The organism is Mesorhizobium sp. P2_C4, assembly GCF_056404575.1.
The window spans coordinates 841,069-951,118 of record NZ_JBFUDT010000002.1 but is presented as its reverse complement, the minus strand read 5'-3'; the positions used below and the strand labels follow the sequence as shown (position 1 = coordinate 951,118).

Sequence of the window (110,050 nt, the reverse complement as noted above, 5' to 3'; positions counted from 1 at the left end):
TGCAGGCCAAGACAGACGCCGAAGATCGGCAGGTCGCGGGCGCGCGCCTTCTTGATGGTGGCGGCACAGTCGAAGTCCTTCGGCGTGCCTGGGCCGGGCGACAGCACGACAAGATCGGGCTTCAGCCGGTCGAAGACCTCCTCCGGCACCGGCGTGCGCACGGTCGAGACATTGGCGCCGGTCTGGCGGAAATAATTGGCGAGCGTGTGGACGAAGGAGTCCTCGTGGTCGACCAGCAGGATGTTGACGCCGTCGCCGACGCGCGCGGTGGTGCGTTCGGTGCCGGCGGCATTGCCTGACTTGGCGTCGCGGATGGCGGAGAGCATGGCGGATGCCTTCAATTCGGTTTCGGCTTCTTCTTCCTCGGGAATGCTGTCGAAGAGCAGCGTGGCGCCTGCGCGCACTTCGGCGATGCCGTCCTTGATGCGGATGGTGCGCAAGGTCAGGCCGGTGTTCATGTCACCGTTGAAGTTGACCATGCCGATCGCCCCGCCATACCAGGCGCGCGGGCTCTTCTCATTCTGTTCGATGAAGCGCATGGCCCATAATTTCGGCGCGCCGGTGACGGTGACCGCCCAGGCATGCGACAGGAAAGCATCGAAGGCGTCCATGCCTTCGCGCAACCGTCCCTCGATGTGGTCGACGGTGTGGATCAGGCGCGAATACATCTCGATTTGGCGCCGGCCGATGACGCGCACCGAGCCGGGTTCGCAGACCCTGGATTTGTCGTTGCGATCGACATCCGAACACATGGTCAGCTCGGATTCGTCCTTCTTCGAGTTGAGCAGCTTCAGGATCTGCTCACTGTCGGAAATGGCGTCGTCGCCGCGCTTGATGGTGCCTGATATCGGGCAGGTCTCGACGCGGCGGCCGTTGACGCGCACGAACATTTCCGGTGAGGCGCCGATCAGGTACTCGCCTTCGCCGAGATTGATGAAGAAGGAATAGGGCGAGGGGTTGATGGTCTTCAGCTTGCGCGAGATTTCGGAGGGCTGCGTCTCGCAGCGCTCGTAGAACATCTGGCCGGGCACCACCTCGAACAGGTCGCCGCGCTTGAAACTGTCCATCGCCTTGCGCACCAGGTTGGCATATTCGCCCGGCTCGTGGTCGCCGCGTGGCGGGATGCGGTCGGCGGTCTGGAACGGCTCGACGATTTCGTCGCGCGGCAGGTTTTCGGTCGAGAAACCATCGCCGGAATAGTCGTAGCGGTCGGTCCAGGCCTTGGTCGAATAGTGGTCGACGACCAGGATCTCGTCAGGCAGGAACAGCACCAGATCGCGCTGGCTCTGCTTGCGCTCCAGCTTGTAGTCGACCGGATCGAACTGGAAGGCGAGATCGTAGCCGAAGGCGCCGTAGAGGCCGAGATTGGCGTCTTCCGCCGTCTTGAACAGAGCGGTGATGGCGCGCAGCACCGCAAACACCGAGGGGACGCGGCTGCGTTCTTCCTCGGTGAAGACACGGCCGGGCTTGGCGACGTCGAGGCGGATCAGTTTTTTCGACGTCTCGGCGATCGTCACCTCGGCAAGGCCGGCAAGTGCGGCGCCGATCACCGGCAACAGCACTTCGCCGCGGCTGTTCAGCGCTTCGATGCGCATGGCGCGGCCGCGCGCCGAGATCACCAGCGGCGGATCGATGATGGCGGTGTCCCAGCGCGTGTAGCGGCCGGGATATTCGTAGTTCGAGGAAAACACCGCGCCGCGGCGCGAATTCAGCCCGTCGACATAGGCGTCGATCGCGCCCTCATAGGGCCGGTCGTGGCGCTCGCGGGTGATGGTGACGCCACCCGCGGTGACGAAGCTTTCCGCCCCGTTCTCCAGAATTTTCATCGTCATTGCCGTCTCCATCAGCGTCTTTGGGGCAACGGACCCGGGAATGGCTTGAAAAAACAAATGGCCGCCCGGACATTCCGTTGCGGCCACCTTCTATTTTCACGCGCACGCGTTCGAACAGGCCGCTGTCAGCGAGCCCACCACCAAATGGTCTTGATCGAGCGCATGTTCATGGCGAAATCCATAGCGGCGATTGAACGGCTGCGCAACAGGTTTGAAAGGCTGTTTGGTGGCTGCCGTTTCCACAGCTCATGGCACATCGCCAGGGCTGGCAGCCCCGCATAGTCTGGACATCCAACAGCAAGAAGACGCGAGAGACACCAATGACCGAGCAAACCGACCGCGCGCGGGCGTTCCACGCCCTTCACGTCAAGGGAAATCCAGTCGTTCTCTACAACGCATGGGATCCGGGCAGTGCCAAGATCGTCGAGAAAGCAGGGGCGAAGGCCATTGCGACCGGAAGCTGGCCGGTCGCGGCCGCATTCGGATACGCCGACGGTGAGAAAATCCCCCTGGAACTGGCGCTCGAAAACATCAAGCGCATCGTTGCGGCGGTCGACCTACCGGTGACCATGGATCTCGAGGGCGGCTACGGCGTCGCTCCCGAGGTCGTCGCTCGCACGGTGACGCTCGCCTTGCAGGCCGGCGCCATCGGCTTCAATTTCGAAGATCAGATCGTCGGCGGCAGTGGCCTGCACGACATAGCGGTGCAGGTGAAACGCATCGAGGCGGCGGCCGCGGCTGTGAAAGCCTCCGGCATACCGGCGTTCATCAACGCACGAACCGACCTCTTCCTCAAAGCGAAGCCGGACACGCATGACAAGGCTCTGGTCGACCAGGCGATCGAGCGGGCGCACGCTTATGAGAAGGCCGGGGCACACGGTTTCTTTGCCGCGGGTCTCGGTGACGAGGTCCTGATCGAGAAGCTCTGCAAGTCGATCAAGCTGCCAGTCAACATCATTGCGCTGGCGCATGTGCCGCCACGCCAGCGCCTGGCGGAACTGGGCGTTGCCCGCGTCAGCTACGGCCCGGTGCCTTACCGGCAGATGGCCGAATGGTTGGAGGCCAAAGCGCGTCAGGCTATTTCGGGATAATAGTGCTGTGTGGGTATCCAGTAGTGGAGATAAGGCGGAAGCCTCCCAACTTCGTCATCCACGGGCGGAGCAAGGAGCGAAGCGACGCGGCGCAGACCCGAGGATCCATGCCGCAACCTTAGCCGAAGAGTGCAGCGGAGCAGAATTCTCGACCGCTGCGGCGCTCAGATGTAACGGCATGGATTCTAGGTTCTGCGCCGCGTCGCTTCGCTCCTTGCTCCGCCCTAGAATGACGAAGCTATAGGTGCTTCGACAAACACCAAGCAATGCTTCCTCAGTCTTCCAGCGTGCCTGACCTTGCGTCGGCGCTCTTCTTGTCGCCGACCAATTTCAGCAGGTCTTCGCCGGCGCGGATGATGCGGCGCGACCGCCGGGTCAGGATGATGCCGGACTGCGGCGCGAAGACCTCGGTGCGGCCACTGGCTTCGCCCGGCGTATGGACGATGGTGGCCAGACGCGCGCCCTTGGTGACGCGGTCGCCGGGCTTCACGTCGTAGAGGATGGCGCCGGCTCGGGGCGCCGGCATCATGTCGATGTTTTCAAGCGGCGCGACGACGCCGGCGAATGGGCCGGGCGCGGGCAGGGCCGGGTCGGTGATCACGCCGCGCGCCACCAACAGGCGATAGAGCCCTTCGGCATCGGCGCCGGCCAGGGCGCCATCGACATCGAGCATGCCGCGATATTCGACCGTGGTGGCGACGCGCCGATCGAAGCGCGCCACATCGGCGGGGACGTTCTGGTAGGGCATGATCGAGGCGCCCTCGAAGGTGCCGGCGGCGTCTTCATGCCACAGCATGACCGCATCGACGCCCATGGCTGCTGCACAATCGGCCATCGCCGGCCACAGGCTGGTGTGGACGTAGAGATAGGCCAGGCCCTCGTCGTCGCAATGCAGGTCGAGCACGATGTCGTGGCCGAGGGAAAGCTGCAGCAGTAGCGTCTTCAGCTGCTGGTCCGTTGTGCCATGCGTGGTGTCCGGCAAGAGCGAGGTGTCGGGCGCCGCCAGCAGTGGAAAGCCGCGGTTGAAGTTGGTTCTGGTGCCGAGGTGAAAACGGCCCTGATGTTCGCCGAAATGATACTGGGCGCGGCCGATCGGGTTGGCCCAGGGTACGATGGTGATCGAACCCTTGATACGGTCTTCAGCCTCGGCCTTGGCCAGCATCGGCATCAGCGCATCGATGGCGACAACGCCCGGCAGTTCGCCGGCATGAAGTGCCGCCTGCAGATAGGCTGAAGGGGCAGCATTATCCGCCCCCGCAAAGCGGAACACCGGAAATTCGTAGGAAACGCCTTCGGTGTCGCCGGTGATGCGCTCGATCGATTTCTGCATGGGATGTCTCCGAAAATGAGCCGAAGACATGCATCTTTGTCGTTACGCTGTCGATTGGTCCAGCGCCCGGCGCGATGGGCGCAAGCTACTCGGCCGGGGCCTGAAGGGTTGCAACGGGTGCTGCCCGGTCGAGCGCCTGCGACAGCACGGCGACAGCGACCGCCAGCAGGGCCAGCACCGCACCGACGAGCGGCAAATGGGCGTAGGAAACGCCAGCGGACAAGGCCACGCCGCCGATCCAGGCGCCGCCGGCATTGCCGACATTGAAGGCGCCCTGGTTGAGCGTGGCGGCAAGGTTCGGCCCTTCGGACGCGGCCTCGACGACGCGGATCTGCAAAGGCGGCACGACTACGAAGATCAGCAGGCCCCACAGGAAGACGACGCCGATGGCGACGCTTGCAATGGCGCCAAACTGCATGAAGCCGACAAACAGCACCGCCATCAAGAGCAGCGTGCCGATCACCGTCGGCATCAGTTTCCAGTCGGCGAGCTTGCCGCCGATGATGTTGCCGATGGTCATGCCGGCGCCGAACAGCAGGAGCACCCAGGTGACTGCAGAGGTGGACAGGCCGGAGACATCGGTGAGGTAGGGCTTGATGTAGGTGAAGACGGCGAACAGGCTGGCCGATGCCAACGAGGCGATCAGCATGGCGAGCCACACCTGTAGCTTGCCAAGAACGCGCAATTCACTGCGCAGGCCGCCGCCGCTCGGTTCGGCGACGTTGGAAGGCACCAGCCAGGCGATGGCCGCGACCGAGATCAGGCCGATGCCGACGACGGCAAAGAAGGTGGAGCGCCAGCCGAAAGCTTCACCAAGTGCGGTTCCGGCGGGAACGCCGAGAATGTTGGAGAGCGTCAGCCCCGCGAACATCATCGCCATGGCGCTGGCGCGCTTGTTGCGCGGCACCAGGCTTGCTGCCACGACCGAGCCGATGCCGAAGAAGGCGCCATGGCCGAACGCGGTGAAGACGCGCGCCGCCATCAGGAGCCAGTAATTGGGCGCTATGGCGCAAAGCAGATTGCCGACGACGAACAGCGCCGTCAGCGCGACCAGCACCGGCTTGCGCGGCAGATGTGCAGTCGCAATCGCAACGATCGGGGCGCCGAAGACGACGCCGAGCGCATAGCCGGTGACCAGCAGCCCGGCCGAGGGGATCGAAACGCCGAGATCGGCGGCGACCTCGGGCAGAAGCCCCATGATGACGAATTCGGTGGTGCCAATGCAGAAGGACGCAATGGCAAGCGCTAGGATCGGCAAGGGCATGGAGCGTCCAGAATGAATCGGTTCAAAAATGAGACTGGCCGCAGATATGCGCGGCGCGCAATCGCCATTGTTGCAATGCTGCATTGCAGAAAGCCGAGGGCTGGCGGAAAGCGCGGCGCCAACGGCCAGAAGCTTCGAAAGGCGATCCTATTCGAGCGGCTTCAAGTCCTGGGCGATGGTGGGCAGAAGCTCCGAGACATTGGGGTGGATGTGGGTTGCCCGCGCCAGCGTGTCGATCGGCGCCTTGGCGTACATGAGGTCGAGCACGCAGTGCACCGCCTCGTCACCGCCGGGGCCAAGCACCGAACAGCCGAGGATTTCCCTGGTGTCGGCGTCGGCCAGGATTTTCATGAAACCTTGCGTCTCGCCCTTTTCGACAGCGCGGCCAACGCGGGTCATCGGCCGCTGGCCGACCAAGGCGCGACGACCGGACTTTTTCACCGCGGCCTCGGTCATGCCGCAGCGACCGAGCGGCGGGTCGATATAGAGCGCATAGGCTTCGATGCGGTCACTTACTTTGCGCGGGTCGTTGTCGAGCAGGTTGGCGGCGACGATCTCGTAGTCATTGTAGGAGGTGTGGGTGAAAGCGCCCTTGCCGTTGCAGTCGCCCATCGCCCAGATGCCGGGCGCCGTGGTGCGCAGCTGGTCATCGACGGTGACGAAGCCGCGGCTGTCGACCTCGACACCTGCCTTGTCGAGGCCGAGGTCGTCGGTGTTGGGCGTGCGGCCTAGCGCCAGCAACACATGCGAGCCGACTGCCGGCGGGTTGCCGGCGGAGAAGGTAACCGCAATGTCGCTGCCCTGCTTGGCAAAGCCGATGTCGTCGGCGCCAAGGTGGACCGCAATACCTTCGTTTTCGAGGATCGACAGGATGGCCGCCGAGACATCTTCGTCCTCGCGGCCGGTGAGCCGCGGGCTCTTTTCAATCACGGTCACATCGGAGCCGAAGCGGCGGAACATCTGCGCGAATTCGAGCGCGATGTAGCTGCCGCCGACGACGACGAGATGGCGCGGCAGCACGTCGAGATCCATCATCGATGAATTGGTCAGGTAGGAAATGTCGTTGATGCCGGGCAGCTCGGGCACCGAGGCGCGGCCGCCGGTGTTGAGGAAGATTTTTTCGGCGGTCAGAAGGTCGTTGCCGACACGCACGGTGTTGGCGGATTCGAAACGCGCATGGCCGCGATAGAGCGTGCATTTGTCCATGCCGGCAATCCAGGTCTCCAGGCCAATGCGGGCATCGTTGGAGACCTTGTCCTTGCGCGCCTTGATCGCCTTGAAATTGACGCCGACCGGACCGCCGAGCGTCACGCCATAATCGGCGGCGCGGCGGGCGAGATGCGCGGCATAGGCGCTGGCCACCATGGTCTTGGTCGGCATGCAGCCGGTGTTGACGCAGGTGCCGCCGACCAGCTTGCGCTCGATCAACGCCACACTCATGCCGGCCGCGTTCAACCGGGCGGCGAGCGATGGGCCGGCCTGTCCGGCGCCGATGATGATGGCATCGTATGTCTTGGCGTCTGAGGCTTGGGCCGTCATGCCACCGCAGCCACGATCAGCAGGCCGCCGATGATGGCCACCGCGTCCTCGATGAGGGCAGCGGGCAGGTCCTTGCCGAAGCTTGCTGCAAGCCGGCCGCGCAGTTCGGCGCCGCCCAGCGTGCCGATGACCGCACCGATGGCTCCGGCGATCAGGCCGCCTATGGTGGCGCCGCCGGTCGCTCCGATCACCGCGCCGCAGAAGGCGCCAACGACGATACGGGCGCCGAACTGCTGCGGAACTTTTCTGCTCGGGGTCGAGGGCAACTGGTCGGTGATGAGTTCGATGACCCCCAGGATGGTGGAGATACCGACTGTGATCCAGTGGCCCATGAAACTCGCCCAGGTGCCGGCGACCGGAAGCCAGCCCAGCCAGGCGCCCCAGGCGGTGACGGCAAGCGCAGTTCCGGCGCGCAGGCCGGCGATGACACCGATCAGAAGTGCAAGAAGGTAAAGCATGTTTGATCCCTTCGATGGCCTGCCCGGGACAGGTCCGCGCGGGCAAGCTAGCATAGGTCCGGCATTTGACCAGGGTCGGCACTGGCGCTTCTTGCACCAGGGCGCATTGTACTTTGGTAAAACAGTCAAAGACGAGGAAGAGACGGAGGCGCTGTCATGACCGAAAGCGAACGCACGAAGATGGCGGCGGGCGGGTGGTACACGTGCCTCGATGCGGAGCTGGAAGCGCTGCGCGTCAGCGCGCGTGACGCGGTGTTCGAGCACAATTCAATGCCGCCCCGGCAGCGTGGCAACATCGGACCGGCCTTGAAATCGCTGCTCGGCGGCGCCGGCGAGGACGCCCGGATCGAAGCGCCGTTCCACTGCGCCTACGGCTTCAACATCTTTCTGGGCGAGGCCGCCTTTCTCAATGCCGGCTGCACCATCCTCGACACGGCGACGGTCCGCATCGGCAAGGGAACGCTGCTCGGCCCCAATGTGCAGATATACTGCGCCGAGCATCACAAGGAGGCCGCCGGGCGGCAGGCAGGCCTGGAGATCGCCAGGCCGGTCGCGATCGGCGACCATGCCTGGATCGGCGGCAGCGCCATCATTCTCGGCGGCGTCAGCATTGGTGAGGGCGCCATTGTTGGCGCGGGTGCCGTGGTGACGCGCGACGTGCCGGCGAACACCACGGTGGTCGGCAATCCGGCGCGGCCGCTCAGGCTCAGCTGACAGGATCAGCGCGAAGCGGTGTGCTCGTCCTGATCGATACGCTTCGAGAATTCGCGTCGGTACTGCGCCGGCGAGGTTCTCAGCCGCGCCGAAAAATGCTGGCGCAGCGAGGTGGCGCTGCCGAAGCCCGCCTCGAAGGCGACCGTGTCCATCGACTTTTCCGTGGCCTCCAGCAGCCGCTGCGCCAGCGCGACGCGCTGGTCGGTCAGCCAATCGCCGAAACTGGTGCCGATCGTTTTTTGAAAGCGGCGTGTGAACGTCCGCCGGGTGAGGCCGGCCGCATCGGCCACGTTGTCCAGGCTGTGCGTTTCACCGAGCGTTCTGCGCACGGCATCGAGGGCCTGCGTGAAACGATCTGTGTTCTCGGCCCTGGCGATGGGGCGCTCGATGAACTGCGCCTGTCCACCCTGTCGATGCGGCGACAGGACGATCTGCCGGGCGAGGCGCAACGCCGCTTCCACTCCGTAGCGGGCGCGCACGAGGTGGAGACAGCAGTCGAGCCCGGCGGCGACACCGGCGGACGTCATGACATCGCCGTCGTCGATGTAGAGCACGTCAGCGTCGACGACGATGTCGGGATAAAGCACCTGCAATTGTTCGGTATAGGCCCAATGCGTGGCTGCCCGCCGCCCGGAAAGCAGGCCGGTCGCTGCAATGGCGAAAGTGCCGAGGCACAGCCCGACAAGCAACGCGCCATTCTGGTGCGCCCGCCGCAGCGCCTCTGTCAGAAATGCGGGCGGCGGATCGTCCAGATTCCGCCAGCTTGGGACGATCACAATGTCCGCGTCGTCGAGGCTGCCCAGTCCATGCGGTGCCGTGACGGTCAACCCGGCCTCGGTCCTGACCGGCCCCGCTTCGAGTGCGCAGATGCGGAAGTCGAAGCGCGGCAGGCCGAGCGCGGTGCGATCCTCGCCGAATACCAGGCAAGGGACGGAGAGGTGGAATGGGCTGATGCCATCGAAAGCGATGGCGGCAACAATCGGATCGGCCATGGGCGCACCAATGAGGGTCGGGCTGAATTGTCCCAATTCTTTCGAACAATGTCAATTGGGACACTTACGACCGCTCGAGGACGCGTCTATTTTCGACCCATCGCATTCAAGCCGGAAAGGAAAACACCATGTCTGACCCAGTCAAAACCGCACCGCGCCGTGCTCTCATCGTCGTCGACGTCCAGAACGACTATGATTGCGGCAATCTCGCGATCAAGCATCCGCCGTTCCGCGACAGCGTCGTCAACGTGGCCCGGGCCATGGACGCGGCCGCCGCGGCTGGCGTCAAGGTGGTGGTCATCAAGCAGCTGGCGCCCGAGACCTCGCCGGTTTTCGCCAAGGGCAGCCATGGCGCCGAACTGCACCCCGAAATCGCGAAGCGAAGCCGCGATCACTATGTCGAAAAGACCTTGCCGAGCGCCTTCACCGGCACGGATCTCGAAGACTGGCTGCGCGCCAACGCCATCGATACGATCACCGTCATCGGTTACATGACGCATAATTGCGACCTGTCGACCATCATCCACGCCGTGCACATGGGCTTTGCGGTCGAGTTCCTGTCCGACGCCACTGGCTCGCTGCCCTATGCCAACAGCGCCGGCTATGCCTCGGCCGAAGAGATCCACCGCGTGGTGACCATCATCCTGCAATCGCGCTTCGCGGCGGTTCTCAAGACCGCCGAATGGATCGATTGCCTGAAGACCGGCGCGTTGCCCGAGCGCGACACGCCCTATGCGTCCAACCAGCGCGCGCTGGCGCGAAACGCTGCGTAGGCAATTGCCGCGAATGAAAAAGGGGCGCCGCAGGCTGCGGCGCCCCTTGGCGTTTCCTGGTCACGGACATTTTCGGCGGGGTCGTGGCCTCTTTGGTACTCTTGTCCGCTGGGCTCATCCGCCTTCGGGATGGTGGGCGGCCAACGCAAGAATTCGGAGCGTGCTCGATTTCAGAATCTGGAGAGATCTGGAGAACGGAGTGAAGTCTTTCACAGACGAGGGCCTCTCTCTGCGGAACGGTCATATTTGATCAGGGAGTGTGATCGGTGGACTTTCCCGGGAGAAACAAGTGAAAGCGCGAGTTGCAAGAACTGCAGTCGTTCTGGCCTTGGCCGGTACCGCGGCGCTCTTGCCGTGGCCCGCTTTCGCCCAGGTCCCTCCGCACGCGCCGGGAACGATCTGCTTCACTCAATCCTTCTGGTGCTGGGCGCAGCCGCCCGGCCCGCCTGGATATCCGTGCGGGTGCCCGTCGCAATACGGCTATGTGCCGGGTTATCTAGGGTAGTCGTCAGGCGGGGGGATTTCACGATGACGATGACACCGGTCGACCCTCTCGTTTCGGGACTCATCGCGGACGCCAAGCTGGTCGCCAACTACGGCCGGTATGGCGTCTTCAAGGACAGTTCCCTGTTTGCGGCTATCGGCAATGCCGAAAAACTCCAGGATGCGACGGCCAGCCAGCCTGAGGTCGTCAATCTTCAGACAGTGTTCAACGATTGTTCCGGCACCGTGCCATTTGCCACCCTGGCGGCCCTGCGATCGGGATGGTCGCCCGGGGACATGTCGCGCAAGACCGCGCTGGCGACATACTTTCTGGTGGCTCTTTCCGTGCTCTTCATGGTTGTGACCGGGAGGTTGACGTACATTTACAACAAGGGAATCGCGATAAACTCCGAACTCATAGAAATCGACAACAATGATTTCAGCGCACGGTTCGGACAGGCGATACGGCAGGTTTGGGCGACGAAGAAACAGCTGAGCTCGGCATCGTCCGAGCAGGCTTCGACCACTGACCTGACGCTTCTAAAGGACGCCTATTACAATTCGGAAGATAGCCTTCACGCTCTCGACCAGCGCTTTTCCTCCCTGGTGAGAAGGGCGCAAGGGTTCATGACTGAGGACGCGCAATTCCCGATCTGGGGAATGCAATGGATGTACTGCAAGCTTTATTCGACATCCACGGCCGAAAGCGGAGCGGCGGGCCAGGCACAGTTCTCCAAGCAGGGTGCCATAAACCAGTTCTGTGACCAGGCGCTGGGGGTGAGTAAATCCACGCCTCCAGACAAGGTCAAGGAGCTCCCCCCTCAGCCGGATACCTATTGCGCGCAGATAAACACCGACAAGAAAAACCCGAACATTCCTGAAGGTGCGTCTTCGGAAAAAGTGACGGACGTGAATGCCGATTTCGACGAGGCAACGCGCAGCCTGCAGTGCGACGGCGTGATCACGATCGCGCCGAACTCGATCTACACGCTGACCGCGCAGATAAAGACACTGGGTGAGGTTCTCAGCCCATATGCCTTGTGGATACTCCCGGCCTTTTACGGCGCGCTCGGAGCCATCATGTTTCACATGCGGATGATCCTCAATCCGCTGCTGCCCAATCCGCCGCTGTCGCGGTTGATCCACAGGATCGCGCTGGGGGCGCTGGCCGGCATGGTGCTTGCCTGGTTCGTGACGCCGGGCAGCAGGCTTGGAGACGAGGTTTCGAGAATTGGCTTCAGCCTGTTCACCTTCGCCTTCCTGTTCGGCTTCAGCCTCGACATCTTCTTCACCATCCTCGACCAGTTCGTCAGCATGTCGGTCGCCGGGATCAAGAAGTTCGGGTCCTCGACAGTGGCGTGAGGGAAAACGCGGCAAGCAAAAGGGCGCCGCAGCGATGCGGCGCCCTTCGCCATTTCAGTTGACCTATGCTCTCAGAACAACCCTTCGATCTGGCCGATCTCGTTCAAGAAGATCTTTTCCGAGGATGGCGCCTTGGGCAGGCCGGGCATCGTCATGACCTCGCCGCAGATGATGACGACGAAGCCGGCACCGGCCGACAGCCTGACCTCGCGCACCGGCACGGTGTGGCCGGTCGGCGCGCCGCGCAGGTTCGGGTCGGTCGAGAAGGAATACTGCGTCTTGGCCATGCACACCGGCAGGTGGCCGTAGCCGGCCTGCTCCCAAGCGTGCAACTGATCGCGCACCGACTTGTCGGCGATCGCTTCGGAGCCGCGATAGATACGCTGGACGATGGTGTTGATCTTCTCGAACAGCGGCATCGCGTCGGGATAGAGCGGCGCGAACTGCGAGGCGCCGGATTCGGCCAGCGCCACCACCTTGTTGGCGAGTTCCTCGATGCCGGCCGATCCCTTGGCCCAATGCTTGCAAAGGATCGCTTCTTCGCCCATCGAGGCGACGTAGTCCTTCATCGTCTGGATTTCAGCGTCAGTGTCGGAATAGAAGTGGTTGATGGCAACCACCGCCGGCACGCCGAACTGGCGGATGTTCTCGATGTGACGGCCAAGATTGGCGCAGCCCTTCTTCACCGCCTCGATGTTTTCCTTGCCGAGGTCTTCCTTCTTGACGCCGCCATTCATCTTCATGGCGCGCACGGTGGCGACGATGACCGCCGCTGCCGGCTTGAGGCCAGCCTTGCGGCACTTGATGTCGAAGAACTTTTCAGCACCGAGATCGGCGCCGAAGCCGGCTTCGGTGACGACATAGTCGGCAAGCTTCAGTGCTGTCGTGGTGGCGACGACCGAGTTGCAGCCATGCGCGATATTGGCGAACGGGCCGCCATGGACGAAGGCCGGGTTGTTCTCCAACGTCTGCACCAGATTGGGCTGCATGGCGTCTTTCAGCAAAACGGCCATGGCGCCGTCGGCCTTGAGGTCGCGGGCATAGACGGCCGACTTGTCGCGGCGATAGGCGACGATGATGTCGCCGAGGCGCTTTTCCAGGTCCTTGAGGTCGGTGGCCAGGCACAGGATGGCCATGACTTCCGAGGCGACGGTGATGTCGAAGCCGCCTTCGCGCGGAAAGCCGTTGGCGACGCCGCCGAGCGAACAGATCATCTCGCGCAGCGCCCGGTCATTCATGTCCATGACGCGACGCCAGACGACGCGGCGGGTGTCGATGCCGAGCTCGTTGCCCCAGTAGATGTGGTTGTCGATCAGCGCCGAAAGCAGATTATGCGCGGTGGTGATGGCGTGGAAATCGCCGGTGAAGTGGAGGTTCATGTCCTCCATCGGCACGACCTGCGCATAGCCGCCGCCAGCAGCACCGCCCTTGACGCCGAAATTCGGCCCGAGCGAGGCCTCGCGGATGCAGACGATCGCCTTCTTGCCGATGCGGTTGAGACCGTCGCCGAGGCCGACCGTCGTCGTCGTCTTGCCTTCGCCGGCCGGCGTCGGGTTGATGGCGGTGACGAGGATCAGCTTACCGTCCTTCTTGCCCTTCACCGACTTGATGAACTCGGCTGATATTTTCGCCTTGTCGTGGCCGTAAGGCAGGAGGTGTTCGGTCGGGATGCCGATCTTGGCACCGATCTCCTGAATCTGCTTTTTCTTGGCGCCGCGCGCGATCTCGATGTCGGACTTCACTTCGGCCATGACGGCTTTCCTCTGGATTGGACGATGGAGGGGACGGGTTTGGTGACTATGGTCGTCGCAAGCAATTCGAAACGGCCGTTAGGCGCGCGGGCATGTTCTAACCCTGTCGCTGCCGTGGCGTCAACTTGCATGCAACTATGTTTCCTATGAAGAAAAATGCTTCAGCTACCGGCAGAACCTGCCATGGGTCTTTTTTCGCGCCGGTTGCCGCGCCGTATAGAAGCCAGAGCGGGCGCTGTTCCGCCGTCTCAAAACAGCCGCACAATGCACCGAATGCGACAGAGGCGACGGCGCAAATTCGCCATCGCTGTCGATGTATTGCTACGCGCTACTGGGTCAGCACGTTGCTGATCTCGACCATGTTGGAGCGGACCCTGAGCACGTAGAAGCCCATCGTCGTCAGATGCGTCGGCATGATCCAGCCGTCCTCGCGGCCATTGGCGATGATGAAGGGCTGGATGCGCAGCGCCGAGACGAACTGCGAGTCCATGGTGTCCCACAGATTGCCGAGATGCTTTTCCTTGATCACGTCCTCGAAATCGGCCTGGGCGCCCTTCATCAGCCCGTAATAGGCATAGAGCTGGCCATAGGCGAACCAAAAGCGGTCGTCGGCGCGGAAGTCGAACCAGCCATTGTTGTGGTTTTCAGCGCGTTCCTTGAGGATCGCCGAGGTCGAGCCGATATCAGAGGAGATGCGGTCGATATATTGCTTCAGATTGTCGGCGCGGGCGTCGAATGTCGCCTGGCAGGTGGCCAGCCGGGCGTTGAAAGAGCGCAGCTTGTTCACGGCATCGCGATAGTAGCTCGGGGTCGGGGTCTTCGGGCCGAAGGGGTTCAGGCCGAAATACCAGGTCTCCTCGTCGAACTGCAGATTGCCGCGCGCGTCCTGCAGATCGGCGTCGATCTGCGATGTCGTGCGGACGCGGCCAAGATTGTCGGCCAGTTCGGTCGCCGTGCGCCGCACCGCCTGGTTGACGCCGCGCTGGAACGAAGCCTTGTTGTCCATCCACGGCGTGTGATCCCAGTCGATGCCGAACAGGCCGAGCTTGTAGAGGATCATCGACGAGATCCAGGCATTCTGGTTCACGTTGAAGTCGGTGAGGTCGGCCGCCACCTGGGCTATGCCTGAGTTTCCGCAGGTCTTGGCCGTATCGGTGCCGGCGCCGGCCGCGACCTGTTCACCGGCCGAGACGTTGCGGTTCTCGAAGGTATATTTGTCGACGTAGTTGGGATCGAACTTGTTCCACCACTGGGTGGCGTAGAAGAAATTCGCGTAGAGACCGAGCAGCACCAGTAAAGCGAGGCCGACCACCGCCTTCAGGATCCAGCCGCGCTGCGTATACCAGCTCCCGGCCCATAGGAACGGCCACAGGATCACACCGATCAGCAGGCCGATGCCGCGACCAATCCACTGGAAAATGCGGGTGAAGAAATTCACGATCGGATCAAGCATGGCTGTGTTCACCCCTCAGTCAGTCAGGCCATAGAGGCGTGTGCGAAACGCCACCTTGTCTTTCAAATATGTGGTTTTCAGAACGTCCACAACATGCGATCGCCAGGCGTCGCTGTAGCCGTCATAGTCCCTGTAGAAGCCCGGCTTGTTGAAGACATAGCGCGAGACGAAGTCCTGCGGCACGAAATCCGAGATCAGCTGATTGGTCAGCCAGGCATCGGGATGATCGGGCTTGGCCCGGATCACCAGGAAGCGCTGCTGCGGAAACACGTCGTCGATCTTGAGATGGCCAAGCTGGGAAATCTCGCGCTTGGCAGCGTTGAGGAAGGGGAAATTGCCGTCCCTCGTGATCAGGTCGGCATGGCCGTGAATCCAGGTCTGCAGCCAGACCTTGTCGACGTCGGTCAGATTGCGGTCGGGCTCGGAGTCGCGGATCAGCGCGCGCACCACCATTTCGGCGCGGTGCTCAAGATAGCCGGAGGTTTCGATCCACGAGGCGCGCGGCAGTTCGATGCGGCCGGTCGAGGCGAGGAACTTGAACACCTTGTCGGCATCGCTGATCGAGATGTAGCTCACCTGCCACGGCCGCGAGCGGCGGAAGCCGGGTGCAGCCGGATCGCTGATCACCGTCGTCATGTCGGGATCGACGAAGACGTAGAGGCCGCCGAAATGGCTGGTCCAGTAAGCGTTGTGGCGGAAGATCACCTGATCGGGCACCAGCGCATTCTCGCGGATGTCGCCACAGATCTTGGCCAGCTCCACCATGCGGGTAAGCATGGTGTTGTCGCGCCAGGCGTCTGGTTCCTGCTTCAGCCGGTCGACCAGCTTGCCGAGCTCGGCCGCCTTGCCCAGCACGTCCTCCGCCGACAGCACCTTGAACTCGACCTGGCTGATCGACAACAGGTCCTCGATGTCGTTGACCTTGGGGACAGAATCCTCGATCTCGCCGTAGATCACGTCCTTGATGGTCAGCGCGTCGATGGCGCGCTGGTTCTTCGACATGAACTCGAACATCAGCTGCGAGGTGTTCGAAAAGGCGGTGTGGACCACCGGCAGGTCGATCTGCGACGGCGTCAGGATGATGAAGCGGCGATTGACCTCGTCGGGATCGAGATAGTCGTAATCGCCGCATTCCTCGGCCACTTCTGGCGAAAAACCGGTGCGATCGATCTGGAAGCTCTTCAGCTTGGTTGCTTTGAGCCCGAAGGCCACCATCGCCTTGTTGTAGCGCTGGATCAGATGCGGTTCGTCAACCGTCAGCAGCCGGCCGTAGATCAGCTCATTGTCGCGGAGAAGGTCGGGTTTTTTGGCGGTTTTCACTCTTCCTTCTCCCCGTTTACGGGGAGAGGGGGGCGGCGGCGCATTTCACGCATTCCACAGCCCCTTTTTCTTCATCTCCTCGATCTCGCGCACCGCACGGTCGCGCAGGCGGGTGTCGCGGATCATCTTGGTGACCGCGGCATCGTCGGACTTGTCGGAATAGCGGAACTCCGAGTCGGCGTAGCGGTTGACCTCCTGCATGACCATGTCCATTGAGAACGGGCCGCGCAGTTCCTCGATCATCGCCTTCTTGTCGTCGTAGCCCTTGTGCATGAAGGCTTCCGGCTTCTCGAACCACTCATCCGGCAATTCGATGTCCATGGCGCGCATCTTGATGGCGTCGGTGACGTTCTTGATGGCGCGGCCGGTGAAGCGCGGCTCAGCGTCCTTGATCATGTGCAGATAGGTGCCGATGTCGGCCATCGATTTCGGCGCGCCGTTCTCCTTCATGTAGCGCTCGTAGACCTTGATCAGCCCGTCTTCCTGCGGCTTTTCATGCTCTTCATAGGCTTCGGTCACCGCGCGCTGGATTTCCTGGGCGGCATAGAGCTTGTGGTCGCCAAGCGGGATCTTGTGGTTCTTGCCCGCCAGCAGGACAAAAATGTCGATGTAGTCGTCGCGGCTCTGCGGCCCGTCGACCAGCCAACGGGCGCCGGCGCGCTGGCGCAGCGCATCGTCGACGTTCTCGGGGTAGTTGGAAAACATGCCGAACGCGCAGTTGCCGCGCACCACGGTGCCGGCGCCGGCAAAGGCGTCCATCAAGACGCCGGTGATTTCCTGCTGGCCGGCGGAGGCACGGTCATCGGAGCGTCTGGCCGCCACCTGGTCGATGTCGTCAATGGTGCCGAAGCCGATGACGCGCGGGTTCAGCACATTGTTGATGAACTGGCGGCAGTTCTGGCCGGATTTGCCCTGATAGGAGGAGATCTGGTCGACGCCAAAATTCTCGTAGGCAAAGGGGTAGCCGGCGACCTGGCAGTAGTCGTTGACGAGACCGGCGATCATCTGGATCAGCGTCGTCTTGCCGGTGCCGGGCGCACCATCGCCGATGAAGGTGAACAGGAAGCCGCCGAGCTCGACGAACGGGTTCAGCTCGCGCTCGAAATCATAGGCCATCAACATCTTGGCGAGCTTGACCGACTGGTATTTGGCGATGTGGTTGCCGACGACCTCTTCCGGCTTTTTGAAGGTCATCACCAGCGGTTTCGAGCGCTTGCCCGGCGCAACGTCAAAACCATCCAGAGTGAAATCGTCGGCGTCAATGCGGATATGGGCGTTCTCGAATGGGCCGATGCCGTCGAAGCGGCCTTTGCGGGCCAAGAGCCCGTCAATAGCGACACGGGCAAAGGCGCGCGCCCTGGTCATCAGATCGACATCGTCCTTCGAGCCGGCAATCGCCTTGTCGAGGCCGGCGACGATCGACTTCACCGCGTCCTGCGGCGTGTCGAACAGGAAGTCCGGCTCGGGGATGTCGTTCGGCGCCTCGCCGTCGCTGTCGACCAGCTGGAACAGATAGGAGGCAAGGCTGAAGGCCGAAATGTAAGCCGAGGCTGACAGAAGCTTCTTGAAGGTCGTGGCTTCGTCGCCTTCGAGCGGGGCGCGGGTGTTCTTCGCCTGCAGGCTCTCAAGGTCGGAGCCTTCGGCGAAGACATCGGAAATGGCGAGCGCAATCGCCAGGCCGCGCCGGGCGCGATAGAGCAGCGTGTGCTGCGGGATGCTCATCAGCTGATCGTCGGGATGGATGGCGGCGACGGTCTTGGTAAGCTCGACTTCGCGCGTGCGCCGCACCGAGCCAACAGAGACGGTCGAGACAAAACGGCGGTTGGTGCCGGCAAGCGCGGTGCCGGATTCGCGTGAAGGATCTTCCAGAACGACGACGCGGGTGATGAAGCTCTGCGCGGTAGCGCGGTGCTTTTCGATTGCGGCTTCCGGGATGGTGGTCAGGCCGGTGTCCATGAAGGATGCTCCGTGGTGTGACGGTCAGACGTCTGAGATGACCTGCCCGTTTGACAGGATGTGGACCTTGTAACCGGAAAAGATCTTTTGTGCCTCGCCGGCGGCGTAGAGCGCCTGATAGGCCTCGTGCGGGATCAGCGCGTGGTTCTCGTAGCTAGAGACACCCTGGCGCGCGGCTTCCAGATCGTCGGTGTTGATGAAGAACTCCTGCGTCGTCTTCTCGCTGGAGAACAGGCCTTTGCGGCCGGGCTTTTCGCCCTTCGAATAGACTTCCTGGATGGTCCAGGTCAGCAGCCAGGCGTTTTCCGGCTTGCGCACCTTGGCCAGCACTTCCGTGACCGTCGAGTTGTTGTCGGTAATGCCTGCCGAATAGAAAGGACCGAGCACGACGCGGCGCAGCTGCTTGGGGTGCAGCGGCTCGAAATCCTTGTCGAGATTGACTGCGATGGTCGCCGGCGACAGCGTGTAGGCGGAGTTCTTCTCGGTGAAATCGTCGAACCGATGGGCAAGCTCGGGATTGAGCAAGCCGTCGACGGGCAGCGGAATGTCGACTTTGTCGTTGAGCTTGCCGCTGCTGTCGACGAGCTGGCGGATCATGTCTTCGGAAGAATCCTCCACCGTCACCATGTAGACCAGCGGCAGGTTGGCACTGCCGTCGAAACTGGCCCAGTGGACGAGATAATAGGGCCACCCGGTCTTCGGATTGACCGAGACCTTTGCCGTCTGCGCCAGCGAGAAGGGGCCGAAGGTCTGCTCGCTCTTGACGTCCTCCAGATAGAGCCGCTCGGCCATCGACTTCTGCAGCGCCTCGGGGAACTCCTTGTGGCGCAGGATGAAGTCGGCCATTTCCTCGCGCAACTCGCCGGCCAGCGGGATGTTGGCGAGGCGGCTGTCGGCCTGGCGGCGGTCGTTTTCCAGTTCGAGCAGGTTCTGGAAGACCGGAAAACCGCTTTCGGCGCGCGAAATGCGGAACGTGTCCATGAAGCCCAGCCGGTTGCGCCAGCAGGTAAAGGACTTGTCCAGCCGGGCAATATATTCGGCGACGATCTTGGCGACGATGCCGTGCCGGTAGAGCGGCGAACGGTCGTCGCGCATGAACACTTCAAGGCCGCTGAGTGCAGCCGTGATCGCCGAAAAATAGCGTGCCGCCGCTTCGTTTTCGGGGGTCATGCTAGTGCTCTCAGGCTGGCCATGGACGCGGGCGGTGGCTGCACCCTTACGACTGCACGTAGTCTGCCGAATTGTGCTTCTTCAGCACCTCGTCGAAGCGGCGGGCGAAGGCGTCGTCGGCCAGCTTCTTGCGGCGCTGGATGTCGCCGCTGGCCACCATGTTCTTCTCGTGCATTTCGAGGAGATCGCCAATGTGCTTCTGCGAGGCAGCGCCAATGCCGGCCATGGTCTCCTCGGCGGTGTTGTCGACCTGGCTGCCCAGCGTGTTGATCTTGTGGGCGACGTCCTGCTGGGCCGCGGTCTTCAGCGAATCTTCCAGCGCCTTGTAGAGCACGATGCGCTGCTCGGTATCGATGGTCAGCTTGTTGATCAGCGTCGACTGCGCCGCAATCTGGTTGTTGAGCGAATCGACGAAGGTCTGGAACATCGAGGTGTAGCGCTCGAGTGTCTGGCTTTCGGCCAGCAATTCCTGCTCCTTGGCCTGCTTTTCGTTGTATTCGGTGGCCAGTTTCGAGCGCTCGCCCTCAAGCTGGGTGCGCTCCTTCTGGCTGGTCGACGCCGCGATCTTGTTCTCGATGTCGAGCAGAAGCGGATTGACCTCCTCGATGCGTTTCTGCACGGCTTCGAGGTTGGCCATGGTCACCTTGCGGCGCTCGATCACCTGCGCCAGGCTGGCCTCGGAGGTCTTATAGCGCTGGTCGAGAACTTCCTTTTGCGCCTTGAGGATGCCGACGATGGTGTCGGACTTCGCCAGCAGTTCCTGCAAATTGCCGGCCAGCGACATGTTGCGCACGCGATCGGTGCGCATGCGCTGCTTGCTCTGGGCGGAGAAGACGCCGACGAGATTTTCCCAGCCGGTGTAATTCTTCATGCTCTCGAATTCGGCGCCGAAGACGTTGGTGGCGTCCTCCAGCCCGATGATCAGGTCGGCGATGTTGCCTTCCATCACCTTCTGCTGCTTCAGCACATCCTCGATGCGGGCGTTTTCGATGTCGAAATTGGCGTCGCCGATCTTCTTGTCGGCGGTGGCCAGCGTATCAAGCACGGTGCCGGACTGCTCGATCTTGGTGCGCATGTCCTGCACGACCTGCTTGGTCTTGGCAATTTCGGCATCGAAATTCTGCAATGTCGCCATAGGGGCCTCCCGCTTCGGCATCAGTTTCGTGTCGGCGCGAATATATGTGGGGCATCCGGGGAATGAAAGACGCAAGACAACAGAGGGCACGAAAACAAAAGCATTCGCTCCACTCTTGAAACACAATGGAACCGTGAACATGCCATGATTTTCGGATCGACAGGCTGCCATTGGCCTGTGTGGGCGGCTGATCTGGTGGCCCCCGACGGATTCTTGCTCATCCTCTGCGCCTGCATTGCCGACGTCAAGCCGGCCCTCGGCCGCGTTTTCGGGCCGTCAGGCTGACGGGCGGGAAAAAAGCCGCCGCCACCATCGCCGTGATCGCTTTTCTGCCGCGCGGATATCACGGTGTTTTTCAAACGGAATGCCATATTTGCCGCAGTGCAAACAGCTAAAGTCCTGGCCGCAGAGGTCTTCCCAGCACTGAACGTCCCTGGTCAACGCGAGGCCGATGCGCTCCAGATGAAGGTTGCGCGAGCCCTTGATCAGGATCAGCTCATCCGGGCGTTGGGTGGTCCTGATATGATCGGCGGCTTTGCGCACCGAGTGCATTTCGTGGAACCGGCCGCTGTTGCGGTCCTCATCCGAGGGCGCCGCGCGATGTGCATGCTCACCGATAAAAATGATCTCCTGGGCGACGGCTCGGGCGTCCCGGTATGCCATGCGGTAGGCTTTGCTGGCCTTGCCGGCATAGTCGGCAATATGACCGAGCACCACGCGCTTGTGGGGCACCTGAGCCCGATCCAAGGCGGCGAAGGCCAACCCGAGGGAATGGAGCGGCGCCTTGATCGTGTCGATCAGGAAGGTCGGCCCGTGCGGGACCTCCAGCACACCGCAGCGGTTGAACAGGGGCTCGAAACGCGCAACCCGTTCGCCGATGCGCTCTGGATCTAGGCCTAGTTCGATGGCACTCGCTACGGCCGCCGCTACGGGCAGCCAGAAGTGCTCGGCGATGAAGCGCGTATGCAAGTGAAGGGAGCCGCCGGGCCAAGTCAGACGCATTGTCAGCCGCTGCGGGAAGGCGGCGTGGATGTCTGTGGCGCGGTAACGGGCCTGGTCCCCGCGCCCGAAGGTTACGACGCGCGCCGCGCTTGCTGCTGCCATCGCCACGACACGCGCGTCATCGGCATTGAGCATGGCCAGGCCCTCGGGCGGAAGCGACTGGACCAGCGCCTGCTTTTCGGTAGCGACGGCGTCGGCGCCGCGAAAGATGGCTCTGTGTTCGTCGGCAACCAAGGTGACGACCGCGACGTGCGGCTTGAGCAGCGATGCCATCGCTCCCACGCGGCTTTTGCCGCCAGCGGCCACCTCCACCACCGCGTAGTCGGCGTCACGTGACAGACGTCGGAGCCCTTCGACAAGGGGTTTGAACGTGTTGCCATGGGTCTGCTTATGGACGCGTCCTTGCGAGTCGAGGATAAAAGCCAGAAGTTCTGCCGTCGTCGTCTTGGCCGAACTCCCGGTAATGCCGATCACCATGGCCTTGCTGCGCCGTCGCCGCCGGCGCGCGAGCTCGACATGACAACGCTTCCTGATGGCGCGAAAAGCAGTTCGCGTCCGTCCTGCCCGGTCCAGGCCGAGCATCAGCGTCGCCCGCTCGGCAACGGTGCGCATGAAACGATGCCCTCCGGTTCGACACCGTGGGGCACTCTGTGCGTGCGCAGCGCCGCATGCAACCCCTTGCATGTCGCGTACGCAGCGCTGCCGCGGCGATGGTTCAGGGCTTCGGGTCTGCCTTCAGATAGGCGATGACATTGGCAATGTCGTCATCGTTGCTAAGACCGCCAAACGCCATCCTGTTGCCGGGCACTTTCAGTTTGGGAGCCCTGAGGTATTCGGTGAGATTGGCCTCGTCCCAGACAAGGCCTGCGGCGCCGGCGCTTGTCATAGCTTCCGAGTAGTGGCCGAGGAAGCTTGCGGCGGTGCCTGCGGTGCGGCCGACGACACCCAGCAGATGCGGGCCGACCTTGTCGCGATCGGTCGCCGCCTCGTGGCAGGCCATGCACCGGTTGAAGACCTTCTTGCCGAGCGCGGCGTCGCCATCCGCGTGCGCGGCAAGGACGCCAAGAAGAAATGCTGCTGCAAACGAAACGGCTCGAAACATGGCTGACCCCGATGAGTTCTGGTTGGAGCACAAAATAGGACCGAGGCCTTAACAAACGCAGCTTCACAGCTGGTGCGCCACCATTTCCGCGACTGCTTGCCGGATCGCCATTTCGATCGCCGTCGTCAGGCCTTGATGAAGCCGATGAAATCGTCGGGCGCGGCGCGGCCCATTTCTTCTTCCCAATGGCGGCGGCAGAGCGAGACATAGACGTCCTTGCCGATCGCCACCTGTTCGCCTTGCCTGGCCACCTTGCCGTCCGGGCCGAGACGCACGACCATCGTCGCCTTGCGGCCGCAGCGGCAGATGGTACGCACTTCGCGCAGATCGTCGGCGATGGCCAGCAGCGCGCGCGAACCGGAAAACAGCTTGCCCTGGAAATCGGTGCGCAGGCCGTAGCACATGACCGGGATGTTCAGCCGGTCGGCAATTCGGGCGAGCTGCCACACCTGCTCCTCTTCGAGGAACTGCGCCTCGTCGACGAAGACGCAATGCACCGTCGTGTGATCGTGATGCTCGGCGACGCGGGCGAACAGATCGTCGCCATCGCGAAACATTTCGGCTTCGGTCTCCAGGCCAATGCGCGACGAGATCAGCCCGCTATCGCCCTTGCGGTAGTGACCGGCAACGAACAGCATCGTCGTCATGCCGCGTTCGCGGTAATTGTACGACGCCTGCAGCAGCATCGTCGTCTTGCCGGCGTTCATCGTCGCATAGTTGAAGTAGAGCTTGGCCATGCCGTCCTTTTAAGCCGAGTTGTCGCCGCGCGGGGAGGGGGCGCCAGCGCCATTCCCCTGAAAAAGCCGCCTTCCATCAAAAAAGCGGCAGACGTGTCGCTCATCGGCCAGTCCGCGCCGTTGATCGTGATTGCCTTGGCGCTTGAAACCGCACCAGAATGGTGTTTGGCTGACGAAACAAGGCGGAGACAAAAACCGTAACTTCGCTTCGCCAAGAAATCGAAATGGGAGAATATCAATGTCGCGTATGAATTCCCTTGTCGCCGGCCTCGGCCTGGCGGCTTTGCTGTCCACCAGTGCTGCCTTTGCCGGCGATGCGGAAAGCTGCAAGACCGTGCGTCTTTCGGATGTCGGCTGGACCGATATCCAGGCAACCACCGGCGTCGCCTCGGTGCTGCTCACCGCACTCGGGTACGAGCCGAAGGTGATCCAGCTTTCGGTGCCGGTGACGATGGCGTCGCTGAAGAACAAGGATCTCGATGTCTTCCTCGGCAACTGGATGCCGTCGATGACCAACGACATCAAGGATTATACCGCCGACGGCTCGGTCGAGACCATCAGCGAAAACCTCACCGGCGCCGGCTACGGCATCGTCGTGCCGACTTATGTCGCGGACGCCGGCGTCAAGACGCTGACCGACCTCGGCAAGTTCAAGGACAAGTTCGACGGCAAGATCTACGGCATCGAGGCCGGCAATGACGGCAACCGCATCATCCTCGACATGATCAAGAACCCGGCCGACAATCTCGAAGGCTTCGAGCTGGTCGAGTCCTCGGAGGCCGGCATGCTGACGCAAGCCGAGCAGTCGATGAAGAACAACGAATGGGTCGCCTTCCTCGGCTGGACGCCGCATCCTGTGATGGGCGCCATGAAGATCACCTATCTCGACGGCATGGGCGACACCGGCTTCGGCGCCGCCACCGTGCACACCAATGTGCGCAAAGGCTACACCACCGAATGCCCGAATGCCGGCAAGTTCATCGCCAATCTGAAGTTCAATCTCGACATGGAAGGCGAGATGATGGACGCGATCCTGAAGGGCGCCGACGCCAACACGGTCGCGACCGACTGGCTCAAGAAGCACGCGGACGCGGTCACCCCGTGGATCGCCGGCGTGACCACCTTCGACGGTGGCGACGCGGCGGCGGCGGTCAAGACCGCACTCGGAAGCTGAGCCGACTGAATTCGGCAAGGCCGAACCAGGAAGGGCAGTCACTGTAGAAAGGGCTGCCCTTTTTCATATCCTGTGACAAGATGACCGTCCGGCAAGGACGGCGACTGCCAAAGAGGGGTAAGATGGATCCAATTTCGAAATTCCTGGTCAGCTACAAGATCCCCATAGGCGCCTGGGGCAAGGCTTTCTTCGGCTTCCTCACCGACAATTTCGACACCATCTTCAGGGCCTTCTCCAACGGCCTCAATTTCCTGCTCGACGGCATCGTCGACGGACTTCTGCTGGTGCCGCCCGTCATTCTCATCGCGCTGATTGCGCTGCTCGCCTATTTCCTGCAGCGCTCCAGGGGCTTGGCCGTGGCCGTCTTCATCGGACTGCTGTTCATCCTCAACCAGAACCTGTGGAAGCAGACGGTGGAGACGCTGGTTCTGGTGGTTGCCGCCGCCGCCGCCTCGATGGCGATTGGCGTGCCGCTCGGCATCTGGGCCGCGCACAAGCCGAAGGTCTACCGCATCATGCTGCCGGTGCTCGACCTGATGCAGACGCTGCCGACCTTCGTCTACCTGATCCCGGTGCTGACCTTGTTCGGGCTCGGCAACGCGCCCGGCCTCATCGTCACCATCATCTTCGTCATCCCGACCTCGGTCCGGCTGACGCATCTCGGCGTCACCTCGGTGCCGAAATCGATCGTCGAGGCCGGTGAGGCGTTCGGCGCCACCAAGAGCCAGCTCTTGTGGAAGGTCGAATTGCCCTCGGCACTCCCGACCATCATGGCAGGCCTCACCCAGTCGATCATGCTGTCGCTGTCGATGGTGGTGTTCGCGGCGCTGATCGGCGCCGGCGGCCTCGGCACCGAGATCAACCGGGCGCTGGGTTCGCGCAGGATCGACCTCGGACTTGAGGCCGGCCTCGCCATCGTCGTGCTCGCCATCGTACTCGACCGAATGACGCGTATTGGCGTTGGAGGCAAGAAATGACCGTCGCCGTTGACTTTAGAAATGTCGATATCGTCTTCGGCTCGGATCAAGCCGGTTCGCTGGCGCTGATCGACAGCGGCGCCACCCGCGCCGAAATCCTCGAAAAGACCGGCAATGTGCTTGGCTGCGCCGGCGCCAGCCTGACAGTGCATGAGGGCGAGATTTCCGTCCTGATGGGCCTTTCAGGATCCGGCAAGTCGACGCTGCTGCGGGCCGTCAACCGGCTGAACGTCGTTTCGCGCGGCCAGGTCCTGGTCAAGGACGGCGACGGCACGGTCGACGTCGTCACCTGCGATGAGGTGACGCTGAGGCGGCTGCGGCAGAAGCAGGTCGCCATGGTGTTCCAGCAGTTCGGCCTGTTGCCGTGGCGCACGGTCGAGGAAAACGTCGGCCTCGGCCTCGAGCTCGCCGGCATGCCGGAAGCCGAGCGCAAGCAGCGCGTCAAAAAGCAGTTGGAGCTGGTCCATCTCGACCAGTGGGCGAAGAAATACGCGCACGAGCTTTCCGGCGGCATGCAGCAGCGCGTCGGCCTGGCGCGCGCCTTTGCCACCGAAGCGCCGATCCTGCTGATGGACGAGCCGTTCTCGGCGCTCGATCCGCTGATCCGGACAAAGCTGCAGGACGAGTTGCTGCAGCTGCAGGCGGAGCTGAAGAAGACCATCATCTTCGTCAGCCACGATCTGGAAGAAGCGCTGAAGATCGGCACCCACATCACCATCATGGAGGGCGGACGCATCGTGCAGACCGGCGCGCCGGAAGACATCGTGCTGCGCCCGGCCAACGACTATGTCCGCGACTTCATCGCCAATGTGAATCCGTTGTCGGTGCTGACGGCCTGGAACGTGATGCGCGACCGCCGCGACCTCGAAGAGAGCAAGGATGGCTGGGTGTGGCTCGACCGGCGCAAGACGACGCGCTTCAAGATCGACGAGCACGGGCTGGTGGCGGCGGCCGAGCGTGACGGCAAGCCGGCGGTGTGGGTGTCCTGCGCCGATGTCGAGGCGCAACCCGAGGAGACGGCGCAGGTGTTCTGGGCCAACCCCGGCACGTCGCTGAAGACCGTGATGCTGGCCATGCATCGTTCGCAGACCGCGCCCGTGGCGCTGTTCGACGACCAGTCGCGCTTCGTCGGCGCGATTGGGATCAGGGACGTGCTGAGCGCGGTGTTGCGGCGGTAGACCGCTGGCCACGCTTTTCCGAAAATCGATTCCGATTTTTCGAGCCGGTGCGCTAGGATAGCGTCGCAGCCGCATGGACGGTTGCGCCTGCCATGGGTATCAGAATGCAGCGGGGCATGTGGCAAGAATGATCTTCCGTCAGCTCTTCGATTCCGTCTCGGGCACCTATTCCTACCTGCTTGCCAGCCGCCTGGGTGGCGAAGCCCTGATCATCGATCCGGTGCTGGAGAAGGTCGACCGCTATCTCCAGCTGGTGCGCGAACTCGACCTCAAGCTGGTCAAGGCGGTGGATACGCACCTGCACGCCGACCACATTACCGGCCTCGGGGCGCTGCGCGACAAGACCCATTGCGTGACAGTGATGGGCGAGCAGACCAAGGCCGACGTGGTCTCGATGCGGCTATCCGACGGCGACAAGCTCGGCATTGAGGGGCTGTCGCTCGACGTCATCTACACGCCCGGCCACACCGATGATTCCTACAGTTTCATCCTGCCGGACCGGGTGTTCACCGGCGATACGCTGCTGATCCGCGGCACCGGCCGCACCGATTTCCAGAATGGCGATCCGCGCCAGCAATATGAATCGATCTTCGGCCGCCTGCTCAAGCTTCCCAACGAGACGCTGATCTATCCGGCACATGACTACAAGGGCGAGACGGTCTCGACCATCGGCGAGGAAAAGGCCTTCAACCCGCGCCTGCAGGTGAAGTCGATGGACGAGTATGTCGAGATCATGAACAACCTCAAGCTGGCGAATCCCAAGATGATGGATGTCGCCGTGCCGGCCAACATGAAGGTTGGGCTGCATCAAGAGGAGATTGCGCGGCGCGGCTGGGCGGTCAGCGCCGAGCAGGCATTGGCGCTGGTGGGAAAGCCTGATATCGCGCTGATCGATTTGCGCGAGCACTCCGAGCGTGAGCGTCACGGCATCATCCCGGGGGCGATCCATCTGCCCTATACGAGGTTGCAGGAGAACATTGCCGCGGGCGGCATGCTGCATGAACTCGCGAGGTCAACCAGCAAGCAACTCTTGTTTTATTGCGCCTTTGGCGAGCGCTCGGCGATGGCGGTTCAGGCCGCACAGGACGCCGGGATTGCCGGCGCCCGCCACATCCATGGCGGCATTGACGCTTGGACGAAGGCGAGTGGCCCGCTGGTGCATTAGCGACGGCTGCCTTTGGCGATCAATTCAACCCGATGCGCTTGGCGGCCAGCTTGAACAGGGCTTTGGCATCGGGTTCGAAGCGGAAGGTGCCGATGAAGTCGTCGGCACGATAATCCGGAAGCGTCTTGCGGATGGCAGTGGCGAATGTGCGCGCCTCGTCAAGCCGCCCTGCCAGCGCCAGGCAATGGGCGGCGATCGCCAGGATGATGGCATGGGCGTTGGGCCGGGCGGCCGCCTTCAACGCCCAGTCGGCCGCCTCCTCAAACTGGCCGAGGCGGACATGGGCCATGGCGCGCGCGCCCAGCATGCCGAACAGCAGCGGATCGAAGGGGCTGAGATGCCGCGAGTGGTCTGATGAGCCGATCGCGGCCTTCGGGTCGCCCGACTGGGAATGCACGAAGGAAAGCGCGTAGTGGCCGAGCGCGAAATTGGGGCTCAAATCCACGGCTCTTTCCAGCTCGATCAGGGAGCCGTCATGCTCGCCGCGCAGCCACAGCGCGCGGCCCATGGCCCAGTGGGCGGCCGGATTGTGATCGTCGACCAGAAGACTTTGCCCGGCGGTTTCGAAGGCCATGGCGCTTTCCTGATCGCGGTCCACCCAGCGCTGAAAGGCATTTTGCCAATGGGTGAAAGACAGGCCGGCATAGGCGCGGGCAAAGGTCGGGTCCAGCTTCAAGGCGATGTCGAAGAAATGCCGGGCCTGCTCGTTTTCGGTGCGGGTGAAACGGTACATGTGCCAGAGGCCGCGATGATAGGCTTCCCAGGCATTGAGCGAGTTGGGCGCTTTCAGCATGGCGCGGTTGCGCTCGACCGTCTCGACCTCGGCCGAGATCGACGAGACAATGCTGTTGCCGATGTCGTCGAGGACGGCAAAGATATCGTCCGGCTTGCGCTCGAACGTCTCGGCCCAGACGATCCTGGCCGTGCGCACCTCGGCCAGTTCGACCGCGACGATGACGCGGCCTGCCAGGCTGCGCACGGTGCCGGTGGCGACATAATCGACATTCAGCCTGCGGCCGGCATCCTCCGGCGCGATGTTCTTTTCAGCCAGCGCAAACACCGAGCCACGGGCAATGACGAAGAAATCCCGGAGCTTGGCGAGGCGGGTGATGATGTCATGGGTCAAGCCGTCGGCCAGCCCACCGCGAGCGCCGCCGGCGTCTTCGGCGAACGGCATCACGGCAAGTGATGCCTTGTGGGACGTTGCCGTTTGGGAACCGGCAAGCACGATCGGACTTTGGTTCGGCGCGGGTGGGGCTGCCGGCTGTGCCGGCACAATCGCACCGGGCCGTTCCGCGCGAATGGCCAGCCACGCCTGGCGCACAGGACCGAAATCCAGCTCTTCCGATTGGAACAGCGCTGCGGCGGCGGCAAGATGGTCCTCGCAGGCGCCGAATTGGCCGCGCCGCGCCAGTCTCGTCAGAAGCGCGATGTGGGCGCAGCTGTCGAACGGGGTCAGCTCCAGCCATTTTTCGAGATGGGCGGAGACATCCTCGGACTCGGTCGGGAGCGTCGTGACCAGATGTTCCAGTATGACCGCGTGGCAGGAGCCGAATCGGCGGCGCTGCGCGGTCAACCAATTGTTGAAGAGCGGGTTGCGGTCGATCTCCAGCCCTTCGAGGAAATCGCCGCCGACGAGCTTCGACAGGGCCTGCAGCCGCTCGGTATCAAGCTTTTCTATTCCCGCAGCAGCCGCCGACGCGACATCCAGCGCGTCGATGCACATGCCATCGAGATCAAGCGCGATCGTATCGTCAGCGGTTTGGATCCTGCCGCGCCCCGGTTCGTCGAGAGCGGTCCGCAATTTGCTCAGACACCAACGAAGCTCACCTCTGGGGTCATTTGGAACATCCCACAGCAATTCGCACAGCTTACCACGTCCGACTGGATGGGGCGCCAGCGCCAGATAGGCGAGCAGCGCACGCAGCTTGCGCGATGCCGGCAAAGCCACAGGAACGCCGTCGCGCACAATTGCCAGTGGCCCGAAAAGCCGCACGAAAAGGCCTTTCTGGCCATTGGCCTGGCTCGATTCCACGCCTGTTTCCACGCCTGCTCCCACGCTGGCCCTCCAGTCCTTGCTTTATCACCGAACACGACAAAGTGCACCGGCTCGCAAAATATGCGCGCCGAATGTGGTGTTTACCACATTGCGGCACGTCAAGGACCTGTAGTGCGGCAAGGTGTCGAAATCTCGCCGCCCAAACCGCCGGTGTGTAACCGGCCCGTGAGCAAAACCAGGAGTTCATCCATGTTGCATCAGCAGAAAATCAGAACCACGGCCGGCCGCGGCCGCCTGTTCGACAGCATTCTCGACACCGTCGGCGACACGCCGGTGATCCGAATAAACAATCTCGGCCCGGACCATGCGACGATCTATGTGAAGGCCGAGTTCTTCAATCCGGCAGCATCCGTGAAGGACCGGCTGGCGCTCAACATCATCGAGGAAGGCGAGCGCAGCGGCACGCTGAAGCCGGGCCAGACCATCGTCGAGGCAACCAGCGGCAACACCGGCATCGGCCTTGCCATGGTCTGTGCGCAAAAGGGCTATCCGCTGGTGGTGACGATGGCCGACAGCTTTTCCATCGAACGCCGCAAGCTGATGCGCATGCTGGGCGCCAAGGTGGTGCTGACGCCGCGGGCGCAGAAGGGTTTTGGCATGTACAAGAAGGCGGTCGAGTTGGCCGAAGCCAATGGCTGGTTCCTGGCCCGCCAGTTCGAGACCAAGGCCAACGCCGCCATCCACGAAGCGACGACGGCACGCGAGATCATCAACGATTTCGCCGGATCGCGGCTCGATTGCTTCGTCACCGGCTACGGAACCGGCGGCACCGTCGTCGGCGTGGCGCGCGTCCTGCGCCGCGAGCGGCCCGAGACCCGCATCGTGCTCACCGAGCCCGCCAACGCCCAGCTTGTCGGCAGCGGCAAGGCGCAGGAGCGCGGCGTTGGTGGCGCGCCGAGCGCCAGCCACCCGGCCTTCGAGCCGCACCCGATCCAGGGCTGGACCCCGGATTTCATCCCCAATGTGCTGCAGGAGGCGATCGACGCCAGCCTCTATGACGAGGTGATGCCGATTGCCGGACCGGAGGGCATGAAATGGGCCAAGGCACTGGCGCAGAAAGAGGGTATCTTCACCGGCATATCCGGCGGTTCCACCTTCGCCGTGGCGCGCCAGATCGCGGAAAAGTCACCGGCCGGCTCGGTCATCCTGTGCATGCTCCCCGACACTGGCGAGCGCTACATGACGACGCCGCTGTTCGATGGCATCGAGGCTGAGATGGACGCCGACGAGATTGCGCTTTCGCAGTCGACGCCCGGCTGCCAGTTCCCGGCGTGACCGCGGCATATCGGGAGCGACCGGCATGGATGCGACGCCTGGATTCACCGCCACGACCGGCGAGGAAACGCTTGACCCCCGCGACTGGACCGATGTGCAGATCCTGTCGCATCGGATCGTTGATGATGCCGTCGCCTACCTGCGCGACGTCAGAGAGCGGCCGGTGTGGCGGGAGATGCCTGGAGATGTGACGGACTTCTTCACAGCACCCTTGCCGCAATCGCCAACGCCGCTCGTGGAAGTCTATGGCGATGTCGTCGACAAGGTGATGCCCTATCCGATGGGCAACATCCATCCGCGCTTCTGGTCCTGGTACATGGGGTCGAGCAATTTCACCGGTGCGCTCGGCGATTTCCTGGCGGCAATCCAGGGCTCCAATCTCGGCGGCGGCAACCATGCCGCCGCGTTGATGGACAGCCAGGTGGTCGACTGGTGCAAGCAGATGCTGGGCTTGCCAGCTTCGGCCAGCGGTACGCTGGTCAGCGGCGGCTCGATGGCCAACATCATCGGGCTGACCGTGGCGCGCAACACCAAGGCAGGCATCGACGTGCGCGAGCATGGCGTTGCCGCCATCGAGAAGCCGCTACGCTACTATGGCTCTGATCAGCTGCATTCCTGCCATCGCAAGGCGATGGAAGCGCTTGGTCTCGGCAACCGGGCGCTGCGTCGTATCTCGACGGATGCCGGGCTGCGGATCGATATCGCCGCCTTGCGGGCGGCGATATCAGAAGATCGTGCGGCCGGGTTCAAGCCGGCCTGCATCATCGGCAATGCCGGCACGGTGAACACCGGGGCGATCGACGATCTGCAGGCGCTTGCCAAGCTGGCGCATGAGGAAGACGTCTGGTTCCATGTCGACGGCTGTATCGGCGCGTTGATCGCCATTGCGCCGGAAAATGCCCATCGCGTCGCCGGTATCGAATGGGCCGATTCGGTGGCGCTCGATCCGCACAAATGGCTGCACGCACCGTTCGAGGCCGGTTGCGCCCTGGTCAGGGACGCGTCGGCGCATCGCAAGACATTTGCGGTGACGCCGGAATATCTGGAATCGACACCGCGCGGCCTCGCTTCGGGGCAATGGCTGCATGACTACGGTCTGCAGACGACACGCGGCTTTCGCGCGCTCAAAGTGTGGATGGCGCTGCGGGAGCATGGGATCGAAAAATTCGGCCGGCTGATCGACCAGAACATCGCCCAAGGGCACTATCTCGCCGGATTGATCGAGGCTGAACCGACGCTGGAGCTGACGGCGCCGACCAGCGTCAACATCGTCTGCTTCCGCTACCGGCCCGATGGCATGTCCGAAGACGCGCTGAAGGCGCTGAACACCGAGATCATGCTGCGGCTGCAGGAAGAGGGGACCGCTGCCATTTCCGACACCACGGTGCAAGGCCGTCATTGTCTCAGGGTGGCGATCAACAATCACCGCACTCGGCGTGAGGATCTGGAGCTTCTGGTGAGCGAAACGGTCCGCCTCGGCGAGGCGCTCATGGAGGCAGTGGCCTGACCCTTTGCCGGGCCCGCCGGCTGCTCCTCAGCTGCCGATCGCCGATGCTTTGACGGATGCTTCATCGTCGTTCGGCGCGCCGGCGGCAAGCGAAGCGCCGGGAAGATAAAGCAGGATCGGGCGGATTTCGTAGACGGCGGTGGGATTGACGCGCCTGAGATCACGCGCGACTTCTATCGCCGCTTCGCGCGTAGCGCAGTCGATGACGTAGAGGCCCAGCAATTGCTCCTTGGTCTCGGCAAACGGGCCGTCGATGACGATGCCTTCTCCAGGGCCGCGCAGGGTGACAGCGTCGGCCGTGGCGCCGAGCCTTGCGGCTGGCCCCAGGGTTCCGTCCCGGGTCAACCGGTCATTGACCTCGAGCAGGTCGGTCATCAGCGCCGCATCCTCCTGCGGCGTCCAGGACTGGACTGTCTGTTCGACGTGGTAGGCCAGGATGGCGTAGAACATGCGGCGATTTCCTCCTGCTGAATGGCTGCAGTATCGCAAGGATGCATGGACCGATCCAGCCCTGAGGCCCGTCTGGGTCGAGGTCTGCTGCCTCAAGCTGCCAGCGGCAGGCGCAATTCCGTCTGCAGGCCACCGCCGGGATGATTGGACAGGCTGATCTCGCCGCCGGCGCCGCGCGCGATGTTGCGGGCAATGGTCAGGCCGAGGCCAAGGCCGCCGGTCTGGCGGTTGCGTGACTGTTCGATCCGCACGAAGGAGCCAAACACAGCGTCGAGCTGGGCTTGCGGTATGCCCGGCCCCTCGTCGCGAATGGTCAGCGTGATGATTTTCTCCGACTGCCGCAGGCTGAGATGCGCCTTCTTGCCGTAGGTCACGGCATTCTGGACGAGATTGGTGACACAGCGGCGGAGCGCCACCGGTCGCGCGATGCAGATCAGGCCGCGCGACCTTGTTTCGTCATTGTCGAACGAGGCGTCGTCGAAACCGTCGGCGACCGATTCCACCAGCGACCAGAAATCGATGCGTTCGCTCTTCTCCTCGGTCACCTCGAATTTGGCGAAATCGATGACGGAGCTGGCGATGCTCTCGATGTCGGCGAGGTCGTGCGCCAGCGCCTCGCGCGCCGTCGATTTCCTGAGCAGTTCGAGGCGCAGCCGCATCCGGGTCAGCGGCGTGCGTAAATCATGCGCAAGTGCTGCCGCCAGGTGTTCGCGATCCTCGACATAGTCGCGCAGCCGGACCTGCATGGCATTGATCGCCTTCGCCGCGGCACGGATTTCGCGGCTGCCGGTTTCGGCGATCGGTGGGCTCTTCAGGTCGTTGCCGATCCGCTTGACCGCGGTTTCCATCATCCGGTAGGGCGCGGTCAGCCGGCGCAGCGACCAGATCGACATGATCACCACCAGCCCGGCGATCAGCGAGTAGAGCGGCAGGCTGTCGAAGCTCAGGATTGGGCCGACCGGGGTGTTCGGCTCGGTGAAGTTCAGCCATTGGCCATCGGCGAAACGCACCGACGCCGTCAGCTTGTCGCTCTGGGCAAAATCGGCCGCCAGCACCAGCAGATCGCGCTCGACCTGGCCGATGTCGGGACCCTCGACATCGCGTCCGGGGATGTCGGCTTCATGTGTCGCTGGATCGCGCCGGACCCGTGCGTCGGTGATGCCGAATTTCGACAGCCGCCCGACCAATATGTCTTCCAGTTCGGCCAGTTCGTCATCGCCGGCAATCGACGACGTGACCGCGGGCGTATCTGAAACGGTGAGCGCGTAGGTGGCGTTGAACAGACCGGATGCCGTGACCTTGCGCTGCTCGGGCGTCGCGGTATGCATCAATTGCACCAGCGAGAAGGCGCGATCGTTGAGCCGGTAGAGATCGACCTCGTCATTGGCGGCAGCACGGTCGCGCGAGACGATGTAGAGGGTCGCGACCTGGCTGATCAGTAGGCCGGCAATGACGATGAGCAGCACCCAGACGGGCAGGGTTTGCGGCAGGAAGCGTCTCATTCGGACGTCGTCTCGGGTAGGAACTGATAGCCGCCGCTGCGCACGGTGAGGATCAGTTTCGGCGTCTTGGGATCATCTTCCATCTTGCGCCTGAGACGGCTGACCAGAATGTCGATGCTGCGGTCGAAGCTGTAGTCGCTGTCGCCACCGGAGAGCTCGATGAGCTGGTCGCGGGTCAGCACGCGCTGCGCGCTCTTGACGAAGGTTTGCAGCAGGTTGAACTCCGCCATCGTCAGCTCGACCCTGACATCGCCGGGCGCGATCAGCCGGCGGCGCGAGCAGTCCATCGTCCAGCCGGCGAAATGATAGATCTGCCTAGTGCTGGGCCGCCGCGGCTCGGCGGCGCCGTTGCGCCTCAGCACGGCGCGGATGCGGGCCAGCAGTTCGCGTGGGTCGAAGGGCTTCGGCACATAGTCGTCGGCGCCCATCTCCAGGCCCACCACGCGGTCGGTGGTCTCGGTAACCGCGGTCAGCATGATGATCGGCGTCGAATACTGGGCGCGTAGGTCACGGCACAATTCCAGGCCGCTCTTGCCGGGCAGCATGACGTCGAGAACGATGAGGTCGACCTGTGTCCGCCGCAGGACGGCCTCCATCTCGACGCCATCTGCGGCGACCGTCGTGCGCAGTCCGCGCTTCTGGAAGAATTCCTGGAGCAGGTCGCGGATGCCCTTGTCGTCGTCGACGATCAGTATGTGTGCGTCGGATTTCACGGGGATCCTGTCATCGTTGGTGGCCAAGCCTTCATTCACCCTCACGATAGAATTCTGGCCACATGTTGGCCAGCGGCGATGATGGGCTGCAGAGCCGATTTCGCAGAAACAATCCAGAAACAAAATTCTACAGTCCGGAAAAACTCGCGAAAAAAAACAAGGGCATAAGTGGTGTCGTGGCGGTCAGGTCATCGGCTGCGACGCTAGCTCCGGGGTTTACGGATAATCCAATGCAAAGGTTCTCGATCAGCTTGATGGGTGCGTTGCTCGGCATTTCGCTCGTCACGGCCGCGGTCGAACAATCGGACGCAAAGGTTGCAATCACCCGAAGCGAGCGTTGCAGCAGTCTCAGCCACCAATTTGATGAAGCCCTCGAAACCCATGCCACGGCAACGCAGGTCACCGCGGCAAAGGCACTTCAGAGAAAGGGCAACCGGTTCTGCGCCAACAAGAAACAGGCACAGGGGATCCGGATGCTCGCCAACGCTTTGAAGCTGCTTGGAGTGACACCTATCGACCCGGTTCAGTGACACTCAAAAATCGACCCGCACAAAAAAGGAAACGAAGCCATGAACAAGTCCCTCCTCTCCGCTCTCGGTCTCGCCGTCGCTCTCGCCTTCTCGATGCCGGCTCTCGGCAACGCCGCCGCCACCACGACTGCTGCTCCGGCTGCTGCTGCCACGACGACTGCTCCGGCCACCGCTGCGCCTGTCAAGGCTGCTCCGAAGAAGGTCACCGCCAAGAAGCCCGTCAAGGTCTGCAAGGTGACCGAGAAGCATAAGTGCCCGGTCAAGAAGGCCCCCAAGAAGGCTCCGAAGAAGGTCTGATCCAGAACTGGCGTAGCAAGCTTGTCTTGTAGCAAGGCCGCTTCAGTCGAGATCCGGCTGGAGCGGCCTTGTCGTATCGGACAAGCGATTTTTCACGCTTGTTCGATCTGTCGTCGTTCGTAACCTTAACCCGATCGCAATGCCGGCCCGGTAAAGACAATCCGCATGAAGACGCGGCTTTCGTCCATTCTGCGTTCAATGGTCATCGGCGGCCTTGTGGTCTGCGGGGTGGCCAAGGTTTTGATCCTGCTCACCGCGAGCCCGGTGCCGGATCCGGCAAGCGGGCGAACCGAGCCATCGCTGTTTGCGCCGGAAATATCCAGCGACTGGGACTACATCAAGCCGTGGCAGACCTGGGTGCTCATCGTGCTGACGGCCACGGTGTTGATCTGCTTTGTCGCCTGGCCGTTCGTCGCCTGGATGGAGCGCCGGATGGATGCGTCCGCAACGCCACCCCGGCAAATCCCGCCGCGCCGGATGTTCGGCCGCCATGGCCGTTGAACGGCTGGCGACAATTCCCACATAGACTTGTGGATTCGCGAATGGCCGCCCGCAGAGCGGTCGGCCAGCGGATCAAAATGGACGATCGCTTTGGCTCATGTCAAAGTGAGAGCGACACTCGCGTGAATTGCCGGTTCCCATGCCTGAAATCACCACAAAACCTCGTGTCCAGGTCAAGCCGCAGACCGAGCGGCCGAAACTCTACAAGGTCATCCTCGTCAATGACGATTTCACGCCACGCGAATTCGTGGTGACGGTGCTGAAGGGCGAGTTCAAACTCAGCGAAGACCAGGCGCATCGGGTGATGATCACCGCGCACCGGCGTGGCGTCTGCGTCGTCGCCGTCTTCACCAGGGACGTCGCCGAAACCAAGGCGACGCGGGCGACCGACGCCGGCAAGGCCAAGGGCTACCCGCTGATGTTCACGACGGAGCCGGAGGAGTGAGGAGTGGTCGCCCGTAGGGCGATCAATCGACAACGATTTGTCGATTGAAACGACGAACGCCCGGAGCCATAGCGGAGGGCAGGGGCCGGTTCACCGCATTAGATGACAGACGGCCAGAGAGGCGGCCCTTCGCAGGCTCAGGGCGTTCGAAGCTCGAAAAGCCAAGCAATTGGCTTTTCGTCCGCTGCGCGGACCGCTTCTCACCCCCTCATCCGCCCTTCGGGCACCTTCTCCCCGTGAAACGGGGAGAAGGAAAAAGGGGCGCTACCTTCCCTCGCGGTACCACATCGAGCCCATCGCCAAAAGCAGCAGGCCGAGGCCGAGGAAGCCGCCGAACAGCGGCACGCGCGAAACGGCCTTCAGCACGCTGTCGTCGGTGGTGCGCAGGCCGATCCAGTCGCCGCCGGTGGCGGCACCCGAGGAGCGGACCGGCACGATCGACGGCAACGCCACATCGCTGACAACGCCGCCAAGCGCGGATGATTGAGCCAGCCGGCGCACGCTGCCGCCGGTGGCCTCGGCCGGTGCTTTCAGCCGGCCCTCGGTGGAGATGACGTCGGAGAACTCCGGCGCGTTGACCGGACCGACATGGGCAAGCGCGGTCAGGTCGCCATTGCCGATCTGGTAGAGGCCGATCTCGCTGGTCTGGATGCTGCCGAGGAAAACGCCGGGTTCGGATTTTTCGAGCCTGACGATCAGCGCCTTGCCCGACGGCGTGATGACCTGCGCCGGGCCAGGGTCGTCGCTCATCGTCTGGCGGCGGACTTCCAGCACCATGCCGCGGCCGTCGGCGGTCAGCCGCTCCTCCTCGAGCTCGGGCTCCTTCATCAGCCAGTGGGCGATGCGCCGGTAGAGCTGGACGTGCGGGCCGCCGCCCTCGAAGCCGCGCGCCCACAGCCAACCCTGGTCGGACAACAGCATGCCGACACGGCCTTCACCCTTGTGGTCGAGCAGCAGCAGCGGCCGGTTGTCGGCGCCCTTCATCACCACTTCACCCTCGGGATTCTGCACGCCGATGGTGCGGAACCAACGGCTCCAGTGCGGCGGCTCGGTCGCCGAGCCATCGAGCCCGCGCGTCACCGGGTGGCGCTGGCCGAGATCGGTGAGGCGCGGATAGAAGGCCTTGTCTATGACCTCTCCGGTCGGCATTGCGGGCAGCGCCGACATCAGCGGCGTGCGGGCGATCGAGCTCTCGCCGGCATATTCGGGGCCGGCCGCAATCAGCAGCGCGCCGCCCTTTTCGACATATTCGGAGATGTAGTCGTAATAGAGGATCGGCAGCACGTCGCGGTGCTGGTAGCGGTCGAAGATGATCAGGTCGAAATCCTTGATCTTCTCGACGAACAGTTCACGCGTCGGAAAGGCGATCAGCGACAATTCGTTGATCGGCGTGCCGTCCTGCTTTTCCGGCGGCCGCAAAATGGTGAAATGGACGAGATCGACCGAGGCGTCGGATTTCAGCAGGTTGCGCCAGGTGCGCTCGCCGGCATGCGGCTCGCCGGAAACCAGCAGCACGCGCAGATTCTCGCGGATGCCGTCGATCAGCGCAATGGCGCGGTTGTTGGCATCGGTCAGTTCACCCGGCTCACGGTCGATGGAGAGCTCGACGATGTTGCGGCCCGCGCCGGGAATGGTCACCTGCAACGGCATCGCCTGGCCGATGGTCGCCTCTTCGACCGCGACCTGCTCGCCATTGACCGAGACGCGAACATCGACCGAGCCGGTTTCGTTGTCGGTGGCGATGACGCGGTAGGTCATGTCGAGCGGCTTGCCGACGAGGCCGAAGCGCGGCGCGTTCTCGAAGCGTATGCGGCGATCCTTCTCGTGGTCGTTGCCGGTGATCAGCGCATGCAGCGGGGCATTGAAATCGGGGCTGCCTGCCGGCGCGTCATGCACCTCGCCATCGGTGATCATGATGGCGCCGCCGATGCGCGACGGCGGCACGTCGCGAAAAGCGCTTTCGAGCGCGCCGAAAAGCCTTGTGTCGGTGCGCTCCTCGGCGGCCTCGGACTTGCCGGCCTCGACGACGCGGACGTCAAACTGCTTGAAGCGGCCAAGACGCTGCACAAGTCCGGCAAGGGCATCGTCGGTCTGTTTGGTGCGCTCGCCAATGTCCTGGCTCTGGCTGCGGTCGACGATGACGGCAACGACGCTCTTCAGCGCCTCGCGCTCCTCACTGAGGAATACCGGGTTGAGCAGAGCGGCGCCCAACGCCAGCAGAGCGGCGAAGCGGAAGATCGCGCCGCGCTGGCGAAACCACAGGCCGACCAGCGCCAGCAATATCAACGGCACCAGCACGGTAGCGAGCAGCGGCCAAGAGATGAGCGGTTCGAAGGCGAGCGACCAGTTCATCTCACTGCCCCAGCCGTTCGAGCAGAACCGGAACGTGCACCTGGTCGGATTTGTAGTTGCCGGTCAGCATGTACATCATGATGTTGACGCCGGCGCGCAGCGCGTAGATGCGCTGCATCGGATCCGACGGCACGGTCGGCAGCAGCGGGTCGCCATTCTCGTCGACCGCCCAGGCGCCGGCGAAATCATTGGCGGTGATCATGATCGGCGAGACGCCGTCGCCGACCCGCACCGGGCGGTTTTCGGTGTTGCTGGCTTCGAGCGACGCCTCAACCCAGAGCGGGCTGCCGCTGAAGCGGCCGGGAAACTCCGGCAGGATGAAGAAGGATTTGGTCAGCACATGGTCGGACGGCACCGGCTCCAGCGGTGGCACGTTGAGATTGCCGAGAATGTCGCGCAGCCGCTCCGTCGCCGGACTGGTGGAATCGGCGCCGATGCCGTTGGCGAACTGGTCGCGTGTGTCGAACAGAACCGTGCCGCCTTGCTGCATATAGGCATCGATGCGGGCGATGGCGGCTTCGGTCGGCATCGGGGCGGTAGGGTCGATCGGCCAGTAGATCAGCGGGTAGAAGGACAGTTCGTCCTTGGAGATATCGACGCCGGCGGGCGCTCCCGGTTCGAGTGCGGTCTTCTCGATGAGGAAGCGGGTCAGGCCTTCGAGCCCGGCGCGGCTGATCGAATCGACACCGGGCTCGCCGGTCAGGACATAGGCGATGCGGGTCTTGGAAATGTCCTCGATCGCCTGGGCATCGCCGGGCTTGGCATCGTCGGCGCGGGCGATGTCGGCATGGCCGAACAGCGCACTGAGCGCAATCAGAAGGGCCGCCACGGTCGCAGCCGTGCGGGCGCGACGCGGCCGGCGTGACAACAGGCCGCCCATCCAGAACACGGCCAGCGTGTCGAGCACCATCAACACGAGAGCCGCTGTGACCAGCGGGCCTTTCAGGTTGCGCGATTCGTCGAAGGCGTACTGGATGGTGGTGACCGGCACCGCGAATTGCGGGCGCACCAGCGGCGCAAAAGTGCTGGCGGCATCGAGCAGATTGTGGGCGAAGACGCCGGCCTCGGAGCCGTAGAGTCCGGGCGGGTTCTCGAATGTCACCGGCAGCGGGCCGGCACCGGGCACCAGCGGCCTTGCATCCGGCGTCGGCGGCACCAAAGTGCCGTCGGCGGCGATCATGCGATAAGGCGCCAGCGAGGTGGCGGCGGCTTCGGCATTGGCGACAGCAGCACCCTGGTTGCGTGACAATTGCACGATGCGGCGCAGCATCTCGACGAAGCTGCCTGATATGGGCAGGTTCGACCATGTCGCTTCGGGGGTGACATGGAACAGCACCAGCGTGCCCTTGCCTTTCTTCAATCCGGTCACCAGCGGCGTGCCGTCGGCCAGCGTGGCCCAGGTGCGTTCGACGATATCGGGCGTCGGCTCGGCCAGCACCTGCCTGCTGACGGTGACTTCGGCGGGTGGGGCGAGATCGGCAAAAGGGCCGTTCTTCGGAAATTCGGTGACCGGCTGCGGCGTCGTCCATGACAGCGCGCCGCCGAGCGAGCGCTCGCCGATACGCAGCCTGACCGGCAGCAGATCGTCGTCATTGCCGGCGGCGGCCAGCCGTGACCCGGCGAAGCGCACCAGCGTGCCGCCCTTGTCAACCCAGTCGACCAGCCTTTGCCGGACCTGTTCCGGGATGGTGCCGACATCGGCCATGACGATCATCGCCGGCTTCTGGTCGAGCAATTGCGGAATGGCGTCGGCAAGGTCGGCGCTCGACGGTTCGACCAGATCGGCGAAGGGCTGCAGCGCGCGCCTGATATAGTAGAGCGGCGACAGCAGCGGCTGCGCCTGGTCGGCCTCGGACTGCGACAGCAGCCCGACCCGGCGGCGCTTGGAGCTCTCGTCGAGGACGCGCACGGCACCTGCCTGCCGCTCGCCATCGAGGGCGATCGAGGCGAAGTCGTTGCGCAGTTCGAACGGCACCGCCATCGTGCTGGTGGCTGTGGCTTCGCCTGGGGCGAAGGTCAGCGTCGCGTCGGCGATGCGGCGGCCCTTGTCATCGAAGGCGCCGGCGGTCACCTGCGCCGGGGCCGGATCGCCCGGCGCGCGGATGGCGGTCAGCGCGAAACCGTCGACCTGGTTGTCGGCGCTGGTCAGGCCGGTCAGCGTTAGCCGATCGGAGACGGCCCAGACGACGCGGGCGGCGTTCTTCGACAGCAGCGTGTTGAAGGCGGCTTCGTCGCCTTGTGCGGCCAGTCCGTCGGCAAGAACGGCGACGCTGGCGCCGGGCAAGGCCTCCAGGGCAGCCGCGACGCGGGCGTAGACGGCGGGGCGGTCGGTCGGGATCGACCGCGGTTTCGCGGCGCGCAGCCGGTCAAGCGCTGCTGCCGCATCGAAAGGGCCGATCTCGGCATTGGGCTTCTCGGCGGTGAAGGCGATGATGACGGGCACGCCGTTCGAGCCGGCATCGGCGATCAACCTTTGGGCGGTGGCGACGCGCTTGCCCCAGTCGGCCGCACTTGCCCAGTCATTGTCGACGACCAGCGCCAGCGCCGCGCCCTCTGCCGGCAGCTTTTCGCGCGGGTTGAAGACAGGTTCGGCCAAAGCGGCGACGATGAGGGCTGCCATCAACAGCCTGAGCAGCGTCAGCCACCATGGGCTCTGCTGCGGCGTCTCCTCGCGCTTCAGCACGCGGGCCAGGATTTTCAGCGGCGGGAAGACCTCGGATTGCGGCTTGGGCGGGGTCAGCCGCAAGAGCCACCAGATCACCGGCAGCGCCAGCAGGCCCCATAGCACCATGGGCGCACCGAAGGAAAGCGGCAGCCAGCTCATGCGCTGACCTTTCCGGCAAAGCTGCCATCGGCGGTCATCGCCATGTGCAGGCGCACCAGCGCCTCGGAGGCGAGGCGGTCGGTGTGGTTGACGGTAAAACTCCAGCCGAGCCGCTTGCACCAGCCGGCCAACTCCTGGCGGCGAGCGGTGTAAAGCAGGCGGTAGTCGTCGCCCAGCATTTCGGCGCGGCCGGCGGTCAGCTTGTCGCCGGTCTCGGGATCGGTGAATTCGGTGCGGCCGGCATAGGGGAAGCTTTCCTCGGCGGGGTCGGCGACCTCGATCAGATGCGCGCGCACACCGTGGCGGGCGAGAACGTCGAGCCAGGCCATGGTGTCTTCGACCGGGTCGAGAAAATCGCTGACGATGACGATGTCGCAGAAGCGCCGAATGGCGGTCAGGTCGGGCTTGGCCGGCAGGTCGCCAGCGTGGGTGAGTTGGGCCGCGATGCGCTCAGCGCCGTTGCGGGCGGTGAACGGATCGGTGAGGCCCGGCCAGGCGATGCGCTCGCCGCTGCGCGACAGAAGCTCGGCCATGGCCAGCGCCAGCACCAGCGCGCGCGATTCCTTCGAAACGGTGGCCCCAGTCGATTTGTAGAGCATGGAAGGCGAGGGGTCGGCCCACAGCCAGACCGTATGGGCGGCCTCCCATTCGCGGTCACGGACATAGGTGTGGTCGTCGCGGGCAGAGCGGCGCCAGTCGATGCGCGAGGAATCGCCTTCGACATAGGGCCGGAACTGCCAGAAATTCTCGCCAATGCCGCGCTTGCGGCGGCCATGCCAGCCGGCAATCACGGTGTTGACGAGGCGGCGCGCCTCGACCAGCAGGTCTGGCACCAGCGACGCCCGCAACCGGCCACGGGCGAGCGCGTCGCGCGTCGCTGCCGGTGCCTGGACTTCGCCGATACGCGCCATCAGATGCCTTTTGCCAGTTTCGCCACCACGTCACGCACGGTCGTGCCCTCGGCGCGGGCGGCAAAGGTCAGCGCCATGCGGTGCTGCAGCACCGGCTCGGCCAGCGCGCGGATGTCGTCGACCGACGGCGCCAGCCGTCCATCATAGAGCGCGCGGGCGCGGGCGCACAATGTCAGCGCCTGGCTGGCGCGTGGGCCCGGACCCCAGGCCACATGCTTGTCGGTTTCGGCGTTGCCCTGGCCGGGGCGGGCCGAGCGCACCAGCTTGAGGATCGCCTCGACGACGCTTTCCGGTACCGGCATGCGGCGGATCAGCGTCTGGATCTCCTTCAGCCGCGCCGGCTGCAGCACGTTTTCAGCCTTGGCGTCCTCGATGCCGGTGGTTTCCAAAAGGATGCGGCGCTCTGCCTCGATTTCGGGGTAGAGGATGTCGACCTGCATCAGGAAGCGGTCGAGCTGTGCCTCGGGCAACGGATAGGTGCCTTCCTGCTCCAGCGGGTTCTGCGTTGCCAGCACATGGAAGGGCGCCGGCAGGTCGTGGCGGGCGCCGGCAATGGTGACGTGGTATTCCTGCATCGCCTGCAGCAGCGCCGACTGGGTGCGCGGCGAGGCGCGGTTGATCTCGTCGGCCATCAGCAATTGCGCAAAGATCGGCCCGGAGATGAAGCGGAAGGAGCGCTTGCCGAATTCGTCCTGTTCCATCACCTCGGAGCCGAGAATGTCGGACGGCATCAGGTCAGGGGTGAACTGGATGCGGCGGGAATCGAGGCCGAGCACGATGCCCAGCGTCTCGACCAGCTTGGTCTTGGCGAGACCCGGCACACCGACCAAAAGCGCATGGCCGCCGGCCAGCAGCGCCACCAGCGTGCGCTCGACGACGCTTTCCTGACCGAAGATGACACGGCCGACGCCGTCGCGGACCCTGGAAATATCGGCCAGGGCCTTCTCGGCCTGGGCGATCATGTCCTTTTCGCTGATCGGGCTTTCCTTGATCATCACGCTCATGTCGTATCGATCCTTGTGGTTGGAAATACCGGCTTGCACCCTCAGTGCCGCAGAATGCCGCGATTCGGCCTCGCCTGGCGCCTGCATTTGAATTTAAATCACAGACTTAGGCTGACAAGCGCAACAACAGTGACTATTTCGTGACCATGACGGAACGCTCCGAACATCGCGAACAAAGCCTTACGAGCGCCACCGAAGCGCGGGGACTCGAGGCGCTGATCTCGCGGGCGACGCGCGCCGGCAAGGGCGCGGCGCCGGTGGAGCGCTGGAATCCCGACTTCTGCGGCGATCTCGACATGGAGATCAAACAGGACGGTACCTGGTTCTATCTGGGCACGCCGATCGGCCGCATGCCGCTGGTGCAGCTGTTTTCGACCGTGCTGCGCAAGGACGCCGACGGCAAGACCTATCTGGTGACGCCGGTGGAAAAGGTCGGCATTCGGATCGTCGATGCGCCTTTCATCGCCGTCGAGATGGATGTTTCCGGCGCCGGCGACGGTCAGATCATCACTTTTCGCACCAATGTCGGCGATGTGGTCGAGGCCGGGCCGGGCAATCCGCTGCGCTTCGTCGACGAGGACGAGACCGGCGGCCTGAAACCCTATGTGCTGGTGCGCGGGCGACTGGAGGCGCTGGTGGCGCGGCCGGTGATGTATGAGCTGGTCGCGCATGGCGAGGAAATCGATGTCGGCGGCAGAAAAATGTTTGCCGTGCGCTCGAAGGGCGAGGTCTATCCGATCATGCCGGCCGAAAAGCTGCAGCGGCTGAGCGCGTGATGGATCAAGTGACGCCGCCGTTTTCCACCGAGGATTTTCGCACACGTGTCGCGGCCCAGCCGGATGCGCATGAAGGCGACGATTTTGGCGACCATCGCTTCAATCCCGGCCATCCCAGGCTCAATCAGTTGAAGGCGCTTCGCAATGCCGCCGTGCTGATCCCGGTCGTCGATCACGGGCGCGAAGCGACGGTTCTTTTGACCAAGCGGGCGGAAAAGCTGCGCAGCCATTCGGGGCAGGTGGCTTTCCCGGGCGGCACGATCGACCCCACCGATCCGAACCCGGAAGCCGCGGCGCTGCGTGAAACCTTCGAGGAGATCGGGCTCGACCAGGATCACATCGAGATCATCGGCCGCATGCCCGATTATGTCGCCGGCAGCGGTTATCGCATTGCGCCGGTGCTGGCTATCGTTCAGCCGGGTTTTTCCCTGACGTTGAACGCCGAAGAGGTCGATGCCGCCTTCGAAGTGCCTTTGCGCTTCCTGATGGACCCGGCCAACCACACCAGGGACAGCCGTATGTGGAACGATCTCGAATGGTTCTTCTACGATATGCCCTATGGCGACCAGCGCATCTGGGGCGTCACCGCCGGCATCATCCGCACGCTCTATGAAAGGCTCTATGCGTGAGCGTCTCGATCGCCGGCAGAGCCGACTGGCTCGGTGAAAAGCATCTGCAGCGCCTGCTCGCCGTACTGGCGGATGGCGGCGGGACGGCGCGTGTCGCCGGCGGCGCGGTGCGCAACACGCTGATCGGCCAGCCGGTCGCCGATATCGACATCGCCACCACTTGCTTGCCGCAGGAAACCATCCGCCGTGCCGAGGCGGCGGGCTTCAAGGCGGTGCCGACCGGCATCGAGCACGGCACCGTAACGGTGATCGCCGGCGGCACGCCCTATGAGATCACCACTTTGCGCGCCGATATCGAGACCGACGGGCGCCGCGCCAAGGTTTCGTTCGGACGCGACTGGAAGGCCGACGCGGAACGGCGCGACTTCACCATCAATGCACTTTATGCCGAGGCAGACGGAACGGTCATCGATCTGGTCGGCGGTGTCGCCGACATCGAAGCCCGCCGGCTGCGTTTCATTGGCGACCCGGAAGCGCGCATCCGCGAGGACTTTCTGCGCATCCTGCGCTTCTTCCGTTTCTTTGCCTGGTATGGCGACGGCCGGCCCGACGCCGAAGGGCTGAAGGCCTGTGCCCGGCTGAAGGAGGGGCTTGGCCAACTGTCAGCCGAGCGCGTCTGGTCCGAACTGAAGAAACTTTTGTCGGCGCCCGATCCGTCGCGCGCCTTGCTGTGGATGCGCCAGGCCAGCGTGCTGACCAGTGTTTTGCCCGAAAGCGAGAAATGGGGCATCGACGCCATTCACGGGCTGGCCAGAAGCGGAAAGGAGCTGGGCTGGAAACCGGATCCGCTGCTTAGGCTCGAGGCGATCGTGCCGCCCGACGCGGCGCGCATGAAGGTGCTGGCCGAGCGGCTGAAGTTTTCCACCAGCGAAGCCGATCGGTTGCGACACTGGGCGCTGACGGCTGCCGTCGAGCCGAAGACGACCGAGGGCGAATTGGCGAAAAAGCTCTATCTTGGCGATCGCCAGGGCTTTGTCGATCGGCTGCGGCTTTCGCTGGCTTCAGCGCGGGCACGCGCCGTCGAGGACAATGATGCACTGCTCGAAGCCGGCGGTTTTTCGCGCCTGCTAGCTTTTGCCGCAAAATGGGAAAAGCCGGTGTTTCCGCTCAAGGGCGCCGATTTGACCAAGCTTGGCGCGTCACCAGGACCGAAGCTTGGCGCCATCCTGAAAAATCTTGAAAGAGAATGGATCGAAGCCGGCTTCGCGCCCGATCGCGGCGCGCTGCTCGAGCGCGCCGCAAAGGCACTTGAAACCTAGCGCTTAGCGTCGCTGCAGCGCCCTGCAGCTTGACGCCGCCAATCATATGCTGCCGGCACGCTCGACCGAGGCGACGACGTCACCGGCGTCGCGCCGCTCACTTGATCGCCAAGGGAGCCAGCGCGCGTGAAAGGCTTGCCTCGCCCTTGCCATAGACGGAGGCGCTATAGTTGACCAGCGTGTCGGTACGGGCCGTGTTGAGCAACTGGTTGGTGATCTGGGTCGGCGTTGCGTTGGTGAACTTGCTGCCCACGATCGCGGCGTAGCCGGAAATGATCGGCGCGGCGAAAGAGGTGCCGTAAAGGCCTGTCTTGTTCCCGGCGACACCCACGACGAGGAAATGGCTCTGCACAACTGGGTTGGAGCCGGCAGTGTTGGAATACCAGGCCATTTTGGTCTTGGCTGACGTCGTGCCATTCCCGTCGAGCGAGCCGACGAAGATCGCTGACGCCTTTCCGACCAGAGCGAGGTCGAGATAGTCCTGCTGGCCGCTGACGACACCGCCGACCGCGACGGCATCGTTGCCCGCTGCCTTCGAAACGACGGCTGTTCCCTTGGTGGCGTAGGAGATGATGGAGGCTTCCTCGGCGCTCCATCCGATCTGGTTCGGGCTATAGCCCGCCTTGGCGTACATGCCATAGCTCAGATTGAGCACGTTCAGGCCGGGCACCAGCGTGACCGCCGAACTCGTGGAGAAGTCCTTCGATCTGATGGTCGCCAGGGGAGCAATCATGCTGGCTTCCTGGCGCGTCCATTCGCCATGCCGCTGATTCTGCACCCCGAGGCCAAAATTGCCGGAGAAACGCGATGTGCTGGAGAAGTCGTCGACGATGGTAATCGTCGCACCCTTTCCCTTGTAGCCTGCAGCCCATGCGGCGCCGACATCGGAACTCATCCAGCCTTGCACGGCCTGCGTTGTGGCGGTCGGCAGCGTTGCGCTCAGACATATGGAAGCGTTCGATTGACCGCCGACGCAGAGCGCCCCCAGCGGATCCGGACCGAGATCCTGCGCCGCTGCCATTGTTGCCGGCAGGAGGGCGAGAGCTGTGGCGAGTGCGAACTTCCAACGATTACCTGACATGTTCTTAACCCGGATCAAACAAAAGCTAGGACGGACGATTGCGAATTTCTGCCGGCTCTTCGACATCTCATGAGCCCCCTGGCGATCAGAAAGTAACACGGTAATTCAGCCAGAGATGCTGGCTCTCCGGTTTAGCGTTAACCAGATATTTCAAGGTTTCCTCGGGCGCCATCTCGCCAGCCGCGAGCCGGCAATTGACGTTGTAGGTGCCCAAGTCGCCATAATCGGCTTGGCAGGACTTTTCGGTGAGGCTCCCGCCGAAGGTCGTGGTGAACGAGAATGAAAGGATGCTGTTCGCACTCGGATGAATCTGAGTGAGGAAGCCAAGCTTGAAGCTGGGCTCGATTCGATACTTCTCTGCCTGTTCTCCGGTCCCGAACCCCCAAAGGATGCCGGTGTCATCCGTGATCTGGGTGAGCAGGTCCACATGCATGTCGACCCAGCGCGCGCGGTACCAATGGTTGAACGATTGCCAGCTTCCATTCTGCAGCTCATAGCCGCCGTCACCCAGGCCTCTCGCGCGGTCGCTGAGCGGTGAGCCCTGGTGTATATCGACCAGCGACGTCGTAAATTCCTGGGTCGTAATTTCCTGGGCAATCGCCGGAGATGCCCCAAGGAGCGCGGACACCAGGAGCGCCGTCGTGCGGAAACTGCCTCGAATGCCGGACTTTTCGCGCATGCGCGAAACACCTCGCCCCACCGATTCCGGACCAGTGCCTGGTGGCGACGGGCTTCTCGATCAGCCCACTGTAGCCGGATTATCCGCGCGACAGTCGCACGGGTTCGGTTACCGCCGGGTTTATTTCAGCTGAAGCGAATATGTTTTTTCGACCGAGAACGGTCGGGATGAAATTCATGGGCCGCAATGTTCCAAGGCCATTCGGCGTTGGTGTGACCGCGTTTGTCAAAATCGCCCGCCAAGGCGCCAAGAACGCCGATGGCGGGCGCTACCGGCCCGACGCTTTTCTGCTACGCCGCGTCGCGGACTTTCTCGATGCGCGAACGGATCGCCTCGATCATCGTCTCGCGGATGACCGTCTCGCCATGCGTCTCGCGCATGTGCTCGGCGGCGCGGCGCATGACTTCGGCTTCTTCCTCGGCGCGCGTATGCCACTCACAGCCGGGAACCAGCGATCCGCAGTGAAATTGCTTCATTGGAGTTCTCCTTTCCTCCTTGGAGCGCCGCGCCCATCGGGCAGGCAACGGACACTCCGGCAGCTTTGTTCCGCGCATGATCGTTTGTCGAAAACCGTATCCGGTTTTTTGGGTCATGCACGGGGCGACAAGCATAACACGAATGAATGGTTTTGGTTGCCGCAGAATGCCAGCCGGGACCAAAAAGGCGGAGCATCGCTGCTCCGCCCTCTTACGCTACCCCGGGACAAGACCAATTGGTCTTGTCCCGGCTGGTCCATCACTTCACGATCTTGACTGCTTCGGCAATCTTGTTCTTGCCGCTCATGTCCCAGGAAACGCGGACCTTTTCGCCGGCCTTCAGGCCAGGATCCTTGAAGGTCTTGGGCAGCGTAAAGGTAGATCCGTCATCCAGAACGAGGCTCAGCGCCGTTCCATCGAAGGTCTTGACCGTGCCGGTGGTGTGCTTGACCGCGGCGAACGCGACCGAACCGGAGGCAAGAAGGGCAGCGGCGGCGGCCGAAACAATGAGCTTGCGCATGTTAAGTACTCCTGGAAAAAAGCGGACATCCGTTTGGGAAGATGGTCCGCATCGTCTTGGGCCGTCCGGTTGCGTCGGGTCACGGTAGCCTTTTCTTGACGCAATTCCGAACGGAAAACCGTTTCACGCTTTTCCTGAAATTGCTCGGGCGAACCGCCGGCGCTTCCCGACCCGGCACGACAAATAGCCTTGTTATTTCAAGTGCCTATTAGACGAAAAAGATAATTTCCCAGGCGTCTGGTGCCACATTCCAGGCCGCATTCGATCGATTGGGACCTGATTGCGGTTCACATCCCGCTCACCGGAATTTTACGGCCACTTTACCTCGGGCGGCAGGCTGGACAGGATCGAGACGACATTGCCGCCTGTCTTCAGTCCGAAGATGGTGCCGCGATCGTGAAGCAGATTGAATTCGACGTAGCGGCCACGGCGGATGAGCTGCTCGTCACGGTCGCCATCGGTCCAGTTTTCGTTGAAGTTGGCCCGCACCAGATGGCCGTAGACGACGAGAAAAGAGCGGCCGACGTCCTGGACGAAGTTGAAATCGGCATTCCAGCCGCCGCTCTCCTCACCCGAATGCAGCCAATCGAAGAAGATGCCGCCGGTGCCGCGCGGTTCGTTGCGGTGCGGCAGGAAGAAATACTCGTCGCACCAGGCCTTGAATTTCGGGTAATCGGCAACCGCCGGATTCTTCTCGCAGGCGAACTGCATGGCGCGATGAAAGGCAATCGTGTCGGGGTCATCCTGGACGCGGCGGCGGTCGAGCACCGGCGTCAGATCGGCGCCGCCGCCGAACCACTGGCGCGAGGTGACGACCATGCGAGTGTTCATGTGCACGGCCGGCACGTTGGGGTTCCACGGGTGCGCGATCAGCGAAATGCCGCTCGCCCAGAAGCGCGGGTCTTCCTCGGCGCCCGGCATCTGCTTCCTGAACTCGGGCGAAAACTCGCCATAGACTGTCGAGGTGTGGACGCCGACCTTCTCGAAGACACGGCCATGCATCATCGACATGGTGCCGCCGCCGCCGCGGCCCTCGTCGCGTTCCCACGGCGTCTTCTCGAAGCGGCCGGGCGACCATGAGGCCAGCGGTCCCTGCAGGTCCTGCTCGATCTGCTCGAAGCTGGCGCAGATGCGCTCGCGCAGTGTTTCGAACCAAAGCCGCGCCTTCATCTTCTTCTGCTCGATGTCGGCCGGCAGCCCTGCAGGTATTTCGGGTCGTTCCAAATCTGTCTCCGGTTGCCGGTTTCCCGACAAATGACTCGTCTTTTCCGGGCGCGATCCCTAATCTCTTGCGTGCAAGGGTCAAGTGAATAAGGGTTCTTTCGTGCGCACCCCGGCAAGACCATCGCTGGATGGGCTGAAGAAACGGCTCGACCGTTCGCGCGCCGAGCGCGAGCGCATGCCGCGCGACGGTTTCCTGCGCGAGACCTTCGTGCTGCCACGCTCCGACGCGCGGCTAAAGGCCAAGGAGTGGTTCGAGCGCTTTCCCAAGCAGGCCTACTGGACCGAGATCGAAAGCTGGTTCGAACGGCCAGGCGACGTCATCGAGTTCACCATCCGGCGGCTGCCGGCGGCGGATTAGGATTTCCTCGCCCCGTTTACGGGGAGAGGATGCCGGCAGGCAGGTGAGGGGCGGCGCAAACCTTCGCATGCTGGCGCTGCCCTCATCCGCCTTCACTTCGTTCAGGCACCTTCTCCCCGTAAACGTGGAGAAGGAAGAGTCACCAACCTTCTCGCCCCTGTGCCTTGTTTTGCCAGCCGGTCGCCCTTGTTTCTCAACGGGCATTTGTCGATCGACATGCAGCCGCAGCCGATGCAGTCGGTGAGCCCGTCGCGCAGCTTCTTCAACTGGTCGATCTTCTGGTCGAGACTGTCGCGCCAGGCGGTCGACAGCAGATTCCAGTCCTCGCGCGTCGGCGTGCGGCCTTCCGGCAATGATTCAAGGGCCGCAGCAATCTCGGCCAGCGAGATGCCGACCTCCTGCGCCACCCGGATGATCGCCACCCGCCTCAGCACGTCGCGGCCGTAGCGGCGCTGGTTGCCTGATGTGCGGTGGCTGCGGATCAGCCCGCGTGCCTCGTAAAAATGCAACGCCGACACCGCGACGCCGCTGCGCATGGCCACCTGGCCGACCGTCAATTCCGCTACCGGAGCCATTTTGTATTTTCCGCTTGACCTCAAGTTAAGTTGAGCTTGTAGCGATGAAATCCTGGAGATGCAAACCGCGGGAGAAGGCAATGTGCGCCTGGGTGAGAATGACGGGTGAGGGCGCTATTGCCGGCGGGAACGAGGCGCCGGCGCCTGCCGATCGGCTGCAAATCCTATCGCAGCTGCCGGATCGCTTCGCCCGCCACCATGGCGACGGAAAGCGCGACATTGATGCTTCGCGTGTTCGGCTGTATCGGGATGGTCAGTCGCGCGTCGGCGGCTTCGTGGACTGGATCCGGCACGCCTGCGGATTCGCGGCCGAACAGAAGGATATCGCCGTTGCCGAACGCGAAGTCCGTGTAGGCGGTCGCGGCTTTGGTCGACAAAAGCACCAGCCGCCGCGCGCTTCCTCTGCGCCAGTCCTCGAAGGCGTGCCAGTCGACATGCCGGGTCAGATCAGCCATTTCGAGGTAGTCCATGCCGGCCCGTTTCAGCGTCCGGTCGGACAGCGGGAAGCCGGCCGGTTCGATGATATCGACGCCGAGACCGAGGCAAGCGGCGAAGCGCAGGATTGTCCCGGTGTTGCCGGCGATATCCGGTTGGTAGAGCGCGATGCGGAGACGATCGTTCATTTCCGCGTCCTTCTAATAAGTGGCAGATCGGCCACACGCATCCCCAGGTTTTGGAAATTCCTTGACCTGCGGGTGGTCATTTTCTGCGAAATCGGTTATACGCCCAGCATTGTCAACCCGAACCGATGGAGGGGAAATTCATGACCATGCACATCCAGCGCCCCTCTCGTGGGCTTACCTGCCTGCCGGCGGTTTCGGTACGACAATTCTCCTGAACGTTTAGACTTAGTCGCACCGATTCCCAGCCGAAACCTTTTTCGGTCTTCGAAGGAATCCTGCGATGTTTTTCAAGCTGTCGAAGGGGCTGAACGCCCCACCTGAACACGCCTCGACCGATGTTCTCCCTGCCGCCGGTGCCATGCCCGCGGCCGGGTTTGACTCACCCTTTTATCTCTATTTTCACATGGAGGACGGACCGATGTTCGATCCCTGCAAAATACCGGGCTCAAGAAACCTGCACGAGCGCAAGATGGCGACCTGGGCGCTGCTGATCGGCGAAACCTATTCGTCGGCGGTCCACGCCGAGACCCGCCGGCGTCCGCATCGCGGCATGCTGCCGGATGTCGATTTCTCGCGCGCCGTTCCCGACTACAGCCGGCCGTCGCTGGTGCGTCGGATCATCCGGCTGATCCGGCCGGGCGCGAAAATCCGCGTCGTGCACACGGCGGCGTCAGGATCGTCAAACGAGCCTGTCGGCGAAATGCGTTCGACACCCTATATTGCGCGAAACGAAGCCAGCGACTCGGGTGATTCCGAGCCGTTTGGCGTCGAAGTCGTGCGATCCCGCGCCGCGTGAGCGCACACAAGCCATCGAAGAGTATCAAGACGATGTTTGCCTGGTTTGAAAGAAGGCTCGACCCGTTCCCCGCTGCGGAACCGGTCGAGCCGCCCAAGACACTGGTTGCGTTCTGCGTGCATTATACGCGCGGCGCCTGGCACTACATTCTGCTCGATGCGGTGCTGGTAACGGCCATCGCCCTGGCGGAAGTGTGGATGTTCGGCTTCCTCGGCCGGATCGTCGACTGGCTGTCGGGGCAGAACCGCGAGACCTTCCTGCAGACCGAGGGCTTGAAGCTCGCCGGCATGGCCTTCGTCGTGCTGTTCGCGCTGCCGGGCACGGTCTGGTTCCACTCGCTGCTCAACCAGCAAACGCTGATGGGCAACTACCCGATGCGCATCCGCTGGCAGGTGCATCGCTACCTGCTCAAGCAGTCGATGGCCTTCTATCAGGACGAGTTTGCCGGGCGCATCGCTACCAAGCTGATGCAGACGGCGCTTGCCGTGCGCGAATGCGTCATCAAGCTCATCGACGTGCTCAACTATATCATCGTCTATTTCCTTGGCATCCTGTTCATTGTCGGCTCCGCGGACTGGCGGCTGGCGGCACCGCTTGTCGTCTGGCTTGTCGGCTATATCGGACTGTTGCGCTATTTCATTCCGCGGCTGGGCAAGGTCGGCGAGGCGCAGGCCAACGCGCGTTCGACCATGACTGGCCGCGTCGTCGACAGCTACTCCAACATCCAGACGGTCAAGTTGTTCAGCCACGCACGGCGCGAGGCGTCCTTCGCCAGGGAAGGCATGGCCGGCTTTCTCGACACGGTCTACCAGTCGATGCGGCTGGTGACGCAGCTCTACGGCGTGCTCTATGTCCTGAATTCGCTGCTCCTGTTTTCGGTCACCGCGATCTCGCTGTGGCTGTGGCTCGGCCAGGCGGTGACGATCGGCGCCGTCGCCGTGGTCATCGGCCTCGTGCTGCGGCTCTGGGGCATGTCGCAATGGATCATGTGGGAAATGTCCAGCTTGTTCGAGAACATCGGCACGGTGCAGGACGGCATAGGCTCGATCTCGCTGCCGCGCCTGGTCGAAGACAGGCCGGACGCCAAGGATATTGCCGTCACCAAGGGCGAGATCCGCTTCGACGAAATTCGCTTCCACTACGGCAAGCAGAAGGGTGTCATCGAGAGCCTGTCGCTGACGGTGAAGCCGGGCGAGAAGGTCGGTATCGTCGGCCGCTCCGGCGCCGGCAAGTCGACGCTGGTCAACTTGCTGCTGCGTTTCTACGACCTCGAAGCGGGCAAGATCCTGATCGACGGCCAGGAGATCGCCTCGGTGACGCAGGATTCGCTGCGCGCCCAGATCGGCATGGTCACGCAGGACACCTCGCTGCTGCATCGTTCGGTGCGGGAGAACATCCTCTACGGCCGGCCGGACGCCTCCGACGAGATGCTGGTCGAGGCGGCGCGCCGCGCCGAGGCGCTGGACTTCATCTCAGGGCTTTCGGACGCCAGCGGCCGCAAAGCTTTCGAGGCTCATGTCGGCGACCGCGGTGTCAAATTGTCCGGCGGCCAGCGGCAACGCATCGCCATTGCCCGCGTCATGCTGAAGGACGCGCCGATCCTCATTCTCGACGAGGCGACGTCGGCGCTCGATTCCGAGGCCGAGGCAGCCATCCAGGAGAACCTCTACAAGCTCATGCAGGGCAAGACTGTCATCGCCATTGCCCACCGACTGTCGACCATCGCCGCGATGGACAGGCTCGTCGTCATGGACAAGGGCCGGGTCATCGAGGAGGGTTCGCACGAGGAACTCGTCGCCAGCGGCGGGCTCTACGCGCAGCTCTGGCAGCGCCAGTCGGGCGGTTTCCTGCTTGATGACGGCCCGGCCGAAGCCGCCAACGATCCGGTTGCCAAGGGGCAAGCCGCAGAATGATGGCCGCCGCATGATGACAGCCGTCTATCGCTGGTTCGAGAACTGGGTCTATCCGTTCCGGGAGCCGGCGAATCTTCGGCCACCTGCCAGCGTCGGCGGTTTTCTCTGGCACTATGTCGGCCAGGCGAAGTTCGCCTTCTTCGCCATGCTGGTCATTGGCGGCATCGCGCCGCTGGTCGAAGCCGGACTGTTCTATTTCGTCGGGCGGCTGGTCGATATTCTCGACCAGCTTCCCGGCGAGCGCAGCTGGCATGCCTTGTGGACCGCCGCCGGCCCCGAACTCATCTTCATGATCGTCGTGGTGCTGGTCATCCGCACCATCGTCGTCGGCCTGTCGGCGCTGGTCGACGAGCAGACCATCACGCCTGGATTCTACAATCTGGTGCGCTGGCAGGCGCACCGGCATGTCTCGCGCCAGTCCTATGCCTTTTTCCAAAACGATTTCGCCGGCCGCATCGCAACCAAGGTCTGGCAGGCGGGGCAGGCGACCGGCGACCTGATGGAAAGCTTCATCGAGGTCGTCTGGTTCATGCTCGTCTACACGATGACGACGCTGGCGCTGGTCGCCGGCCTTGACCTCAGGCTGGCTGGGCTGGTGGTGATCTGGATTGTTGCCTTCGGCTTTCTGGCCAAGTTTCACGTACCGGCGATCCGCAAGCATGCCGAGGCAACCGCCGAGGCCGGCTCGATGATCAATGGCCGCATCGTCGATTCCTACTCCAACGTGCAGACGCTGAAACTGTTCTCGGCCGACGGCGACGACCGTTACATCCGCAACGGCTTTGATATCTATCTCGATGCGCTGCGGCCGTTCACCCGCCGGCTGACCGGTGTGCGCATGGCGCTGACGACGCTGTCGGGCATCATGATCACCGCGATCGCCTGTTTTGCCGTCTATCTCTGGGTCGAAGGTTCGATCACCGTCGGTGCCGTCGCCTTCACGCTGTCATTGGTGTTGCGGCTCAACATGCTGCTGGGACGGCTGATGATGCAGCTCAACGGCATATTGCGGAACCTCGGCGTGCTGGAAAACTCCAAGGCGCTGATCTCGCAGCCGCTCGGGCTGACCGATGCGCCGGGCGCGAAGGAGCTTGTGGTCGCCGGCGGGCGGATCGATGTCAGAAATGTCGAGTTCCACTACGGCAAGGGCTTTGGTGTGCTCAATGGCATCGACCTCGTCGTGCGGCCGGGCGAAAAGGTCGGGCTGGTCGGGCCGTCCGGCGCCGGCAAGACGACGCTGGTCAATCTCATCCTGCGCCTCTACGACCTCGAAGCCGGCCGGATCACCATAGACGGGCAGGATGTTTCCGAGGTGACGCAGAACTCGCTGCGCGCCAATATCGGCGTCGTCAGCCAGGATACCGCGCTGTTCCATCGTTCCCTGCGCGACAACATCAAGCTCGGCATGCCGGACGCGAGCGATGCGCAAGTGATCGCGGCGGCGAAGAAGGCCGAGGCACATGATTTCATCCTCGGCCTGCGCGACAACCGCGACCGTGCCGGCTACGAGGCCTTTGTCGGCGAACGCGGCGTAAAACTGTCTGGCGGGCAGCGCCAGCGCGTGGCGATTGCCCGCGTCTTCCTCAAGGACGCGCCGATCCTGGTGCTCGACGAGGCGACCTCGGCGCTCGATTCCGACATCGAGGCAGCGATCCAGGAGAATTTGACCAGGTTGATGGAGAACAAGACGGTCATCGCCATCGCGCACCGGCTGTCGACCATCGCGGAACTCGACCGGCTGGTGGTGCTCGACGGCGGCCGCATCGTCGAACAGGGCACGCATGACGAGTTGGTGGCGCTCGACGGGCTCTATGCCCGGCTGTGGAAGCGGCAGTCCGGCGGGTTTCTCTATCATGAGGACAGCGTGCTGGAAGAGACGCGGCCGGCGGAGTAGAACGCGATCATGTCGGTCAGAATGCCCTCGAATTTTGGACAAAGCAGCGCGCAAGAGAGCGCGCTCGACCTGCTCGGCCACGAGATCCTGGCCGAAAAGGCCGCCGCACTTGGCCGCACCGGCCAGCGCGTCGAGGAAACGCTGAAGAAGCTGCGCGAGAATAGCGAGGACGACCATCGCGCCCGGCTCCTGAAGGAAGCTGCCGCGGCCGTCCACGCCTATTTCATCCAGCGCGAACTCTGCGGTTTGCGCAGGCATGAGTCGGTGATCCGCGAGTACGACATTCCAAGGGCGGTGCTGGTCAGGCTCGGCGCCAGCTAAGCTGGACGAGATGTGGTTCAGCCCGCCTCAGGCTGCCCCGGCAGGCATCATTCCAGCCACTCAGTGATAAAACTGCCGTTCTCGTGAATGTCGGTTGTTTCCAGCGGGCCTGGGCCGAGATTGGTGAATTTGTGCGGCGTGTTGGGCGGCACGATCAGGATCTGGCCGGCGGATGCCTCGACCTCCTTGTCGCCGACGGTGAACAGGCCGGTGCCCTGACGGATGATGAAGATCTCTGCATAGGGATGCGTGTGCAGCCGCGGGCCACCACCGACTTCAGGCAGATAATTGAAGATCAGGCAGGAGTTGGAGCCGTAGGCGCCGCATTGCAGCTCGCCCTTCCAGCCGTCGGAGCGAACAGCCCATGTGTCGCGGTCTATGACGTGTGCCATGAGCGGAGGATAGAACGCGCCCGCGTCTGTTGTCGAGGCAAACGCCGACCCCTGATCTGCCGTCGATATAAGGCGGTTTGGCCGGGGCCGAACAGTGTCCAGTGCCACCCCATCCGACGCCGGATTGCGCCCCCGCGACAATCTGCCCTTGTGTCTCCACCCCGCTGGACAAAAACGGGCTTCACGCATAAACCGAAGTCCAAATGCCGGAGGAATTCGCTAGCCTGTTCGCCATGCGCTGTCGGGTTGGCGTGAATGAGCGGGGAACAAGGCTCGACCACCGGCACGGAAGAGGCGAAAGGATCAGGCACCCGTGAGCGCAACCGACACCCAGGATCCCAACCGTCGTGATTTTCTTTACGTCGCCACCGGCATGGCAGCAGTGGTCGGCGCGGGTGCCGTCGCCTGGCCGTTCATCGACCAGATGCGCCCGGACGCCTCGACGCTGGCGCTTGCCTCGGTCGAGGTCGACGTCTCCTCGCTGACACCGGGCATGTCGCTGATTGTCAAATGGCGCGGCAAGCCAGTCGTGGTGCGCAACCGCACCGAACAGGAGATGAAGGACGGCGAGGCGGTCAATCTGGGCGACCTCAAGGATCCGATCGCCCGCAATGCCAATCTGCCGGCCGATGCGCCGGCGACCGATGCCAACCGCACCACGCCGGGCAAGGAAGCCTGGATGGTGATGGTTCAGGTCTGCACCCATCTCGGCTGCATTCCGCTCGGCCAGGAAGGCGATTTCGGCGGCTGGTTCTGCCCGTGCCACGGCTCGCAATACGATACGGCCGGCCGCATCCGCAAAGGTCCGGCGCCGGAGAACATGGCGGTGCCGGTATTCAAGTTCATTTCCGATACCAAGATCCTTATCGGTTGAGGCAGGGGATATTTCGATGAGCGAGGGACACTCGACCTATACGCCCAAGACCGGTATCGAACGCTGGTTCGACGCCCGCATGCCGCTGCCGCGCATGGTCTATGACAGCTTCATAGCCTATCCGGTGCCGCGCAACCTCAACTATGCCTGGACCTTCGGCGGCATCCTGGCGATCATGCTGGTGGCGCAGATCCTGACCGGCATCGTGCTGGCCATGCATTACACGGCCGACACCAATCTCGCCTTCGATTCGGTCGAGAAGATCATGCGCGACGTGAATTCGGGATGGCTGTTGCGCTATCTCCATTCCAACGGCGCCTCGTTCTTCTTCGTCGCCGTCTACATCCACATCTTCCGTGGCCTTTACTACGGCTCCTACAAGGCGCCGCGCGAGTTGCTGTGGATCCTCGGCTGCATCATCTACCTGTTGATGATGGCGACGGGCTTCATGGGCTATGTGCTGCCCTGGGGCCAGATGAGCTTCTGGGGCGCCACCGTCATCACCGGCTTCTTCAGCGCCATTCCGCTGGTCGGCGACTGGATCCAGCAGCTGCTGCTCGGGGGCTTTGCCGTCGATAATCCGACGCTGAACCGCTTCTTTGCACTGCACTATCTGCTGCCGTTCATGATTGCCGGCGTCGTCGTGCTGCACGTCTGGGCGCTGCATGTGGTCGGGCAGTCGAACCCGACCGGCATCGAGGTCAAGTCAAAGACCGACACCGTCGCCTTCACCCCTTACGCGACCATCAAGGACGCGTTCGGCATGATCGTGTTCCTTTTCGTCTTCGCCTATTTCGTCTTTTACCTGCCGAACTTTCTCGGCCATCCCGACAATTACACGATCGCCAACCCGCTGAAGACGCCTGCCCACATCGTGCCGGAATGGTACTTCCTGCCTTTCTACGCGATCCTGCGCGCCATCACCTTCAACATCGGGCCGATCAATTCCAAGCTCGGCGGCGTGCTGTGCATGTTCGGCGCCATCGTCATGCTGTTCCTGGTGCCGTGGCTCGACACCTCGAAGGTGCGCTCGGCGGTTTACCGGCCCTGGTACAAGTTGTTCTTCTGGCTGTTCGTGGCCGATGCCATCCTGCTTGGCTGGCTTGGCTCGCAGCCGGCGGAAGGCGGCGGTCTGATGACTCTCCTGATAGGTGAATTCGTGGGCAACTACGTTGGCTACGCTCAAGCGGCGACACTGTTCTACTTCGCCTTCTTCCTGGTCGCGCTGCCGGTGCTGGGGCTGATCGAGACGCCGCGAAGGCTGCCCAATTCGATCACCGAGGCGGTGCTCGAGAAGAACAAGGGCGGCAGCGGCCATCCGACGGGCGCCACGGCCGCGCCGGAAACCAAGGGCTGAGCGGTAGAGAATCTAAGGGGATTTGGCATGAAGAAGATTCTCACCTCGCTGGCGCTGGTCGGCCTTGTGGCCACCGGTGTCGGAGTTGCAAGCACGGGGGCAATCGCCGCCGAAGAGGCACACAACGCTGCCGCGCCGACGCATTTCCCGATCGATGAGCCGAAGGAGATGGACTGGAGCTTCGCCGGTCCGTTCGGCACCTATGACAAGGCGCAGCTGCAGCGCGGCCTGAAGGTCTACAAGGAAGTCTGTTCGGCCTGCCATTCGATGAACCTGGTGGCCTTCCGGACGCTGGAAGGGCTCGGTTATTCGGAGGCGCAGGTGAAGTCCTTTGCCGCCGAATACACCATCCATGACGGCCCCAACGATGCCGGTGACATGTTCGACCGCCCGGGCAAGCCGTCCGACCATTTCACGGCGCCGTTCGCCAACGTCGAGGCCGCCGCTGCCGCCAATGGCGGCGCCGCGCCGCCCGATATGTCGCTGCTGGCCAAGGCGCGTGGCGTCGAGCGCGGCTTTCCGCGCTTCGTCTTCGATATCTTCACCCAGTACGCCCAGGGCGGTCCCGACTACATCCACTCGCTGCTGACCGGCTATGACGAGCAGCCGCCGGCCGGCATGGTGATTCCGGAGGGCACGCACTACAATCCGTACTTCATGTCCGGCGTGTCGCTGAAGATGCCGAAGCCGCTCTCCGACGGCCAGGTGACCTATGACGACGGCTCGCCGCAGACCGTCGACCAGTATTCCCGCGACGTGTCGGCTTTCCTGATGTGGGCGGCCGAGCCGCACATGGAAGACCGCAAGAAGACCGGTTTCCGCGTGCTGGTGTTCCTGCTGCTGTTCGGCGCCCTGGTCTACCTGACCAAGCGCAAGGTCTGGGAAGGCGTGGCGCACTGAGCGCTGCAGGCATTCGAAAATGCGAGGGCGCCGAAAGGCGCCCTTTCTGCATTCTGGAGCAGGTGAGAACACCGGCTGTGTCACATGGCCGTCACCGCTTTCGGTGATGCTGAGCCGCCCTCATCAAAGGATCGCACCCATGAAAAAATATGCATCGCTGGCAGCAGGCCTTCTGCTGCTTGTCGTCGGCTCCACGGCCTATGCCGAGGACGCGGCACCCTTCGTCACCAACAAGGACATCGACCTGACGATGATCCTGCCACCGCCGCCGGCAAACGATTCCGCCCAGACGAAAGCCGAGTTGGGCGAGGTGCTGACGCTGCAGGTGACGCGCACCCCTGAAATGGAAGCCCGGGCCATCGCCGATGCCCAGGAGGACGTCTGGCGCTTCGCCGATGTCATGGGACCAAAGTTCAACAAGGAAACGCTGCCGAAGTTCAGCGCCTTCTTCGATCGCGTCGTTGCCACCGAAGGCGCGGTCGTCGACCCGGCCAAGGATGTCTGGAAGCGCCCGCGACCGCATCAGCTGAGCGATCTGGTCAAGCCCGTGGTCAAGCTGTCGAGTTCCGGCTCCTGGCCGTCCGGCCATGCGACCGTCGGCACGATGATGGGCATCATCCTTTCCGACATGGTTCCGGAAAAGCGCGCCGAGATCATGGCGCGCGCGGCCGAATATGCCCACAACCGTGAGGTCGGCGGCATCCACTATCCGTCCGATATCGAGGTGGGCAAGATTTCCGGCAGCGTCATTGCCGCCATCCTGCTCAGCCGCCCCGATTTCAAGGCCGAATACGAAGTGGCAAGGTCCGAGCTCCGCTCCGACCTTGGCATGTGACGACCGTCCTGCTCAAAAAAGGCAGCCGGCACACGAAAAAGGGCGCCCCGGGCGCCCTTTTTTAGTGCGGCCACTGCCACGAAGCGAACCGATCCTTTGCCAGACAATTTTTTGCCAGGCGACACATCGCGGTAGCCGTCCTTGGCCTAGCCGGGTTACGATCGGCCAACGTCCTACTGCCGAATCTGGACGACCAATCCCCGGAGAGCCGCCTGATGAAATCGTCCCTTGAAGACACGCTGCTCGCCGCGATCCGCACCATTCCGGATTATCCGAAGCCCGGTATCCTGTTTCGTGACATCACCACTTTGCTCGGCAATGCGCGCGCCTTCCGTCGCGCCATCGACGAACTGGTGCATCCCTATGCCGGCCAGAAGATCGACAAGATCGCCGGCATCGAGGCGCGGGGCTTCATCCTTGGCGGCGCCGTCGCCCACCAGCTATCGGCCGGCTTCGTGCCCATCCGCAAGAAAGGCAAGTTGCCCTACGAGACGGTGCGCGTCGCCTACAGCCTGGAATACGGGCTGGACGAGATGGAGATGCACAAGGACGGTGTTGCACCCGGCGAGAAGGTGATCCTCGTCGACGATTTGATCGCCACCGGCGGCACGGCGGAGGCTGCGGTGAAGCTGCTCAGGCAGATCGGCGCCGACATCCTTGCCGCCTGCTTTGTCATCGACCTGCCGGACCTCGGCGGGCGTGCCAAGCTGGAAGCGCTCGGCGTGCCGGTGCGGACGCTGATTGGGTTTGAAGGGCATTAGCTCTTCTCCCTCGCCCCGTTTACGGGGAGAGGGAAAGCGGAGGGAGCGAAGCGAGCGGAGCAGGGTGAGGGGTAAGGTGCTTCGGTCGAGGATAAGACGCTAACGTTGGTGCCGCCCCTCATCCGCCCTTCGGGCACCTTCTCCCCGTGAATGGGGAGAAGGAAGAAACTCACCCCGCCTTCACCAGCACCGCGCTCTCAAACTCCAGCACCTTGTCGCCGGTCGAACCGAAGGCTTCCGCGCGCAGCGCCAGCATCCGCCAGCCGGGGCGCGAGGCAATGGGGCGATGGGAAAGTGCGGTGCGGCTGAAGGTGACGGTTTCGCCGGCATAGACAGGCTTCAGCCATTTCAGGTTCTTGAAGCCGGGCGAGGGGCCGAATTCGGGCAACGGGCCGGGGCCGGTCCAGTTGATGCCTTCGGCATCCATGCGGGTTTCAAGATTGTATTTCATCCAGGTGGCTGCGGTGTGCCAGCCCGAGGCGCAGAGGCCGCCAAGCACGCTGTTCTTTGCCGCTTCCTCGTCGACATGAAAGACCTGCGGATCGTATTTGCGGGCGAACGCCTTGATCGCCTCGGGTTCGAATCTATGCGAACCGAGCGTGACGGTGACGCCGATGCGAAAGTACTCGTCCAGCGTCATGTGCTGGCCTCACGGGTGAGGAACATGCAGGTGTTTTCGAATTCGAAGACGCTCTCGCCGCGCTGGTTGAACAGTTCGCTGCGCATGGTGATCAGGCCTATCTGCGGCTTCGATCTGGAAATGCGTTTGGCGAGCACGGTGGCGTGGCCGGTGAGCGTGTCGCCGGCCAGCACCGGCTTCTTCCATTTGACCTGGTCGACGCCGGGCGCCCCTTGCGAGGTCGAGTCGAGCAGGAAGGCGTCGCACAGCATGCGCATGAACATCGCGCAGGTATGCCAGCCGGAAGCCGCCAGCCCGCCAAGCAGGCTTGCCTTGCCCGCGGCCTCGTCGAGATGCATCGGCTGTGCATCGAATTCCTGCGCGAATTCGATGATCTCGGCCGCACTTACCAGCTTCTTGCCGAGGTCGAGCGACGCGCCCTCGGTGAAATCCTCGTAGGCCCAGGTCTTTCCGGTCATCATCCGAATCCGGTTCAATATTGTACGATCGCCACGGATCGGGGTTCCCGGATGCAGGCCTGACGGCGTTTGGTCAAGCGATTTCTGGTGATCCAAGCCTTGCTCAGAGCCAACCGCGGCGGCGGAAATACCAGAAGGGCAGGATCGCCGACAGGATCATCAGGCCGATCGCGAAGGGATAGCCGAGCTGCCATTTGAGCTCGGGGATGATGTCGAAATTCATGCCGTAGATCGAGGCGACCAGCGTCGGCGGCAGGAAGATGACGGCGGCGACCGAGAAGATCTTGATGATGGCGTTCTGCTCGATCGAGATCATGCCCAGCGTCGCATCGAGCAGGAACGAGATCTTCTGCGACAGGAAGGTGGCGTGGTCGGCGAGCGACAGCACGTCGCGCGACAAGGTCTTGATGCGGGCGCGGATGTCCTTGCTCATCTTGATCTGGGTCGAGGCATGGGCGAGGAAGCCGGCTAGGCGCTGCAGCGAGATCAGGCTGTCGCGGATCGAAGATGCAAGGTCTTCCTTGCGGCCGATCGCCTTTAGCAGCTCCTGGAAATCGCGGTTGCGCTTGGAAACCTTGGTCGACCGCGCCTCGAAGATGTCGCGCGAGATCGCCTCGACGTCGCGCCCGGCGCGTTCCAGAATGTCCGCGAGGCGGTCGACGATCGCTTCCAGCAGGCCGATCAGGATGGTGTCGCCGCTGGTGCAGCCGGTCGCCACCTTTTCGGCGCGCAGCGGAAAGGTCTTGAAGGCCTTGGGTTCGTGATAGCGCACGGTGATCAGCCTGGAGCCGGCCAGAACGAAAGTGACCGGCGACATCAGGGGATCGTCGGCCTCGGTCTGGGCGGGCAGCGTGGCGGTCATGAAGTAGGCGCCGTCCTCGACATAGAGGCGGCTCGAGATCTCGATCTCCTCCATCTCCTCGCGCGTCGGAATGGCAACGCCAAGCCAGCTCTCGATGGCAGCCTCTTCCTCCTTGGTCGGATTGAAGAGATCTGCCCAGACGACGCTGTCGCCATTTGCCACGAGATCGTCGGTAACGCGCAGGCGATCATTGTCCACGACGAAGGCCTTGATCATCGCCGGCTCTCCCTTGCTCGTGTGGCGAATCCGAAATTCGCGTTACCCTGGAGCGCCGCCACGAGGGCGGGCTGCCCGCAAGATCAGGTGTTGAACTTGAACAGCAGCACGTCGCCGTCCTGGACGACGTATTCCTTGCCTTCGTCGCGTGCCTTGCCAGCTTCCTTGGCCGCCACTTCGCCACCCAGCGTGACATAGTCGTTGTAGGCGATGGTCTGGGCGCGGATGAAGCCGCGCTCGAAGTCGGTGTGGATGACGCCGGCGGCCTGCGGGGCCTTGTCGCCCTTGTGGATGGTCCAGGCGCGCGTCTCTTTCGGCCCGGCGGTGAAGTAGGTGATGAGATGCAACAGATCGTAGCCGGCGCGAATGACCTTGTTCAAGCCAGGTTCGTCGAGGCCGAGCGAGGACAGGAACTCCATCTCTTCTTCGTCCGAGAGCTGTGCGACTTCGGCCTCGATCGCGGCCGAGATCACCACGGTGCCGGCGCCCTGCGCGGTGGCCATCTTCTCCACGGCCTTGGTGTGCTCATTGCCGGTGGCGGCGTCGGCTTCCGCGACATTGCAGACATAGAGCACGGGATGCGAAGTCAACAGGTTCAGCCCCTGCAGGATACGCAGGTCCTCTGCCGAGATGCCCTTGAGCAGGATGCGCGTCGGCTTGCCGGCCTGCAGCAGCTCAAGCGCTGCTTCCATCATCGGCAGCACGGTGGTGGCTTCCTTGTCCTTGCTGCCGGCGCGCTTGCGGATCTGCACGATGCGGCGCTCGAGGCTGTCGAGATCGGCGAGCATCAGCTCGGTCTCGACGGTCTCGGCATCAGCGACAGGATCGATGCGGCCCTCGACATGGGTGATGTCGTCATCCTCGAAGCAGCGCAGCACATGGACGATGGCGTCGACCTCGCGGATGTTGGCGAGGAACTGGTTGCCCAGTCCTTCGCCCTTGGAGGCGCCGCGCACCAGGCCGGCAATGTCGACGAAGGAGATGCGGGTCGGAATGATCTCCTTCGACTTGGCGACGGAGGCAATCTTCTGCAGGCGCGGGTCGGGCACCGCCACCTCGCCGGTATTCGGTTCGATGGTGCAGAACGGATAGTTGGCGGCCTGCGCCGCCGCCGTCCTGGTCAACGCGTTGAAAAGCGTCGACTTGCCGACGTTGGGCAAGCCAACGATGCCGCATTTGAAACCCATTTTGTCCGGTCCTATCGGGAAATCTAATTTTGATCAGGGCTATGGGCGATAGGGGTGATCAACGTCAAGCCCTTGAGCCATGATCCGTGCCCACACTCAGTCCTTGCCGCCGAACAGCTTCTTCAGCATGGCAGCCATTGGGCCGGTCTCTGGCAGCTTGATGGCCGGCTGTTGCGGCCGCGCCTGGCGGACATGACTTTGTGCCTTTGGGCCCGGGGCCTTCGGCGCCTTGGGTGGCGGGCGATCGTCGTCGCCGGTCGGCGTCAGTCTGTCGCGCAACGCCAGCGTCACCCGGTTCATGAAGGAATTGTCGTCGCCCTTGGCCAGCAGTCCGGCGTCGTCGGCGATAGCGTCGAGCAGCACGTCCAGCCATTCGCGATCGGCCTTGGCGAAGTCGCCAAGCACATGGCCGTGCACCATTTCCTTGACGCCGGGATGGCCGACGCCGATGCGCACGCGGCGATAGTCCTTGCCGACATGCTGGTCGAGCGAGCGGATGCCGTTGTGGCCGCCCGAACCACCGCCGACCTTGACCCGCAATTTGCCGGCGGCAAGGTCGATCTCGTCATAGAAGACGGTGAGGGCGGAAGGGTCGAGCTTGTAGAAGCGCAGCGCCTCGCCGACCGCCTGTCCCGACAGGTTCATGAAGGTCTGCGGCTTGATCAGGATGATTTTTTCGCCGGCAAGCGTGCCCTCGGCGATCAGGCCCTGGAATTTCTTCGACCAGGGCGAAAAGGAATGGCGGCGGGCAATTGCGTCCGCCGCCATGAAGCCGACATTGTGCCGGTTATCAGCGTATTTCGCGCCCGGATTGCCGAGGCCTGCAAATACAAGCATCGTCAGCTCCGGGCCGGAATAATTACTTCTCTTCGGCGGCGGGGGTCGCCGCTTCAGGTGCTGCCGCTTCAGCCGTCTCTTCGACCTCCGGCTTCATCGCCGACGAGCCGGCAATGGTCGCGATGGTGAAGTCGCGGTCGGAGATCACCGGCTTGACGCCGGCCGGCAGGGTGACTGCCGAGATGTGGATCGAATCGCCGATGTCGGCGCCGGTGAGATCGACGGTGATGAATTCCGGGATCGCATTGGCCGGGCAGTGGAACTCGACTTCGTGACGCACGATGTTGAGCACGCCGCCGCGCTTGATGCCGGGCGACTTGTCTTCATTGATGAAGTGGACCGGCACGTCAACATTGACTTCGGTGTCCTTGCCGATGCGCAGGAAGTCGACATGGACAGGGAAATCCTTGACCGGGTCGAGTTGGAAGTCCTTCGGCAGGACCTGGATCTTCTTGCCGTCGACATCGATCGTGGCGATCGTGGTCAGAAACCCGCCGCCATGGATCTTGTAGTAGATGTCCTTGTAGGTGAGCGCGATAGCCAGGGGAGGCTGCTTGTCACCGTAGATTACTGCAGGCACTTTACCGTTGCGGCGAACTGCACGGGCGGACCCCTTACCGACCTGTTCGCGTGCTTCGGCCTTGAGCTCGTAAGTGTCGTGGCTCATGGCATTTCCTTTCGGTTTGTTCTGGAGCGTTCGCGGCAAGCAATGTGCCTGGCCGTAAACGTCGAAAGCCGCCGGGTGAGGCGGCCTTCCGCCGCGTTGCCTCCAAGGGTGTCTACGCGGGTGGCGGCTCTATAGCGGAAGGTGGGCGTGAACGCAAGGCGAGGGCAACGGCGATGAATGCCTGCCTTGAACGGAGCCGACGTGCTCATTCCAAAGGCCTGGCTGCACTTGGCTGCCACTCGCCAGGTATCCGCTACAGTCGATCCGCCAACATTGCCAGCATCTTCGTGAACGGGAGCATCAGCCTTGGAAAAGCGGATGCGGCTGGCTAGGCTTCGGCGTCGTGGCAGCGAGGTGACCAAATTCCGAAGCCCACCTTTTCCGAAATTGCCCGCCGCGCCGGGGTCGGTACGGCCACAGTAGAGCGCGTGCTGAACGGCAGGGGCGGGGTTAGGCCAGAAACCGTGGAGAAGGTGGTCGCCGCCGCGCGCTCGCTCGACTATCCGCGCCGGCTGCCCGAGGCGCATCGCGGGGTCATCCGCATCGAGGTCATCCTGGTGCGGCCTGACGCGACCTTCTTCGCCCGGCTTTCCCGCGCCTTCGAGCGCATCGCCGCGACGCTCGACCGGACAATCGCCGTCCACCGCACGTTTCTCGACGAGGCGAACCCGGCCGAGATCGCCGCGCGCATCCTCGATCCGGACATGCGCCGCGCCGCCCTCATCCTCGCCGTGCCCGACCATCCGCTGGTCAGCGCCACGCTTCGCAAGCTCGAGGGTGAAAGAATCCCGACGGTGCAGATCGTGACGCAAATCTCGGGCACGAAAAGCACCTATGTAGGCATCGACAATTACGCCGCCGGCCGCATGGCCGGGCTGCTGATGGCGCGTATGCAGCGGCGGACGGGCAAGGTGATCGCCATCTGCCACAGCCAGATCTACCGCGTCCACCGCGACCGCGTGCGCGGCTTCTTCGACTATCTGATCGAGGCAGGCCACGACTTCGAGCCGGTCGCCGCACTCTTTGGTCATGACGATGGCGACCGCAACGCCGAGCAATTGTATGAGGCGCTGAAACGCTGGCCGGACCTTGCCGGCCTCTACAATGCCGGCGGCGCCAACACGGCGCTGAACGAGGTGCTGCGCCGCCACCCGCGCGGCCGCGATATCTTCTTCGTCGGCCACGAGCTCACCGAACGCAGCACGCGCGCGCTCAGCGATGGGACGATGGATGTCGTGCTCGACCAGGCGCCGGAAGCGCAGGCGCGCCGCGCCATCGACCTGGTGCTCGCCGCGCTCAACCTGCACGACCTGCCAGTCGACAACCCGCCGATCCGCTTCATCACCTTCACCGCCGAGAACCTTTGATCTGATTTGATCAAGGAACAAGCGGCGCCCCGAAGGGCGCGGTGTTACCTCTCGCAAAACGGGAGGATCACCAGTGACGAGACGGCTGACAGTCAGCGACCTGCAGAGCGCCAAGGGCAGCAAGAAATGGCTGCAGCTGCATGTCGACACGCCGGCCGAGGCGGCCGCCGCTGTCGCCTGCGACATCGTCATCCTGTCCTGCGAACCCGACCACAATCTTGAGCCGATCCGCCAGGCGGTGCCCTTCGCTTTCCTCTCCGTCGGCATGCCGCATGGCGCGGTCGCTTCGCCCGACGAGGCGGTGCGGCTCGGTTTCGCCATGCTGAAGCGTGGCGCCGACGCCATCTATTGCTCGCACTCGCCGCGCTTGATCGAGGCGATGGCGGCGGAGAGCATTCCGGTCACCGGCCATGTCGGCCTGGTGCCGAACCGCGCCACCTGGACGAATTTCCGCGCCATCGGCCGCACGGCGGAAGAAGCCTTCAAGGTTCTGCGCGCGGCGAAGGATCTGGAGAATGCCGGTGCCGCCTGCATCGAGGTCGAGGTGGTGCCGGTGCGGCTGGCGGAGCACATCACCCGCGCCACGCCGCTGATCACCATGGGCATGGGCTGCGGTTCGGCCTGCGACACGCAGTATCTGTTCTCCAGCGACGTGCTCGGCACCCACACCGGCCACTATCCGCGCCATGCCAAGCGCTATGCCGACTTCGTCACGCTGGAGGCGGAGCTGCAGGAAAAGCGCATCGCTGCCTTCCGCGCCTTCGGCCGCGACGTGACAGCCGGCGCCTACCCTGAAGGCAAGCATCAGGTCTACATGGACGATGCCGCCTATGACCGGTTCCTCACCCTCTCCCAATCCCTGTGAGATCGCCATGGACGACCTGAAATACGGCACGCGCAACAAGCGAGGCGACTGGGCTCCGAGCGAACCGGCCGGCACAGCGCCGCTGTTCACCTTTCCGCCGCGCCCGCTGGCGCTGCTGAAATGGATGCCGAGTTATTTCCTGCCTTACAATCTGCTCTTCGCGCTCTCGGCCGTAGCGTGGTGGCGCTTCGTGCTGCCCGACGTCGAGGTGATGAAGACGCTCGCCTTCGGCTGGATCCTGTGGCTTTTCCTCGTCAACTGCGCGGCGCTGCTGGTCTTCTTCGGCGTCTTCGAGCTTCGACTCTACATTTTGAGAGCCCAGGGCAACCGCTTCAAATACAACGGCAAATGGCCCTCCGAGCAGAAGAGCAAGGCGTTCTTCTTCGAGAACCAGAACATCGACAACATGCTACGCACCTTCGGCACCGGCGTGCCGATCTGGACGGCGATCGAGGTGGCGGTCCTCTATGCCTACGCCAATGGCTACGTGCCGTGGCTGCCCGTTGCCGAGCATCCAGTCTACCTGTTCTGCCTGGCACTGGTGGTGCCGATCATCCACGAGACGCATTTCTTCCTGCTGCACCGGGCAATCCACTGGCCGCCGCTCTACAAATCGGTGCATTCGGTGCACCACAATTCGGTCAACCCGTCGCCGTGGTCGTCGCTGTCGATGCATCCGGTCGAGCAGTTCGGCTATCTCGGCGTCGCGCTCTGGCACCTGGTCATCCCGTCGAACCCGCTGCTCGCGCTCTACCAGCTCCACTATGCCGGCTTCGGCGCCATTCCCGGCCATGTCGGCTTCGACAAGGTCGAGCTGACCGAAGACACCAGCGTCGATAGCCACGCCTATATCCACTACCTGCACCACAAATATTTCGAGGTGAACTACGGCGACGGCCTCATCCCCTTCGATCGCTGGCTGGGCACATTCCACGACGGCAGCAAGGAAGGCGAGGCCCGGATGCAGGCCCGCTACGAGCAGAAGAAGGCGCGCGCCAACGCCGCCCAATAGGAGCCCGAACAGACAGCCCAAAAGACAGCCACGCGAGGCGGCTCTGGCCGTCCGCGCAAGCCATCCCGCAAGGGCCGGAAGTCAAAGGAGGAGTGAACCGGCACTCCATCCGCAAGGGAGGAAAACCGTGAAGAAACTTCTCATTTCGACCGCGCTGGCGGCCTTGATGTCGACGGCATTCACCACGACTATGTCGACCAATGCGATGGCTGCAAAAATTGGCGTCAGCATCGTCAACTTCGATAACAATTTTCAGACGCTGCTGAGGGACGGCATGCAGGCCCGCGCCAAGGAGAAGGGCGCCGGCATCCAGGTCGAGGACGCGCAGAACGACGTCGCCAAGCAGCTCGACCAGGTGAAAAACTTCATCGCCAGCGGCGTCGACGCCATCATCGTCACGCTGGTCGACACCAATGCCTCCAAGACCATCAGCGAGGAAGCCGCCAAGGCCGGCATTCCGCTTGTCTTCGTCAACCTCGAACCGTCGGACATGGCGAACCTGCCGGAGAAACAGGTCTATGTCGGTTCGAACGAGGTCGAGTCCGGCACGCTGGAAGCCTTCGAGGTCTGCAAGATGCTGCGCGCCGAGGGCAAGTCGGCGGGCGCCACCGCCTACATCGTCATGGGCAGCCTGGTGCACCAGGCCGCGCTGCAGCGCACCAAGGATGTCGAACAGGTCTTTGCCACCGACATGTGCAACTTCATCAAGGTCACCGACAAGCAGTCGTCGGAATGGTCGCGCGACAATGCGCAGAACCTGATGACCAACTGGCTGACCGCAGGCGCGGCACCCGACGCCGTCCTCGCCAACAATGACGAATCCGCCATCGGCGCCATATTGGCGCTCAAGGCCAACGGCGTCGACATGAAGAACGTCGTCGTCGGCGGCATCGACGCCACGCAGGATGGGCTGCAGTCGATGAAGGCCGGCGATCTTTCGGTGACGGTGTTCCAGAACGCCAAGGGGCAGGGTGGCGGCGGCGTCGACGCGGCGCTTGCGCTGGCCAAGGGCGAGAAGGTCGACCGCGTCGTCTACGTGCCGTTCGAACTGGTGACGCCTGCCAACGCCGGCGAGTACCTCAACAAGAACTGATCCCAGGACTGGGGCCTCCGGGCGGCCATGAAGGCTGTCCGGATGTCCGCCGCGATCGAATTTTACGGATGAGAGAAATGACCAGTTGGATCAGGGCCTGCGGCCTCGACGACATCGAACAGGAAGGCGCCCGCCGCTTCGACCATGAAGGCCGGACCTATGCGGTCTTCCGCTCACCCGACGACGAAGTGTTCTGCACCGACGGCTTGTGCACGCACGAAGCCGTCCATCTCGCCGAAGGGCTGGTCATGGATTACGAGGTCGAATGCCCCAAGCATGCCGGCGCCTTTGACTATCGCACCGGCGCGGCAAAGCGGTTGCCACCCTGCATCAACCTCCGCACCTATCCAGCCAAGGTCGAATCCGGCTCCGTGCTGATTGCGATCAGCCAATGACAGAAGCGATGGTCGCCGCTCAGGCCGGCAGCGGCTTGCCGGCCTGCTCGGCTACCATGTATTCGGCGTACCAGTCAGGCCAGTTCTCATCGCGTTGTCCGCCAGTGCGCTTCTCGTGCTCGCCATGCGCGGCCGCCGCGCGCCGCAGCGCGGCGGCAAGCTCGGTCGACGAGGTGAATGTCGTGTCGCCGGCGTCCACCCGTCCGGGCAATCGTGCCGTGATTTCCTGCAACAGCCAGCCATTGCCGTCCGGATCCTTGAACGAGGCGAATGAGGAGTAGCTGCGCCCCTCGGGATCCCTGCCGCTGAGCGGCGGCTGTCCCGGGCCCGCCCGGTGGAAGACTTCGCTGGGATTGGCTCCGCGCGCCACAAGCTCGGCGCGGGCGGCTTCGATATCGGACACAATGAGATAAAGGCCCTGCGCCGAGCCGGGCGCGGCAGACGTCAGGCCGGTGCCGAAGTGGATGGAAGCCGGCGAGCCCGGAGGCGTGAACTGCACGACCCGAAACGTGTCGCCGACGGGGAAGTCGGCGTCCAGGCGCCAACCCAGGCCGCCGTAGAAACGCTTGGCGCGGTCGACGTCCGAAACAGGGATGACGGCGGCCTCGAACTTCATATCGACACCTGTCTGAGTACTGCTCATGATCAACCTCCTTGGTTTTCCGCCCGCGGCGTTGATACCGCGCTCAGGAGCGGGCGGTAAACCGCCCGCTCAGGCTTTCACGCAGCGCCGGCTTCCAGCTTTCTGGCTTGCTTCACGTTCGGCAAGAACGCCGTCAGCAGGCCGAGCGGAAGGCGGGCGTGCAAGCCATGGCGGGCAAGGGCGGGGCAGGGCTATTCCTGATTGCCGCTCAGCGCGTCGCGCAGCGTCTGGATCTGCCGGTTCAGCGCGTCGAGCTGTGTCAGCGTCATGCCCGAGCGCTCGATCAGGGTTTCGTTGAGGCAGTTGCACTGGACGAGCAGGGCGCGGCCGGCGGCGGTCAGGTCGACCTGCACCTGACGCTCGTCGGTCTGGCTGCGCCGGCGCGTGACCAGCCCTGCCTGTTCCATGCGCTTGACCAGCGGCGTGATCGTGCTCGATTCCAAAGCGAGCCTGTGCGCGATGCTGCCGACCGACATGCCGTCGGCCTCGGCGAGCGCGTTCAGCACGAGATATTGCGGGTAGGTGATCCCCATTTCGTCCAGCATCGGCTTGTAGGTGCGGTTGATCGCCATGCTGGTGGCATAGAGTGTGAAACAGAGCTGATTGTCCAACGGGAGAGGCACGGCGCATTCCTTTTGCCGACTGAGCATTTCAGATATGTACCACGAAAAATGATATCGCGATATATATCTTCTGTAGACAAGGGTTTCGATCTGCGCTAGACATATTGTTATCGCGGCATTTATTATCGCGAAAACAATAAATGGAGATTGAGATGACCAAGCCCGGCAGCAGCACGATCACCACCAAGGACGGCACCGAGATTTTCTACAAGGATTGGGGAACCGGTCAGCCCATCGTCTTCCATCATGGCTGGCCGCTGAGCAGCGACGACTGGGACGCCCAGATGCTGTTCTTCCTGTCGAAGGGCTACCGCGTCGTTGCCCATGACCGGCGCGGCCATGGCCGCTCGACCCAGACCGATACCGGCAACGAGATGGACACTTACGCCGCCGATGTCGCGGAACTTGTGGCGCATCTCGACCTCAAGGGCGCCATCCATGTCGGCCATTCGACCGGCGGCGGTGAAGTAGCCCGCTATGTCGCGAAATATGGTTCAGGCGGCCGCGTCGCCAAGGCGGCGCTGCTCGGCGCCGTGCCGCCGATCATGCTGAAGACCGCGGCCAATCCTGGCGGCCTGCCGATCGAGGTCTTCGACGGTTTCCGCGCCGCCCAGGCCGCCAACCGCGCCCAGTTCTTCCACGATGTTGCCGCCGGTCCGTTCTACGGCTTCAACCGTCCCGGCGCCAACGTCTCGCAGGCGGTCGTCGAAAATTGGTGGCGCCAGGGCATGATGGGCGGCACCAAGGCGCATTACGATTGCATCAAGGCGTTCTCGGAAACCGACTTCACCGACGATCTGAAGGCCATCGACGTGCCGGTGCTGGTCATGCATGGCGACGACGACCAGATCGTGCCGATCGCCGACTCGGCGCTGCTGGCGGTCAAGCTGCTCAAGAAGGGCGAGCTCAGAGTCTACAAGGGCTTCCCGCATGGCATGGCAACCACCCACGCAGATGTCATCAACGCCGACCTGCTGGCCTTCTTCAAGGCCTAGAATCGTCCAGTTGGATAGACAAAGGGCACCGGCCGTCAGGCGGGTGCCCTTTGCTTCATCGAAATGTCCGCGGGATCCTATTTGCCGAGAAAGCCCGTGATCAGCTTGACGGTGGCGTCGGGGTTTTCCTCCATGATCCAGTGACCGGAGGCGGGCACGATGCCGCCCGTGACATCGGTCGCGACAAGCCGCAAAGTATCGGCCTGCGTGGTGCCGGCGGATTTTTCGCCGCCGACAGCCAACACCGGCATGGTCAGTTTGCCGCCGGTGGCGAGCATCGCCTGGTTGTCGATCGCGTCCTGGTCAAAGGCCTTGAACTGCTCGAAAGCGTCATGCATCGCATGCGGGCGGGCGTAGAGTTTGGCGTAGTGCCTGCGCGTTGCCTCGTCGATCTTCTTGGGGTCGGCCGACAGCTCGTTGTAGAAGCGGTCGAGATAGATGCGCTCGCGACCCGCGACCAGCCGCTCCATATCCGGGCCGCGGAAGTTGAAGTGCCAAAGCAGCGGGCTTTGCTTGATCTTTTCCCAGTCGCCGATGCCGGGCAGCGGCGCATCGATGATGACCCATTTGGTGATGCGCTTGGGATATTGCGCGGCAAGCGCATAGCCGACCATGTTGCCGATGTCGTGGGTGACCAGGTCGGCCTTGTCGATCTTCAGGGCATCCAACACGCCCGCGATGTCGACGGCCTGGTTCTTCTTGGTGTAGCCCGCTTCCGGGTGGGCAGAGAGCCCCATGCCGCGCAGGTCGGGCACGATGACGGTGTGGTCCTTCGCAAGTGCCACCGCCGCCGCGCCCCACATGTCTCCGGTATCGGCAAAGCCGTGCAGCAGCACGACCGCGGGACCCTTTCCGCCGACGCGCACATAGAGTTTGGTGCCGTTGGTTTCGACGGACTGCGTCTTGAAACCCGGGGGAAAGGGAACGATGCGTGCCATGGCCGGCACGGTAACGAGAAGCACACCCAACACGGCCAACACGATCTTGCGCATATCATTCTCCAGAGACGCCGTGGGCCCCAAGCCTTCAGCGATGACTATCTCCTAACAGGCTTTTCACCCGGCGTATGGCGAAAGAAGCAGAGAGGGCGCGGCAAATGCCGCGCCCTCTTGTCGAACCGGAAAATCGAACGGTTTTAGCTGGCTATCGCCTGCGCCTTCCTGGCTTCCTTCATGTTGGGCAGGAACACGGTCAGCAGACCGAGCAGGGGCAGATACGAGCAGACCTGGAAAACGAAATCGATGCCCTTCATGTCGGCGACGACGCCGAGCACGGCGGCTGCAATGCCGCCCATGCCGAAGGCAAAGCCGAAGAAGATGCCGGCGATGGTGCCGACACGCCCCGGTACCAGCTCCTGCGCGAAGACCACGATGTTGGAGAAGGCCGACGACAGGATCAAGCCGATCAGCACCGTCAGCACCATCGTCCATTCGAAGTTGGCGTAGGGCAGGGCGAGTGTGAACGGCAGCACGCCGACGATCGAGAACCAGATCATCGCCTTCTGGCCGTAACGGTCGCCGAACGGGCCGCCGAGCAGGATGCCGAGCGCCGAGGCGCCGAGGAACAGGAACAGCATGACCTGGCTCATCTGCACCGAAACGCCGAACTTATGGATGGAATAGAAGGTGTAGTAGCTGGAGAGCGAGGCGATGTAGGCGTTCTTGGTCAGCACCAGCAAGGTCAGCACCGCCAGCGCTCCCATCACCTTGCGGCGCGGGAAGGGCGAGACGAAGCTTGCCGCCTTGCGGTTGCCCTGCGCGGCGCGCATCCGGCTGTACCAGCCGCCGACCCGCGACAGAACGATGATGCCGATCAGCGAGCCGACTGCGAACCAGGAAATGCTGGTCTGGCCGAAGGGCACGACGATGAAGGCGGCGAGCAGCGGCCCCATCGACTGGCCGAAATTGCCGCCGACCTGGAACAGCGATTGCGCCAGGCCAAAGCGACCGCCCGAGGCAAAGCGGGCAATGCGCGAGGATTCCGGATGGAAGATTGCCGAGCCGATGCCGATCAGCGAGGCGCCGACCAGAAGCAGGGCATAGTGGCCGGCATAGGCCAGCACGACCAGGCCGATCAGCGAGGAAGCCATGCCGTAGGGCAGGGAATAGGGCATTGGCCGCTTGTCGGTGATCATGCCGATGATCGGCTGCAGCAGCGACGCCGTTACCTGGAAGGTGAAAGTCAAAAGACCGATCTGCCAGAAATCGAGACCGTAATTCTCTTTCAGCAGCGGATAGATCGCCGGCAGCAGCGACTGCATGATGTCGTTGATGCCATGGCAAAAACTCACCGCCAGAATGACGGTGAAGGCGGTCGCCTGGGCTGAAGGGAGGCTGGCGCCGGCTGGCGGCGCAATGCTGGTGGCTGTCGTATCGGTCAAGGCAGGCTCCGAGGTCTTTTTGGCGGGTGTTTGCCCGCGGGCAGGCTTGGCGGCCGCTCCTGCGGACCGCCTTAAGGACGCTCGTCTGAAGCGCCTCAAGGACGCCCCTGCGGAGCGCCTTGGGGATGGTTGCCTTATAAGCCGCTTGCGAGGCGACTTCTTTCGTGGTTTGGTCCAATAGTTTCGCAAGTGGGCCATAGCCGATGCCGCATGGCAGGGAAATCTTCAGAGGCGACGCCGCCGAGCTCGGCCGACTGCATCAGAGTCGCTGGCAGTGGCTGGAGCAGGCTGTCGGGCCGGCGGTGGCATTGCCGACCGAATATCCGGACGGCTACCACGTGCCGCAACACCATCACAGCCGCAGCCAGCTGCTGCATGCGCTGGTCGGCGTCGTGCTGGTGACGACGCGGCATGGACGCTGGATGGTGCCCCCCGATCACGCCATGTGGATCCCGGCCGGCATCGAGCATTCCGTCGAGATGCTGGGCGATGTCTCGATGCGCTCGGTCTACGTGATGCCGGAAGCAATTGCCGGGCTGCCGGACAGCTTGCGTGTCGTCGGCATCACCGATTTGATGCACAGCCTGATCGTGGAATCGGAAAAGCTGCCGCAAGGCGCCGAGCTGGAGGGCCGTGGCGGGCTGATCATGAACCTTCTGCTGCATGAGATACCGAACCTGCCGGAACGGCCGCTCGGTCTGCCATTTCCGTCCGATCCAAAGCTGGCCGCACTGTGCCGGCGTTTCGTCGCGGCACCTTCGCCGCATGCGACGATCGACGAGTGGGCCGACATCGTCGGCATGAGCCGCCGCTCCTTCACCCGCGCCTTCCATCGTCAAACCGGATTGTCGCTGTCGACATGGCGCCAGCAGGCCTGTCTGTTCGCGGCCCTGCCCAGGTTGGCCGACGGCGAACCGATCACCAGGGTGGCGCTCGATCTCGGCTATGACAGCGTGCCGGCCTTCATCACCATGTTCAAGCGCATGCTGGGGGCCTCACCGCGTGCCTATATGCGCGGCGCCCGCGATAGCGGGGAGGGGACGCGGCGGATAGCCGGCCCAGTTCGACCGGAGAGTGCCGCGCCTTAATCGAACAGGCTGGAGACGGATTCTTCGGTCGCGGTGCGCGAGATCGCTTCGCCCATCAGGTCGGCGATGGAGATGACGCGGATGTTGTGGGCGTCGAGCACCGCTTGCGTAGGCTGGATGGAATCGGTGATCACCAGTTCCTGCAGCTTCGAGCCGGCGATACGGGCGCAGGCGCCGCCGGACAGCACGCCGTGGGTGATGTAGGCGGTGACGCTGGTGGCGCCATTGGCGAGCAGCGCGTCGGCGGCGTTGCACAGCGTGCCGCCCGAATCGACGATATCGTCGATCAGCAGGCAATCCTTGCCGGCGACGGCGCCGATGATGTTCATGACTTCCGACTCGCCGGGGCGCTCGCGGCGCTTGTCGACGATGGCCAGTTGCGCATCGAAGCGCTTGGCCAGCGCGCGGGCGCGCACCACGCCGCCAATATCGGGCGAGACGACGACGACATTGGCAAGCTGCTTGTATTTGGCCTTCACGTCACGGGCCATGACCGGCACGGAGAACAGATTATCGGTCGGGATGTCGAAAAAGCCCTGAATCTGGCCGGCATGGAGATCGAGCGTCAGCACGCGGTCGACGCCGGCTCGCGTGATCATGTTGGCGACCAGCTTGGCCGAGATCGGCGTGCGGCCGGAAGCGCGGCGATCCTGCCTGGCATAGCCGAAATAGGGGATCACTGCGGTGATGCGCTTGGCCGACGAGCGCATGAAGGCGTCGATCATGATGAGCAGTTCCATCAGGTGATCGTTGGTCGGGAATGAGGTGGACTGCAGGATAAAGACATCCTCGCCGCGCACGTTTTCCTGGATTTCGACGAAGATTTCCTGATCGGCGAAGCGCCTGACGCTGGCTTTGCCCAGCGGTACATTGAGGTAGCGGGCGACCGCTTCGGCCAGCACCCTGTTGGAATTGCCCGCGAAGAGCTTCATGCACCGTTCCTGGTGAAGGATGGAGAGGCCCTAACTGACTCTCATGAGCCTCTTAACCGGGCTTTTAGCGGGCCGCGCCGGTATTGCAAGCCTCGTGATCGGGAATCCGCCGGCTAATCTCAAAAACGTCAACACTGACGAAAGCGGGCAACACGCCGATCAGCCGGCGGCGCCACCAAGCCATGCGGCGAACTGGTCGATCGTCTGGTCGGCGATCGCCTGCATGGTTGCGGGCGCGACCGCCGCCCAGCCTTCGCCGCCATTGACCGAGGGTGCTTTCTGCTGGCCGTTGATGCGGTGCAGCCGGTTGCCTGCAGGGTCATAGACATCCCAGACATAGATGACGGTGGTGTCCGTGCCTTCCGTCATCGTCGAGAAATAGCCCTTAAGCACATGCGTGGCAGTCTGGTCGGCGCTGCCGGCGAGTGTGATGCCGCGTTGCCTGGCGCGCGTCTGAAGCTCGGCCGTCAGCGGCGTTGCGGCTTCCACCGAGGCGCCGACAATCGGCGCCACCTGCAGCCGCGTCTTCGACAGGATGGCTGCAGTCTGGGCCGGGGTGGTTGGGCTAGGAGCAGCAGTGGCGGGCGACGAAGGCGCCGGAGTGGCGGCTGCAGCACTGCCCGGTGCCGTCGGCACCGTCTGTGTCAAGGTCGTTGGCGGGGCGATGGCCGAAGGCTCGAGGACGTCCTTGGCATTGGTGCAAGCAGCCAGCGCCAGTGCGGCGAGCAATGACACGGTCGTCACATGCGATCGTCTCATTTGCCTGAAAACTCCTTGGCGCTGAACGCCCTGATGAACGCCCTCCGCATTCCTGCCATTATGGATTCACTGTACGATCAAGTCGAGATCATGGCGTGAAAGCGGCTTCGGCTGCGATTCGGTTGTCAGATAGGTGCGGCCAAGGGTCATCGCCGTCTCGGTTTCGGAGTCCATGATGATCATGTGGGCAAACAGCGTCATATTTGGCGCGATCGGCTCGGGATTACCCTGGTAGAACATCGGCATGTCCATCCAGGACGGGGTGAAGCGGGCGCCGACCGAATAGCCGCAAGCGTTCAGCCGGTGCTTGGTCAGATTGTGCGCTTCGAGCGTGCGGGCATGGGCGTCGAAGACGTCGCCGAAGGTGTTGCCCGGCGTCATCGCCTTTTCCACTGCGAGAAGGGCGGCGCGCGCGGCGTCGAACAGTTCCTGGTGGCGCTTCGACACCTTGCCGGTCAGCACGGTGCGCATCATCGGCGCGTGATAGTGGTGGAAGACACCGGCCCATTCGAGCGTCAGCTGGTCGTTCTTGGTGAGCTTGCGGCGGCCGGCCTTGTAGCGGCACAAAAGCGCGTCGATCCCGGAGCCGATGATGAATTCGTTGGCCGGATAGTCGCCGCCGCCGGCAAAGATCGCGCCCTGCATGGCGGCCAGGATCAAGGCTTCGTCGCCGCCCTGCTTGATCAGCGGCAGGGCCGCATCCAGCGCATCGTCGGAGAGATTTGCAGCCTTCTCCGCCTTGGCGATTTCGGCCGGGCTCTTGAACAGCCGCAGCCGGCCGACAATGCCGGAAGCGTCGGCGATCTGGCCAAAGGTCTGCAACTGTTCGTCGAGGCGACGGCCATTATAGGCAGTCAGGCCGTGCGTGTCGTATTCGACGCCGATGCGGGCGCCGAGCAGGCCGAGTTCATTGAGCAGGTTGCGCAGGTCGACCGCCGGATTGGCACCGTCGCGGTCGGTCCACAGCACGATGTTGTCGATGATCGAGGTGTGGCGCGCCTGGCGCAGATCGGCCGAGCGGGTGAGCAGAACCATCGACCCATCGGCCTTTACCACGAGGCACTGGAAGAAGCAGAAGCCGAACGTGTCGTAGCCGGTCAGCCAGTACATGCTTTCCTGTGCAAACAGCAGCACGGCATCGAGCTTCTTCTCGGCGAGTTCGATCATCAGCCGATCGCGCCGCGCGTCAAATTCCGGCCGTTCGAAATGCAGCGCCATCACTCTTTCTCCAAAACGATTGCCGAAACCTGTCGCCCATAGTCCGCTTCCTTCCGGTGCGTGGTGCGCCGGTAGGAGTAAAAAAGGTCTTCCTCGGCGTAAGTGCAGCGGCCGAGGCCCTCTGCGGTTACGCCGGCCCTGCTAAGCCGGTCGACCGTATAGAGGTTGAGGTCGAACATCGCATGGCCGGGAGTTGCCGAGGGTGTGAAATAGCTGATGTTTGCTGCATCCGCCTCGACAAAGCGAGCGACGAATTCCGGTCCGACCTCGTAGTTCTCGGGGCCGATGGAAGGGCCGAGCACGGCGACGATGCGCTCGCGGCGGGCGCCGAGGCCTTCCATCGCGGCAATGGTGTTTTCAAGCACACCTGACAAAGCGCCCTTCCAGCCGGCATGCGCCGCGCCGATGATGCGCGCTTCGGCATCCGCGAACAGGATTGGCCCGCAATCGGCTGTCGAGGCGCCGACGGCGATACCGGGCCGGTCGGTGACGACGGCGTCGGCCTTGGGTCGCTCGCCGGCAAAGGGCTCGCGGGCAATGACGACATCCGGTGAATGGATCTGGTGCGCGGTCAGCAAATGGTTTGCCGGGACGCCCATCCAGTCGGCGACACGGCGGCGGTTCTCGGCGACCAGCGTCTGGTCGTCATTCGAGCCGGTGCCGATGTTAAGGCCCTGATAGATGCCGCTGGAGACGCCGCCAACACGGGTGAAATAGCCGTGACGGATGCCTTGCGCGCGCGCATTCTCCAGCAAGGGCGACCGAACGGGATCCGGCTTGGTCTGATTCAGCATGGACGGGTTGTTGTCCGCGGCGGCGATTTCGTCAAGGCGAAGTTCAAGGCGCGTGCCGGACAAGAGCCTGGACAAAGGCAGCCAGACGCCGTGTCCGGCGGCCTCGCCGGCTTGGCGAAAAGCCGGCCTTCGACTATAGCCAGTGATCGACGGACCAGACGGTTTGGGTTCCGGCGAAAGTGTCAATGGCCTGGAAACCACTCAAGAGCCTGATCCGCGGATTCATCAGAACCGTCAGGTGCGCAAAGCGAAGGCGGCGGCAATTGGCCAATGCTGCGTGGCAGGCTGGATGAGAGCAATATCGCCGACGTTGGAAAGACGACGGTCGGCCTGAGTCTCGGCGGCGTGGACGTCGACCACCGCATACTCGGCGACAGCTTCTTCCATATTGGCGGCGCCTCATACGGGAACCTGATCAGCACGCAGCGCCACCGCCGGCTGATGTCGGACTATCTCTGGGACACCTATCTCGGCGGCGTGGCGGGACGGCTCGTCAACGACCTCTGAGGCCGGATGATCGGCTGATTGATGCGAGGCCTAGAGCCTATTCCATCCCGATGGAATCGGGATGGGGCTCTATCCCTTTGTTTGAGCATGGTCTTTTCCGAAAACCGGATTCCACTTTTTCGGGATCATGCTCTAGCCGGCTGCCTTCGGCTGGATTTTCAGCACTTTGAAAAGCTCGCCCATGGCATCGGGGCCGGCCAGGCGCTCGACGGCGTCGGCAATGGTCTGCCGCGACTGTTCATTCGCCTGCGCGCCGAGCAGCCCGGCTCGCTCGAGCAGGCCCATGCCAAGCAGGAATTCGCCCTGTGTGGCGAGCTGTGCATCGAGGCCGTGCGCCCGGACAATCCTGGCCAAGGCGGCGAAATCGACATGGGCGGTGAGGTCGGCTTCGCCCGGATTGGCCAGAACGTCTTCGTGATCGTGCTTGCGCAAGGCCTGCAATGTGTCGCCGACGCCGGGCTTGAGGTGGCCATAATCGATGAGCAGGCCAGCGCCGCCATGCTTGGCCAATCGTTCGGCGATGGCCGCCATCAGCGCGGCGCGGGCCGGTGCCACCTCGACGATCGCGCCTTGAGGTGCATTCCCTGCGTCGTCCGGCAACAGTGTTGGGTCGATTGAACCGACGCCGGCGAAGAAACGCAAATCATCGGCGTCGTCGAGGCCGATCATCCGTTCGCGCCAGTCGGCGCCGGCACGGATGAACTGGCGGATGGGGACCGCGTCGAACAATTCATTGCCGACGATGAGCAGCGGCGTCTGTGGCAGCGTTTCGATGGCTTCGTGCCAGCCGATGCTGGCCGCTGTCCCGGCAAGCGTCTGCTTCTGGATTTCGGACAATCTCGGACTGGTCTCGATCATGGCGAAGGATGCGCCGGTGGTCAGCGCCGGATCGAGCCGTGACAGCGTGCGCAGCATGTCCTTCATCAGCGTGCCGCGGCCGGGGCCGATCTCGGCGATGGTGACCGGCGCCGGCCGGCCGATCGCCTGCCAGGCCTGGTAGAGCCAGATGGCAATCAGTTCGCCAAACATCTGGCTGATCTCGGGTGCGGTGACAAAATCGCCGGCGGCGCCGAAAGGCTCGCGCGTCGTATAGTAGCCGTCCTCGGGATCGAACAGGCAGAGCGCCATGTACTCGTTGACGGGGATAGGCCCTACCGCGCCGATCAGGTCGATGATGCGGGCTTTGAGCCGTGTCATGCCGGCTGCGGCTGTGGCACCTGCCTGGCCGTCGCCATCGCCCAGATGCCGACAAGCACCATCGGCAGCGAGAGGATCATGCCCATGGTCAGCCAGTCGGTGCCGAGGAGATAGCCGAGCTGCTGGTCGGGCTGGCGGAAGAATTCGACGATGATGCGCGACAGGCCATAGCCGCAGATGAAGGCGCCGCCGACGAAGCGCGGCGTCTTCAGCTTGAGCCTGGAATGGGTGAGGATGCGCAAGACGAGAAACAGCACCAATCCCTCGAGCAGCGCCTCGTAGATCTGGCTCGGATGGCGCGGAAACGGTCCGCCATTGGGGAATTCGACGGCCCACGGCACGTCGGTCACACGGCCCCAGAGTTCGGAGTTGATGAAATTCGCCAGGCGGACAAGGCCCAGCCCAACCGGCACGCCGGCCGCCACGACGTCAAACAGTGTCCACGTGCGGATGCCGCGTTTGATCGAAAACAGCGTCATGGCGATGATGACGCCGAGCAGCCCGCCGTGGAACGACATGCCGCCCTGCCAGACGGCAACGATGTCGAGCGGGTGGGCGATGTAGCGCGACAGGTCGTAAAACAACACGTAGCCGACGCGGCCGCCAAGCACGACGCCAATGGCCGCCCAGACGATGAAGTCGTCGAGGTCCACCGGCTTCATAGGCACGACGCCATCGGGCCACAGCTTCGAGTTGGTGACGAGCCGCTTGGCATACCACCAGGCAAACAGAATGCCGACGATGTAGCCGATACCATACCAGTGTACCGCCAGTGGCCCGATCTGGATGAGGATCGGGTTGATGTTGGGGAAGGGCAGGGAGGCCAGCGGCAGCATAAAATATTCGTTCAACGGGGAACTCTCGATTGCGATCGCGTTTGGGCGCGGACCATGCGGTAGGGTTTTGGCAGGGTCAAGGCAAGCCTATGCTTGCATTCCGCGCCGCGCGCCACTACGTCAATTCGAGCAAGCGAGGATTTGCCATGTCGACCGGACCGAACCGCATTCTCGATGAATTCGCCAAGCTGATGACCGACGCCGCCGGTGCTGCGCAAGGGGTGCGGCGCGAGGTGGAGACAGCCTTCAAGGGGCAGGCCGAGCGCATTCTCAACACTATGGACGTGGTGCAGCGCGAGGAGTTCGAGGCCGCCCGCGACATGGCTGCCAAGGCGCGCGAGGAAAACACGCGCCTGGCTGCCCGCATCGAAGCGCTCGAGGCGAAGCTTGCTGAATTGACCGGGCAGGCCGCACCGGCGGCGGCGGCCAAGCCGAAACCAAAAAAATAATCGTTAAACTTTTCCACAAAGCACAATCCGAAAAAGCGCTTTGCCGTGAATCGCTTACCGGCATTGCATGAATCTTTGTGACAGCGCCTTTCCACATGCGAATGACGCAGTGCGAAAAATTGGGCTGTTCAGGCGACTCCTGATCAATAGACTGAATTTGTTGCATGATTCGGAGCAGGGTCATGCGCCGGGCGGTGGGGTCCGGTCTGGGGTCTTTGCGTTGATGAAGTTCCGGCCGTCCGAGTTCTAGACACGATTGTTCGTTGTGTGTGCCTCTCCCGCGGAGCGTGTGGTGGCGCTCCCAGAACGACAGGAAGCATTCCATGGAACTTCTCGAACTCGAATTCTCCCGCGAAATCCATCCGGTGGATGTCATCGAGCAGGTGGCGCACAACAACGACTGGTCCTTCGAGCGGGCCGGCGATGACGAGATTTCGATTTCGGTTGCCGGAAGCTGGACCGACTACCATGTCTCATTCTCCTGGATGGAGGATTTCGAAGCGCTGCATCTGGCCTGCGCTTTTGACATCAAGGTGCCGGAAACACGCGCTCTCGAGGTGATGCGGCTGTTGTCGCTGATCAACGAGCAGATGTTGTTCGGCCATTTCGACCTCTGGGAGCAGGAAGGCGCGATCATGTTCCGCCAGTCGCTGCTGCTGGCCGGCGGAGTCGAGCCGTCGAGCCAGCAGGTCGAAGTGCTTTTGTCGTCGGCGCTGGAAGCCTGCGAATGCTACTTCCAGGCGTTCCAGTTCGTCGTCTGGTCGGGAACCTCGGCCAAGGACGCACTCGCCGGCGTGCTGTTCGAGACCTACGGGAACGCCTGAGCCAGAATCAGCGATGAGTTCGAGCAGCGCGCGCAAGCCCGAGATCAGCTTTGCCGATTTCGACCGTGTCGACATTCGCGCCGGCACGATCGTCGAGGCCGAGCCGTTCCCCGAGGCGCGCAAGCCGGCATTCAAGCTGAAGATCGATTTCGGCCCCGACATCGGGGTGAAGAAATCCTCGGCGCAGATCACGAAGTACTATGCGCCGGAAACGCTGATCGGCCGGCAGGTGTTTGCGGTGGTCAATTTCCCGCCGCGCCAGATTGGACCGTTCATGTCGGAAGTGCTGACGCTCGGCTTTCCCGACGAGGAGGGCGCCGTGGTGCTTGGCGCGATAGAGCGCAAGGTGCCGGACGGCGGGCGGCTGTTTTAGCGAGCAGGCTGCCGCCGGGAAGCCGCGTCAGGCGCCATCACGCCGCAGCCGACCGGATTGAAGCGATAGCTGGGGGCCGAAACGCGCCGAGAATGGTTCCGACCGTGGCGGCTGAGAGCACGAGATGCAGGAGGTCGAACGGCCAGGCGAGACCGAAATGCATCAGCATAAGGTTCAAGGGCGACGCGCCATCCGCGGGAATTAGGATCAAGGCTGCGGCCAGGAGCAGCCCGTATTTGAGTATGGCGACTATTGCGAGAACGATGAACATTATGGCGACGAAGCGCAGACGATTGCCGTTGAGCGCACGCCAGCACCCGCTTGGATCAAACGATCCGGTCCAGAGAAAATCGCCGACAAAGAGATATGTCCAGACAAGTACGAAACCACCCGCGAACACGTTGAAGACTCCCATCGCCGACGCCCAAGGCGCGACGTCCTCGGGGTTGAGCGGTAGGTCACGTGTGGCCAGCAGTCCGGCAACGAGCAGCCTGTGCTCGCCGTCGACCGCAAAGCCGCAAAGGAGCTGGATGGCCGCGAGAAGCAACGCAGCGAGAAGAATCCGCCGGCCGAACTCAAAGCGCAGGCCGGGGATAGAGAAGCGTTTGACGCTTTCAATGCCGCGCCGAACAACGACAAGGCCGTGCTCGGGCGCGTTTGCCATGCGGTCCAGAACGAACGCAAAGACCATTGCCGAGAACGGCGCGGCAACGATCGCGGAAAGCCAAGTCCTGGGATCAAAGCCTCGCGACAGAAGCCAGGTGGGCGCCTGCCCCGGATCGGCAAAAAGAACAAGAGCAAGTACCGTCAGGCAGAGCGTCGTTAGAAAGCAGGGAAACCAGGCGGCCACGAAGAGTGGCCAGGCATTCGCACGGCAATAGTCGAACACCCTCGCAACGGTCTTGCTGATGCGCAAGACGCGACGCTTCCGCGATACGGCAGGCAATTCGTCCAGCGTTGAAATCGGCGTCAATCCCGAAGGGAACTACAGATGCGGAATAATGCACTGCAAAAAACCGTCGCACAAGCTCTCGCAAGGATCTGTGCTTCCGCGCTTACATACCCGAAAGTATGCTCCGTTCCGGTTATTGGGGCCACCATTCGAGGCTCGGCTGAGCTGAATCTCAATACATCCTAGCCGCGAAATTTATCAGGCTGCAAGCTTCCGCGGCATCCCCAGTGCTTCCTCGACCGTGTCGAGAAACATCTCCGCGCAAGCTTTCCAGCTGTAGCGCAACGCGCGCTGGCGCGCCTGGGCGCGGTCGACATTGAGCGCGGCAAGGGCAGCCTCGCGCAGATCATTGGACACCGCGCCGCCAATGCCGTCGCCGACGATGTCGATCGGCCCGGTCACCGGATAGGCGGCGACCGGCGTGCCGCTGGCCAGCGCCTCGATGATGACATTGCCGAACGTGTCGGTGCGGCTGGGAAAGACGAAGACATCGGCCGAGGCGTAGATTTCCGCCAGTTCGTCATTGGGACGGTGGCCGAGGAAATGCGCTTGCGGATATCTGGCCTTGAGTTTTGCCAGTTCTGGGCCTTCGCCGACGATCACCTTGCTGCCCGGCAGGTCGAGGTCGAGGAAGGCGGTCAGGTTCTTCTCGATGGCGACGCGGCCGACGCAGAGGAAGATCGGGCCGGGAAATCCAAGGTCTTTCCTCTTCTCCGGCCGAAAATGATCGGTGTCGACGCCGCGCGTCCATGGCCTGAGCTTGGTGAAGCCGCGCGCCGCAAGATCGTCGGCCAGCGACTGGGTGGCGACCAGCGTGCCCTGTCCGGAATTGTGGAAGTCGCGCAGCCAGCGATAGGCCCAGCTTTCGGGGACCGGCAGGCGTGCGCTGAGATATTCTGGAAAGCGCGTGTGGTAGCTGGTCGTGAACGGCCGGCCGGCGTGGCGGCAGTAGCGCCGCGCCATGATGCCGAGTGGTCCCTCGGTGACGATGTGGATATGGTCAGCCTTGCGCGCCTCGATCAGGCGCGAAACATTGCCCGGCGTCGTCAGCGCCAGCCTTATATCCGGATAGGTCGGCAAAGGCAGCGTGCGAAAGATGTTCGGTGTCAGGAAATCCACCGAGACGTCGAAGGATTTCAGCGTTTCGGTGAGCCGTTCCAGCGTGTGGACCACGCCGTTGACTTGCGGGCGCCAGGCGTCGGTGACCATCAATATGCGCATGGCGGCCCTTTGCGTGAAAGGTCGACGGTTGCCTTGAAACGATGCCGGAACGGCGACCAGCCGGCTGCCCTCGCTTCGCTCCAGCGCACCCGGGCGGGCATGGAGTCAAAGTGAGGCGGCAAGGCCGAATCAAGAGATGTCGCGCGCTTCATGCGCGCTCTTCACCATGGTTTCATGACGGGCGGATGAAGCCTCGTTCCAGGCGCAGCTAGGCCGGGACCTTGATCACCGCCCGCAAACCGCCGAGCGGGCTGTCGTCCAGCGTGATGTCGCCGCCATGGCTGCGGGCGATGTCACGGGCGATGGACAGGCCAAGCCCGGTGCCGCTGGCGTCGAGGTTGCGGGCTTCGTCAAGCCGCACGAAAGGCTTGAACACGTGTTCGCGTTTGTCGGCGGGAATGCCCGGACCGTCGTCATCGATGGTGACGAGAAGTGAGCCGCGGCCGTGGTTGGCGGTGATCTCGACGGTCTTGGCATAGCGGAAGGCGTTGCCGACGACGTTGGACAGCAGCCGGGCGAAAGCGTGGGGCCGCACATGCACATCCGGGTCGCCGGCAAGCACGGTCGACAGCTTGCGCTTGTGCAGCGTCGCCTCCTCGCCGAGCTTCTGGAAATAGGCCTCGAGATCGAAATGGCCGGCGTCTTCCGATGCCTCGCCGCGCGCAAAGGCGAGGTAGCCCTCCAGCATCGACTGCATGTCGTCGATGTCCTGATCGAGCGCCGCCTTGGTCTCGGCTTTGCCGCCGGTCAGCGCCAGCTGCAATTTGAAGCGGGTCAGGATGGTTCTCAGATCATGGCTGACGCCGGTCAGCATGGCGGTGCGCTGCTCGAGCTGGCGTTCGATGCGCTCGCGCATCTGGATGAAGGCAAAGCCGGCGCGGCGAACCTCCTCGGCTCCGCGCGGGCGGAAATCGCGCGGCATTGGCCGGCCCTTGCCAAAACTCTCGGCGGCCTCGGCCAGCGTCAGGATCGGCCGGATCTGGTTGCGCAGGAAGGGGATGGCGATCATCAGCAGCACCAGCGAGGTGCCGACCATCCAGATCAGGAAGATATGGGTGTTCGAGGCATAGGCCTGGCTGCGGCGCACGAAGACGCGCAGCACCTTGCCCTCGAGCTGGACGCGAACCTCGACGATGTTGGAATTGCCGACCGTGTCGATCCAGAACGGGCGGTTGATCTGGCGCGTGATCTCGGTTGAGAGAACATCGTCGAGAATCGAGAAAAACGGCTTTGGACCGGGCGCCGGCAGCGGATCGGGCGGCAGCAGGTCGACCTTCAGCTGCATGCGATCCTGGGCAATGCGGATGACATTGGCGTAGTCGGCATCGTGCGGATAGGTCTCGATCAGGTCGATGATCGCGGCGATGTCGCGCACGGTGGCCTGCGACAGGCGCTGCGTCACGGTCTGCCAGTGGCGTTCCATGAAGACGAAGGCGACGACCGATTGCAGCAGGATCATCGGCGCGATGACGATGATCAGGGAGCGGGCATAGAGCCGCTTGGGCATATAAAGCGCTACCAGGCGCCAGAAGCGGTTCCAGGCACGCGGCATCGCCTTCAGCGTCCGCATCAAGCGATCGCTCAAGCCGCCATTTCCCGGCCGTCGCAGTTCCGTGGTCGCCATTCGCCCTTTTCGCTCGTCTGCGGCCTTTCAGCAAAGGGCCGGGGTCGGCATTCTATTCCACGCTGAGCCGTTCTGGAACAGCTATGGCCGTTACAGTGCTTAGGCTGTCAAACGCTCGATTGCCGGTCATTGATAACAAAGGCTTTGTTCCCAAATTGTCAAACCAGCCTTCGGACCGCAGCCGACCTGATTGGAGGGGTATCAACGCGCATATAAGTCCTTTTCCCAAACTCAACAGGGCTGATTAGCCCCTCCAAGATGTCCGCTGTCGGGCGCTGGAGGATTGACGAAGGCCCGCACCTTTAGGGCGGCCGATGACCAACAGGGCACAGAAGCGCAAGAATCGTGATCGAGTTGACACCGGCGCGTCGCCATGTTGGAACCACTTCGCAGATTGAGCGTTGCGAGCAAATGATCAGACGATTTGCTTTCGCCCTTATCCTCGTCCAGGTATCCATGGCGACTGCCCTGGCTACACAGGTATTCCTATCGACCGCCGACGAAGCCCGTAACTCAGAGCTCTCGCTTGCGCCGGCGCCAGACGAAAACGACGGATGCGCCAAGGCGACGTGGCCCAATATTCCGCAACGATGTCTGCAGCGAGCCGAGCCGAAGGTGGTGACGCTTGTGCTCAGCCTAAACAACTAGTGGGTGCGCTATCGACGCATGGCTCTTGATTTGCAGGCTGCCATCAGCAGCTGGCTGCACCGCCGCAGGACCACAAACGCTCCGTTAAGCCTCGCGCAACCTCTGCAATCTATCTTGAATGCCAGATTGTCGAGGGTGACATGAAGCGCAAGTCGATAATGCTCTTTGCCTTCCCTGCTCTGATCCTGCTGATTCTGGCAGGGGAGCGCATGGCGACTTTCTTGCTGGGAGCCTATCCGGCCAGCCCGACAATGTGGCGGATTTGGCTTGAACTAAGGCCCCTGTCGACGATGTTCTGGCAACAGGTCGATGTCTATCTCGGGTCGTCGATGGTGCTTGATGCCTCGATGCTGGCCGCCGCATCGATCGTTTGCTGGATGGCGTGCCGCACAAGAAGGTCGGCTGCCTTCTTCCTTGCCAATCACGTCGCCCTGCTTTTCGCCGGGGTGATGATCGCCGTCACAAGCCATTCCGAAACAGCGAGCACGATTGCAGCCTTCACGGCGCCCAGCGGCCTGGAATTCTCGCTGATGGTCGATTTCACCCTGAAGAACAGCCTGGTGTTGATGCTAGGCACTGCGGCATGCGCCTACTGCCATGTCGCCTTCCTCAGCGAAACCCGACAGCGTTCCGAAGCGCTGGCCGCGAGACTTGTTGCTCTGCAGCGAGATCTCTAGAGCCTGTTCCATCCCGATGGAATCGGAACGGGGCTCTATCTCTTTGTTTAAGCATGATCTCCGGACAAAACGGTTCCCGTTTTGTCTGAGAAAACCGGTTCCCAGTTTTCGCTGACGCGGACCTTCGGTTCGGGATCATGCTCTGGGACAGCCCCAAGTTTTCCGGCGCTAGTTGATCTTTCGGTAGTAAACCTTGCCGTCGGCCTGCTGTATGCGCTGGTAGTCGGGGCTTGGGGCAGGCGCCGCAGCTGCGATCCTCTTTCTCGGCGGACGCGGCGCATCGACAACGCTGGGCTCGGTCGCGTCTTCACCATCGAGAACAGCAGGCGCCTCCGCCATGCTGCTGGTCGCGACCATTGAAGGTTCCGCTGCGCTCGACATGATTTCGTCACGGGCAAGAGGCTGGTTCTGTTCCAGCCGGGCTATGCTCCTGTTGATTTCACCAAAGCTGCTCTGCAGTTGACTGTCCAGTTTTTCAAACCGGCTCTGAAAACCGTTGTTGACCGTATCCAGCCGGCCGCCAATTCGTTGTTCGAACGTGCCTAGTTGTTCCAGGCGCCCTTCCAAAAAGCGCATATCGCTGATGCCGCGGTAGAGATAAACCGCGGCTACTATATTCACCAAGGTGATCAGGGACGTGCCGATGACGACAGCGCCAAGAATGCTTCTGTCGCTCGGTTTCCCAACGACTGCCTGCTCTCCAATGGGGGTTGCCGCCCCAACCTCGATTGCCGGCATGTCCGGTTCGCTGATCATCGTCATTGGACCACCACCTTTGCGCCGATCGCGACGCGCTTGAAGAGATCGATCACATCGGTGTTGGTAAGGCGAAAACACCCCGATGTTCCGTCGAAGCCGACACCTTTGGGATCGTTGGTGCCATGGATGCGGTAGAGCGTGTCACGCCCGTCCCGAAGCAGATAGAGCGCTCTGGCGCCGAGTGGATTGTAGGGACCGGCAGGCACCATTTCCGGCAGCTCCGGCTGGCGGGCGCGCATTTCCCGAGGCGGGCGCCATTCCGGCCACTCGGTCTTCGCCCCCACCTTGACGATCCCGGTCCAGCCGAATCCTTCGCGTCCGACGCTGATCTGATAGCGAAGCGCCTGGCCTTGGCGGGTCACCAGATAAAGTGCTTTCTCGCCCTTGCGGATAACGATGGTTCCGGGTTGTTCCGTGGTATCGAAGGCGACAGTTTTGCGCAGGCTGGGACCCATTGCCGGTAGCGGCGGCCGATCCGAAAGTGCCGATCGCGCGTAGGCGAAGTCCTGGACGGACATCACCAGCGCCACGCCCATGACGCAGGCGCCGGCCAATCCTCGGACGATCCTATGCTTTGGCAGCGTCATCGAGCCGCTCTTTGAACATCCGCTTCAGGTCCTTGTTGAAGCGCGCACGCCCATCCACCTCGGCAGGCAGGATAGCACGGTTCAAGGCATCGGCCAGAAGCGCATTGTCCAGCGCAACCGACTTGATGTGCGGCGCCTTGAAAATCTTTTCGAGCTCGCTGCGCGAAAAGTGGTTCCCGAACCATTTGCGCTTGTGCTTGTTGGCGACCAGGGTGATGCTGACCGCATTGCCGCGCAACTCGCGGATCTTCTTGTAGAGCCGCTTGCCTTGTCGTAGCGAGGCGACGTTGAGTTCGAAGACGATGAAGATCTCATCGCTCGTCGACAGCACGGAATTGTGCCAGGCCGTCTCGATGTTCGGCAGGTCGATGACGATGTCATCGAACCGGTAGGCGACGAGGTCCAGCAGCCGAAACACGAAATCGGCACCCTGCGGCTCGAAGGGCAGTTGCGGCCTCTCGAAGGAATAGAGCGTCAGCCCGGACGGACGCGAAAGCTTGATGACATCCATCAGCTCGACGTCGAGCCTCTCTGGCATGCCGATGATGCCGCCAAGGTCGAACTGGTTGAACTGGTTGAGATAGGCGCCGCAATTGGCGCTCTGGAAATCGAGGTCGACCAGGCAGGTGGAAGCCGCGCGCTCTGTCGATTTCGACGCCAGGTGTTCGGCGGCCGACAGAGCGAGCGTCGTCGCGCCGGCGCCGCCGCTGGCGCTGATGAAGGTGATGATCCGGCTTTTCGTTCCCTGGTTGCCGGTGTCGTGGAAGGTCACTGCGTTGAGCAGTTCCTTGCCGTCGAGCGGCTTGTGCAGCCAGTCCGAGGCGTTCATGCGCACCAGCACCCGCGTCTGCTCCGACGTCAACTCGTCGGAGACCGCGATCAGCGGCACGGTTGCCCATTTGGAGCGCGCCTCGACGATGCCGGGCTGGCCGAGCAACTCGCCATGGCCAAGGTCGAGGATGACGATGCCCGGACGCGTGTCGGCCGGCGGGCCCTTGAGGAAGTCACCGGTCTCGGAAATCCGGACATCGTAGATCGCCAGCGCGTCGAGCCGCGTCGCCACATCGCGCTTGAAATTCGCATCCGACGAGAACAGCGCCACCTGCTTTCGCTTGGTAGGCAGGACCTTGGTGTTGATAGCATTCATGGTGATGTGCTCTTCAAATCTTCGCCCGTTACCGTGCTCAGCATGGAGGGCACCGTGATGTCTGCGAACCCGAGCACTCCGCCCAGGAAGAAGAATTGGAAATTGATGTTCTGAAGGCTTACGGTGATGGTCGGTACCGGCCCACCCAGGCGGGTCTGGTAGCCAAGGCCGGTGGCCGTGTAGGTCACGACGACATTCTTGCGCTGCAGGCCCGGGAAGAACTGGCACATGCCGGGTCTCTGGTTGGCTGCCAGCGCCGGACAGGTATCGTCACTGGTGTTTGTGGTGTCGCCCCGGAAGATTCGGCTGAACGCCGCGGCGTTGAAAGCGCCGCTATTGGTGCAGGAGCCGGCGCCTGCGTTGTCATAGGTGCACACAAATGGACCATATGCGCCGGCAACCACCGGTGCTCCCGGGCTGGAGATTGGGGCGGCGGTGATCAGAGCGCCGGCAACGGGATCCGAGATCGACGCAAGCCGTGCGCCGATCTGCACAGCTTTGGTTGCGGCATTCCACTGGTAAAATGCAAAGCCGAAGTCGACGAAGCCAAGGGTCAGGGTCAGCAGCAGCGTCATGGCGATGGCCATTTCGACCATCGTTGCTCCGTCCTCTGATCTTGCGAACTGCCTCAGCATCATCAAAATCGGATCAACCGCTCCTGATGGCTGGTGGAGAGCGTGACCGAGCTTATGTTGATTAATGACAGCAATCCGATGCTGTCGCGGCTTGCATAGGGGTAGGAACCCGAAGCCGTGACGATACAGACCTGCGAGGTCGTCGACAGGTAGAGCACGTTGCCGCTGCCGTCGACCACGTTTTTGCAAGTGGCGGGGTCGGCGATGCTGATCGTCACATCGGACTTCGCCCATTGGTTGATACGTGCGGGAGGCGTCCCCGCCACGTTGCCGAACACGGTGATGTTCTTGGCGAGATCGGCACAGTCGATCGCGCCAAGCCCCGCGTCTGTGTAGAGTTTGCTGTTGCAGCGCGCGGCGAACCGCGCTCCGTCGGAAAGGCCGGCCTCCATCAGCAGCTTGTCGTGAATGAGATTGCCAAACTCGAATACGCCTGCAGACAAAAGCAGCATCAGCGGCGCAACAAAGCACATCTCGACGAGCACCGTGCCGTGCTGGTCGGAGCGAAAGCGGTTCAGGATGCGGGACAGCCTTCTCAACATCGCGGTCACCGGTAGAGCTGCGCTTCGTCGCGCAGGAAATTGTCCAGCGTTCCTTGCCCGCCGCGGCCTGTAATATCGCCGAGTTCGACAAAGACCGACCCTCCGGCCGAGGCACCTGGAACGGGTTCCGTCATAAAGAAACTTGCGAAGGCTTCGACGGGAAGGTTGGTGCTGTTGCCGCTCAAATTGTTGCCGGCAGCCTGAAGCGCGTTGCAGTTAAGGAGCGCGCCGTAGAGCAAGCGACGATCGACGGAAGTCACCGGAGGCTGGCAGGAGCTCGGCGGGGTTCCCACCTCGCCGCCTGTAGACGCGGTCCCAACCAGGCCGTTTGCGATCTCGTATTTATAGACCTGATATCGGGTCGGCTTGGTCGTGTTCCAGGAAGAGGGGTAGCTGGTGGAGCCGAAATTGGTGCTCCAGTAACCGGACAGGTTCCAGTCTCCGTCGCCCATGCGCCCGCCTACATAGGGCGTGGTAGCATCCCGGGGCAGGCCCATGTTGCCGGTCCCGTTGAACGTCAACTGATTGTAGGAAGGGCATTGGTTTCCGTTTCCGTTCCCATTGCCATTTCCGTTGCCATTGCCGCCCGTTGATGCGCCCTTACGGACATTCGCAGCCGGACCATATTCCGGGCTGTTGAAGGCATTGCCGCTGGCGTTGATCCCGAAGCGAACGTTGAACGCGTCCTGGACCGGGCCGTTGTTCTGGCCGGTCTTTGTGCTCACGCCTTGTGCTGAATAGCAGCCCTGGGGCGTCGACGTGGCAATCGTCTGGGCAAGCGCCTGCGCACCGTTGCCGACACCGTCCGGCGGCTGCAGGAAGCCGAAATTACCCGGCCCATATGCGGCGCCGTTCCCCACCATCCGAAGTTCGATGAGCCGGCGATGGATGGCCGGATCCGACACTGCCTGTTCGAGTGTCGCGCCACCCGCCGAATTGGTGCCGTTCACCATCTCGTACGGATTGCACATGAAAACGGGCGTGAAGTTGCAGACGCCGGAGGTGAAACCGGCCACCGAGACGGCGCTCAGATTATAGGTCGTGTCGGTTGCACTTCCCGATGACGCGACCGAAACCGGGAACATCGACGTGAAGCTTTCCGGTTGGGCCTTTACCTGGATGAAACGGGTCACGATCGCCGAGGCTGCGTAGTTGGCCGATGTAATCGGGCTGGAGTCGTTTGCGGGGATGCTTGCCAGGAAGCACCACGATATCTGTCCTTTCGACCGGCAGGCGGAGTATGTCGAGTCTACCGTCGCAGTTCCGTTGCCTGTGGAGAGGGCGACAATCCCTCCCTCGGAAAACCTGGTCTCGTTGGCAACCAGATATGTCAGGGCATTATCGGCACGCGTCCACGCATCAGATCTGCCGTTCAACTCGGCGGCCGCGGCGAGCGCGAGCGCATCGGTGCCCTTCTGCAGGTCGTTGTCCAGGTTGTTCATCCGGCTCATGTCGATCGCCAGCAGCGACAAGCCGATGATCGCCGGCAGCATGACGCTGACGAGGATCAGCGCTATTCCCCTCTGATCGTGCCAGAACGCGCGAATGGTTCGCAGCATGGCCTTACTCTTTACCCCCTTGGCGCCAGGATCCCTCGTTTGGCCTGGCGTGCAGAAACCGCATCCTTCTGTTCAGTTCGCGGTCGGCGTGCCGACATTGACCGTGATCCCGGGCGGCGGCGGTGGCGGCGGTGGAAATTTGTAGTTGTGGGCAACAAGCGCAGCCCGCGTGCCGTCGCCTTCTATTCTAGTGTTCTTCGAGTTCGGATTGAACGGATCGACCGTCTGCAGCAGCGAATTGTATTTCTGCGTGTCGCCGGCGGCGAGCGTCACCGTGTCGTAGTGGTTGAGATAGTCTGCAGCGCAGCCTGACAGCGCGCCGGCACACAAGAGGAGGATCAGGACACTATTTCTTGACATAGAGCATCTTGTCCTTCGATTTGAAGTCCAGCATGTGGCCATAGGGGCCGGTGACGCCGTCGCCCGTTTCATATTTTCGGATCATGTCCTTGTTCACTTCGAGCTGACCAAGGATGAAGAACTCCGGGTCGTTGGCAGGTCGCGTCTTGTCGAATGGGGTCGCCAGCTGCTCGCCCGGCTTGACCGGTCGCACGATATGCGGCGTGACGATGACGACGAGTTCAGTCTCTTCCTTCTGGTTGCTCGAATTGCGGAACAGCGAGCCGATGACCGGCACCTGGCCGAGCCATGGCACCTGGTTCTGCAACTTGGTGGTCTTGCTGGACAACAAGCCGCCGACGGCGAAGCTCTGCCCGTCGCGGAGTTCAACGACGGTTTCCAGCTTGCGGTTGGTGAAGATCGGGTCGCCGGCGGTGGTGAAACCGGTGAGGTCACTCACTTCCGGCGCCAGCTTCATATGGATCTTGCCGTCGTCGAGTACGACCGGCGTGAACAGCAGATTAACGCCGAATTGCTTGTATACAATGCTTATCTGGCCATCACTGCCGACGACACGGATAGGCACTTCGCCGCCGGCGTTGAAGCTTGCCGGCTCACCGGACAGAGTGGTGAGATTGGGTTCAGCCAGGGTGCGCACGACGCCCTTGGCCTCAAGCGCCTCAATGATCAGGTCGACCTTGATGTTGCTGTCAATGACGCGGGTGATCAGCGCCGCGAAGGGATTGCTGGTCGACAGTAGGCCGCTGAGCAGATCGCCCGGGCCAAGCACTACGCCATCTTTGTCGGCGGCCGCGATGCCTGTTCCTGTACGGGTTGTGCCGCTGCTATTTGTGCTCCTGATCGACACGCCGAGATCGCGGCCGGTGTTGCGCTTGGCCTCAAGCACGCGAACCTCGAGATTCACCTGCTGGCTGTCGTCGACGATGACAGAATTTATGATGGCGTCGGGGCCATATTGCTGCGCCACCTCAAGGATCGACGCCAGCGTGGCGCCGTCCTTGACATGGCCGCCAAGCCTGACCTTGCCGTTGATCGAACCGATTTCGATGCGCGCCCTGGGCGCCACCTGGCGGATCGCTTGCGCCATGTCGCTGACGTCGACGCCGACTTCGATCTGGATCACGCCCAGTGAGCGCTTTTCCGGGGAGAAGAGATTGACCGTGGTGGTGCCGGCGCTCTTGCCAATGACGTAAAGCGTCCGGTCGGTCATCGGCTGGGCATCGGCGATCTTCTCGTCGCCGACAACGATGTCGCCGAGATTGGCGCTCACCTGGAGGGTAACCGACTGTGACATCGGCAGGAAGATTCGATGGACGCTGGGGTTGGACACATCGATGAAGCGGTCGGCAGCTTCGGCGGCAAGACTCCACGTCAGTAGCACCATACAGGACAGCGCGGCCGCCGCCATCCTCACACAAAACCCCCGCATTCTCGTCTCCCTAAAATCCTGCCTTGGCAGCCCTCAATTTACCGCACCTTCTTGTTTTTGTCGCGGCACTTCATAGGATTCGAGCTTCACGCCACGAAACACACCCACTGTAACATTCTTCGGCGGCTCTGGCTGAACATACTTGATAACTTCCTTGACAACTTCCTGCGGGGCGGGTGCCGCCACGATGACCGGAGCCGGCTTGACCTTGCTCAACTGATCGAGCTGGCTTCCGACCCGGTCCACGGCCTGTGCCAATCCAGCAATCTTGTCGTCGGCACGCTTGCGCTCCGCGGCGGCTTCGGCTTCGGCTGCAGCCTTCCGTTCGAGTTCGGCCTGCCTGGCGGCGACGTCGGCCGGGGTTTCTCCATTCAGGTCCGAAGTTGTGATGCGCTCGGTGGTTTCGCCCTGGTTGGCGGCAGCCTGGCGAAGCGCCAGAGACAATTGGCCAGCACCGGCAGCCAGCGTAAGCTTCTGCGCATCCTTGGTGCTGACTTCGACCGTCACTGCTTTCACCACGGTCGGGCTCTCCTTGCTCTCGTCGGCGACCTGGTCGACGGCGAGCACCTTGATGCTCTGCAGCAGCACGTCGACAAAGCTCTTGTCCGTGCCATCATCGCCGCGCGCTGTGCGCGTCAGCAAGACATCGACCCGGTCACCCGGGAAGACAAATCCAGCGACGCCAAGCACGTCGTTGACGCGAATGGACACTGCCTTCATCCCTTCACTGAGCACTGCCGAAAGCGTGGCGCGCTGGCCGGGACCGGTGATCTTGGTGGCGAGGACGGGCTCATTGGTACCGATCGCCTGCAGGGCCTGCTTCGTGCCTTCGCCCGCGAGAAGGTCTTTGGTTGTCTTGAAGGCGCCCGCCGGGATTGCGCCCGCCGGCCACGCAATTTCCTGAAGCTTGTCGGCGCTCAGCGTGTCGCCGAATTTCAACGGCACTGCCGCCACGACGACTGTATCCCGCGGAACACCTTCGGACTCAGCCATGGCGTTGCGCTGATTGGCCAGCCAGATATTGGCAAGCACAACCGCCAGAACGCCAAACACGCCGGCGAGAATAATCATGATGATTGTATTTGCGCGCATGACCCCAAACCCCAAGGGCTCCCAAGAATCAGCCGCGTTAGCCCACCGCGGCCGGTATCAAGCCCGGGCCTGAAGACCCGGGCCTGATGATTGTCAGCTTCCGGTTCCAGCGCCCGCGTTGCAGGTACCGCCGGATTTGCCATCGAGCAGGCCGCACAGGCCCGAGAAACGCCCGGTAACCCAAGCTCCGATAGCAAGGATTGCCAGGATCGCCGCGCCGGCGATGATGCCGACGAGGATGGAATATTCGACCATGGCAGCGCCGTTTTCGTCGTCGCGGAACTGCCGGGCCACCGTCATGAGTTTCTTCATCTCTATTTCCCCCAAATATCAGGCCCGGGTTTTAGCGGCCCGGGCCCGATGGAGTGGATGATCAACTGCCGGTACCAGCACCAGCGTTGCAGACGCCGCCAGCTTTGCCGTCGAGCTTGCCGCAGAGGCCAGTGAAGCGACCCGTAACCCATGCTCCGATAGCAAGGATTGCGAGGATCGCCGCGCCGGCAATGATGCCGACGAGGATTGAATATTCGACCATGGCAGCGCCGTTTTCGTCATCGCGGAACTGCCGGGCCATCGTCATGAGCTTCTTCATGCCAATTCTCCCCTTGGAGTTTGAACCCGACGAGACAGAGCCAAGGATGTACCCCATACCCAGCATCCCCCGTCACCTCAATCCTAGGTCTCACGAAAAAGCAGAGTCAAACGGATTAACAGTTCCTTAACCTTGCAATACCTGATCTTGCGCGTTCAAGGGCGATTTGAATTCTGACAAGAGTTTGATTCGGCTGAATTTTCAACCGTCCTTAACCATTCGTTCACAATTTGGCCACAGCTAAGGCAAAAGGATAATCATATTAGCCAAACGGCATATCCGTTTATATCTAACGGCTTACGGACATTTTTCACCCGCATGCCATTTGTTGCGATATGAAAGGTTCCGTGAGGTTGGAAGTTGGGGGCTTCGTGCGACGACGGCAACGCTCGGCGTTGAAATAAAAACGATATTTTTTATGTCACGGCTTTAACTATGTTGTAAGTATTAGGTGTTCGCCGCCTCGTTGGCCGCTTGTGCCCCTCGTGGTTAACGCTTAGTTTCTGGTCCTGGGGAATTTCAACGGGGGTTGGGCGACATGTTGGGCCGCTTTATCAAGGGACCGAGTGAGCTACGGGCAGAGCCGCCGCCACTGATGACTGTGGCAGCATCAAATGTGGCGACACCGGTCCCGACGCCAGACTTTGAACCACATGGCGACGACTTCCTGACGCTCAAGGTCGAACTGCATCGCCATCTCATTGACCGATTCAATCTGACCGCTCTTGAAAGCGCCTCCAAGGACGAAATCCTCGACGAGATCCGGCCGATCGTGCGCGAGTTCGTGCGCAATCGAAGCGTGCCGCTGAACGCGCGTGAGCTCGATCAGCTGACCGGCGACACCGCCGACGAGATGCTCGGATTGGGGCCGATCGAGCCGCTGCTCAAGGACGATTCCATCACCGACATCATGATTAACACGCATGACCGCGTGTTCATCGAGCGACGCGGTATTATCGAACAAACCTCGATCCGCTTCCGTGACGAGGCGCATCTGCTGCGCGTCATCAACAAGATCGTCTCGAACATCGGCCGGCGCGTCGATGAATCGTCGCCGATGGTCGATGCCCGCCTGGATGACGGCTCGCGCGTCAATATCGCGGTGCGACCGATCTCAGTGGACGGTCCATTGGTGTCGATCCGCAAATTCTCGAAGAATCCTTATTCGCTCGAACGCCTGATGGCACTCAACTCGATCAGGCAGCCGATGATCGATCTGTTGCGGATCGCCGTGCTGGCGCGCAAGTCGATCCTGGTTTCGGGTGGCACCGGCAGCGGCAAGACCACCTTGCTCAACGCACTGTCGAGCCACATCCCGTCCAAGGAGCGCCTGATCACCATTGAGGACGCGGCGGAACTGCAACTGCAGCAGCCGCATGTCGGCCGTCTGGAGACACGCCCGCCGAATGTCGAGGGCAAGGGCGAGATCCGTCAACGCGAGCTCGTCAAGAACGCGCTGCGCATGCGGCCCGACCGCATTATCGTCGGCGAGGTTCGCGGCGAGGAAGCTTTCGACATGCTGCAGGCCATGAACACCGGCCACGAGGGATCGATGACCACCATCCACGCCAACACGCCGCGTGACGCGCTGTCTCGTCTCGAACAGATGGTCGGCATGGCCGGCATGCCGATGACCCATGAATCAATTCGGGCGCAGATGGCGTCGGCCATCGACATCATCGTGCAGACGCAGCGCCTCTCCGATGGGGCAAGGCGGGTTATCTCCATATCGGAGCTGACCGGCATGGAGGGCAATGTCGTCCAGCTCCAGGAAATCTACCACTTTGTCCGCCGCGATGTTACGGCGGACGGCCAGATCGTCGGAGAATACCGTGCCACGGGCATACGCCCGCGCTTTGCCCCGGAGGCGGCAACCCTTGGCCTGCACTTCGGCAAAGACGCCTTCAATCCGCAGGTTGCTCTCTGATGTTGACCGGCCAGCCCCTGCTCTATTTCATCTATGTTATGGCTGCGGCATCCGTCATTCTGGCGGCCGAGGCGCTCTACGTCACCTATTCCAAGGGTCGCTCGCGAGCGGGCACCATCAACCGGCGGATCAAACGTCTGGCGGAAGAGGCGCCGGCCGAACAGACCTTGCAAGGCCTGCTGCGCGAACGCGGGCTGACCGACTCCGGTGACTATCTCTATGGTGCGGTTGCGCTGAACAGGCTTTACACACAGTCGGGTGTCACCGGAAATCCGCTGACTTTTGCTTTGGTATTTGTCCTGGCGGGGCTGGTTCTGGCGCTGCTTTTCAAGGTGTTGCTCGGGTTTTCCGCAATTGCAGCCCTGGTTGTCTTCGTTTTTGTGGGTCTTCTCCTGCCGCTTCAGTTCCTTCGCCGGGCCCGCAACAAACGGATCATGAAATTCGCCAAGCAGTTGCCCAATGCGCTCGACATGATCGTGCGCTCGCTTCGTGCCGGCCATCCGGTTTCGGTGGCGATTGGGCTGGTGGCGCGCGAAATGCCTGACCCGCTCGGCACCGAGTTCGGCATCGTTGCCGATGAGGTCACTTTCGGACTCAGCATCGAGCAAGCCTGTCGAAAGCTTTCAGAGCGGGTGGGCTTCGAAGGTCTGCATCTGCTTTCGGTGTCGCTGTCCATACAAGCCAAGACCGGTGGCAACCTCACCGAAATCCTTGCCAATCTTTCAGGCGTGCTGCGGGAGCGGCAAAAATTGCGGTTGAAGATCAGGGCGCTCTCCGCCGAAGGCCGCGTCTCGGCGTGGATCATCTCACTTTTCCCGCTCGTTATGTTCGCGATCCTCTGGGGGATTGCTCCGGCGTACTATGGGGCTGTCTGGGACAACCCACTGATCTTTCCCGTGTTCACCATCTTCGGTGTATGGGCGCTGCTTGGCGACTTCATCATGTATCGCATGGTCAACTTCGATGTTTAGTTGGAGGGGGACATAGACCTCTTGTCGAACATTCTGGGTTCTGAGCTTCTCGTCTCGCTTTCGGTATTCGTGGCGGCGGCGGCGCTTTTCCTGTTTGGCGCGCTTGTCTTCCTGCCAGCTTTTCAGACGCGAAAGCTCGTCGCAGCAAGCTTGATGGCGGAAGGAGTAACCAACCGGCGTTCGCTTGATGCGCAGCAGCAACTGGTCAAGATTTCGGCACAGCGGCCGGTCGACGCCTATTTCCGTACGCTTGAGAAGGAACGCGGCGAGCCAAATGCGCTCGAGGCGCGGCTTTTTCGGGCGGGATTCTATCACTCCAGCGCGCCGATCATCTATACATTGTCGCGCATCGGTGCCGTCGCCATCGGTTTTCTCGGCAGCTACTGGGGATTGACCACAGTGCTGCCGCCGCAGATACCCGGCTTCATGACATTGGGCGGCTCGTTCTTGTTCGGGCTCGCCTGTCTGGTCATTCCGAGCATCGCGCTCGATCGCTTCGAAAGAACTCAGAAGCAGACCTACCGCCGCGGCTTTCCCGACTTCATGGACATGATGATCACCTGTGCCGACGCCGGCATGAGCCTGGAAGCGGCGGTCGAGCGGGTGAGCCAGGAATTGGCCGGCACCCACAAATGGCTAGGCATCCAGCTCGCGATCATGAATCTGCAATTGCGCGCAGGCAAGCCGCTCCGCGAGGCGCTGCGCGAGTTGGCTGATCGCATCGGTCTTGAGGAAGCGCGCTCCTTGGCCGTGCTGTTTCGCCAGTCGGAAGAACTCGGCACCAGCCTGACAGATGCGCTGCGGGTTTATAGCGACGAAATGCGCACCCAACGGATCCTTCAAGCCGAGGAGCGCGCCAATGCGCTTCCGGTCAAGATGATGATCCCCCTGGGTATCTGTATCTTCCCAGTGGTGCTAATGATCGTCCTTCTGCCGGTAATCATTCGGATGCAGGCTATTTTCAACCATTAACCAATATGCTTTGGTTCTAATGAACCGAGTCGAGGGAACCCTGAGGAACGAAATGACAGGGCCAATACGCCTCACTGCCGCGGCCAGCGTGCTGCTTTTCGTGCTTGCCGGTTGCCAGTCGACCGATAGCAGCATGGGTGTCGTTCGCACAAACGAGCCGTCGAAAGGCGACGTAACGTCCTTCGGCGATGCCTTTGACGGACTGAAGACGGTCAGCGACGTCGAATATTACGCGTCGGATCAGGCCGTCGCCGAGGCCAAAAATCAGTTCCGCGCGGAAAATTACGGCAATGCCGGTGCCTTGTTCTTCAAGGCGACGCAACTGGCCCCCAATGATGGCAACGCCTGGATGGGACTGGCCGCCTCATGCGACCGCATCCACCGCTTCGACCTTGCCGACCGGGCCTATGGTCGGGCCTTCAAGCTGGTTGGCGCGACGCCCGAATATTACAACAATGTCGGCTATTCCTATCTGCTGCGCGGCAAACTGCAGGATGCGCGCAAAAATTTCCTCAAGGCCTACGAACTGGCGCCCAACGATCCGACGGTGGCCAACAATCTGAAGCTGCTGTCGTCCAGCGTGCAGAACATCGAGCGGTAAGGCGCAGCATGTTGCTTGCCGCATCGCTGCTGCTGAAGGTTCTCGCCATCCCGCTTTTCGCGAGAGTTGCATGGGTGGACTTCACGACACAGAAAATATCCAATCGTGACGTGCTGCTGCTGTTGTGCCTGGGAATCGCATCGATGCAGTTCATGTCGATCCAGGCTGGGTCATGGTGGGACATGGGTCTGAGCATCATTACCGGCTTTGTCCTGCTTGTCGTGCTCTTTCCCTTCTGGGTCTTGCGCAAGGTTGGCGCCGGAGACGTCAAGCTTATAGCGGTGGTGCCGTTTCTGACCGGCGGGACCGATCTCGTGGTGTTTACCTTGATGTTGCTGGTGTTTGCGCTCATCACGGCAGCGGTCGTCAAGAATCCCTTCATGCTGCCGGAAGGTGCATTCCGTCTTTACGCCGAGCATCTCGATCGCAAGGGTGTTGTGCCGTTCGGCGTGCCGATCTCAATCGCGGCGATCTGCTCGATCGTATTCCACATCGTCAGCCGACTATTGGGCTATGGCGGTATTGAGACTTTCCTCTGATACGCAAACGGCTGGTCGAGGCGCGGCTATTCCACGCTGAGCCGTTCTGGAACGGCCGTGGTAGATCAAATGGTTAGGCTGTCAAACTCGGCTTTCTTCATCATTGGTAGGATTGGGTTTATTCCCAAATTGTCAAACCTATCAAGCCAGTAGCCTAGCGCACGTTTGCCGCCCGCTGAATACACCACTTGGCGCAGATTCCGTCCGAAATCTTTCGATGGCGTGCCATCGTGAACCCAGCTGTCGACCGGATCAGCACTCTGCGACGACAGGGGTCATGCGCCGCAACGTCGAGCTTCTGCAGGCGAACCATCGGCTATGGCACCGGCGATCATGGCTCCAAGACGGCGAACCGACCGGGGGTAATCTTATGCACGAGTGCCAGGTCGGTTGCGAACCAATATAGAATTGGTATCAAATTTAACGATAGTAAACTTTGCGAGCAATGGTAATTTTAAACACACAGTTGAAACCAATTTTAAAAGGTATCGGATGAGGCGTCGAGAGCGCGCCATCGCAAAACTACTCGAACTGATCGACGGCGCTGCTTTTCCCGAAGCCAGCAGGCTTCCGGCCGAGCGCGATCTTTGCCAGCAGCTCGATCTCAGTCGCAGCGCGTTGCGCGAAGGCCTCGACGTGCTCGAGGCTGAAGGCAAGATCTGGCGCCATGTCGGGCAAGGTACTTTCGTTGGAGCGCGCCCGCACCGCCCTGCCGGCCCGGCGCCATTGGTCGCGCCCCACACCAGTCCGAACGAACTGATGGAAGCGCGAATATTGGTCGAGCCATCGCTGGCTCGGCTCGCCGCGACGCGGGCAACGGCAGCCGAGATTGCCGAACTGCATCATCTCCTCGCCAAGAGCCAGGTGGCAAAGGATGTCGAGACCTGGGAGCTGTGGGATGCGCGACTGCACCGGGCGGTCGCGGAGGCCGCGCACAATGTGCTTCTGCTGTCGATCTACGAGGCCTTCAACGCCATTCGTGCCCAGCCGCAATGGTCGCGGCTGCGGCACGAAACGCTGACGCAGGAGCGCCTCGCTGTCTATCGCGGCGAACACCGCGCCTATGTCGACGCCATTGCGGCGCGCAACCCTGAAGCCGCCGCACAGGCGATGCGGCGCCATTTGGAATCCGTGCGCAGTGGCCTTTTTGGCAGCGCCAGCTGAACCGATCACGACAAGCGAGGACCATTCATGACATCCGCGACCTCTACAATTCCGGCGCTTGTCGCCGCGCACGATCCCGCGTCTCTTGCCATCCTCGCTCCCGGACGTGCCCCGCTGACTTATGGCGGGCTTGCTGACCGGATCGCGTCGGCTGCGGCCGTGTTTCGAAAGGCGGGCATTGTTCCTGGCGATCGCGTGGCGATCGTCATGCCGGACAGTGCCGAGCTGGCGACCGCGTTTCTGGCGATTGCCTCGGCGGCCACGGCCGCGCCGCTCAATCCAAGCTATCGTATGGAGGAGTTCGACTATTACCTGAACGACCTCGGCGCCAAGGCCTTGGTGGTGCTTGAAGGTTCCGAGACGCCGGCGCGTGCGGCAGCGCTCGCGCGCGGCGTAGCGATTGTCGAACTACGGCCTGTGAATGACGGGCCGGCCGGTTCGTTCGATCTGATGGTTGAACAGACGACCGGCGCGCCGGCAGCAGATGCCGACGCGGCGCCTTCGGATATCGCATTGGTGCTGCACACCTCCGGAACGACGTCAAAACCCAAGATCGTGCCGCTCAGCCATCTCAACCTGACGACCTCGGCGCGCAACATCGCCCGCACATTGTCGTTGACCCAGGCTGATCGCGGGCTGGTGATCATGCCTCTGTTCCACATTCATGGCCTGGTCGGGGCGTTGCTGTCGTCGATCGCTGCCGGCGCCAGCGTCTATTGTGGCGGCGGTTTCAATGCGCTGCGCTTCTACGGTTGGCTGGATGAGTCGGCCGCCACCTGGTACAGCGCCGTCCCCTCCATGCATCAGGCGATACTGGGCCGGGCCGAACGCAACCGCGAGGTGATGGAGCGGCACAGGCTGCGGCTCATCCGCTCCTCGTCCGCGCCGATGTCACCCGTTCTGATCGGCGAGCTTGAGCAGACCTTTGTCTGTCCGGTCATCGAATCCTACGGCATGACGGAAGCGGCGCACCAGATGACCAGCAACCCATTGCCGCCGTCGGCGCGCAAACCGGGTTCTGTCGGTATCGCCGCCGGCCCCGAGGTGGCAATCCTCGACGCTTCTGGAAATCTAGCGGCACCGGGTCAGCCCGGCGAGATCGTCATTCGCGGGCCGAATGTGACGGGGGGATACGAGAATCGGCCGGAAGCCAATGCCGAGGCCTTTCGCGGCGGCTGGTTTCGCACCGGCGACCTCGGCCACCTCGACGAGCAGGGCTATCTCACCATCAGCGGCCGTCTCAAGGAGATCATCAATCGCGGCGGCGAAAAGATCTCGCCGCGCGAGGTGGACGACGTCATTGCCGAACACCCGGCCGTGCTTCAGGCTCTGACCTTTGGCATGCCGAGCGAGAAGCTAGGCGAGGAGGTTGCCGCCGCCGTGGTGCTGCGCGAAGGCGCGTCCGCATCCGAGAGCGAGTTGCGCGAATTCGTCGCCGCCAGGCTGGCGCCGTTCAAGGTTCCGCGCCGCGTCGTTTTCCTGGAAGAGATACCGAAAGGGCCGACGGGCAAACTGCAGCGGATCGGGCTTGCGGAACGGCTGGGGATAGCGCGATGAGAATCTGCATCTATGGCGCCGGCGCCATCGGTGGCTTGATGGGCGCCCGACTGGCGAAGGCTGGCCATGATGTGACGTTGATCGCGCGGGGGCCGCATTTGCAGGCAATGCAGACCAATGGTCTGCGCCTTGTCGAAGGGGAGACGTCCTCGACCGTGCACGTTGCGGCGTATGAAAATCCCGCCGAGGCTGGCGAACAGGACGTTGTCGTCGTCGCGCTGAAGGCGCCGGCCGTTGCCGCCGTCGTCGAGCGCATGCAGCCACTGCTCGGGCCGGCGACCAGCGTGGTGATGGCGGTCAATGGCGTGCCGTGGTGGTATTTTCACGGTCTCGATGGTCCGTGGCGTAATCATGTCCTGCAGTCTGTCGATCCTGGCGGGGTTCAGGAGCGCGGCATTGGCGCCGACCGGGTCATAGGCTGCGTCGTCTATCCGGCGGCCGAAGTGGTCGAGCCCGGCGTCGTCCAGCATGTTTCTGGCGACCGGTTCAGCCTTGGCGAGCCATCGGGCGTCGCGACAGAACGCGTGAAAGCGTTCAGCAAGGCGTTGATCGGGGCTGGTCTGAAGGCTCCCGTCAAGACCGATATCCGCACCGAGATCTGGGTAAAGCTGTGGGGCAATGTCGCTTTCAATCCGATCAGCGCGCTGACGGGAGCCACGCTGGCGCGCATCTGCGGTGATACCGATACGCGTCGCCTGGCGCTCTCGATCATGACAGAAGCGGAGAAGGTTGCTAACGCGCTCGGCGTAACGATGCCGATATCAGTTGAGCGGCGCATCGATGGCGCAGCCGCCATCGGCGAGCACAAGACTTCGATGCTCCAGGATCTCGAACGCGGCAGGCAGATGGAGATCGACGCCGTGGTCGCAGCGGTTGCGGAACTGGGCCGCATTGTCGGCGTCGCAACGCCCACGATAGACACCGTGCTGGCTCTGGTGCGCCAGCGCGCCAACATTGCCGGCGCCTACCCGTAGAACGGGCGATTGCCGCTGAATGCGGCTGGTTGAATGATTGTGTGATCGAGGGATTGAGGTTCAGCTTCGGAACGAGGATGCCCTAAGCTATCGCGTATCAGCCGATGGCATTGCTGCCAGCATCTGCAGCATGTGATGATACGGAAGCGGGCGAAGCCGCTTCCGCCTTGCTTCCTATTTCTTGGGCGCAATAACCAAGCGGCATGGTTTGACAATTTTTCCCGTAAGCCGTTGAGAACGCATAGATGGGAAGCGGCTATTCCACACTGAGCCGATAGCCAATACCGCGCACGGTCTGCAGCCAGACCGGATTGGACGGATCGCGCTCGATCTTGCGGCGCAGCCGGTTGATCTGGACATCGATGGTGCGCTCGCCGACTTCCGAATCGTCGCCGACCAATTCATGGCGCGGTATGGTTTCGCCGGCCCGTGCTGCGAAGATCGCCAGGATCTCCTGCTCGCGGTCGGTCAGCTTCAGCGCCTCGCCGCCGCGTTTCAGCTCGCGCCTAGCGATCTGGAACGTGTAGGGACCGAAGACCAGTTGCTCGACCTTGGGCGTCGTCGCCGGGCCGCCACGGCGCAGGATGTTGTTGATACGCAGGATCAGTTCGCGCGGGTCGAAAGGCTTGGGCAGATAATCGTCGGCGCCGGCCTCGAGCCCAGTGATGCGGCTGTCGGTTTCGGACAGTGCGGTGAGCATCAGGATCGGCACGTTCTTCTCGGCCCGCAGCGCCTTGGTGAGATCGACGCCGCTTTCGCCCGGCATCATGACGTCGAGCACGATCAGATCGAAATCGAGACCGACAAGCTTCCGCCTGGCTTCGCCGGAATTGCCGGCGACGGTGACGCGAAAGCCGTTCTCGGTCAGATACTGCTTGAGCAGGTTGCGGATGCGGGTGTCGTCATCGACCACAAGCAGATGCGGTGCGTCATCGTCCGGTGCTGCCGGTTGATCAACCCTCTCAATGGTCTCCATGGCTTTTCCCCGATGCGTTCGCAGGCACAATGTCGATCTGCGCTCTTAGTTCCGGATTGACCATCGCTTCCAGGAAACGTTCGATCAAGTTGCGTTCGGTGGTTCCGGAATCCTCCAATGCCGCACGGATGCGGCGCGACTGTGGCCGTGCCAGCGCCAGCGCCAGCGCACGGCCCTTGGCCGTCGGGTAGAGTTCGCGCTGGCGGCGGTCGCGAGGGCCTTGCAACTGGACGATATGATCGGTGTCGATCAGCTGCTTGAGCACGCGCGCCAGGCTCTGCTTGGTGATCTTGAGCACGTCCAGCAGCTCGGCCACCGTCAGGCCCGGCCGGCGATTGACGAAATGCAGGACGCGGTGGTGGGCGCGGCCGAAACCATAGTTGGCCAGGATCTGATCCGGATCGGAGGTAAAGTCGCGATAGGCGAAGAAGAACAATTCGATGATGGCGAAGTCGATGCCGTCCTCGTCGGTGATCGCCGTCCTGATCGGTTTTCCGGCAGCTGGGCTTCGATCCGTCATCTTTTCTCCATGCGAAGCAGGAAATTATGTCAGTACTATTGACGTAATTTCCCGGCAATGGTAATTTTTGACAAGCTTTTCGGTGGATTGCGAACGAAAAGGCAAAGGAAAGCCGTTTTTCCGGAACTTCCTGAGTTTGCCAACCCTCAAATATCCGCCTACGCTTTGAGACAGCGGCTGCCCGGCGCGGCTGAGACGAAACACGCAACGAAAAAATGATGTGCGGGCGGCCGCTCG

General features: G+C 62.6%; 111 protein-coding genes (1 of these 111 cut by a window edge). 48 read left to right on the top strand and 63 right to left on the bottom strand.

All coding sequences use genetic code 11. The annotated features are described in order from the left end of the window. On the bottom strand, window positions 1-1,832 hold the 5' portion of the coding sequence (locus tag AC1DX6_RS10940) for an anthranilate synthase (protein WP_477313048.1). 358 nt of this gene lie to the left of the window's left edge; only the first 1,832 of its 2,190 coding nucleotides appear in the window; it begins with the start codon at window positions 1,830-1,832; its stop codon lies beyond the left edge, outside the window. 320 nt (window positions 1,833-2,152) lie between these two features. On the opposite strand from AC1DX6_RS10940, the gene AC1DX6_RS10935 reads away from it, so the two are divergent. Further along, window positions 2,153-2,923, top strand: a complete 771-nt coding sequence (locus tag AC1DX6_RS10935) for an isocitrate lyase/PEP mutase family protein (protein WP_477313046.1) — start codon at window positions 2,153-2,155, stop codon at window positions 2,921-2,923. Window positions 2,924-3,197: 274 nt separating this feature from the next. Here the strand turns inward: AC1DX6_RS10935 and AC1DX6_RS10930 are convergent, their stop codons facing one another. The 4 genes from AC1DX6_RS10930 to AC1DX6_RS10915 form a co-directional block, all read right to left on the bottom strand. Next, window positions 3,198-4,253, bottom strand: a complete 1,056-nt coding sequence (locus AC1DX6_RS10930) for a M14 family metallopeptidase (protein ID WP_477313044.1) — start codon at window positions 4,251-4,253, stop codon at window positions 3,198-3,200. A gap of 85 nt (window positions 4,254-4,338) precedes the next feature. After that, entirely contained in the window at window positions 4,339-5,517 is a 1,179-nt protein-coding gene (locus AC1DX6_RS10925) for an MFS transporter (RefSeq protein WP_477313042.1), read from the bottom strand. A 147-nt stretch (window positions 5,518-5,664) separates the two neighbouring features. Then, entirely contained in the window at window positions 5,665-7,056 is a 1,392-nt protein-coding gene (locus AC1DX6_RS10920) for an FAD-containing oxidoreductase (protein ID WP_477313040.1), read from the bottom strand. Beyond that, on the bottom strand, window positions 7,053-7,514 hold the full coding sequence (locus AC1DX6_RS10915) for a DUF4126 domain-containing protein (RefSeq protein WP_477313038.1): 462 nt from the start codon (window positions 7,512-7,514) through the stop codon (window positions 7,053-7,055). The genes AC1DX6_RS10920 and AC1DX6_RS10915 overlap by 4 nt, the downstream gene beginning before the upstream one ends. Window positions 7,515-7,670: 156 nt before the next feature. On the opposite strand from AC1DX6_RS10915, the gene AC1DX6_RS10910 reads away from it, so the two are divergent. Further along, entirely contained in the window at window positions 7,671-8,228 is a 558-nt protein-coding gene (locus AC1DX6_RS10910) for a sugar O-acetyltransferase (RefSeq protein ID WP_477313036.1), read from the top strand. Between the two features lie 5 nt (window positions 8,229-8,233). Here AC1DX6_RS10910 and AC1DX6_RS10905 read toward each other — a convergent pair whose 3' ends face one another. Further along, complete coding sequence (locus AC1DX6_RS10905; RefSeq protein WP_477313034.1) at window positions 8,234-9,220, bottom strand: helix-turn-helix domain-containing protein; 987 nt, start codon at window positions 9,218-9,220, stop codon at window positions 8,234-8,236. A gap of 128 nt (window positions 9,221-9,348) precedes the next feature. On the opposite strand from AC1DX6_RS10905, the gene AC1DX6_RS10900 reads away from it, so the two are divergent. Both AC1DX6_RS10900 and AC1DX6_RS10895 read left to right on the top strand, forming a co-directional pair. Further along, on the top strand, window positions 9,349-9,993 hold the full coding sequence (locus tag AC1DX6_RS10900) for a cysteine hydrolase family protein (RefSeq protein WP_477313032.1): 645 nt from the start codon (window positions 9,349-9,351) through the stop codon (window positions 9,991-9,993). A gap of 528 nt (window positions 9,994-10,521) precedes the next feature. Beyond that, on the top strand, window positions 10,522-11,838 hold the full coding sequence (locus AC1DX6_RS10895) for a hypothetical protein (RefSeq protein WP_477313030.1): 1,317 nt from the start codon (window positions 10,522-10,524) through the stop codon (window positions 11,836-11,838). Between the two features lie 71 nt (window positions 11,839-11,909). Here the strand turns inward: AC1DX6_RS10895 and AC1DX6_RS10890 are convergent, their stop codons facing one another. From AC1DX6_RS10890 to AC1DX6_RS10850, 9 genes are all read right to left on the bottom strand, one after another. Next, window positions 11,910-13,589 carry a formate--tetrahydrofolate ligase gene (locus AC1DX6_RS10890; protein WP_477313028.1) on the bottom strand — a complete coding sequence of 560 codons (1,680 nt, stop codon included), beginning with the start codon at window positions 13,587-13,589 and terminating at the stop codon, window positions 11,910-11,912. Window positions 13,590-13,917: 328 nt separating this feature from the next. Then, on the bottom strand, window positions 13,918-15,042 hold the full coding sequence (locus tag AC1DX6_RS10885) for a DUF2333 family protein (protein ID WP_477313026.1): 1,125 nt from the start codon (window positions 15,040-15,042) through the stop codon (window positions 13,918-13,920). Window positions 15,043-15,057: 15 nt separating this feature from the next. Continuing rightward, window positions 15,058-16,362, bottom strand: coding sequence for a DUF6638 family protein (locus AC1DX6_RS10880; protein ID WP_477313024.1), 1,305 nt, complete (start codon window positions 16,360-16,362; stop codon window positions 15,058-15,060). Window positions 16,363-16,407: 45 nt separating this feature from the next. Further along, the gene (locus AC1DX6_RS10875; protein ID WP_477313022.1) at window positions 16,408-18,318 is read right to left on the bottom strand and encodes an AAA family ATPase; all 1,911 of its coding nucleotides are present in this window, start codon (window positions 18,316-18,318) and stop codon (window positions 16,408-16,410) included. A gap of 24 nt (window positions 18,319-18,342) precedes the next feature. Beyond that, window positions 18,343-19,488 carry a hypothetical protein gene (locus AC1DX6_RS10870; RefSeq protein ID WP_477313020.1) on the bottom strand — a complete coding sequence of 382 codons (1,146 nt, stop codon included), beginning with the start codon at window positions 19,486-19,488 and terminating at the stop codon, window positions 18,343-18,345. A gap of 46 nt (window positions 19,489-19,534) precedes the next feature. After that, window positions 19,535-20,623: a hypothetical protein gene (locus AC1DX6_RS10865; protein WP_477313018.1), complete on the bottom strand. Its 1,089-nt coding sequence runs from the start codon at window positions 20,621-20,623 to the stop codon at window positions 19,535-19,537. 276 nt (window positions 20,624-20,899) lie between these two features. Continuing rightward, window positions 20,900-22,237 carry a Mur ligase family protein gene (locus AC1DX6_RS10860; RefSeq protein WP_477313016.1) on the bottom strand — a complete coding sequence of 446 codons (1,338 nt, stop codon included), beginning with the start codon at window positions 22,235-22,237 and terminating at the stop codon, window positions 20,900-20,902. Window positions 22,238-22,340: 103 nt separating this feature from the next. After that, window positions 22,341-22,727 carry a c-type cytochrome gene (locus AC1DX6_RS10855; RefSeq protein ID WP_477313014.1) on the bottom strand — a complete coding sequence of 129 codons (387 nt, stop codon included), beginning with the start codon at window positions 22,725-22,727 and terminating at the stop codon, window positions 22,341-22,343. A 125-nt stretch (window positions 22,728-22,852) separates the two neighbouring features. Beyond that, entirely contained in the window at window positions 22,853-23,464 is a 612-nt protein-coding gene (locus AC1DX6_RS10850) for a thymidine kinase (protein ID WP_477313012.1), read from the bottom strand. 238 nt (window positions 23,465-23,702) lie between these two features. Between AC1DX6_RS10850 and choX the strand changes: the two genes are divergently transcribed. The 4 genes from choX (at window position 23,703) to AC1DX6_RS10830 (ending at window position 27,958) form a co-directional block, all read left to right on the top strand. Next, window positions 23,703-24,638, top strand: a complete 936-nt coding sequence (gene choX / locus AC1DX6_RS10845; protein ID WP_477313010.1) for a choline ABC transporter substrate-binding protein — start codon at window positions 23,703-23,705, stop codon at window positions 24,636-24,638. A 122-nt stretch (window positions 24,639-24,760) separates the two neighbouring features. Then, window positions 24,761-25,615 carry a choline ABC transporter permease subunit gene (gene choW / locus AC1DX6_RS10840; protein ID WP_477313008.1) on the top strand — a complete coding sequence of 285 codons (855 nt, stop codon included), beginning with the start codon at window positions 24,761-24,763 and terminating at the stop codon, window positions 25,613-25,615. Continuing rightward, window positions 25,612-26,793, top strand: coding sequence for a choline ABC transporter ATP-binding protein (gene choV / locus AC1DX6_RS10835; RefSeq protein ID WP_477313006.1), 1,182 nt, complete (start codon window positions 25,612-25,614; stop codon window positions 26,791-26,793). Before choW ends, choV begins: the two co-directional genes overlap by 4 nt. A 127-nt stretch (window positions 26,794-26,920) precedes the next feature. Continuing rightward, the gene (locus tag AC1DX6_RS10830; RefSeq protein WP_477313004.1) at window positions 26,921-27,958 is read left to right on the top strand and encodes an MBL fold metallo-hydrolase; all 1,038 of its coding nucleotides are present in this window, start codon (window positions 26,921-26,923) and stop codon (window positions 27,956-27,958) included. 19 nt (window positions 27,959-27,977) lie between these two features. Here the strand turns inward: AC1DX6_RS10830 and AC1DX6_RS10825 are convergent, their stop codons facing one another. Continuing rightward, window positions 27,978-29,993 carry a transcriptional regulator gene (locus AC1DX6_RS10825; protein ID WP_477313002.1) on the bottom strand — a complete coding sequence of 672 codons (2,016 nt, stop codon included), beginning with the start codon at window positions 29,991-29,993 and terminating at the stop codon, window positions 27,978-27,980. A gap of 213 nt (window positions 29,994-30,206) precedes the next feature. Between AC1DX6_RS10825 and AC1DX6_RS10820 the strand changes: the two genes are divergently transcribed. Together AC1DX6_RS10820 and AC1DX6_RS10815 are read left to right on the top strand one after the other, a co-directional pair. Continuing rightward, on the top strand, window positions 30,207-31,292 hold the full coding sequence (locus AC1DX6_RS10820; RefSeq protein ID WP_477313000.1) for a PLP-dependent cysteine synthase family protein: 1,086 nt from the start codon (window positions 30,207-30,209) through the stop codon (window positions 31,290-31,292). A gap of 25 nt (window positions 31,293-31,317) precedes the next feature. Beyond that, window positions 31,318-32,799, top strand: a complete 1,482-nt coding sequence (locus AC1DX6_RS10815) for a pyridoxal phosphate-dependent decarboxylase family protein (RefSeq protein WP_477312998.1) — start codon at window positions 31,318-31,320, stop codon at window positions 32,797-32,799. A 27-nt stretch (window positions 32,800-32,826) separates the two neighbouring features. Here AC1DX6_RS10815 and AC1DX6_RS10810 read toward each other — a convergent pair whose 3' ends face one another. The 3 genes from AC1DX6_RS10810 to AC1DX6_RS10800 form a co-directional block, all read right to left on the bottom strand. After that, window positions 32,827-33,249, bottom strand: coding sequence for a YciI family protein (locus AC1DX6_RS10810; RefSeq protein WP_477312996.1), 423 nt, complete (start codon window positions 33,247-33,249; stop codon window positions 32,827-32,829). Window positions 33,250-33,341: 92 nt separating this feature from the next. Further along, window positions 33,342-34,751, bottom strand: a complete 1,410-nt coding sequence (locus tag AC1DX6_RS10805) for an ATP-binding protein (protein ID WP_477312994.1) — start codon at window positions 34,749-34,751, stop codon at window positions 33,342-33,344. Then, window positions 34,748-35,464, bottom strand: coding sequence for a response regulator (locus tag AC1DX6_RS10800; protein WP_477312992.1), 717 nt, complete (start codon window positions 35,462-35,464; stop codon window positions 34,748-34,750). The genes AC1DX6_RS10805 and AC1DX6_RS10800 overlap by 4 nt, the downstream gene beginning before the upstream one ends. A 230-nt stretch (window positions 35,465-35,694) precedes the next feature. Between AC1DX6_RS10800 and AC1DX6_RS10795 the strand changes: the two genes are divergently transcribed. The 4 genes from AC1DX6_RS10795 (at window position 35,695) to clpS (ending at window position 37,237) form a co-directional block, all read left to right on the top strand. Continuing rightward, window positions 35,695-35,994: a hypothetical protein gene (locus AC1DX6_RS10795; RefSeq protein ID WP_477245907.1), complete on the top strand. Its 300-nt coding sequence runs from the start codon at window positions 35,695-35,697 to the stop codon at window positions 35,992-35,994. Window positions 35,995-36,033: 39 nt separating this feature from the next. Further along, on the top strand, window positions 36,034-36,291 hold the full coding sequence (locus AC1DX6_RS10790; protein WP_477312990.1) for a hypothetical protein: 258 nt from the start codon (window positions 36,034-36,036) through the stop codon (window positions 36,289-36,291). Window positions 36,292-36,456: 165 nt separating this feature from the next. Continuing rightward, window positions 36,457-36,792 carry a hypothetical protein gene (locus AC1DX6_RS10785; protein WP_477312988.1) on the top strand — a complete coding sequence of 112 codons (336 nt, stop codon included), beginning with the start codon at window positions 36,457-36,459 and terminating at the stop codon, window positions 36,790-36,792. Window positions 36,793-36,931: 139 nt separating this feature from the next. Then, a complete protein-coding gene (clpS, locus tag AC1DX6_RS10780; protein WP_477312986.1) occupies window positions 36,932-37,237 on the top strand; it encodes an ATP-dependent Clp protease adapter ClpS in 306 nt (101 codons plus the stop codon). Window positions 37,238-37,501: 264 nt separating this feature from the next. Here the strand turns inward: clpS and AC1DX6_RS10775 are convergent, their stop codons facing one another. Genes AC1DX6_RS10775 through AC1DX6_RS10760 form a run of 4 tightly spaced genes read right to left on the bottom strand, consistent with a single transcriptional unit; the run spans window position 37,502 to window position 44,328 of the window. Next, a complete protein-coding gene (locus AC1DX6_RS10775; protein WP_477312984.1) occupies window positions 37,502-39,589 on the bottom strand; it encodes a hypothetical protein in 2,088 nt (695 codons plus the stop codon). A 1-nt stretch (window position 39,590) separates the two neighbouring features. Continuing rightward, the gene (locus AC1DX6_RS10770; protein ID WP_477312982.1) at window positions 39,591-42,413 is read right to left on the bottom strand and encodes a DUF4159 domain-containing protein; all 2,823 of its coding nucleotides are present in this window, start codon (window positions 42,411-42,413) and stop codon (window positions 39,591-39,593) included. After that, window positions 42,410-43,324, bottom strand: a complete 915-nt coding sequence (locus AC1DX6_RS10765) for a DUF58 domain-containing protein (protein WP_477312980.1) — start codon at window positions 43,322-43,324, stop codon at window positions 42,410-42,412. Before AC1DX6_RS10765 ends, AC1DX6_RS10770 begins: the two co-directional genes overlap by 4 nt. After that, window positions 43,324-44,328, bottom strand: a complete 1,005-nt coding sequence (locus AC1DX6_RS10760; RefSeq protein WP_258608890.1) for an AAA family ATPase — start codon at window positions 44,326-44,328, stop codon at window positions 43,324-43,326. Before AC1DX6_RS10760 ends, AC1DX6_RS10765 begins: the two co-directional genes overlap by 1 nt. A gap of 146 nt (window positions 44,329-44,474) precedes the next feature. Between AC1DX6_RS10760 and AC1DX6_RS10755 the strand changes: the two genes are divergently transcribed. From AC1DX6_RS10755 to AC1DX6_RS10745, 3 genes are read left to right on the top strand one after another with little or no spacing between them, the layout of a single operon-like run. Continuing rightward, window positions 44,475-45,104, top strand: a complete 630-nt coding sequence (locus AC1DX6_RS10755; protein ID WP_477313689.1) for a DUF1285 domain-containing protein — start codon at window positions 44,475-44,477, stop codon at window positions 45,102-45,104. Continuing rightward, the gene (locus AC1DX6_RS10750; protein WP_477312978.1) at window positions 45,104-45,733 is read left to right on the top strand and encodes a CoA pyrophosphatase; all 630 of its coding nucleotides are present in this window, start codon (window positions 45,104-45,106) and stop codon (window positions 45,731-45,733) included. Before AC1DX6_RS10755 ends, AC1DX6_RS10750 begins: the two co-directional genes overlap by 1 nt. After that, window positions 45,730-46,992, top strand: a complete 1,263-nt coding sequence (locus AC1DX6_RS10745) for a CCA tRNA nucleotidyltransferase (protein WP_477312976.1) — start codon at window positions 45,730-45,732, stop codon at window positions 46,990-46,992. The genes AC1DX6_RS10750 and AC1DX6_RS10745 overlap by 4 nt, the downstream gene beginning before the upstream one ends. A 97-nt stretch (window positions 46,993-47,089) precedes the next feature. On the opposite strand, the gene AC1DX6_RS10740 is transcribed toward AC1DX6_RS10745, so the two are convergent. From AC1DX6_RS10740 to hemF, 5 genes are all read right to left on the bottom strand, one after another. Beyond that, the gene (locus tag AC1DX6_RS10740) at window positions 47,090-48,073 is read right to left on the bottom strand and encodes a S8 family serine peptidase (RefSeq protein ID WP_477312974.1); all 984 of its coding nucleotides are present in this window, start codon (window positions 48,071-48,073) and stop codon (window positions 47,090-47,092) included. Between the two features lie 85 nt (window positions 48,074-48,158). After that, entirely contained in the window at window positions 48,159-48,752 is a 594-nt protein-coding gene (locus AC1DX6_RS10735; RefSeq protein ID WP_477312972.1) for a hypothetical protein, read from the bottom strand. Between the two features lie 290 nt (window positions 48,753-49,042). Further along, window positions 49,043-49,228: a DUF1059 domain-containing protein gene (locus AC1DX6_RS10730; protein WP_195178660.1), complete on the bottom strand. Its 186-nt coding sequence runs from the start codon at window positions 49,226-49,228 to the stop codon at window positions 49,043-49,045. Window positions 49,229-49,487: 259 nt separating this feature from the next. Then, on the bottom strand, window positions 49,488-49,748 hold the full coding sequence (locus tag AC1DX6_RS10725) for a DUF1344 domain-containing protein (RefSeq protein WP_477312969.1): 261 nt from the start codon (window positions 49,746-49,748) through the stop codon (window positions 49,488-49,490). Between the two features lie 309 nt (window positions 49,749-50,057). Continuing rightward, window positions 50,058-50,972: an oxygen-dependent coproporphyrinogen oxidase gene (gene hemF, locus AC1DX6_RS10720; RefSeq protein ID WP_477312967.1), complete on the bottom strand. Its 915-nt coding sequence runs from the start codon at window positions 50,970-50,972 to the stop codon at window positions 50,058-50,060. 100 nt (window positions 50,973-51,072) lie between these two features. Between hemF and AC1DX6_RS10715 the strand changes: the two genes are divergently transcribed. Beyond that, window positions 51,073-51,330, top strand: a complete 258-nt coding sequence (locus AC1DX6_RS10715) for a hypothetical protein (RefSeq protein ID WP_292311022.1) — start codon at window positions 51,073-51,075, stop codon at window positions 51,328-51,330. 101 nt (window positions 51,331-51,431) lie between these two features. Here the strand turns inward: AC1DX6_RS10715 and soxR are convergent, their stop codons facing one another. After that, window positions 51,432-51,905, bottom strand: a complete 474-nt coding sequence (gene soxR, locus AC1DX6_RS10710; protein WP_477312965.1) for a redox-sensitive transcriptional activator SoxR — start codon at window positions 51,903-51,905, stop codon at window positions 51,432-51,434. Window positions 51,906-52,069: 164 nt separating this feature from the next. After that, the gene (locus AC1DX6_RS10705) at window positions 52,070-52,528 is read right to left on the bottom strand and encodes a tRNA (cytidine(34)-2'-O)-methyltransferase (protein WP_477312963.1); all 459 of its coding nucleotides are present in this window, start codon (window positions 52,526-52,528) and stop codon (window positions 52,070-52,072) included. A gap of 280 nt (window positions 52,529-52,808) precedes the next feature. Between AC1DX6_RS10705 and AC1DX6_RS10700 the strand changes: the two genes are divergently transcribed. The 4 genes from AC1DX6_RS10700 to AC1DX6_RS10685 are packed head-to-tail and all read left to right on the top strand — an operon-like array spanning window position 52,809 to window position 57,452. Then, window positions 52,809-53,324: a hypothetical protein gene (locus AC1DX6_RS10700; RefSeq protein ID WP_477312961.1), complete on the top strand. Its 516-nt coding sequence runs from the start codon at window positions 52,809-52,811 to the stop codon at window positions 53,322-53,324. Between the two features lie 32 nt (window positions 53,325-53,356). Continuing rightward, entirely contained in the window at window positions 53,357-55,237 is a 1,881-nt protein-coding gene (locus AC1DX6_RS10695; protein WP_477312959.1) for an ABC transporter ATP-binding protein, read from the top strand. A gap of 10 nt (window positions 55,238-55,247) precedes the next feature. Then, window positions 55,248-57,131: an ABC transporter ATP-binding protein gene (locus AC1DX6_RS10690; RefSeq protein ID WP_477312957.1), complete on the top strand. Its 1,884-nt coding sequence runs from the start codon at window positions 55,248-55,250 to the stop codon at window positions 57,129-57,131. A gap of 9 nt (window positions 57,132-57,140) precedes the next feature. Further along, window positions 57,141-57,452 (top strand): DUF6665 family protein, encoded by a 312-nt coding sequence (locus AC1DX6_RS10685; RefSeq protein ID WP_477272813.1) that lies wholly within the window; start codon window positions 57,141-57,143, stop codon window positions 57,450-57,452. Between the two features lie 47 nt (window positions 57,453-57,499). Here AC1DX6_RS10685 and AC1DX6_RS10680 read toward each other — a convergent pair whose 3' ends face one another. After that, window positions 57,500-57,844 (bottom strand): cupin domain-containing protein, encoded by a 345-nt coding sequence (locus AC1DX6_RS10680; RefSeq protein WP_477312955.1) that lies wholly within the window; start codon window positions 57,842-57,844, stop codon window positions 57,500-57,502. A 313-nt stretch (window positions 57,845-58,157) separates the two neighbouring features. Here AC1DX6_RS10680 and petA point away from each other — a divergent pair, with 313 nt between their 5' ends. The 5 genes from petA (at window position 58,158) to AC1DX6_RS10655 (ending at window position 62,571) form a co-directional block, all read left to right on the top strand. Further along, the gene (petA, locus tag AC1DX6_RS10675; protein ID WP_477312953.1) at window positions 58,158-58,718 is read left to right on the top strand and encodes a ubiquinol-cytochrome c reductase iron-sulfur subunit; all 561 of its coding nucleotides are present in this window, start codon (window positions 58,158-58,160) and stop codon (window positions 58,716-58,718) included. A 16-nt stretch (window positions 58,719-58,734) separates the two neighbouring features. Next, window positions 58,735-60,075, top strand: a complete 1,341-nt coding sequence (locus AC1DX6_RS10670; protein WP_477312951.1) for a cytochrome b — start codon at window positions 58,735-58,737, stop codon at window positions 60,073-60,075. A gap of 27 nt (window positions 60,076-60,102) precedes the next feature. After that, window positions 60,103-60,975, top strand: coding sequence for a cytochrome c1 (locus tag AC1DX6_RS10665; protein WP_477312949.1), 873 nt, complete (start codon window positions 60,103-60,105; stop codon window positions 60,973-60,975). A 139-nt stretch (window positions 60,976-61,114) separates the two neighbouring features. After that, the gene (locus AC1DX6_RS10660) at window positions 61,115-61,810 is read left to right on the top strand and encodes an acid phosphatase (protein WP_477312947.1); all 696 of its coding nucleotides are present in this window, start codon (window positions 61,115-61,117) and stop codon (window positions 61,808-61,810) included. A gap of 215 nt (window positions 61,811-62,025) precedes the next feature. After that, on the top strand, window positions 62,026-62,571 hold the full coding sequence (locus AC1DX6_RS10655; RefSeq protein WP_013529989.1) for an adenine phosphoribosyltransferase: 546 nt from the start codon (window positions 62,026-62,028) through the stop codon (window positions 62,569-62,571). Window positions 62,572-62,740: 169 nt separating this feature from the next. On the opposite strand, the gene AC1DX6_RS10650 is transcribed toward AC1DX6_RS10655, so the two are convergent. The 6 genes from AC1DX6_RS10650 to AC1DX6_RS10625 form a co-directional block, all read right to left on the bottom strand. Beyond that, window positions 62,741-63,211, bottom strand: a complete 471-nt coding sequence (locus AC1DX6_RS10650; RefSeq protein ID WP_477312945.1) for a MaoC family dehydratase — start codon at window positions 63,209-63,211, stop codon at window positions 62,741-62,743. After that, on the bottom strand, window positions 63,208-63,669 hold the full coding sequence (locus tag AC1DX6_RS10645) for a MaoC family dehydratase (protein ID WP_477312943.1): 462 nt from the start codon (window positions 63,667-63,669) through the stop codon (window positions 63,208-63,210). Before AC1DX6_RS10645 ends, AC1DX6_RS10650 begins: the two co-directional genes overlap by 4 nt. 103 nt (window positions 63,670-63,772) lie before the next feature. Beyond that, window positions 63,773-64,747, bottom strand: coding sequence for a magnesium/cobalt transporter CorA (corA, locus tag AC1DX6_RS10640; RefSeq protein ID WP_477312941.1), 975 nt, complete (start codon window positions 64,745-64,747; stop codon window positions 63,773-63,775). A gap of 83 nt (window positions 64,748-64,830) precedes the next feature. Next, window positions 64,831-65,934, bottom strand: a complete 1,104-nt coding sequence (ychF, locus tag AC1DX6_RS10635) for a redox-regulated ATPase YchF (RefSeq protein ID WP_477245488.1) — start codon at window positions 65,932-65,934, stop codon at window positions 64,831-64,833. A 96-nt stretch (window positions 65,935-66,030) separates the two neighbouring features. Continuing rightward, window positions 66,031-66,771, bottom strand: a complete 741-nt coding sequence (gene pth, locus AC1DX6_RS10630) for an aminoacyl-tRNA hydrolase (protein ID WP_477312939.1) — start codon at window positions 66,769-66,771, stop codon at window positions 66,031-66,033. A 22-nt stretch (window positions 66,772-66,793) separates the two neighbouring features. Beyond that, window positions 66,794-67,438 (bottom strand): 50S ribosomal protein L25/general stress protein Ctc, encoded by a 645-nt coding sequence (locus AC1DX6_RS10625; protein WP_477312937.1) that lies wholly within the window; start codon window positions 67,436-67,438, stop codon window positions 66,794-66,796. A 362-nt stretch (window positions 67,439-67,800) separates the two neighbouring features. Between AC1DX6_RS10625 and AC1DX6_RS10620 the strand changes: the two genes are divergently transcribed. From AC1DX6_RS10620 to AC1DX6_RS10600, 5 genes are all read left to right on the top strand, one after another. Further along, window positions 67,801-68,805 (top strand): LacI family DNA-binding transcriptional regulator, encoded by a 1,005-nt coding sequence (locus tag AC1DX6_RS10620; RefSeq protein ID WP_477313687.1) that lies wholly within the window; start codon window positions 67,801-67,803, stop codon window positions 68,803-68,805. Window positions 68,806-68,878: 73 nt separating this feature from the next. Continuing rightward, entirely contained in the window at window positions 68,879-69,670 is a 792-nt protein-coding gene (locus AC1DX6_RS10615) for a 3-methyl-2-oxobutanoate hydroxymethyltransferase (RefSeq protein WP_477312935.1), read from the top strand. Window positions 69,671-69,677: 7 nt separating this feature from the next. Beyond that, on the top strand, window positions 69,678-70,682 hold the full coding sequence (locus AC1DX6_RS10610; protein ID WP_477312933.1) for a sterol desaturase family protein: 1,005 nt from the start codon (window positions 69,678-69,680) through the stop codon (window positions 70,680-70,682). A 127-nt stretch (window positions 70,683-70,809) separates the two neighbouring features. Next, window positions 70,810-71,775 (top strand): sugar ABC transporter substrate-binding protein, encoded by a 966-nt coding sequence (locus tag AC1DX6_RS10605; protein WP_477312931.1) that lies wholly within the window; start codon window positions 70,810-70,812, stop codon window positions 71,773-71,775. 77 nt (window positions 71,776-71,852) lie between these two features. Further along, a complete protein-coding gene (locus AC1DX6_RS10600; RefSeq protein WP_477312929.1) occupies window positions 71,853-72,170 on the top strand; it encodes a MocE family 2Fe-2S type ferredoxin in 318 nt (105 codons plus the stop codon). A 19-nt stretch (window positions 72,171-72,189) separates the two neighbouring features. Here AC1DX6_RS10600 and AC1DX6_RS10595 read toward each other — a convergent pair whose 3' ends face one another. Both AC1DX6_RS10595 and AC1DX6_RS10590 read right to left on the bottom strand, forming a co-directional pair. Continuing rightward, on the bottom strand, window positions 72,190-72,813 hold the full coding sequence (locus AC1DX6_RS10595) for a VOC family protein (protein ID WP_477312927.1): 624 nt from the start codon (window positions 72,811-72,813) through the stop codon (window positions 72,190-72,192). 191 nt (window positions 72,814-73,004) lie between these two features. Beyond that, window positions 73,005-73,436 (bottom strand): MarR family winged helix-turn-helix transcriptional regulator, encoded by a 432-nt coding sequence (locus AC1DX6_RS10590; RefSeq protein ID WP_477312925.1) that lies wholly within the window; start codon window positions 73,434-73,436, stop codon window positions 73,005-73,007. Between the two features lie 152 nt (window positions 73,437-73,588). Here AC1DX6_RS10590 and AC1DX6_RS10585 point away from each other — a divergent pair, with 152 nt between their 5' ends. After that, entirely contained in the window at window positions 73,589-74,431 is an 843-nt protein-coding gene (locus AC1DX6_RS10585; protein WP_477312923.1) for an alpha/beta fold hydrolase, read from the top strand. A 77-nt stretch (window positions 74,432-74,508) separates the two neighbouring features. On the opposite strand, the gene AC1DX6_RS10580 is transcribed toward AC1DX6_RS10585, so the two are convergent. Both AC1DX6_RS10580 and AC1DX6_RS10575 read right to left on the bottom strand, forming a co-directional pair. After that, window positions 74,509-75,423: an alpha/beta fold hydrolase gene (locus tag AC1DX6_RS10580; RefSeq protein ID WP_477312921.1), complete on the bottom strand. Its 915-nt coding sequence runs from the start codon at window positions 75,421-75,423 to the stop codon at window positions 74,509-74,511. Between the two features lie 143 nt (window positions 75,424-75,566). Further along, window positions 75,567-76,811: an MFS transporter gene (locus AC1DX6_RS10575; protein WP_477312919.1), complete on the bottom strand. Its 1,245-nt coding sequence runs from the start codon at window positions 76,809-76,811 to the stop codon at window positions 75,567-75,569. Window positions 76,812-77,014: 203 nt separating this feature from the next. On the opposite strand from AC1DX6_RS10575, the gene AC1DX6_RS10570 reads away from it, so the two are divergent. After that, entirely contained in the window at window positions 77,015-77,899 is an 885-nt protein-coding gene (locus tag AC1DX6_RS10570) for an AraC family transcriptional regulator (protein ID WP_477312917.1), read from the top strand. Here the strand turns inward: AC1DX6_RS10570 and AC1DX6_RS10565 are convergent. The 4 genes from AC1DX6_RS10565 to pgeF all read right to left on the bottom strand — a co-directional run bounded on the left by AC1DX6_RS10565 (window position 77,896) and on the right by pgeF (window position 81,602). Then, window positions 77,896-78,831, bottom strand: a complete 936-nt coding sequence (locus AC1DX6_RS10565) for a ribose-phosphate pyrophosphokinase (protein ID WP_477245476.1) — start codon at window positions 78,829-78,831, stop codon at window positions 77,896-77,898. The two genes, AC1DX6_RS10570 and AC1DX6_RS10565, sit on opposite strands and share 4 nt — an antisense overlap. 159 nt (window positions 78,832-78,990) lie before the next feature. Beyond that, on the bottom strand, window positions 78,991-79,590 hold the full coding sequence (locus AC1DX6_RS10560) for a hypothetical protein (protein WP_477312915.1): 600 nt from the start codon (window positions 79,588-79,590) through the stop codon (window positions 78,991-78,993). A 66-nt stretch (window positions 79,591-79,656) separates the two neighbouring features. Then, window positions 79,657-80,808: a M24 family metallopeptidase gene (locus AC1DX6_RS10555; RefSeq protein WP_477312913.1), complete on the bottom strand. Its 1,152-nt coding sequence runs from the start codon at window positions 80,806-80,808 to the stop codon at window positions 79,657-79,659. After that, window positions 80,808-81,602 (bottom strand): peptidoglycan editing factor PgeF, encoded by a 795-nt coding sequence (gene pgeF / locus AC1DX6_RS10550; protein WP_477312911.1) that lies wholly within the window; start codon window positions 81,600-81,602, stop codon window positions 80,808-80,810. Before pgeF ends, AC1DX6_RS10555 begins: the two co-directional genes overlap by 1 nt. Window positions 81,603-81,872: 270 nt before the next feature. On the opposite strand from pgeF, the gene AC1DX6_RS10545 reads away from it, so the two are divergent. Next, complete coding sequence (locus AC1DX6_RS10545; protein WP_477312909.1) at window positions 81,873-82,109, top strand: hypothetical protein; 237 nt, start codon at window positions 81,873-81,875, stop codon at window positions 82,107-82,109. A gap of 132 nt (window positions 82,110-82,241) precedes the next feature. On the opposite strand, the gene AC1DX6_RS10540 is transcribed toward AC1DX6_RS10545, so the two are convergent. Both AC1DX6_RS10540 and lgt read right to left on the bottom strand, forming a co-directional pair. After that, entirely contained in the window at window positions 82,242-83,306 is a 1,065-nt protein-coding gene (locus AC1DX6_RS10540) for a class I SAM-dependent methyltransferase (protein ID WP_477312907.1), read from the bottom strand. Continuing rightward, a complete protein-coding gene (gene lgt, locus AC1DX6_RS10535; protein ID WP_477312905.1) occupies window positions 83,303-84,157 on the bottom strand; it encodes a prolipoprotein diacylglyceryl transferase in 855 nt (284 codons plus the stop codon). Before lgt ends, AC1DX6_RS10540 begins: the two co-directional genes overlap by 4 nt. A 131-nt stretch (window positions 84,158-84,288) precedes the next feature. Between lgt and AC1DX6_RS10530 the strand changes: the two genes are divergently transcribed. The 3 genes from AC1DX6_RS10530 to AC1DX6_RS10520 all read left to right on the top strand — a co-directional run bounded on the left by AC1DX6_RS10530 (window position 84,289) and on the right by AC1DX6_RS10520 (window position 85,788). Further along, entirely contained in the window at window positions 84,289-84,591 is a 303-nt protein-coding gene (locus AC1DX6_RS10530) for an accessory factor UbiK family protein (protein ID WP_477272782.1), read from the top strand. A 323-nt stretch (window positions 84,592-84,914) separates the two neighbouring features. Beyond that, on the top strand, window positions 84,915-85,415 hold the full coding sequence (locus AC1DX6_RS10525; protein ID WP_013893499.1) for a type III secretion system chaperone family protein: 501 nt from the start codon (window positions 84,915-84,917) through the stop codon (window positions 85,413-85,415). A 13-nt stretch (window positions 85,416-85,428) separates the two neighbouring features. Then, window positions 85,429-85,788 (top strand): tRNA-binding protein, encoded by a 360-nt coding sequence (locus AC1DX6_RS10520; RefSeq protein ID WP_477312903.1) that lies wholly within the window; start codon window positions 85,429-85,431, stop codon window positions 85,786-85,788. Window positions 85,789-85,825: 37 nt separating this feature from the next. Here the strand turns inward: AC1DX6_RS10520 and AC1DX6_RS10515 are convergent, their stop codons facing one another. The 3 genes from AC1DX6_RS10515 to AC1DX6_RS10505 all read right to left on the bottom strand — a co-directional run bounded on the left by AC1DX6_RS10515 (window position 85,826) and on the right by AC1DX6_RS10505 (window position 89,585). Next, window positions 85,826-86,704 (bottom strand): hypothetical protein, encoded by an 879-nt coding sequence (locus AC1DX6_RS10515; protein WP_477312901.1) that lies wholly within the window; start codon window positions 86,702-86,704, stop codon window positions 85,826-85,828. A gap of 234 nt (window positions 86,705-86,938) precedes the next feature. Next, window positions 86,939-87,961 carry a glycosyltransferase family 4 protein gene (locus tag AC1DX6_RS10510; RefSeq protein ID WP_477312899.1) on the bottom strand — a complete coding sequence of 341 codons (1,023 nt, stop codon included), beginning with the start codon at window positions 87,959-87,961 and terminating at the stop codon, window positions 86,939-86,941. A gap of 208 nt (window positions 87,962-88,169) precedes the next feature. Continuing rightward, window positions 88,170-89,585, bottom strand: coding sequence for an ATP-binding protein (locus tag AC1DX6_RS10505; protein ID WP_477312897.1), 1,416 nt, complete (start codon window positions 89,583-89,585; stop codon window positions 88,170-88,172). A 345-nt stretch (window positions 89,586-89,930) separates the two neighbouring features. On the opposite strand from AC1DX6_RS10505, the gene AC1DX6_RS10500 reads away from it, so the two are divergent. Both AC1DX6_RS10500 and AC1DX6_RS10495 read left to right on the top strand, forming a co-directional pair. Beyond that, window positions 89,931-90,233 carry a hypothetical protein gene (locus AC1DX6_RS10500; protein ID WP_477312895.1) on the top strand — a complete coding sequence of 101 codons (303 nt, stop codon included), beginning with the start codon at window positions 89,931-89,933 and terminating at the stop codon, window positions 90,231-90,233. A gap of 209 nt (window positions 90,234-90,442) precedes the next feature. Beyond that, window positions 90,443-90,910: a hypothetical protein gene (locus AC1DX6_RS10495; protein ID WP_477312893.1), complete on the top strand. Its 468-nt coding sequence runs from the start codon at window positions 90,443-90,445 to the stop codon at window positions 90,908-90,910. 168 nt (window positions 90,911-91,078) lie between these two features. On the opposite strand, the gene AC1DX6_RS10490 is transcribed toward AC1DX6_RS10495, so the two are convergent. The 11 genes from AC1DX6_RS10490 to AC1DX6_RS10440 all read right to left on the bottom strand — a co-directional run bounded on the left by AC1DX6_RS10490 (window position 91,079) and on the right by AC1DX6_RS10440 (window position 99,612). Beyond that, a complete protein-coding gene (locus AC1DX6_RS10490; protein ID WP_477312891.1) occupies window positions 91,079-91,672 on the bottom strand; it encodes a hypothetical protein in 594 nt (197 codons plus the stop codon). Continuing rightward, complete coding sequence (locus tag AC1DX6_RS10485) at window positions 91,669-92,256, bottom strand: L,D-transpeptidase (RefSeq protein WP_477312889.1); 588 nt, start codon at window positions 92,254-92,256, stop codon at window positions 91,669-91,671. Before AC1DX6_RS10485 ends, AC1DX6_RS10490 begins: the two co-directional genes overlap by 4 nt. Next, window positions 92,237-93,403 (bottom strand): CpaE/TadZ family protein, encoded by a 1,167-nt coding sequence (locus tag AC1DX6_RS10480; protein ID WP_477312887.1) that lies wholly within the window; start codon window positions 93,401-93,403, stop codon window positions 92,237-92,239. Before AC1DX6_RS10480 ends, AC1DX6_RS10485 begins: the two co-directional genes overlap by 20 nt. Further along, on the bottom strand, window positions 93,400-94,038 hold the full coding sequence (locus AC1DX6_RS10475) for a TadE/TadG family type IV pilus assembly protein (protein WP_477313685.1): 639 nt from the start codon (window positions 94,036-94,038) through the stop codon (window positions 93,400-93,402). The genes AC1DX6_RS10480 and AC1DX6_RS10475 overlap by 4 nt, the downstream gene beginning before the upstream one ends. A gap of 2 nt (window positions 94,039-94,040) precedes the next feature. Then, on the bottom strand, window positions 94,041-94,580 hold the full coding sequence (locus AC1DX6_RS10470) for a TadE/TadG family type IV pilus assembly protein (protein ID WP_477312885.1): 540 nt from the start codon (window positions 94,578-94,580) through the stop codon (window positions 94,041-94,043). Between the two features lie 5 nt (window positions 94,581-94,585). Then, on the bottom strand, window positions 94,586-96,139 hold the full coding sequence (locus AC1DX6_RS10465; protein WP_477312883.1) for a TadE/TadG family type IV pilus assembly protein: 1,554 nt from the start codon (window positions 96,137-96,139) through the stop codon (window positions 94,586-94,588). Between the two features lie 72 nt (window positions 96,140-96,211). After that, window positions 96,212-96,499, bottom strand: a complete 288-nt coding sequence (locus tag AC1DX6_RS10460) for a hypothetical protein (RefSeq protein ID WP_477312881.1) — start codon at window positions 96,497-96,499, stop codon at window positions 96,212-96,214. Beyond that, window positions 96,486-97,928 carry a type II and III secretion system protein family protein gene (locus AC1DX6_RS10455; RefSeq protein ID WP_477312879.1) on the bottom strand — a complete coding sequence of 481 codons (1,443 nt, stop codon included), beginning with the start codon at window positions 97,926-97,928 and terminating at the stop codon, window positions 96,486-96,488. The genes AC1DX6_RS10460 and AC1DX6_RS10455 overlap by 14 nt, the downstream gene beginning before the upstream one ends. Before the next feature lie 33 nt (window positions 97,929-97,961). Further along, window positions 97,962-99,020 carry a Flp pilus assembly protein CpaB gene (gene cpaB / locus AC1DX6_RS10450; RefSeq protein WP_477313683.1) on the bottom strand — a complete coding sequence of 353 codons (1,059 nt, stop codon included), beginning with the start codon at window positions 99,018-99,020 and terminating at the stop codon, window positions 97,962-97,964. A 93-nt stretch (window positions 99,021-99,113) separates the two neighbouring features. Continuing rightward, window positions 99,114-99,332 carry a Flp family type IVb pilin gene (locus AC1DX6_RS10445; protein ID WP_477312877.1) on the bottom strand — a complete coding sequence of 73 codons (219 nt, stop codon included), beginning with the start codon at window positions 99,330-99,332 and terminating at the stop codon, window positions 99,114-99,116. Between the two features lie 61 nt (window positions 99,333-99,393). Beyond that, window positions 99,394-99,612 carry a Flp family type IVb pilin gene (locus AC1DX6_RS10440; RefSeq protein ID WP_477312875.1) on the bottom strand — a complete coding sequence of 73 codons (219 nt, stop codon included), beginning with the start codon at window positions 99,610-99,612 and terminating at the stop codon, window positions 99,394-99,396. A 538-nt stretch (window positions 99,613-100,150) separates the two neighbouring features. Here AC1DX6_RS10440 and AC1DX6_RS10435 point away from each other — a divergent pair. From AC1DX6_RS10435 to AC1DX6_RS10400, 8 genes are all read left to right on the top strand, one after another. Beyond that, complete coding sequence (locus AC1DX6_RS10435; protein WP_477312873.1) at window positions 100,151-101,539, top strand: CpaF family protein; 1,389 nt, start codon at window positions 100,151-100,153, stop codon at window positions 101,537-101,539. After that, a complete protein-coding gene (locus tag AC1DX6_RS10430; protein WP_477312871.1) occupies window positions 101,539-102,510 on the top strand; it encodes a type II secretion system F family protein in 972 nt (323 codons plus the stop codon). Before AC1DX6_RS10435 ends, AC1DX6_RS10430 begins: the two co-directional genes overlap by 1 nt. Window positions 102,511-102,579: 69 nt before the next feature. After that, complete coding sequence (locus tag AC1DX6_RS10425; protein ID WP_477312869.1) at window positions 102,580-103,482, top strand: type II secretion system F family protein; 903 nt, start codon at window positions 102,580-102,582, stop codon at window positions 103,480-103,482. A gap of 52 nt (window positions 103,483-103,534) precedes the next feature. Beyond that, window positions 103,535-104,083, top strand: coding sequence for a tetratricopeptide repeat protein (locus AC1DX6_RS10420; protein ID WP_477312867.1), 549 nt, complete (start codon window positions 103,535-103,537; stop codon window positions 104,081-104,083). Between the two features lie 8 nt (window positions 104,084-104,091). Further along, complete coding sequence (locus AC1DX6_RS10415; protein ID WP_477312865.1) at window positions 104,092-104,622, top strand: A24 family peptidase; 531 nt, start codon at window positions 104,092-104,094, stop codon at window positions 104,620-104,622. 492 nt (window positions 104,623-105,114) lie between these two features. Next, window positions 105,115-105,786 carry a FadR/GntR family transcriptional regulator gene (locus tag AC1DX6_RS10410; RefSeq protein WP_477312863.1) on the top strand — a complete coding sequence of 224 codons (672 nt, stop codon included), beginning with the start codon at window positions 105,115-105,117 and terminating at the stop codon, window positions 105,784-105,786. Window positions 105,787-105,813: 27 nt separating this feature from the next. After that, entirely contained in the window at window positions 105,814-107,343 is a 1,530-nt protein-coding gene (locus tag AC1DX6_RS10405; RefSeq protein ID WP_477312861.1) for an acyl--CoA ligase, read from the top strand. Next, window positions 107,340-108,317 (top strand): 2-dehydropantoate 2-reductase, encoded by a 978-nt coding sequence (locus tag AC1DX6_RS10400; protein WP_477312859.1) that lies wholly within the window; start codon window positions 107,340-107,342, stop codon window positions 108,315-108,317. The genes AC1DX6_RS10405 and AC1DX6_RS10400 overlap by 4 nt, the downstream gene beginning before the upstream one ends. A 256-nt stretch (window positions 108,318-108,573) precedes the next feature. Here AC1DX6_RS10400 and AC1DX6_RS10395 read toward each other — a convergent pair whose 3' ends face one another. After that, window positions 108,574-109,293, bottom strand: coding sequence for a response regulator (locus tag AC1DX6_RS10395; RefSeq protein ID WP_477312857.1), 720 nt, complete (start codon window positions 109,291-109,293; stop codon window positions 108,574-108,576). After that, on the bottom strand, window positions 109,280-109,813 hold the full coding sequence (locus AC1DX6_RS10390; RefSeq protein ID WP_477312855.1) for a MarR family winged helix-turn-helix transcriptional regulator: 534 nt from the start codon (window positions 109,811-109,813) through the stop codon (window positions 109,280-109,282). The genes AC1DX6_RS10395 and AC1DX6_RS10390 overlap by 14 nt, the downstream gene beginning before the upstream one ends. Between the last annotated feature and the right edge of the window lie 237 nt (window positions 109,814-110,050).

What these genes read in the sequence shown, in the direction of transcription:
- AC1DX6_RS10935 (WP_477313046.1), top strand. Translation starts at nt 2,153, where the DNA reads ATGACCGAGCAAACCGACCGCGCGCGGGCGTTCCACGCCCTTCACGTC.
- AC1DX6_RS10930 (WP_477313044.1), bottom strand. Translation starts at nt 4,253, where the DNA reads ATGCAGAAATCGATCGAGCGCATCACCGGCGACACCGAAGGCGTTTCC.
- AC1DX6_RS10925 (WP_477313042.1), bottom strand. Translation starts at nt 5,517, where the DNA reads ATGCCCTTGCCGATCCTAGCGCTTGCCATTGCGTCCTTCTGCATTGGC.
- AC1DX6_RS10920 (WP_477313040.1), bottom strand. Translation starts at nt 7,056, where the DNA reads ATGACGGCCCAAGCCTCAGACGCCAAGACATACGATGCCATCATCATC.
- AC1DX6_RS10915 (WP_477313038.1), bottom strand. Translation starts at nt 7,514, where the DNA reads ATGCTTTACCTTCTTGCACTTCTGATCGGTGTCATCGCCGGCCTGCGC.
- AC1DX6_RS10910 (WP_477313036.1), top strand. Translation starts at nt 7,671, where the DNA reads ATGACCGAAAGCGAACGCACGAAGATGGCGGCGGGCGGGTGGTACACG.
- AC1DX6_RS10905 (WP_477313034.1), bottom strand. Translation starts at nt 9,220, where the DNA reads ATGGCCGATCCGATTGTTGCCGCCATCGCTTTCGATGGCATCAGCCCA.
- AC1DX6_RS10900 (WP_477313032.1), top strand. Translation starts at nt 9,349, where the DNA reads ATGTCTGACCCAGTCAAAACCGCACCGCGCCGTGCTCTCATCGTCGTC.
- AC1DX6_RS10895 (WP_477313030.1), top strand. Translation starts at nt 10,522, where the DNA reads ATGACGATGACACCGGTCGACCCTCTCGTTTCGGGACTCATCGCGGAC.
- AC1DX6_RS10890 (WP_477313028.1), bottom strand. Translation starts at nt 13,589, where the DNA reads ATGGCCGAAGTGAAGTCCGACATCGAGATCGCGCGCGGCGCCAAGAAA.
- AC1DX6_RS10885 (WP_477313026.1), bottom strand. Translation starts at nt 15,042, where the DNA reads ATGCTTGATCCGATCGTGAATTTCTTCACCCGCATTTTCCAGTGGATT.
- AC1DX6_RS10875 (WP_477313022.1), bottom strand. Translation starts at nt 18,318, where the DNA reads ATGGACACCGGCCTGACCACCATCCCGGAAGCCGCAATCGAAAAGCAC.
- AC1DX6_RS10870 (WP_477313020.1), bottom strand. Translation starts at nt 19,488, where the DNA reads ATGACCCCCGAAAACGAAGCGGCGGCACGCTATTTTTCGGCGATCACG.
- AC1DX6_RS10865 (WP_477313018.1), bottom strand. Translation starts at nt 20,623, where the DNA reads ATGGCGACATTGCAGAATTTCGATGCCGAAATTGCCAAGACCAAGCAG.
- AC1DX6_RS10860 (WP_477313016.1), bottom strand. Translation starts at nt 22,237, where the DNA reads ATGCGCACCGTTGCCGAGCGGGCGACGCTGATGCTCGGCCTGGACCGG.
- AC1DX6_RS10855 (WP_477313014.1), bottom strand. Translation starts at nt 22,727, where the DNA reads ATGTTTCGAGCCGTTTCGTTTGCAGCAGCATTTCTTCTTGGCGTCCTT.
- AC1DX6_RS10850 (WP_477313012.1), bottom strand. Translation starts at nt 23,464, where the DNA reads ATGGCCAAGCTCTACTTCAACTATGCGACGATGAACGCCGGCAAGACG.
- choX (WP_477313010.1), top strand. Translation starts at nt 23,703, where the DNA reads ATGTCGCGTATGAATTCCCTTGTCGCCGGCCTCGGCCTGGCGGCTTTG.
- choW (WP_477313008.1), top strand. Translation starts at nt 24,761, where the DNA reads ATGGATCCAATTTCGAAATTCCTGGTCAGCTACAAGATCCCCATAGGC.
- choV (WP_477313006.1), top strand. Translation starts at nt 25,612, where the DNA reads ATGACCGTCGCCGTTGACTTTAGAAATGTCGATATCGTCTTCGGCTCG.
- AC1DX6_RS10830 (WP_477313004.1), top strand. Translation starts at nt 26,921, where the DNA reads ATGATCTTCCGTCAGCTCTTCGATTCCGTCTCGGGCACCTATTCCTAC.
- AC1DX6_RS10820 (WP_477313000.1), top strand. Translation starts at nt 30,207, where the DNA reads ATGTTGCATCAGCAGAAAATCAGAACCACGGCCGGCCGCGGCCGCCTG.
- AC1DX6_RS10815 (WP_477312998.1), top strand. Translation starts at nt 31,318, where the DNA reads ATGGATGCGACGCCTGGATTCACCGCCACGACCGGCGAGGAAACGCTT.
- AC1DX6_RS10810 (WP_477312996.1), bottom strand. Translation starts at nt 33,249, where the DNA reads ATGTTCTACGCCATCCTGGCCTACCACGTCGAACAGACAGTCCAGTCC.
- AC1DX6_RS10805 (WP_477312994.1), bottom strand. Translation starts at nt 34,751, where the DNA reads ATGAGACGCTTCCTGCCGCAAACCCTGCCCGTCTGGGTGCTGCTCATC.
- AC1DX6_RS10795 (WP_477245907.1), top strand. Translation starts at nt 35,695, where the DNA reads ATGCAAAGGTTCTCGATCAGCTTGATGGGTGCGTTGCTCGGCATTTCG.
- AC1DX6_RS10790 (WP_477312990.1), top strand. Translation starts at nt 36,034, where the DNA reads ATGAACAAGTCCCTCCTCTCCGCTCTCGGTCTCGCCGTCGCTCTCGCC.
- AC1DX6_RS10785 (WP_477312988.1), top strand. Translation starts at nt 36,457, where the DNA reads ATGAAGACGCGGCTTTCGTCCATTCTGCGTTCAATGGTCATCGGCGGC.
- clpS (WP_477312986.1), top strand. Translation starts at nt 36,932, where the DNA reads ATGCCTGAAATCACCACAAAACCTCGTGTCCAGGTCAAGCCGCAGACC.
- AC1DX6_RS10775 (WP_477312984.1), bottom strand. Translation starts at nt 39,589, where the DNA reads ATGAACTGGTCGCTCGCCTTCGAACCGCTCATCTCTTGGCCGCTGCTC.
- AC1DX6_RS10770 (WP_477312982.1), bottom strand. Translation starts at nt 42,413, where the DNA reads ATGAGCTGGCTGCCGCTTTCCTTCGGTGCGCCCATGGTGCTATGGGGC.
- AC1DX6_RS10765 (WP_477312980.1), bottom strand. Translation starts at nt 43,324, where the DNA reads ATGGCGCGTATCGGCGAAGTCCAGGCACCGGCAGCGACGCGCGACGCG.
- AC1DX6_RS10760 (WP_258608890.1), bottom strand. Translation starts at nt 44,328, where the DNA reads ATGAGCGTGATGATCAAGGAAAGCCCGATCAGCGAAAAGGACATGATC.
- AC1DX6_RS10755 (WP_477313689.1), top strand. Translation starts at nt 44,475, where the DNA reads ATGACGGAACGCTCCGAACATCGCGAACAAAGCCTTACGAGCGCCACC.
- AC1DX6_RS10750 (WP_477312978.1), top strand. Translation starts at nt 45,104, where the DNA reads ATGGATCAAGTGACGCCGCCGTTTTCCACCGAGGATTTTCGCACACGT.
- AC1DX6_RS10740 (WP_477312974.1), bottom strand. Translation starts at nt 48,073, where the DNA reads ATGTCAGGTAATCGTTGGAAGTTCGCACTCGCCACAGCTCTCGCCCTC.
- AC1DX6_RS10735 (WP_477312972.1), bottom strand. Translation starts at nt 48,752, where the DNA reads ATGCGCGAAAAGTCCGGCATTCGAGGCAGTTTCCGCACGACGGCGCTC.
- AC1DX6_RS10730 (WP_195178660.1), bottom strand. Translation starts at nt 49,228, where the DNA reads ATGAAGCAATTTCACTGCGGATCGCTGGTTCCCGGCTGTGAGTGGCAT.
- AC1DX6_RS10725 (WP_477312969.1), bottom strand. Translation starts at nt 49,748, where the DNA reads ATGCGCAAGCTCATTGTTTCGGCCGCCGCCGCTGCCCTTCTTGCCTCC.
- soxR (WP_477312965.1), bottom strand. Translation starts at nt 51,905, where the DNA reads ATGGCTCCGGTAGCGGAATTGACGGTCGGCCAGGTGGCCATGCGCAGC.
- AC1DX6_RS10705 (WP_477312963.1), bottom strand. Translation starts at nt 52,528, where the DNA reads ATGAACGATCGTCTCCGCATCGCGCTCTACCAACCGGATATCGCCGGC.
- AC1DX6_RS10700 (WP_477312961.1), top strand. Translation starts at nt 52,809, where the DNA reads ATGTTTTTCAAGCTGTCGAAGGGGCTGAACGCCCCACCTGAACACGCC.
- AC1DX6_RS10695 (WP_477312959.1), top strand. Translation starts at nt 53,357, where the DNA reads ATGTTTGCCTGGTTTGAAAGAAGGCTCGACCCGTTCCCCGCTGCGGAA.
- AC1DX6_RS10690 (WP_477312957.1), top strand. Translation starts at nt 55,248, where the DNA reads ATGATGACAGCCGTCTATCGCTGGTTCGAGAACTGGGTCTATCCGTTC.
- AC1DX6_RS10685 (WP_477272813.1), top strand. Translation starts at nt 57,141, where the DNA reads ATGTCGGTCAGAATGCCCTCGAATTTTGGACAAAGCAGCGCGCAAGAG.
- AC1DX6_RS10680 (WP_477312955.1), bottom strand. Translation starts at nt 57,844, where the DNA reads ATGGCACACGTCATAGACCGCGACACATGGGCTGTTCGCTCCGACGGC.
- AC1DX6_RS10670 (WP_477312951.1), top strand. Translation starts at nt 58,735, where the DNA reads ATGAGCGAGGGACACTCGACCTATACGCCCAAGACCGGTATCGAACGC.
- AC1DX6_RS10665 (WP_477312949.1), top strand. Translation starts at nt 60,103, where the DNA reads ATGAAGAAGATTCTCACCTCGCTGGCGCTGGTCGGCCTTGTGGCCACC.
- AC1DX6_RS10660 (WP_477312947.1), top strand. Translation starts at nt 61,115, where the DNA reads ATGAAAAAATATGCATCGCTGGCAGCAGGCCTTCTGCTGCTTGTCGTC.
- AC1DX6_RS10655 (WP_013529989.1), top strand. Translation starts at nt 62,026, where the DNA reads ATGAAATCGTCCCTTGAAGACACGCTGCTCGCCGCGATCCGCACCATT.
- AC1DX6_RS10650 (WP_477312945.1), bottom strand. Translation starts at nt 63,211, where the DNA reads ATGACGCTGGACGAGTACTTTCGCATCGGCGTCACCGTCACGCTCGGT.
- AC1DX6_RS10645 (WP_477312943.1), bottom strand. Translation starts at nt 63,669, where the DNA reads ATGACCGGAAAGACCTGGGCCTACGAGGATTTCACCGAGGGCGCGTCG.
- corA (WP_477312941.1), bottom strand. Translation starts at nt 64,747, where the DNA reads ATGATCAAGGCCTTCGTCGTGGACAATGATCGCCTGCGCGTTACCGAC.
- ychF (WP_477245488.1), bottom strand. Translation starts at nt 65,934, where the DNA reads ATGGGTTTCAAATGCGGCATCGTTGGCTTGCCCAACGTCGGCAAGTCG.
- pth (WP_477312939.1), bottom strand. Translation starts at nt 66,771, where the DNA reads ATGCTTGTATTTGCAGGCCTCGGCAATCCGGGCGCGAAATACGCTGAT.
- AC1DX6_RS10625 (WP_477312937.1), bottom strand. Translation starts at nt 67,438, where the DNA reads ATGAGCCACGACACTTACGAGCTCAAGGCCGAAGCACGCGAACAGGTC.
- AC1DX6_RS10610 (WP_477312933.1), top strand. Translation starts at nt 69,678, where the DNA reads ATGGACGACCTGAAATACGGCACGCGCAACAAGCGAGGCGACTGGGCT.
- AC1DX6_RS10600 (WP_477312929.1), top strand. Translation starts at nt 71,853, where the DNA reads ATGACCAGTTGGATCAGGGCCTGCGGCCTCGACGACATCGAACAGGAA.
- AC1DX6_RS10595 (WP_477312927.1), bottom strand. Translation starts at nt 72,813, where the DNA reads ATGAGCAGTACTCAGACAGGTGTCGATATGAAGTTCGAGGCCGCCGTC.
- AC1DX6_RS10585 (WP_477312923.1), top strand. Translation starts at nt 73,589, where the DNA reads ATGACCAAGCCCGGCAGCAGCACGATCACCACCAAGGACGGCACCGAG.
- AC1DX6_RS10580 (WP_477312921.1), bottom strand. Translation starts at nt 75,423, where the DNA reads ATGCGCAAGATCGTGTTGGCCGTGTTGGGTGTGCTTCTCGTTACCGTG.
- AC1DX6_RS10570 (WP_477312917.1), top strand. Translation starts at nt 77,015, where the DNA reads ATGCCGCATGGCAGGGAAATCTTCAGAGGCGACGCCGCCGAGCTCGGC.
- AC1DX6_RS10565 (WP_477245476.1), bottom strand. Translation starts at nt 78,831, where the DNA reads ATGAAGCTCTTCGCGGGCAATTCCAACAGGGTGCTGGCCGAAGCGGTC.
- AC1DX6_RS10560 (WP_477312915.1), bottom strand. Translation starts at nt 79,590, where the DNA reads ATGAGACGATCGCATGTGACGACCGTGTCATTGCTCGCCGCACTGGCG.
- AC1DX6_RS10555 (WP_477312913.1), bottom strand. Translation starts at nt 80,808, where the DNA reads ATGGCGCTGCATTTCGAACGGCCGGAATTTGACGCGCGGCGCGATCGG.
- pgeF (WP_477312911.1), bottom strand. Translation starts at nt 81,602, where the DNA reads ATGCTGAATCAGACCAAGCCGGATCCCGTTCGGTCGCCCTTGCTGGAG.
- AC1DX6_RS10545 (WP_477312909.1), top strand. Translation starts at nt 81,873, where the DNA reads ATGCTGCGTGGCAGGCTGGATGAGAGCAATATCGCCGACGTTGGAAAG.
- AC1DX6_RS10540 (WP_477312907.1), bottom strand. Translation starts at nt 83,306, where the DNA reads ATGACACGGCTCAAAGCCCGCATCATCGACCTGATCGGCGCGGTAGGG.
- AC1DX6_RS10530 (WP_477272782.1), top strand. Translation starts at nt 84,289, where the DNA reads ATGTCGACCGGACCGAACCGCATTCTCGATGAATTCGCCAAGCTGATG.
- AC1DX6_RS10525 (WP_013893499.1), top strand. Translation starts at nt 84,915, where the DNA reads ATGGAACTTCTCGAACTCGAATTCTCCCGCGAAATCCATCCGGTGGAT.
- AC1DX6_RS10520 (WP_477312903.1), top strand. Translation starts at nt 85,429, where the DNA reads ATGAGTTCGAGCAGCGCGCGCAAGCCCGAGATCAGCTTTGCCGATTTC.
- AC1DX6_RS10510 (WP_477312899.1), bottom strand. Translation starts at nt 87,961, where the DNA reads ATGCGCATATTGATGGTCACCGACGCCTGGCGCCCGCAAGTCAACGGC.
- AC1DX6_RS10505 (WP_477312897.1), bottom strand. Translation starts at nt 89,585, where the DNA reads ATGGCGACCACGGAACTGCGACGGCCGGGAAATGGCGGCTTGAGCGAT.
- AC1DX6_RS10495 (WP_477312893.1), top strand. Translation starts at nt 90,443, where the DNA reads ATGGCGACTTTCTTGCTGGGAGCCTATCCGGCCAGCCCGACAATGTGG.
- AC1DX6_RS10490 (WP_477312891.1), bottom strand. Translation starts at nt 91,672, where the DNA reads ATGACGATGATCAGCGAACCGGACATGCCGGCAATCGAGGTTGGGGCG.
- AC1DX6_RS10485 (WP_477312889.1), bottom strand. Translation starts at nt 92,256, where the DNA reads ATGACGCTGCCAAAGCATAGGATCGTCCGAGGATTGGCCGGCGCCTGC.
- AC1DX6_RS10480 (WP_477312887.1), bottom strand. Translation starts at nt 93,403, where the DNA reads ATGAATGCTATCAACACCAAGGTCCTGCCTACCAAGCGAAAGCAGGTG.
- AC1DX6_RS10475 (WP_477313685.1), bottom strand. Translation starts at nt 94,038, where the DNA reads ATGCTGAGGCAGTTCGCAAGATCAGAGGACGGAGCAACGATGGTCGAA.
- AC1DX6_RS10470 (WP_477312885.1), bottom strand. Translation starts at nt 94,580, where the DNA reads ATGTTGAGAAGGCTGTCCCGCATCCTGAACCGCTTTCGCTCCGACCAG.
- AC1DX6_RS10465 (WP_477312883.1), bottom strand. Translation starts at nt 96,139, where the DNA reads ATGCTGCGAACCATTCGCGCGTTCTGGCACGATCAGAGGGGAATAGCG.
- AC1DX6_RS10460 (WP_477312881.1), bottom strand. Translation starts at nt 96,499, where the DNA reads ATGTCAAGAAATAGTGTCCTGATCCTCCTCTTGTGTGCCGGCGCGCTG.
- AC1DX6_RS10455 (WP_477312879.1), bottom strand. Translation starts at nt 97,928, where the DNA reads ATGCGGGGGTTTTGTGTGAGGATGGCGGCGGCCGCGCTGTCCTGTATG.
- cpaB (WP_477313683.1), bottom strand. Translation starts at nt 99,020, where the DNA reads ATGCGCGCAAATACAATCATCATGATTATTCTCGCCGGCGTGTTTGGC.
- AC1DX6_RS10445 (WP_477312877.1), bottom strand. Translation starts at nt 99,332, where the DNA reads ATGAAGAAACTCATGACGGTGGCCCGGCAGTTCCGCGACGACGAAAAC.
- AC1DX6_RS10440 (WP_477312875.1), bottom strand. Translation starts at nt 99,612, where the DNA reads ATGAAGAAGCTCATGACGATGGCCCGGCAGTTCCGCGATGACGAAAAC.
- AC1DX6_RS10435 (WP_477312873.1), top strand. Translation starts at nt 100,151, where the DNA reads ATGTTGGGCCGCTTTATCAAGGGACCGAGTGAGCTACGGGCAGAGCCG.
- AC1DX6_RS10430 (WP_477312871.1), top strand. Translation starts at nt 101,539, where the DNA reads ATGTTGACCGGCCAGCCCCTGCTCTATTTCATCTATGTTATGGCTGCG.
- AC1DX6_RS10420 (WP_477312867.1), top strand. Translation starts at nt 103,535, where the DNA reads ATGACAGGGCCAATACGCCTCACTGCCGCGGCCAGCGTGCTGCTTTTC.
- AC1DX6_RS10415 (WP_477312865.1), top strand. Translation starts at nt 104,092, where the DNA reads ATGTTGCTTGCCGCATCGCTGCTGCTGAAGGTTCTCGCCATCCCGCTT.
- AC1DX6_RS10410 (WP_477312863.1), top strand. Translation starts at nt 105,115, where the DNA reads ATGAGGCGTCGAGAGCGCGCCATCGCAAAACTACTCGAACTGATCGAC.
- AC1DX6_RS10405 (WP_477312861.1), top strand. Translation starts at nt 105,814, where the DNA reads ATGACATCCGCGACCTCTACAATTCCGGCGCTTGTCGCCGCGCACGAT.
- AC1DX6_RS10400 (WP_477312859.1), top strand. Translation starts at nt 107,340, where the DNA reads ATGAGAATCTGCATCTATGGCGCCGGCGCCATCGGTGGCTTGATGGGC.
- AC1DX6_RS10395 (WP_477312857.1), bottom strand. Translation starts at nt 109,293, where the DNA reads ATGGAGACCATTGAGAGGGTTGATCAACCGGCAGCACCGGACGATGAC.
- AC1DX6_RS10390 (WP_477312855.1), bottom strand. Translation starts at nt 109,813, where the DNA reads ATGACGGATCGAAGCCCAGCTGCCGGAAAACCGATCAGGACGGCGATC.